Here is a 115,343-nt window from a genome sequence, read left to right as displayed (position 1 = left end):
TGGCGATATGGTCAGTAAAACCGAAATCGCTGGCCCTGGTTTTATCAACATTTTCTTAAACGACCAATGGCTAGCGACGCAAGCTGACCAAGCGCTCGCGGATACGCGGTTAGGTGTCGCCACTGAAGCGACCCAAAACATTGTGGTCGATTACTCTGCACCAAACGTTGCCAAAGAAATGCACGTGGGTCATCTGCGTTCAACCATCATTGGTGACGCCGTTGTTCGCACCTTGGAATTTCTGGGTCATAAGGTCACCCGCGCCAACCATCTCGGCGACTGGGGCACGCAGTTTGGTATGTTGATTGCCAACTTGGAACTGCATGAATCTCGCGGTGATGACATCTCGATGGAACTGGGCGATATCGAAAACTTCTATCGTGAGTCCAAGCGTCGTTACGACGAAGACGAAGAATTTGCTGCCACAGCGCGCCAATATGTAGTGCGTCTTCAGCGTGGTGATGCATACTGCAAAGAAAAATGGGAAAAATTAGTGAAAGTGACGTTGGAACAAAACCAACGTAACTACGACCGTCTCAATGTGTCATTGACTGACAAAGACGTCATGGGTGAAAGCCTTTACAACGATATGCTGCCAGGCATTGTCGAAGACTTAAAAGCGAAAGGCATCGCTGTTGAAGATGACGGCGCCCAAGTCGTGTTCTTGGATGAATACAAGAACAAAGACGGCGAGCCTATGGGTGTGATCATTCAAAAACGTGATGGTGGCTTTTTATACACCACCACCGACATTGCCTGTGCCAAATACCGCTATGAGCATTTCAATGCCGATCGCGTCTTGTATTTTATTGACTCACGCCAACATCAACACCTGATGCAAGCGTGGACCATCGTGCGTAAAGCCGGTTACGTGCCTGATTCTGTCAGCCTCGAGCACCATGCGTTTGGTATGATGCTTGGCAAAGATGGCAAGCCATTTAAAACGCGTGCAGGTGGCACCGTTCGTCTTGCTGACTTACTCGACGAAGCTGAAACCCGCGCCAAGGCACTGATCGCCAAGAAAAATCCAGACATGGATGAAGCTGAGCAGCGTGAAATCGCCACCACCGTAGCAATGGCGGCGGTGAAATATGCGGACCTGTCTAAGCACCGCACCACGGACTACATCTTCGACTGGGATCATATGCTGGCATTTGAGGGCAATACAGCGCCTTATATGCAGTACGCCTACACCCGTGTTGCTTCTGTGTTTGCAAAATCAGGCGTTGACCGTGATGCACTAGAGGGTGAAATGGTCATTGAGCATGAGAAAGAAAAAGCATTGGTTGCCAAGCTATTGCAATTCGAAGAAGCGGTTAAGTCTGTTGCTCGCGAAGGCCAACCACACCTGATGTGTAGCTACTTGTTCGATTTGGCGGGACTTTTCTCTAGCTTCTATGAAGCGTGCCCAATTCTATTGGCTGAAGGTCAAACCCGTCAAAGTCGCCTGCGTATGGCGGCACTGACAGCAAAAACGATCAAACAAGGTCTTGCGCTACTGGGTATCAATACCCTTGAGCGCATGTAACCCAACCTTGTTCAACCGATAGCTGATATGAAAGCCCACCTTAACCGGTGGGCTTTTTAATGGTTAGCCTTGCCCGAAACGCTGTTCGGTTTCGCTTAGCCAAAGCCGCTCCTCTGGGGTGGATAAGCGTCCCATGACGGCATTGCGATGTGGAAAACGGCCAAAGGCCTCGATAATGTCATAATGCTGACGCGCGTAATCGTAGCATTGTTCAAACCAAGCTTGATTCTCTGGTTCAACCGCTTGTCGAAGTTGATTTAAGCGAAAAAGAGCTTCTTGCTGATCGTCTTCACCCTCTGCGTGCTCGAGCGGCATGTAAAAGAAAACACGCTGTAAAGGCGTCAGTGCCTGATCATCCCCTTTCGCTAACCCCGCCTTACAAATGGCTAATGCTAATGCATCATAACGATACGCCGCCGCTAACCCTCGGTATAAATTGCGTGGGAATTGGTCCAGCAAGATAATCAATGCAAGGCGGCCTTGTGGGGTCTGCGCCCACGCATTTAATTCTCCCGCTCCCGCTGCGCTAACCCATGTTTGAAATATTGCTCGAATCTGTTCATCGGTTTCTGGATTGCCACCAAACCACAACGCATTGCACTCTGGCGCTGGCGCTTGCTCAGCGCTTTGACCAAACCAAAACGAAAGGACTTCTTGATAGTGCATCTTGCCTCCTACCCGCAGCCTTAATCGTTATCACGATCAAGCCATTCAATACTCTTCTCTATTCAAGCGTACTTGGTTTTGATTGTCCCCGGTTCAAATCAAACAATCTCATCGGTACTTTGTGACCCATCAGTAAGTTGTGATGTAAGCTAGAGCAATACATTTCATTAAGGAGCCACCATGCCTTTTTCTCTTCATGATCGCCTCGCCGCAGATAGTGCCTACGTAGGCGACTTTGATTTATGCCAATTACGTCTTGCCCATGCAGATTTTGGCCCTTGGCTAATCCTGATCCCACGTAAAAACGATATCCACGAAGTGCATCACCTCAGTGATGAGGATCAGCAACAGCTATGGCGAGAGTCTGCTGCCGTCTCGCAATGTTTGGAACACGGTTTCCACCCCGATAAGCTCAACATCGCGGCGATCGGCAACCTCGTTCCACAACTTCATGTCCATCATGTCGCACGCTACCAAACCGATAGTGTGTGGCCGAACCCTATCTGGGGACATCTTAATGTGGGCCCTCGCGCTGACGATAAACAAACTGCCTTGATTCAAACCCTACGAACCACGCTGATGCCAGATGGATTGCATGTCAATCCGGCATAAAACGCTTCGTTATTTTCGTCAAAATAGAAAAGCATAGCGATAAAAACCATGAATTTCAGTTATTTAAAAAGCATTGCACTTTTAACGAAAGATGGCGGAATTCTCCTAACCCTTCCTGATCCACACAGGCTACATTAGTGACTCTTTCATAACCTTTTCAACCGGGTGGAGTGTCCGCTCCGCCCCCGGCAGCAAGCGAAGGTGTCGTTGACACCCGTGGTATGGTCTCCCCGGTCATACCACGTTCCTTTTTCCCTTAGGTATAAATTCCAATACAGGTCACTGCCAGATAGGCACAGGCATGTATATACCTTGTTGGCGTAGCAGATTTAATCGGTTGGGCTAGTGAGTGCTTGAGGGAGGATGCGATCACAATACTGTGAGGGGCTCACACCAAAGTATCCTTTAAATCGCTGACTGAAATACGCCGGGTCACGATATCCGCACGCTTCGGCGGTCTCAGTAATACTCATCCCTTGTTTTAACAACCCGCTCGCATAGGTCAATCGCTTTTGGGTGATATAGCTGGTGACCGTGATATGAAAATACTGGCGACATTTGCGTTGTAAGTTCCGCTCCGACATCGCTAACGCGGTGGCCAGCTCATGGGTAGAAAAGTCAGGATTGGTAAAGCCGTTTTCCACCGCTTGCATAAAACGCGATATCCATGCGGAACGCAGCTGTTGACACTGAGCGCGGCGTTTAGCGTGATGCCCACTCATCTCGACGACAACAGCGTCAGGTTGAGCCGCGATGGGATCAAATATTGGCTGTGTTGTGCGATGTTGTTGAAGACGCTTGCTTTGTTGTCGGGCCTGATAGCGCTGTTTAAACGCTAATCCAACCGCTAACAACACAATACTCACAAAGACAGCAAGGATGGCCCCACTCATCATGTGTGGCAACATGGGGAGAGAAATATCAAGATTCAACACCGTGTGCGACGCACCATCGCGAGGAATGGCAATGCGCAGCTGATACTCTCCCCCTGCCATATTCGCCAGCGTAATGGTATCGCTACTGGTTTGTTGCCATGCGGCAAGCTGCCCAGCCATTGGGTTTCCTGGATGGCGCTTCGCGATCAGCTGATAGTGGACACGACTGACCTGCCGCTCAGGTGGCCAACTTCCCCATTCAAGCTGAGTCGGATTGTTTTCTAGCAATGTCATTGCCGTTTGCTGGCGCGGTGCAATACGCCAACGTCTGTCCTGTTGCCACACAGCGCCAATCACAACCTTCGGCGGTTTTCGTAGTGAGAACGCAAGTTGATCGGTATTAATCACAAAACGCTCAGCGCCGGAAAAAATGGTCAACTGATGCGGATTGGATACGCGACACACCACCTGTCCCATTGGCGTAGGTAGTCTGAATGTGCGCACAACACCTCTTGGTGCAATATGGACGATAGCTTGATTGCTGTACGCCCAAACACCGTCTTTATTACCGGTAATACAATGAAACTGCTCATTGTTTAACGACAGATAGGCCGCCGACACCGTATCCGGTGTGGTATGGTCATACTGATAAATGCCTTGCGCACTGGCGAGCCAAAGGCGGCCCCGTTCATCGGTATACAAATCAGACAACGGCAAGAGAGAGACAGGTAACCGAATCGCTTGAAACTGCCCATCTCGATAACGTGTCAAACCTTGCTGCTGACGGATCCAAACGCTACCGCGGCCATCATCATAAAACCCTTCAACGTCGCCCTCATCCACTTGCCATCCGGTACCGTAGTCCACAACCGTTTCTGAAGCCGGCCAGTAACGGATTAGCTGAGGTCCTTTTGCCAACCAAAGCGTCCCTGCCGCATCGGTATACAAGTGCTCAGCAGCGAAGTTGGCGACAGGTTCTGGGAGTATTAAACGTGCCCCTGTTCGGGTATCTAAGCCAGCCACACCATTTTCTGTCGACCACCACAACTGTGTCGCTTGTCGTGCAGCACTCTTGATCTTATCGCCGTTTTGATCTGACATACGCGCCAACCAACGACCACTCAAATCACGCCAATGACGACCTCTTAGCAGCCAAGGGTCACTGGCCTTTGAAAAGCCTTGGGTGATCGCTTGTGGAAAGGGACCATGCTGATGCGCAATCCAGCGCTGTCCGGCTGCGCGATAACGTAATGACTGGTCGGTGGAAAACCAAATTCCCCCTTCGGCATCGGCGCGTAAAAAAGTCACCCGTGTGCCATCTATTGCACTCTGACCCGGCGTCCATACCGGTGATGCACTCCCATCGAGTGACAGGAGAAAAAGCCCTTGCTCATTAGCAGCCCAAACGCCTCCCGCCCCTGAGGCAAGATAATGAAACCCACCCTGCTGCGTCAGTATATGCTGCCCCGTCACTGAGTCTTCATCGAGAGCAAGTAAATACACCGCATTGTGAGTGCTCACCCAAGCCCGCGAGTCTTTCCCTGTGATCGCAGTTATCGGAGAGTTGAAGCGGCGTATCTGGTGAATGCCTTGCTCACTGACTTGGTAGAGCGCTTGGCCGATGGCAATCAAGCGATGCTCGTTCGTCATCCAAGTCAGCTCTGCTCGCCATTGTCCTGCGCGCCAAATTGAAAAGCTGTTATCTTCCACCACATAGCGGCTGAGTTGACCGTCACTAATATGCCAAAGCTCACCGTCTATCGTCGCAAGACGGGATTGTGCATCCGCTTGGCGCGCCAACACTGTCTGTGGCAGGCGATAACGTGTGACAATATGCTGTCCCGATTGGTAGCGATAAATAAAGTTCTGCCCTGCCATCCAAAGGGCATCATGCGCAAAGGCAATCGCCGTTACTTTTTCTTCGGGCAGACTGAGCACATCACTGAGTGGATGGGTTTGGTGGCCGTCAAAAAAAACGACCTCTCCTTGATGATTAAGCAACCAGACGCCACCGCCCGGCTGGTAGGCGATGTCACGCACGTTCGCGACCGCCTGCAAGCCCGGATAGGCTTGGAACGAGGTTTCCAACCCATGATGTGCCTGCAAAGGCAGACAGAAAAAGGTGCTAATTACCCAAATCAGGCAGAGCAATAGGCGTTTCATGCAACTAAGAGAGGAATAAGGGTCGCAAAATTAAGACGGGTATCATCCTGTGTAACCATACAAAATGGAACCCTGCGACCCTCAATGTGAGCTAGGCCTCACATTCTTGAGATTTATTAGCTGTTAAGAACTTGAGACAGCTGCTGATGAGCGCGTCTTGCTTGACGCTTGAAGTCGTCTTGCTCGCTACGCGGCACCGGATGCGCTTCAGGTAAAGGCACCTTCATGGCATTCACTGGATGGCCATATTTAATCAGCTCAAAATGCAAATGAGGGCCGGTCGAGCGTCCAGTGTTACCACTCAATGCGATTTTTTGCCCCATAGAGACGTGATCACCCGGCTTCACTAAAATACGGTGAAGGTGCAAATAGCGGGTCGAGTATTCGCGACCATGTTTGATCACGACATAGTTGCCTGCCAATGGATGCTTGCGCGCTTTGACCACTACACCATCGCCTGCTGCCAAGACGGGCGTCCCCACCGGGGTGGCGAAATCGGTGCCGTTATGCGGTGAAATACGTCCGGTGATCGGATGCTTACGATGGGGGTCAAATGACGAGCTGATACGGTAACGCTTGGCGGTTGGGAAGCGACGTAAAGCACGATCCAGACTATGGCCCTGCTCATCATAGAAGCGACCATCGGTGTGGCGATAGACAAAGATATCTCGATCGCCCGCTTGATAAAGCATCGCCATCACTTCGCCAGACGATACCGCTTTATTATCGATAAACTCTTTGTTGACCAATACTGAAAAGCGATCCCCACGATGAGACTCTGCACCAAAGTCAAAGCGCCATTGTAGGGCTGAGACCAAGTTCTGAATTTGGTTAGGCGTCAACCCTGCTTGTCGCGCTTGCTGGTAAAAACTACTTGTGACGCGGCCCGACAGAGTGACTTGTTCGTAGACTCCGGTCGTTTCAAGTTGCTCGTAGCTCACCCCATCCGCACCAAAGACATACTGATCCCGATATTTAATCGATTGATAAACAGTGAGTGAAGAAAGCTGTCCCTCATCATCAATTTGCCAATCAATTTTTTGTCCAAGCCGAATATCGCCCGCCTTCTGATTCACATCGAGGATCTGGTACATCTGACGGAGCGGTAGACCATACTGTGAAAAAATCGCACCCAAGGTATCACCAGAGGCAACCGTGTGGGTGTGAATGCGGGCCGCTTCTGAAGTGATATCTTGCTCGAGAGCATCTTCAGGCACTGTCAGTGCTGGATCATCAGCGTCTAAACCAACTTCAATCGGCTCACTGTTTTCTAGCGGCATCGATGCCTGTTGCTCATCGATTAGCGGCAATGAGCGACGTTCATCGTGATGTGTAAAAGGATGTGGCTGCCACATGAGTGCGGCAGCAACGAGTAACGATAATGAGGCGAGCGCCAGCTTGTGCTGGCGAGGTAGCCGAGCGGTCGCGGCTAACCAGTTAGTGAGTAGTTTCATGCTTTAAACAACGTGCGAAGCGGTTTCCCATATCTTTCAAAAAAACCTGATAACCATCAGGCGCAACTCGAATAGCAGTTGCCAACGGATCCAAAGCAATCACAGTAACGTCATCGTTTCGGGTCACAGCATCGACCAGTGAGGGATTAAACTGCGGCTCGGTGAAGATACAGGTCGCGTCATGATTTAGCAATCCTCTCCGGATAGTTACTAGGGTCTTTGCGCCCGGTTTTTGGCTGGGATCGACGGTAAAGTGGCCCGTTTTCTTCAAACCAAATGCTTGTTCAAAGTAACCGTACGCATCATGAAATACGAAATATCCACTTTGCTGGCGTTGCGCCAATGCCGCATGAATATCGGTTACTGTCTCATCCAGCTGGGCGTTAAAAATGGCTAATTTAGCGCGGTATTGGTCAGCCTTTTCGGGCGCAGTTGTTATCAAGGCTTGAGTAATCGCCCGCGCTGCGACACGTGCCGACTCGGGGCCCAGCCAAATATGAGGGTCAATACCATGGTGGTCATGGTCGTGGCCATGATGGTGGGTCTCTGCTTCCCCGTCATAATGACGAAGTGGGATCCCCTCTACTTGAGTGAGGGTTAATACATTGGGCTGCTCTTGCAAAAGTTTACTCAAGAATAATTCAAGCTCCGGTCCCACCCAAACTGTCAAATCGGCCGCTTTCAAATTGCGAATATCAGAAGGTTTTAGCGCATAGCCGTGCGGTGATGCACCAGGCGGGAGTAACACCTCTACCGTATCGTCGTCCGCGACTAACCCTTGTGCAATTAGCTGCACCGGCTTAATCGTGGTCATCACAGTGACAGCCTGCGCTGGCAAGGCCAGTAACAGCGCAAAAAATAGTCCAATAACACGCACACCCATGGTTTACCCCAATTAATCAGTTTCATCAGCGATGCGAAATGTTATAATATAACAATTCCAATTCACAATGCTTTTTTCACTATGACTGACTCGCTAGTCACCCTCGATGCGGTGACGGTGACCTATAACGGCCGCCAGGTTCTGGATAATGTGTCGCTAGACTTAAAACGCGGCAATATCACCACATTGATTGGCCCTAATGGCGCGGGAAAATCCACCCTTGTAAAAACACTGATTGGCTTGGTTAAACCCAGCCAAGGCGCTGTGAGGCTTAAAAAAGGATTAAAGATCGGTTATGTGCCACAAAAGCTTCAGCTTAACCAAACACTACCCTTGACGGTCGACCGATTTATCCGCTTGGGGACGCGCTACACCAACGCGCAAATTACGCAAGCGCTAAGCACCGTCAATGCGGCCGCACTGCAATTTTCTAACATGCATACCTTGTCCGGCGGGGAAACCCAGCGGGTATTGCTTGCCCGTGCGATCCTTAAATCCCCCGATCTTTTGGTACTGGACGAACCCGTGCAAGGTGTGGATGTCAGTGGCCAGCTTGAAATGTATAGCCTTATCGCGACGCTGCGCGACACACTCAGCTGCGCCGTTTTAATGGTCTCACACGACCTGCATTTAGTGATGGCGAAAACCGATGAGGTGATCTGTTTGCAGCACCATGTGTGTTGCTCAGGGGCGCCAGATGCGATTTCTCAACATCCCTCTTATGTCGCGATGTTCGGTCGCCAAACCAGCGAACAGCTTGCTTTGTATCACCACCATCATAATCACGATCACGATTTATCTGGACAGCCTGTTAATGGCTGCCAACATCAGGAACACCAGCATGATTGAGTTTTTAATGGCACCAATTCTAGGAGGAGTGCTGATTGCCGCCATTGCAGGTCCACTGGGCTCTTTTGTGGTATGGCGTCGAATGGCCTATTTTGGTGATACCCTCGCCCATGCGTCGTTGCTTGGGCTCGCCGTCGGCTTTTTGTTGCAAATTGACCTTAATCTTGCGCTTATCGCAACCTGTCTGTTACTTGCTATTGTGCTAGTTGGTTTACAGCGCCAGCATTTGGTCGCCACTGATACTCTGCTCGGTATTTTGGCGCACAGTGCTTTATCGTTAGGGCTCGTTGCAGTCAGCTTTCTTGATACGGTGCGCGTGGATTTAATGGCGTATCTGTTTGGGGACTTATTGGCCGTAACCTATACCGATTTAACCTGGTTAGCGATTGGTGCTTGCTTCACATTTGCGGTGTTGGCTTATTACTGGGAACCTTTACTCTCGATGACCGTCAGCGAAGAGCTGGCTCAAGTTGAGGGTATTGATGTAGAACGCTTACGGCTGCTGCTCATGCTGCTTATCGGGCTTGTGATTGCACTGGCGATGAAATTTGTTGGCGCCCTAATCATTACGTCGATGCTAATCATTCCCGCAGCGACAGCGCGACGTCTCTCTGCCACGCCCGAGCAAATGGCATCATTGGCGAGTTTAATTGGTATGGGCGCCGTTTTTCTCGGTATGGCGGGCTCTTGGTTTTACGATACTCCAGCCGGTCCATCGGTCGTGGTTGCGGCCGCAGGTGTATTTATGCTGAGCCAACTGATCCCTATTCGGCGCCGCTAGCGACTCATCCATTCTGTTAGCCTTGTGCTCAGACAATACAAAAAAGCCGCTCACACGAGCGGCTTATCATCATGCTAAAACGGCGTTTTTACCATCCAGTTTTATCGCGCAGTGCTTGACCGATTTCTGCCAAGCTTTTCACTGTGGTGACGCCTGCAGCTTCAAGTGCTGCAAATTTGTCATCGGCTGTCCCTTTACCACCAGAGATGATCGCACCCGCATGGCCCATGCGTTTACCCGGAGGTGCGGTGACACCGGCGATGTAAGAAACAACAGGTTTGGTGACATGCTCTTTAATGTAAGCCGCCGCTTCTTCTTCAGCGGTACCACCGATTTCACCAATCATGACAATCGCTTCAGTCGCTGGATCTTTTTCGAACATTTCGAGGATGTCGATAAAGTTAGAACCTGGAATAGGATCGCCACCAATCCCCACACAAGTTGACTGGCCAAAGCCTTCATCCGTAGTCTGCTTCACCGCTTCATAGGTCAAGGTACCTGAGCGTGACACGATACCGACTTTACCCGGCTTATGGATATGACCTGGCATGATGCCAATCTTACATTCACCCGGGGTGATCACGCCTGGACAGTTTGGACCAATCATGCGAACGCCAGCTTCATCAAGCTTCACTTTCACTTCCAGCATATCCAGCGTTGGGATCCCTTCGGTGATACACACAATCAGCTCAATACCCGCATCAACTGCTTCGAGGATTGCATCTTTACAAAATGGTGCTGGCACGTAGATCACCGACGCCGTTGCACCCGTGGATTCCACGGCTTCTGCCACTGTGTTAAACACCGGCAAACCAAGATGGGTGGTTCCCCCTTTACCAGGAGATACCCCGCCAACCATTTGCGTACCGTATTCGATCGCCTGCTCAGAGTGGAAGGTACCCTGTCCACCCGTAAAGCCCTGACAGATGACTTTGGTGTCTTTATTAATCAGCACTGACATTGTTATTTACCCTCCGCTGCAGCAACGACTTTCTGTGCGGCTTCTGTGAGTGAGGTGGCCGCGATGATGTTCAAGCCGCTATCGGCTAGTTTCTTCGCACCTACTTCGGCATTATTGCCCTCTAGGCGAACGACAACAGGCACTTTCACGCCCACTTCTTCTACTGCGCCAATGATGCCGTCAGCAATCAAGTCACAGCGAACGATGCCGCCGAAGATATTCACCAATACTGCCTTCACATTGCTGTCAGACAGGATAATCTTGAATGCTTCAGTCACACGCTCTTTCGTCGCGCCACCGCCGACATCCAAGAAGTTAGCAGGGCTACCGCCGTGCAGATTAACAATATCCATGGTGCCCATCGCAAGACCTGCACCATTGACCATGCAGCCAATGTTTCCATCGAGGGCAACGTAGTTCAGTTCCCACTGTGCCGCATGCGCCTCACGGGCGTCTTCTTGGCTTGGATCGTGCATCGCGCGAACCTGTGGCTGGCGATAGACCGCATTGCTATCAATCGACAGTTTTGCATCCAAGCAGTGCAGGTTGCCCTGATCAGTAATCACCAATGGGTTCACTTCAACCAATGCGACGTCTTTATCAAGAAACAGCTGTGCAATCCCCATAAAGATCTTGGTGAACTGCTTGATTTGCTCACCTTCAAGACCCAATTTAAATGCCAGTTGACGGCCTTGATAAGGCTGAGGACCAACTAAAGGATCAATCGAGGCTTTGTGAATTAATTCAGGCGTCTCTTCCGCAACTTTCTCAATTTCCACACCGCCTTCTGTTGACGCCATGAAAACCACGCGACGCGAGCCACGGTCAACGACCGCACCGAGATATAGCTCTTTGGCGATATCAGTGCAGGATTCAACAAGAATTTTGCTAACTGGTTGGCCATTCGCATCTGTTTGGTAAGTAACGAGGTTTTTACCTAACCATTGTTGTGCGAACTCGCGAATTTGTTCTTTAGAGGAAGCCAGTTTTACGCCGCCCGCTTTACCGCGACCGCCCGCGTGGACCTGACATTTGACGACCCATTTGTCGCCACCAATTTTGTCGGCTGCTTCAGCAGCTTCTTGTGGTGTGTCGCAAGCATAGCCCTCTGAAACTGGTAGACCATATTCAGCGAACAGCTGCTTTGACTGATATTCGTGCAGATTCATGATGTTCTATCCGTGTTAATGTCCATTATTGTGTCTTTGTGCTTTCCAAATGAGGGGACTCCGTCCCCTCGGCTGACAGCCAGTACATCACGTACTGGCCAATCAGTTAAACGTCCAATAGCAGACGTGTTGGGTCTTCAAGAAGCTCTTTGATGGTAACCAGGAAGCCAACCGATTCACGGCCGTCAATCAGACGGTGATCGTAGGAAAGCGCCAAGTACATCATTGGTAGGATCTCTACCTTGCCATCTACCGCCATTGGGCGGTCTTGAATTTTGTGCATACCAAGAATGGCTGCCTGAGGTGGGTTAATAATTGGCGTCGACATCAGCGAGCCAAATACCCCACCGTTAGTGATCGTAAAGTTACCCCCAGTTAGCTCATCAACGGTTAGCTTACCGTCTCGGCCTTTGACCGCGAGATCACGGATCCCTTTCTCGATATCTGCGAAGCCTAGCTTATCGCAATCACGCAGCACTGGTGTGACCAAACCGCGTGGTGTTGATACGGCCATGCTCACATCGAAGTAGTTGTGATAAACGATGTCATCACCGTCGATAGACGCATTCACTTCCGGGTAACGCTTGAGCGCTTCAACCACTGCCTTCACATAGAAAGACATGAAGCCGAGGCGAATATCATGGCGTTTTTCGAAGCTATCACGATACTGCTTACGCAGTTCCATAATCGGCTTCATGTTGACTTCGTTGAACGTGGTCAACATCGCGGTACTGTTTTTCGCTTCTAACAAGCGCTCAGCAACACGCTTACGCAAACGTGTCATTGGCACACGTTTTTCACCGCGCTCAGCCACTGCAGGGACGTCTTGTGCAGGTTTGTCTTGCTCGCCACCTTTTGGCTTGTTCTTCAGGTAAGCATCAACATCTTCTCGGGTAATACGCCCACCTACACCTGTGCCTTTCACCGCATCAGGAGAGATATCATGCTCGGCCAGTAAGCGACGCACGGCTGGGCTCAGTGCATCATTAGATTCTTCTTCCAGTGATGCTGTATGGCGCTTATCCGGTGACGCTTCTGATTCAGCAGGCACGTCTTTGGTCGGCTCTCCTGCCACAGCGCCTTCTTTCAACTTCGCGATGGCTTGTTTCGCCAACACGGTTGACCCTTCATCTTCAATGATTGACTCCAACACGCCATCAGCAGGCGCGGGCACTTCCAGTACCACTTTATCCGTTTCAATATCAACCAGTACTTCGTCACGGGTTACCGAGTCACCTGGCTGTTTGTGCCATGTGGCAATCGTTGCGTCAGCCACAGATTCGGGTAAATCGGGAACCAGAATTTCGATTGTCATATCGTAGTTATCCTTAATGTTCTAGTTCTTACTTGAGGGTCAAAGCGTCTTCGACTAACGCTTTTTGTTGTTTCTGGTGTACGGACATATAGCCTACCGCTGGCGATGCTGATGCCTCTCGTCCTGCGTAGGTTAAGGTAGCATCTTCTGGAATCGCCGCACGGAAATTGTGCTGGCTGCTATACCAAGCCCCTTGGTTTTGAGGCTCTTCTTGGCACCACACAAAGTCTTTCGCATTGGTGTAAGGAGCGATAGCGTCTTTCACCGCATCCAATGGGAACGGATAAAGCTGCTCAATACGGATAATCGCCACATTGTCGATTTCCGACTTGCGACGCGTTTCCAGTAGGTCGTAATACACCTTACCTGCGCACATGACGACGCGTTCAACCTTGTTCGCATCCAGCTCATCCATCTCGCCAATTGCGGGGAGGAAATCACCATCAGATAAGTCTTCAAGGCTCGACACACACAGCGGGTGGCGCAACAGCGACTTAGGCGACATCACAATCAACGGACGACGCATAGGACGAACCACTTGGCGACGCAGCATGTGATAGACCTGTGCAGGCGTTGAGGGTACGACCACTTGCATGTTTTGTTCGGCACACAGCTGTAGATAGCGTTCAAGACGCGCCGATGAGTGCTCTGGGCCTTGTCCTTCATAGCCGTGAGGCAACAGCATGGTTAATCCGCACATACGGCGCCATTTTTGTTCTCCAGAGCTGATGAACTGATCAATCACCACTTGCGCACCGTTGGCAAAATCACCAAACTGTGCTTCCCAAACGGTGAGACCACCAGGCTCTGCCGTTGCGTAGCCATATTCGAACGCGAGAACCGCCTCTTCAGACAACACAGAGTCAAACACTTGGAATGGCCCTTGTTTGTCGTGAATATTCGCCAGTGGTAAATAGGTACTGCCGTCGGTTTGATTGTGCAAGACCGCATGACGGTGGAAGAAGGTTCCTCGCCCGGAGTCTTGGCCGGTAATACGGATACGTTTACCATCATCCACCAGCGTCGCATACGCCAAGGTTTCCGCCATACCCCAATCTAGCTTTTTCTCACCTTCCACCATGGCTTTACGATCGTTATAAAGCTTGGCGACACGGCTATGAAGCTTGTGACTTTCTGGCAATTGGCAAATCCGATGGCCGAGCTCTTTCAGACGCTTAGCGTCAAACTTATTCGCCCACTCTACGGTCCAATCATGCCCAAGATAAGGGGTCCAATCGACCGAGTGCAACGCCATCGGGCGCCATTCTTTGACCACACATTCACCGCGGTCAAGCGCATCGCGATACTCGTTGATAAGCTCGGTTGCTTTCTCAAGATTCGCAACACCCTGCTGATCAAGAACGTCCGCATAAAGCTTACGCGGTGTCGGATGCTTCTTGATCTTTTGGTACATCATAGGCTGTGTCGCGTTGGGCTCATCCGCTTCGTTGTGACCGTGACGGCGATAACACACCAAGTCAATGACCACATCACGCTGGAATTCGTTACGGAAATCAAGCGCTAAGCGAGAAACAAAGGCAACAGCTTCAGGATCATCCGCGTTTACGTGGAAGATTGGCGCCTGCACCATTTTGGCAATATCGGTACAGTATTGCGTAGAACGAGAATCGGCTGGGTTCGAGGTGGTAAAACCGATCTGGTTATTGATGACGATACGTACCGTGCCGCCAACTTGGAAACCACGCGCTTGAGACATGTTAAAGGTCTCTTGCACGACCCCTTGGCCAGCAATCGCCGCATCACCATGAATCGTGATCGGTAAGACACTCGAACCGGTGGCGTCTTCGAGACGATCTTGACGTGCTCGGACTGAGCCCATAACCACAGGGTTGACGATCTCAAGGTGAGATGGGTTGAAGGCAAGCGCTAAATGCACATCACCACCTGGCGTGGCAAAATCAGACGAGAAGCCTTGGTGATATTTCACATCACCAGTGCCCCAGGTTTCGTCCTGTTTACCCGCAAACTCGTCAAACAGTTCTGACGGCTTTTTACCCAGCACATTCACCAACACGTTCAAGCGGCCGCGGTGAGCCATACCGACCACCACTTCACGAGCACCTTTACCACCAGCGTGGCGGATGAGCTCTTTAAGCATCGGGATCAGTGCATCCCCCCCTTCGAGAGAGAAGCGCTTTGCGCCTGGGAACTTCGCGCCCAAATAGCGCTCTAGTCCTTCAGCCGCGGTCAGTTCTTCTAGGAAGGTCAGCTTTTCTTGTTCGTTGAATTGCGGCTGCCCAACCACAGACTCTAATCGGCTTTGGATCCAACGTTTCTCTTCCGTGTCAGTAATATGCATATATTCAGCACCGATAGACCCACAATAGGTCTTCTGCAGTGCTTCATAAAGCTCGCCCAGCTGCATATTGTCTTTACCAATTGCAAATGAGCCGACATTGAAGTTTTCGTTGAAATCCTGCTCGTTAAGCGAGTGGAAAGCAGGTGATAGATCGGGTACTTGATTACGCTTCCATAAACCCAGCGGGTCAAGATTGGCCTGCTGATGGCCGCGGAAACGAAATGCGTTAATAAGTTGAAGGACTTTGACTTGTTTCGCGTCTACGTCGGGGTCATTGACTGAGGCATTTGCACGCGCTGTCTCGGTAGCTAAGCGTCGAAAGTAATCACGAACGCGAGAGTGGGGTTGTTCTACCGCGGTTTCATTCACCGCTGGTAGTTGGTCAAAGACCGCTCTCCATTCTTGATCAACTAACTCCGGGTCACTGAGGTACAGTTCGTAGAGGTCTTCTACGTAAGTTGCATTGGCGCCAGCCAAATGAGAAGACTCCATCCAAGCCTTCATCACGCCATTTTGCATTGTTATCCCTTAACCACTAGTTATTTATCCAAACACCGGTTCTAAGCCGGGTTACCTGTTATTTAGCCCCGTCCGTGGACGGGGCTTTATAGTTCACGTTAATGTACGAAAGCGTTTTAAACGCCACGCTGAATCAGCATCGACTTAATGTGTCCAATTGCTTTCGTTGGGTTCAAGCCCTTAGGACACACACTGACACAGTTCATGATACCGTGGCAACGGAAGACACTAAAAGCGTCGTCCAGATCAGATAAGCGCTCTTCGGTCGCGGTATCACGGCTATCCGCTAACCAACGATACGCGGCGAGCAGCCCTGCCGGTCCCACAAATTTATCTGGGTTCCACCAGAAAGAAGGGCAAGAGGTGCTGCAACACGCACACATGATGCACTCATACAAGCCGTCTAACTCTGCGCGGTCCTCAGGGGCTTGTAAGTTCTCACGTGATGGCGGTGTGTCATCGTTGATTAAGTAAGGTTTAACCCGCTCGTAGTTCTCATAGAACTGACTCATATCGATGATAAGGTCACGAACAACGGGCAAACCGGGCAATGGACGGATCACAATTTCTGATTTGTCCATCAGTGATGAGAGTGGCGTGATACACGCCAATCCATTCTTACCATTCATGTTCACGCCGTCCGAACCGCACACACCTTCGCGACATGAGCGACGGAATGCTAACGTCGGATCTTGCTCTTTTAGTTGAATGAGCGCGTCCAATAGCATCATGTCCGACCCTTCAGGCACGTCGAGCGTGTAATCCTTCATATATGGCGCATCGTCCACATCTGGATTGTAGCGATAGACTGAAAACTTAACGTTCATCGTTTTCGACCCCCTTAGTAAGTACGCGCTTTCGGTGGGAAAGCGTCACGATGCACTGGCGCCATGTTGACGTCGCGCTTCGACATAGATTCCGTTTCTGGATTGTAGATGGAGTGGCATAGCCAGTTCTCATCATCACGCTCTTGATAATCAAAGCGTGCATGAGCACCACGGCTTTCGGTACGATAGTTTGCCGCTACCGCTGTTGAATAAGCGGTTTCCATCAGGTTCTCCAGCTCCAAACACTCGATACGCTGAGTGTTGAACTCAGTCGACGTATCGTCCAATCGTGCGACTTTCAAACGTTCACGGATTTCTTGCAGTTCTTTGAGGCCTTTTTCCATCGCCTCACCTTCACGGAATACCGAGAAGTTTTCTTGCATACACGCTTGGAGATCTTTACGGATTTCTACAGGGTCTTCGCCTTTTTGCGTGCTGTTCCAGCGGTTCAAGCGCGCTAAAGAGGCTTCAATATCAGATTCGCTTGCATCACGCGCTTCAACTTGCGCGGCCAGGGTTTCACCAAGGTGTAGACCCGTTGCACGGCCAAAGACCACCAGATCAAGCAATGAGTTACCGCCCAAACGGTTTGCGCCATGGACAGACACACTCGCGATCTCACCACAGGCAAACAGGCCTTGTACTTCAACGTCGTGTCCCATTGGATCTTGTTTGATCGCTTGACCAGACACTTGCGTTGGAATACCGCCCATCATGTAGTGGCAGGTTGGGATGACCGGAATTGGCTCTTTGACCGGATCCACGTGCGCAAAGGTACGAGACAGATCCAAAATGCCTGGCAAGCGTGACTCAAGGACATCTTTACCCAAGTGGTCTAGCTTAAGCTTGATGTGTGGACCCCAAGGGCCGTCACAACCTCGACCTTCTCGGATTTCGATCATCATTGAACGTGCAACCACATCACGACCAGCAAGGTCTTTTGCGTTCGGCGCGTAACGCTCCATAAAGCGTTCGCCGTCTTTATTAAGCAAATAGCCACCTTCACCACGGCACCCTTCGGTCACCAAGACACCGGCACCAGCAATGCCTGTTGGGTGGAACTGCCACATTTCCATGTCTTGCATCGGGACGCCTGCTCGCAATGCCATACCGACACCGTCACCCGTGTTGATGTGCGCATTGGTGGTGGATTGATAAATACGCCCTGCACCGCCCGTTGCAAGCACGGTCGCTTTAGATTTGAAGTAGCAAATCTCACCAGTTTCCATGCACATCGCGGTGGCACCAACCACAGCACCGTCTTGGTTTTTCACCAAGTCGAGGGCATACCATTCCGAGAAGATGGTGGTTTTATTTTTGATATTTTGCTGGTACAGCGTGTGAAGCAATGCATGACCAGTTCGGTCTGCCGCTGCGGCTGTACGTGCCGCCTGTTCACCGCCAAACTCTTTCGATTGGCCACCAAACGGACGCTGATAGATAGAGCCGTTTTCAAAACGCGAAAACGGTAGGCCCATTTTTTCGAGTTCAATGACCGATTGCGGGCCGGTTTTACACATGTACTCGATGGCGTTTTGGTCTCCGATATAATCCGACCCTTTCACCGTGTCATACATGTGCCATTGCCAGTTATCCTTGTGTGAGTTACCCAGTGCTACCGTAATACCACCCTGCGCAGATACAGTGTGAGAACGAGTCGGAAAGACTTTTGATAACAACGCACAAGACAAGCCTTGTTCAGAAATTTGCAGGGCGGCGCGCATACCTGCACCACCTGCGCCAATAACGATTGCGTCAAATTCGCGAACTGGAATACTCACTTACACACCCCACAGTACAAAGAAACCGGCAAACACATAGATCAGCAGCAAGGCAACTACACCCAATTGAAGGAGGCCACGCAGCAAGGCAGGCTTGATGTAGTCAGTTAACACTTGCCACATACCGATCCATCCGTGAATGAGAATCGACACCAGTGCCAGCATGGTAAACACCTTCGTGCTGGTTTGGCCGAAAAAAGCTGTCCATGAGGCGTACGTAATGTCCGGCCCAAATGCAGCAAATCCGACCATATAAAGTGTGTAAAGTGTGATGATAATCGCAGTGGCCCGAATGAGTACAAAATCATGTACACCATTACGCCCCACCGATGAAATGTTTTTCGTTACCATACCAAAATCCCCGCCAGTACAGACAACACGCCGGTCAATGCAAATGCCACCTGAGCGCTTTTCGCACCCGTTTCCAACTCTTCAAAATAACCGATATCCTGCATGAGGTGGCGGATACCACCTACGATGTGATAGGCAAGCGCCGTGAGGATGCCCCAAAGGACAAACTTAACGAAGAAGCTATCGACGATGGCAGACGCAGTTTCAAAACCGCTAGGTGAAGAGAGAGACAGGCTAAGCAGCCACAATAGGATGGCGATCGAGACGAAGGTGATGACACCTGCTACTCGATGCATGATGGACGCAATCGCTGTGATGGGGAAACGAATGGTCTTAATGTCGAGGTTTACGGGTCTTGACTTTCTTTCTTTCACGATATTGCCCACTCAGCTCCATTGAGCATTTATAGTTATTTACACTCTCTGAACCTCAGTACTCAAAGCGTAAGACCTGCAACATCTGTGTAACGTGCTTTGCGTACCTTATTGCTATTAACTGCAACTTTGAGCAAATGGATCACGTCAATTTAGAAAGGTGTTTGAGCCCCTAAACGCTCTAGGATACTGATATGCCCAGAGACCTCGCAAAAGTATACGCGGCGTAACAAGCAATTACAAACGCTCAAAATTGACAGGAATCTCACAACAGATATTTAACCCGCATTGCAAATAAGTTATTAACTCGCGCACACATCGTTAGGTTAAAAATTGACATCACCTAGGCCGATCGGTAAAACGGTCGGGTCCGTATCCTGGATGGGATTATAAAATAACAAAGGAGATTGTTATGGCAGAGAAGAAAGCTACCCTACATATTGAAGGGCAAGCACCAATCGAACTGCCGATCATGGGGGGCACTGTCGGGCCAGAGGTCTTGGACGTACGTGCATTAGGTGCAAATGGATATTTCACCTTTGATCCGGGCTTTGTCGCCACGGCATCATGTGAATCGCAAATCACCTACATTGATGGCGCTGCAGGCGTTTTGCTGCATCGCGGTTACCCTATTGATCAACTCGCCAATAACGCTGATTACTTAGAAGTCTGTTACATCCTTCTTTACGGTGAAGTCCCTACGAAAAAGCAATATGAAGAATTCCGCTCGTTAATCGTGCGCCACACCATGGTACATGAGCAAATCGCGAGTTTCTTCCACGGGTTCCGTCGTGACGCTCACCCAATGGCCGTCATGGTCGGTGTCGTCGGTGCACTGGCTGCTTTCTACCACGACTCACTGGATATCAATAACGATCAGCACCGCGAAATCACCGCCTTCCGATTGCTCTCTAAAATGCCGACACTCGCGGCAATGTGTTACAAGTACTCGATTGGCCAGCCATTCATCTATCCGCGCAACGACCTAGATTACGCAGAGAACTTCCTCCACATGATGTTTGCAACACCTTGTGAAGAATACGAAGTCAACCCAGTAGTCGCGCGTGCGATGGACAAAATCTTCACGCTGCATGCCGACCATGAGCAGAATGCGTCCACCTCGACGGTCCGTCTAGCTGGCTCTTCAGGCGCTAACCCATTCGCGTGTATTGCCGCGGGGATCGCGTCACTTTGGGGGCCAGCTCACGGTGGTGCCAATGAGGCCTGCTTGCGCATGCTAGAAGAAATCGGTCATGTCGATAACATTCCTGAATTTATTGGCCGAGCAAAAGACAAGGATGATCCTTTCCGTTTGATGGGCTTTGGACACCGGGTGTATAAAAACTACGATCCTCGCGCTACTGTGATGCGTGAAGCTTGTCATGAAGTATTGGAAGAACTGAGTATCCAAGACCCACTGCTCGATGTGGCGATGGAGCTCGAGCGTATTGCACTGTCTGATGATTACTTTATCGACAAGAAACTGTATCCGAATGTGGACTTCTACTCGGGCATCATCCTCAAAGCGATTGGTATTCCAACGTCGATGTTTACTGTGATTTTCGCAATGTCACGAACCATTGGTTGGATTGCACATTGGAATGAAATGCACTCCGATCCCAACAATCGCATTGGTCGTCCGCGTCAGCTCTATACTGGCTACACGCAACGTGAATTCACACCAATGAAACAGCGAGACTAACACCTTGCTTGCAGAAAAACGCCGCCTAAACGAGGCGGCGTTTTTGTTTTCGTCAATCACTTATACCGGGTTGTCGATATCAATAAAATCAACCGTTAGACCATACTGTTCAGCCAACCACTCACCCAGCGCTTTAACACCATAACGCTCTGTCGCATGATGGCCTGCGGCAATATAGTGCACACCTTGCTCGCGCGCTGAGAACGTCGTCCGTTCTGATACCTCACCTGAAAGATAGGCATCCATATTCTGGCTAGCCGCTAAGTCGATAAAGTCTTGCGCACCGCCCGTGCATAAGCCGACCGTTTCAATACGACGGGTGTGGCCGCCATCAATAACCAAAGGGGCTCGGCCTAGAACCGCCGCCACTTGATGTTCAAACTGGGCTAAGGTCATCGGCGTCGATAGCTTTCCGTAAACAGGAATCGACACCGGGTTACCGGGCTCTAACCCGCCAATCAACTCAATCCCCAATCGCTTAGCCAACTGTGCGTTATTTCCCATGGTAGGGTGAATATCCAACGGCAAATGGTAGCCATATAAATTAATGCCATTTTCAATCAACGCTTTGATCCGTTGATACTTCATGCCACGAATTTGCTGTGGTTCACCGCGCCAGAAGTAACCGTGGTGTACCAAGATGGCATCCGCATTCTGCTCAATCGCCGCATCGATCAGATCTTGGCAAGCCGTGACACCGGTAATCACTTTTTGTACTTGCTCACGTCCCTCAACTTGTAGCCCATTCGGGCTATAGTCTTTGATTTGGTCGGGCTTTAGCTCTGCGTTTAGGATTGCTTCGAGTTCGAGGTTATTCATGATGTCTCTTTCGTCGCTTTGAGATGTTGTATGTTAGTGTAACGTGCGGAATCGACATAAAAAAGCGGCTAACGTTTCCGTTAGCCGCTCAACCAGTAAGGCGTGATGTTTATAAAAAACCGCCCGCTTTCTCAGACTCAGCCAGCCAGACCGGCTTAGTACTATCTTTTAACCAGACTTGATGAAGATGACTATAAATACGCGATGCCAAAGGCGGCATTACTAATGTAGGCGCACATACAATACCTGCAACCACAACAGCGCTGCGACGCAAAACGACTTGGGTTTTATCGAACGGTTTATACATGACTAACCTCACTCATCTGACCAGTTGTGGGGAGAGTATATCATTCGTTTGGTATGTTTACTACATATTAGTGCAAAAAACGTCCAGCTACGGCGATACAATCGATTAACAAGGTAATAAAATTACAATGATGACATCACCACTGTTTGCCCGTCGACAGCAAATCGCAAAGGATATGGCTTGGATTCGCTCCCAACCGCCTTTGTTATCCTCAGCGGATTTCCCCATGGTCAATACCTCGACGTGGCAAGTCGCTGATAACACCCTGACAGAGATGTCTTATCACGGACCTCATCGTATCGGCTTTTACTACCAATGGTTATTAGGAAACCTGATTGCGCAACAACCTCACCTTAATGTGGTTGCTGAAGAAATACAGATTAATGATGCGGGTAAAACCGTTGGCGCAGTGGATTTCTTGATTGAAAATGGTGAGCAACTCGAACACTGGGAAGTCGCAGTAAAGTTTTATCTTGCCCATCAAGGTCGCTGGCTAGGCCCAAATGCTAAAGATGCATTAGATATCAAAGCCGCGCGTATGATGAACCATCAGCTTGCTATGTCCAATCACCCCCGCTTTTTAGCCGATCACCCACAATGGCGACCGCAAAAGAAGCGACTTTGTATCCATGGCCGTTTGTACCAACCGTTTCACCAAAGCGCACCACTCCCAGATGCACCCAGCGTCAATCTCGATTGTATTACCGGTTGGTGGTGCTGGCCTGATGCCTTACCCCAAGACCGTCGTTATGCGTCTTTATCACGCGATCAGTGGTTGAGTATCCCTGATTTTCATACCTTACCCCGCTTTGATACAGCGGCGCTGGCTTCGCTGACACGCACTTGTCATTTAGTTGATGAGTCTCTCACGCCCTGGTTTGTCGTCACCCCGGACTGGCCTCAAACTCATCCACCTAAAGTATAGTGGCCGCCAGACGCACATAAAAAAGCCGCACCTTAACGGTACGGCCTTTACAACGCACGAGGGGATATTTGGCGTTTTATACCCCTTGCTCGGCAAAAACGTTATCCACGATCTGTTGCGCTTCTTTCTCGATCATGCGCAGGTGCGCCTCACCTTTAAAGCTCTCGCAATAGATTTTGTAGATTTCTTCTGTACCAGAGGGGCGAGCAGCGAACCATCCAGAGTCAGTGACGACTTTTAAGCCACCAATCGCTTCACCATTGCCTGGCGCGTGAGTCAGCTTTGCAGTAATGATATCGCCCGCTAACGTCTCCGCGGTCACCATTTCAGGGCTTAACTGGCTAAGCACTTGCTTTTGTTGCTTGTTCGCCACCGCTTGTAAACGGTTATAGGCGGGATCACCATGCTTATTCACTAGTGTTTGATAGTAAGCGTGAGGTGTCATACCGGTCACCGCGAGGATCTCAGCTGCCAGTAAACACAGAATAATGCCATCTTTGTCGGTCGACCAAGGCTGTCCATCCAAGGTTAAGAAAGAGGCGCCCGCACTTTCTTCGCCACCAAAGCCAAGCTGGCAGTGATGCAGACCATCGACAAACCATTTAAAGCCAACCGGGACTTCCACCAGCGTTCTATCAAGATCCGCAACCACTTTGTCAATAATGGCACTCGACACGAGTGTTTTACCCACACCTAAGCGACTCGGCCATTGCTGACGATGGCGGAAAAGATAATCAATACAAACCGCTAAATAATGGTTAGGGTTCATCAAGCCATCTGGTGACACAATACCGTGGCGGTCAAAATCAGGGTCATTCCCAAAAGCAAGATCATAGTGGTCTTTGTGTGCTAACAATCCCGCCATCGCATAGGGTGAGGAACAATCCATGCGGATCACACCGTCGCTGTCGAGAGGCATGAAGCCAAAAGTCGGATCGACTTTCTCATTCACGAGGGTAATATCGAGCTGATAATGTTCAGCAATTTTTTGCCAATAGCGAATCCCAGCACCGCCCAGAGGATCAACAGCCAGTTTTAATCCTGCCGCTTGAATGGCTTTAATATCCACAACACGTTCGAGCCCAGCGACATACGGCGTCACTAAGTCTTGCTCTTGGTAGTAAGCGCTTGCTCGTGCTTCGTCGATAGCCAACCGTTTCACGCCTTCTAAGCCAGCATCAATATAATCATTGGCTCGTGCTTCAATCGATTTTGTGATGGCCCCTTCTGCTGGGCCGCCATGCGGAGGGTTGTACTTAATTCCCCCATCTTGCGGTGGATTATGTGAGGGGGTGATCACAATCCCGTCCGCTTGCTCAGCATGATCACGGTTATAAGCCAGAATTTGTTGGGAAATGCCCGGCGTTGGCGTATAGCCCTGATCTGCTTGCGCAATAACCTCTACCTGATTGGCCGTCAATACTTCAACCACGGCACCGAAAGCGGGCTCGGACAGCGCATGCGTATCTTTACCCACAAAGACAGGTCCCGTGATACCAAGCGCACGGCGCTCATCACAGATGGCCTGAGCAATCGCGTGAATGTGATCACGGTTGAATGTTGTATTTAGTGCACTGCCACGGTGGCCTGATGTTCCAAACGCAACGCGCTGCGCCGGGTTGCCGGGGATTGGCTGGGCCTGAAAAAAGCGCGTGACTAGCGCTGGAATATTGCATAAATCAGCGGCGTCTGCGCGCTGCCCTGCTTGGGGATGCACTGCCATAAATCTCGTCTCCCATGAGTGGCATAGATTAAATCGCGTTGACAACCTTTTCGATCAAATCGCTGGGGAACTGCATTTTTTCCATCAGCTGCTCCACCATTTGGCGCTTACGGCCGGTGTTGGTGTTGGTGATAACCCAAAAAGGAGTCTCTGGAATTTGCTTCGGCTTGGTGGTTTTGCCGCTTTCTAACAAAGTTTGCTGATTATCAGCAAAATACAGACGGGTACGTCCTTTTAGTGCCATCCCATCGGCAAACCCTTGCTGGTCCACACGATATAGGGTGGTCAAAACGAGCATGAAGCGGCCAATTGCACGCTCTTGCGCTGCAAACTCATCCGAGATCAATAGTGATCGCATCGCTTTAACGCGATCAACAGACGCACTGCGTCCTGCATCTTTACTCACTACGATGCCGCTGGAACGAGAGGGTGTCGGTGCAGGCTGTGTTGACTGCTGCGCCGAATCCGACAGCAATAAGCGGCGCAAAATATCTGATGCGCTCTCACCAATATGCTGCGTTTGGCTGGCAATGTACCGGTATAGCTCCTCGTCAACCTCAATCGTCTTCATTGTTTTTCATCGAGTCCTGTTTGTCGTTTAACGGGGCGATTATACAGAGATAGATAGGTATACTCTACGCCAAAGCCAGTAATCTGAGAGAAAAGCAACGTGTTATTAAACGAAAAGTCTCGCGGTGAAGGCTCACCGCTCGTATTGATCCACGGTTTATTTGGCAATCTCGACAATCTAGGCGGATTAGCAAAAACCTTGGCTGATCACTTTTGTGTTTATCAAATTGATCTACCTAATCACGGCCAGTCCTATCATACTAAGCAGGTCGATTATCAGGCACAGTCGGATGCGGTTGTCGCATGGATGGATCACCATCAACTCGACAAGGTGACGCTGGTCGGTCACTCAATGGGCGGGAAAGTTGCTATGGCTATCGCACAGCGCTTTCCTGAACGCGTGACACAGTTGGTGGTCATGGATATTGCCCCCATCGACTATCAAGTTAACCGGCATGATGCGGTGTTTACGGCGCTAAAACGCACCCAAGACACTCCCCTGACTAGTCGCCAACAAGCACAATCGATCATGGATGAGACGATTGAAAACCCAGGCGTGACACAATTTTTATTGAAATCACTCTATAAAACCGATCAAGGTCACTACGCCTGGCGCTTCAATATTGATAATCTTTATCACGGTTATCGCGATATTATGGGCTGGCAGGCATTCGGACAGTATTCAGGCCCGACTCTGTTTGTAAAAGGGCAACAATCTGAATACATTTTGCCCGAGCACCGTGATGCGATTATAGAACAGTTCCCGCATTCGAAAGCGCACATGGTGGCAGGCACAGGCCATTGGCTACATGCTGAAAAACCTGCCGTGGTTGCCAACGTTATTGAGCGCTTTTTAATGCCGGGAGAGCGTTAACAGGTCTGTGACCCTTGTGGTATATTGCGCCGCATATGTCGGTGCTCAATGGAGGCACGCATGCTTTACGAGCACTTTCAATTGCTCGAAAAAATTGGCCTAGACCTCGTTTTTGCCGCCATTTTCTTTTTTATAGGAATGGCAATCAAAGACGTACTAAAAGAAGGCAATGTGCCAGTTTTTGGTCGACGTATTGTCTGGTTTGTTCTAACACTAGGCTGTGTTGGTTTTATTACAAAAGGGGTTATTCAACTGGTATGGGAAGGTGTTGGCATCGGCTGACTTTCCTAAACGGAGAATGACCCCACGTACGCTCTAGCGTATAGGAGTGTGAAAAAGCACCGCTTTTTCTTTAATTCGAGTTAGTTGCAAACAGCAACCCACTGAAAAAAACGGGTATTTTTTATATGGCGAGTGTAGGTCTCTTCTTTGGTAGTGACACAGGTAACACTGAAGCAATTGCAAAGAGCATTCAAAAGCAACTGGGCAAACAGATGGTCCATGTGCAGGATATTGCGAAAAGCAGTAAAGAAGATATCGATAACTTCGATCTTCTCCTGCTGGGTATCCCAACTTGGTACTATGGCGAAGCCCAGTGTGATTGGGATGACTTTTTCCCAGAACTTGAGCAAATTGACTTCTCAACCAAATTGGTCGCCATCTTCGGCTGTGGTGATCAGGAAGATTATGCAGAATATTTCTGTGACGCAATGGGCACGGTACGTGACATTGTTGAAGCAAAAGGCGCGACCATCATTGGCCATTGGCCAACCGAAGGCTATGAGTTTGAAGCCTCTAAAGCCTTGGTGGACGACAATCACTTTGTCGGCTTGTGCGTGGATGAAGACCGTCAACCTGAACTGACCGATGAGCGTGTCAGCAAATGGGTGAAGCAAGTCTACGAAGAAATGTGTTTGGCGGAATTAGAAGACTAACTCGTCAATGAACCACAAAAACGCCAAGACTCTCTTGGCGTTTTTTCTATGCGGCGTCTTGGGTTAGGTCACGGTATTGACGTTTTTTCCTCACATATAAGGTACGCTTCACTTCAGCCACCACCTCCCCCTTCGCGTCTTTGACATGCACAACAAACTCGGGTAACACTTTCTCCCCTCTTCCAGCCTGTTGCTGAATGTCTTGCAATACTGCATCGCTAATCACAAAGTCAGCAAATAAGTCGGTTGTGCCCGGTTTGATAAAATTAATATCCGCTTGTTTATCCCACACATGGTACTGTGGACCGAGTATGCCCATTAACATCAAGGCATAAACAGGATCGGTCAGTGAAAAGATACTGCCACCATATTGTGTTCGATTTGCGTTTTTGTTCCACCAGCGCAGCTTTAACCGCATATTGACGCACTTAAAGTCGTCACTGATAGACTCAATATGGATCCCCGCTCCCCAGAAGGGAGGCCAACTATTTAATGCCCACTTCACAATTCTTGGTTTATAGAACCGATACATAACTGATTGACGTCCTTATCTGGTCTTACCAGACAATATTTACATCTCGAAAACATTGTTGCAACCAAGAATGATCAAAATTCGTTCGTCTAAACGTTCCTTGCTGTGGCGAGCGCCGAGCAATTTTGATAGTCTTAATAAATATTTTCCTTGCTAATCAAACTGTCTCTCGCAGGCAGAAAACAGGTAGATACACATGTCAGACAATAACCAGGCGTTGAAGCAAGCTGGGCTAAAAGTCACGCTGCCACGGCTCAAGATCCTAGAAGTGCTGCAACAGCCCGATTGCCAGCATATCAGTGCCGAAGACCTGTATAAGAAGTTGATTGATCTAGGCGAAGAAATTGGCCTAGCGACGGTATACCGCGTCCTCAACCAGTTTGATGATGCTGGCATTGTCACCCGTCACCACTTTGAAGGTGGAAAATCGGTGTTTGAGTTAGCGACTCAGCACCACCATGATCACCTCGTCTGTCTTGACTGCGGTAAAGTCATTGAGTTTTCGGATGATTTGATTGAAGAGCGTCAAAAGGAAATTGCCGGTCGTTTTAATGTTCGTCTTACCAACCATAGCTTGTATCTCTATGGCCACTGCCAAGAAGGCGACTGTAAAGCCGATCCATCGATTCACAATGATGACTGAATGATCAAGGTTTGAGTGACGTGATGTTGTCATAAAGAAGTTCTCTTTATATCAACGTATTTCAGGACGGGACAAACCCATAAAAAAAGCCGGCAATGCATGCCGGCTTTTTCGTTGCGTAAAGACAAAGGTTACTTACCTTCAATCTTCGCCCATGTGTCACGTAAGCCTACGGTACGGTTAAAGACTAATGCATCCGCACGACTGTCTTTGTTATCCGCACAGAAGTAGCCCGTGCGCTCAAATTGATAGCCAGCTTCAGGCTGCGCGTCTTTCAAGCTAGGCTCAACGTACCCGTGCATCACTTGCAGAGAGTCTGGGTTAATCGTCTCTACGAAGTTTTCTGCACTTGCAGGATTTGGCACAGTAAAGAGGCGATCGTACAAGCGGAACTCAGCCGGAACAGCGTCTGTCGCCGATACCCAATGGATTACCCCTTTTACTTTACGTCCATCCGCAGGGTCTTTTCCTAGCGTCTCTGGATCGTAGCTACAGTACACCGTAGTGATGTTTCCGTGCTCATCTTTCTCGCAACGCTCGGCTTTGACTACATAAGCATTACGTAGGCGTACTTCTTTATCCAACACCAAACGCTTATATTTTTTGTTAGCCGATTCACGGAAGTCTTCGCGTTCAATCCAGATCTCGCGAGAGAAAGGCACCTGACGCTGTCCCATCTCTGGTTTGTTTGGATGGTTAGGGGCACTTAGCCATTCAACGTCATCCGTTTTGTTTTCAATCACCAGCTTGATAGGATCCAGAACGGCCATCGCACGCGGTGCGCGTTCATTCAGATCATCGCGAATACACGACTCCAGTGCACTCATTTCGATGATGTTATCTTGCTTGGTGACACCAATTCGTTTGCAGAACTCACGAATAGACGCTGGCGTATAACCACGACGACGTAGACCAGAAATCGTCAACATACGTGGGTCATCCCAGCCATTGACGAGCTGCTCTGACACCAGTTGGTTGAGCTTACGCTTGGACATCACCGTGTATTCCAAGTTTAGGCGACTAAACTCGTACTGATGCGGGGTGCAATCGATGGTGATATTTTGCAACACCCAGTCGTATAAGCGGCGGTTGTCTTGGAACTCCAGCGTACATAACGAGTGAGTGATCCCTTCCAATGCATCCGAGATACAGTGGGTAAAATCATACATCGGATAAATACACCACTTATCACCCGTCTGGTGGTGATGAGCAAAACGTACGCGATAGATAACCGGGTCGCGCATCACCATGAAAGGTGACGCCATATCGATTTTGGCGCGAAGACACGCAGTGCCCTCGGCAAATTCGCCCGCGCGCATTTTTTCAAATAACGCGAGGTTTTCTTCCACCGCTCGATCACGATAAGGGCTCGGCTTGCCCGGCTCTGTCAACGTACCCCGGTACTCGCGGATTTGATCTGGGCTCAATTCATCGACATACGCCAACCCTTTTTCAATCAGTTCAACCGCAAAGCCGTACAACTTATCAAAATAGTCTGATGAATAGCGCTCTTTACCTGCCCACTCAAAGCCAAGCCATTGCACGTCGCGTTTGATCGAGTCAACGTACTCAACGTTTTCTTTTTCTGGGTTGGTATCATCAAAGCGCAAATTGCACTCACCTTGATAATCCTGTGCAATACCGAAGTTCAGGCAAATAGACTTAGCGTGACCGATATGCAGATAGCCATTAGGCTCCGGCGGGAAACGGGTCACGACTGATGTGTGTTTTCCCTCCGCCAAATCTTTATCAATGATTTGACGAATAAAATTGGTTGGACGAGCTTCAGCATCACTCATCAAGGTTACCTCGTATCAAAACAGTGCGAATTTTATAGCTACATGGATACTATGATCTCTTATTCCGGCACTTTACTCAACCAGTTGTTGTTAAACTCGCCCTCGCATGCCCCTAAATGCGTTTTTTTTGCTCATTCCACTGCCGTGCATAAAAAAACGCCCAGCGTTAGCCGGGCGTTATCGGGTTAAGATTGTCTTTGTGTGTGGTCGCTTATGGCAATTTCACTGCAGACAAATCTTCATTATCCGGGATTTGCTTCATCTCACCGGCAATGATTTCGGCCAATGGGCCAAGAATGACTTGCAAGTTGTTATCCCCTAACTTCACGACCCCCATCGCGCCAATGGCTTTGAGTTTCGCTTCATCGACGATTTCACGGTTTGCTACCGATAGGCGCAAGCGTGTGATACAGGCGTCGATAGATGTCAGGTTTTGGTGTCCGCCTAACGCTTTGAGGTACTTACGTGCAAGCTCACGGTTGTCGCTGGTTTCATTCGTATTCGCGTTTCCGGCAGATGCACCTTCAATGCTGTCATCTTCACGACCCGGGGTTTTCAGGTTCATGGCCATGATAGCCGCACGGAATGTCGCGTAATAAAGCACGAAGAATACCAAGCCCATCACAGGTAGCATGTACCACTCGTTAGCAACGGGGTTTTTTGACGACAACACCAAGTCGACAAGACCTGCAGAGAAGCCAAAACCGGCAGTCCAGTTAAAGGTGGCCGCGATGAACAAAGAGATGCCTGTCAAGAACGCATGCAACACAAACAACACAGGTGCCACGAACAGGAAGGCAAACTCGAGTGGTTCAGTGACACCGGTAAAGAATGAAGCAAAACCGGCTGCAATCATGATAGATGCCACACGTGCTTTGTTCTCTGGACGCGCAGTGTGGTAAATCGCTAGTGCCGCCCCCGGTAGACCAAACATCATCACAGGGAAGAAGCCGGCCATGTACATGCCTGTGGTTCCCTTAATTGCTTCTCCAGAAGCAAGACCTTGTGCACCCATCCAGAAGCGGCCCAAGTCATTGATACCCACAGTGTCAAACCAGAATACCGCGTTAAGCGCATGGTGAAGACCAACTGGAATCAATAGACGGTTGAAGAATCCGTAGATACCTGCACCCGCGGCACCTAAGTTAGTGATACTTTCACCGAAGTGAACCAGACCACCAAATACGACCGGCCATACAAACATCAACACGAACGAAATCGCGATGGCGACGACAGAGACAAGAATGGGAACCAAACGTTTGCCGCTGAAGAACGCCAGTGCTTTTGGCAGCTCTACGCCGCTATAACGGTTGTAAAGCTCCGCCGATACCACACCAATTAAAATACCAATAAATTGGTTGTTGATTTTGCTAAACGCCAGCTCATTGTTGTCTAGTGCAACATCCACGAGACCAATTTGGCTTACAGCACCAGGCGCACAAAGCGTGGTGATCACCATAAAGCCGACGAAACCTGCCAAGGCAGCCGCACCATCTTTATCTTTTGACATGCCGTAAGCCACACCAATGGCGAACAGTAAAGACATATTTTCCATATCAATGATCGCCGCCCCTGATTTAATCAAGAAAGCAGCCAATGCGCTGTTACCACCCCAACCTGTTGGGTCAAGCCAGTAGCCGACCCCCATCAAGATCGCTGCAGCTGGTAGTACCGCTACCGGCACCATCAGCGCACGACCTATACGTTGCGCGTATCCAAGAATATTCACCTTCGTTCCCCCTATGTGTTCTCAGAGCCATGCCGCAGTATTTGTTGTTTTCTGCGTCTAGCGTGTCGCGTGAGATAATGACCAAAGCACTTTTTTTGTCAAACAATGTTAGTCAATTGCAGTTTATGCCAATAAATTCGCCTCGCAAATTAAAACCCCCTTATTTGTGAGATTTATCACCGATCCACACCAAACACAGAGAAATATGTTAGCCAGATCATAAAACTTATTTTATGATAAAAATAAATGAGCATATTCGTTATGCTGTACCCGTAAGCCCACTGATTTATCGAGGTGTCCTGTGCGACTCATTCCATTACAAACCAGCCATGAGGTCGGCCTATGGTCGGCTAGATATATCGTTGATACTATTAATAAATTCGCTCCAAGCGCCGAACGCCCATTTGTGCTCGGATTGCCAACAGGCGGTACGCCACTGAATACTTATAAGCAACTGATCACCCTGTTCAATCAGGGCGAAGTGAGCTTTGAGCATGTGGTAACGTTCAACATGGACGAGTACTGCAATATCCCAGCCGATCATGACCAATCATATCGCACCTTCATGTATGAAAACTTCTTTAAGCATATTGATATTAAAGAAGAAAACATCAACTTACTGAACGGAAATGCGAGCGATGTTGATGCGGAATGCAAACGTTATGAAGACAAGATCAAATCCTACGGCAAGATCCACCTCTTTATGGGCGGTGTAGGTAACGACGGTCACATTGCGTTTAACGAGCCTGCCTCTTCGCTAGCCTCTCGGACACGGATCAAAACCTTGACCGAAGATACCCGTATGGCAAACTCTCGCTTCTTTGATAATGATATCAATCAAGTACCTAAGCACGCGCTTACCATTGGCGTCGGGACGCTACTCGATGCTGAAGAGATCATGATTTTGGTCACTGGCCACAATAAAGCTCAGGCACTTCAAGCAGCCGTGGAGGGGTCGGTCAATCACTTATGGACTGTTTCCGCGCTGCAGCTGCACCCTAAAGCAATGATTGTGTGCGATGCGCCTTCAACTGCCGAACTAAAAGTAAAAACAGTGAAGTATTTTCAGGAGCTTGAAGCCCAGAACATTCATAATTTATAAGGAATAACAGCATGTATGCGTTAACCCACTGCCGGATTTTTACTGGTCATGAAGTGCTTGATGACCACGCTATTGTCATCCGTGACGGCGTGATTGAGGACGTTTGCCCGCAACATGCGCTGCCGACAGAGATAGAAAAACGCTCACTCGACGGAGCTTACGTTAGCCCGGGCTTCATTGATCTGCAGCTTAATGGTTGCGGTGGTGTCATGTTTAACGATGCGATCACAACAGACACTATCGAAACCATGCACCAAGCAAACTTGAAGTCTGGGTGTACCAACTTCTTACCGACTCTGATCACGAGCTCAGATGATGACATGCGTGCGGCAATCAACGCGATGCGCGAGTACAAAGCCCACCATCCGCATCAAGCCTTAGGCTTACACCTAGAAGGGCCTTACTTAAACAGCGCAAAAAAAGGGATCCACAGTCTCGACTATATTCGCCCCAGCAACGACAAGATGATTGCGTATTTGTGCGACAACGCCGACGTGATTACCAAATTGACGCTGGCGCCCGAACTCGCACCCAAAGCGCACATTCAGGCCCTCACCAAAGCAGGCATTGTCGTTTCCGCCGGTCATACTAACGCAACCTATGAGCAAGCACGCGAAGGCTTTGCTAATGGGATTGGGTTTGCTACCCACCTGTTCAATGCAATGACAGCCACAACCGGTCGCGAGCCCGGCATGGTTGGCGCGATTTATGATACGCCCGAGGTTTACACCGGCGTTATTGCTGACGGCTTCCATGTGTCTTACGCCAACATTCGTCTTGCACATAAAGTAAAAGGTGAGAAATTAGTGCTAGTTACTGATGCTGTGGCACCAGCAGGAGCCGACATGGATCACTTTATTTTTGTAGGCAAGAAAGTATATTACCGTGACGGCAAGTGTGTTGATGAGAATGGTACACTTGGCGGCTCTGCACTGACGATGAACGAAGCAGTTCGTAATAGTGTTGAGCATATAGGTATCGCCTTGGATGAGGCTCTGCGCATGGCAACGCTGTATCCTGCGCGCGCTATTGGTGTCGATCAGCTTTATGGCAGTATTCGCCCGGGGAAAATTGCGAATCTTGCTATTTTTGATCGTACACTCAACATCCAAGCGACGGTGGTTAACGGACAATATACACATAGCTAGGACATTTATGACTGGCGGACAAATCGGGAATGTCGACTTGGTAAAGCAGCTCAACGGAGCTGCCGTTTATCGGTTGATCGATCAACAAGGGCCCATCTCTCGCATACAAATTGCAGATGTGAGCCGTCTAGCACCCGCAAGTGTGACAAAAATAACCCGCCAATTGCTCGAACGTGGCTTGATCAAGGAAGTGGCTCAGCAAGCGTCAACCGGCGGTCGCCGAGCTATTTCTTTGACCACAGAGTGCGCCCCATTCCATACCCTTGCGGTAAGACTGGGGCGTCATTTTATCGAGCTTTCACTCTATGACTTGAGTGGGACATCGCTTGCTGAACACGGGGAAGCTTTTCACTATCACGATCAGAATGAGTTAGTGGACGGCCTGATTCAGATTCTGAGTCAGTTTATTGACACCCACCAACAATCCATCAAAGAGCTGATTGCCATATCGGTCGTAATGCCCGGCCTGATTGATCCTGAATCTGGGGTCGTCGAATATATGCCTAACATCACGATTCAACAGCTGGCCCTTGCCGACACACTCCATGAGGAGTTTGGTGTGCAGGCGTTTATTGGTAACGATATTCGCGGACAAGCATTGGCAGAGCACTACTTTGGCGCCAGTCAAGCCTATTACGATTCGATGTTAGTCAGTGTACACCATGGCACTGGCGCTGGGATTATCGTAAACGGGCAAATATTCTTGGGCCATAACCGCAATGTAGGCGAATTGGGCCATGTGCAAATTGATCCTTTGGGCAAGAAGTGCCAATGCGGCAATTTTGGTTGTTTAGAGACAGTGGCCTCTAACGAAGCCATTATCGAGCATGCACAACAGCTACTGGCCCAAGGACACCCGAGCACACTCAAACACGATGACAGTTTAACGATCGAAGCCATTTGTGAGGCCGCCGAGCAAGGTGATGAACTGGCAAGACAGGTATTGGTAAAAGTTGGCAATCATCTTGGCAAAGCCATTGCTATGACCGTTAACCTGTTCAATCCTCAACTTGTAGTCATTGCAGGTAAAATTACCGCGGCACAAAGTGTCGTGTTTCCTGCCATTCAGCGCTGTGTTGAAAACCAGTCACTGCCGAGCTTTCATCAAAAGCTAGAGATTGTAAGCGCGAAGCTAGCAGAAAAGCCTACCATGGCCGCTTTCTCGTTAGTTAAACGGGCCATGCTCAACGGCGAACTGTTACAAAAACTGCTCGAAGAGTGATCGTTTAGCGGGTTTGACGTCTTGCTACGCAAACCCGTTTTCTCCGCAAATAAAATCTCACACTTTCCCTATCTAGCGTGTACATTATATACCCAAGCTACGGTGCGCGATAAGTTGGCAATGCGCCACGATCCTATCTCTTTTTTCAAAGTCGCATAGGCATCAACGCGTCTTGCTCCTTATCGCTAAACCTCAGATGAGCCAAGCTCAAACAAGCTATTACTAAGGAGACCCTTCAATGTCTCAAATTCATATCTTTAGTTGATTCAAAACTTTAAGATAATTGTCGATGCTGTGTTTATTGGCTTTTGCACAAAAACACGGATTCTGTTTGCTCGCTAACTCACATAATAAGCATACGATATGGAATTGGTTTACATCTCAGCAGCCTTCATCAGCGGCTATATTCTGATGCGTTGTCACTTGCCACCTCTCGTTGGCTTTTTGATTGCCGGCTTTGCGCTACATGCGTTTGGCTACGAATCAACCCCTGTGATCTCTGATCTGGCCGATTTGGGTGTCACCTTGCTGCTTTTCTCAATTGGATTGAAGTTGGATGTCAAAACCCTACTTGCCAAGGAGATTTGGTTTGGTGCAACCGCCCATAACCTGCTGACTACGGGGTTGTTCACGCTCTCCTTGCTCGGCTTGAAAGCCCTAAGCGTGCCTATGCTTGCTGGATTGAGCTTATCAGAGTTGGCCCTGTTGGGTTTTGCCCTCTCCTTCTCCAGCACCGTCTTTGCCATTAAGGCACTCCAAGAGAAAGGCGAGCTTAACGCCACCTATGGGACTCTGGCGATTGGCATTCTGATCATGCAAGATATCTTTGCGGTAGTCTTTATCACCGCCACGTCCGGAAAAACGCCTGAGCTCAGTGCATTACTGCTTTTTGCATTGCCTCTGCTTAAACCAGTGTTCAACAAAATACTGGACAACGCGGGGCACGGTGAGATGTTGGTGCTCTATGGCATTTTCTTGGCGTTAGTAGCGGGAGCAGGCTTGTTTGAGCTTGTTGGCGTTAAACCAGACTTAGGGGCGTTAATTTTAGGGATGCTGCTGGCAAGCCATCCTCGCGCCTCGGAAATGGCCAAATCGCTCTTCAATATGAAAGAGCTTTTCCTCGTGTGCTTTTTCCTCAACATTGGCTTATCCGAACAACCTACTTGGCAAAGCTTTAGCTTTGCGTTAGTCATCATGCTGCTTTTGCCTATCAAAGGGCTCCTCTATTACTGGATTGTCAGTGGTTTCCGCTATCGCGTTCGGACTGCCATGTTCACCACGCTCACTTTATTTAACTTCAGTGAGTTTGGCTTAATCGTGGGAGGCTTTGCGTATAAAGCCGGCCTTATGCCTGGACCTATATTAGTGTCCATCGCTATTGCAGTGTCATTGAGTTTTGCGTTCTCCGCCCCGCTCAATACTTTCAGTAACCAGCTATATACTTGGGCATCGCAGTGGTTAAAAGACAAACACCCCGATAAACTTCATCCTAGTGATCAGCTGATCAATCTCGGTGATGCCTCGATTCTGGTACTTGGAATGGGTCGAATTGGTTCAGGGGCGTATGACGAGCTCTCTGCCACTCATCACCAACCCATTATTGGCATTGATAACCGAGAAGATTCAGTGGCACGCCATCAAGAGGAAGGACGACGTGCGATTCTTGGCGATGCCACCGATCCTGACTTTTGGTCACGCGCCATTTCTGATGGGCAGATCAAATTAATCTTACTGGCAATGCCACACAGTCAGGCCAATATGCTTGCGCTAGAGCAAATCCGGCAAACCAACTTTAAGGGCAAGGTCGCCGCCATTGCAAAATATGAGGATGAAATTGAGCAGCTCAAAGCGCTCGGCGTTGACGAAGCGTTCAATATCTATCAAGAGGCCGGTAGTGGATTTGCTCGACATGTGCGAGAGCAGTTTACCACGCCAGCCAACAACGCCTAACCCACCGTTATTCCAATACCCAGGCCGCTCTTTCGAGCGGCTTTTTTCATCGATGCATAGTCATTTTGTACACACACTGCACTACAGTTAAATATCATTCATCAAATAGGGATTTATTATAAATAATATTCACCCAGAGGGGGCTTTTGATAAAGAAATGCTTTTTAGGCTTGTCTATCCTGACCGTGCAAGGCAGAGTGGTTGTCAACCTGTTATCGCCTTGTTGGCTTGATGAATTTGAGAGGAAAGTATGTGTTCAGTGTTTGGGGTGCTTGATATAAAAACCGACCCACAGCAGCTCCGTGAAGTGGCTTTAAAGATGTCCAAAACCATGCGTCACCGTGGTCCTGACTGGTCGGGTATTTACTCATCCGAGAAAGCCATTTTGGTCCATGAGCGTTTAGCGATTGTCGATCTAAACAGTGGGGCCCAGCCTTTATATAACCAAGATAAAACCCAAGCATTAGCGGTCAATGGCGAAATTTACAACCACAAAGAATTGCGTGCTGAGTTTGCTCCTGACTATCCATTTCAAACCGAGTCGGATTGCGAAATCATTCTCGCTTTGTATCAGCAAAAAGGCCCTGAACTGCTTGACTACCTCAACGGCATCTTCGCGTTTATCCTTTATGATGAGGAGCAAGATGCCTACCTGATTGGCCGTGACCACATTGGTATTATTCCGCTGTACCACGGTCATGATGAACACGGCAACTACTACGTGGCTTCGGAAATGAAAGCCTTAACGCCTGTGTGCAAGAGCATCAGTGAATTTCCTCCGGGCCATTTCCTATGGAGTAAACAAGGCGAGCCGGTGCGCTATTACAAGCGTGATTGGATGGACTATGACGGTGTGAAAGAAAACACAACCGATAAAGCGGCGTTGAAAGAAGCACTCGAAGCCGCAGTTCACCGCCAACTAATGACCGACGTACCTTACGGCGTGTTGCTTTCTGGTGGACTCGACTCGTCCGTGATTTCTGCCATCACCAAACAGTTTGCTGCTAACCGCATCGAAGATGACGATCAAAGCCAAGCATGGTGGCCTCGTCTTCACTCGTTTGCTATCGGCCTTGAAGGCGCTCCCGATTTGAAAGCTGCCAAGGAAGTAGCGGATCACCTTGGCACGGTTCATCATGAGTTTACCTACACTATTCAAGAAGGGCTGGATGCGATTCGTGACGTGATTTATCACATTGAAACCTATGACGTCACCACGATCCGTGCCTCCACGCCGATGTACCTGATGTCTCGTAAGATCCGCGCGATGGGGATCAAAATGGTGCTCTCCGGTGAAGGTGCCGATGAAGTGTTTGGAGGGTATTTATACTTCCATAAAGCCCCAAGCGCTAAAGAGTTTCACGAAGAAACGGTGCGTAAGTTACTTGCTCTCAACATGTTTGACTGCGCACGTGCCAACAAATCCATGGCAGCATGGGGCGTGGAAGCACGCGTACCTTTCCTCGACAAAGCCTTCTTAGAAGTGGCGATGCAGATCAAGCCAGACGATAAGATGTGTGGCAACGGAAAAATGGAAAAGCACATTATCCGCGAATGCTTTGGAGACCTACTTCCTGATTCGGTAGCATGGCGCCAAAAAGAGCAATTCAGTGATGGCGTTGGGTATGGCTGGATTGATACCTTAAAAGCGATTGCCGAAGAGAAGGTGACGGATCAGCAGCTCGAGACCGCGGCTTTCCGGTTCCCTTATAACACGCCAACCACTAAAGAGGCGTATATGTACCGCGAGATTTTTGCAGAGCTCTTCCCGCTCGACGATGCGGCGAAATGCGTACCGGGCGGCCCGTCGATCGCTTGCTCAAGTGCTAAAGCGATTGAGTGGGATGAATCTTTCAAAAACCAAGCTGATCCGTCTGGTCGTGCTGTACGCACTGTACATGAAAAAGCGTATCAATAAGCGCAAAATGATGGGCACACCATCGATTAGAAACAAAAAAACCGCCGATTGGCGGTTTTTTTCTAGCGGCTTATCGCTCCCAATACGCCTCTTCAAGGCTATCCTCTCGCTCAGGCAGCCCTCGTGATAAACGCGGTGAGTGCTGCGCCAACACTTCATAGCTAACACGGTTGGCATACTTGCACACTTGCGAGAAAGAGGAGTAGGTCATAAATGGGTATTGGTGCTTACTCGAATTGGGCACATTGTCACGATGATAGCGATTCGCAGACATATCATGCAGCAACGCTGATAGAGCACCATCTCCAGCACCATTGGTGTTCTTAATCCGCTCAGGCCCCCCCATATAGGGAGCAATGTGAGAATAAATTTTAATCGGCGTTTCGCAGTCCGCTTTCATCATCGGACGGCTGAATTCATACATGTTGAATTCAGGGATCGCACCTGGCAGCAACGGCAAGGTGGTTTGACGTTTAGACTTATCCTCGGTGTAACCGGCCATATACAAACCAATTGGCCCTGCGGTACACAACACCATATCCACCCACTGCAGTGCAGCATCGGCCGCCAAGAGCGGATCGCTCTCACCAGTTAAGGCTTCACCTTCATCTTCATTCATCGCCACGACGCTAACGTGCTCGGAAAGAAAGTCACGCCACCATTGTGGGTTTTGCTCAATCACAAACTTGGTGCCAAGCGTCATAACCACGGGCACGTTGTGCTTTTTCGCATATTCAATGGCGCGCATGGTCGCTTGCGGCATTGGATCCCCTTCTTTACAGCGAACCAAATACGCAGTGAGTACCAACGCAGAAGCGTTTTCAAAGATATGCTCAGGAATCGAATCAGGGTGGAGTTGGTTCATCAAGCCTTCGTTGATGGCGAACGTACGCTCACCACAATCGCCAATCAAGGCGTAGCAACGACCAATTGGGCCCTGCACTGGCTGCAGGTAGTTAAGATCCATCCGGCTTGAGGTGTTGCAGAGGTAGCGGTAAGAATAGCTACCAATTCGAATATCTTGGCTCATCACCCCCAGCAAGATAGATTGGTCATCCGCCAGCGCTGAATAGTTGTGCAAGGTGTTACCGATGGTGCCACCCGCAAACTCATGAGTGACAAGGTTGTTGTCTTTCAATTCTTGATACAGTGCTTCTGCACGCTCATCGTCGATGACGAGCGAGTGCCCTTTACTTAACTGATACCGCTCCAGAAATTCATCAGGCACTTTTGCTTCAATGTCGACCAAGGTTTGGTCGATACCAATCACGTGTGGGCGCTTAAAGCCACGTTCGCTGGCTGGGTTGAGCAAAGGATCACGGGCGTGAACCGGAAAATAGTGCTTAGACTTGCGTTGTCCTGGAAATTTCATGGTTCGTGTAACTAGCTAATGGAAGGGAGGCGCGAATTCTATCACAGAATTCGCGCATGCGTAGCGTCTACACGATGAAATTTATTGCCCTACCAACCTTGTGTATGTTTGGCCACCAGCGACGCCATCAGGTGAATATGAGCCTCATCGTCGTTTAAGCATGGAATAAATCGGAAGCGTTCGCCACCTGCCTCGAGGAAGGTGTCACGACATTGCTCGGCAATTTCTTCTAGGGTTTCAAGACAATCAGCGGAAAAAGCTGGGGTCATAATATCGAGGGTTTTCACCCCTTTGCTGGGTAACGTCTCTAGGGTCTTATCGGTGTAAGGCTTGAGCCACTCTTCTCGTCCGAAACGCGACTGATAGGTCATCATGATCTCGTTATCCGCAAGCCCGAGTTCCGCTTGCAGCAGCGACGTGGTTTGCTCACAGTGCCGAGGGTAAGGGTCGCCATTATCGGCAAAACGCTGCGGTATGCCGTGATAAGAACACAGTAGCAAGTCACCTTTCCCATGCGCTTGCCAATGCTGCTTCACCGAGTGGGCTAACGCGGCTTGATAAAGCGGATGATCATGATAGTGGTTCACGTACCGCAACGCAGGGATCACTGGGCGCCCTTTCAATGATTTAGCCACTTTATCGAAAACCGCAGCCGTGGTGGTGGCAGAATATTGAGGATAGAGCGGCAAGACCAACACCTTGTCGCAGCCCTTTGCTTGCAGCTCATCAAGCCCTTGGGCAATGGACGGATTACCGTAGGTCATTCCAAGCGCAACCGGAGCCGACACCTGTTCAGCCAGCGCTTTTTGCTGACGCTTGGCATACACCATCAGTGGCGATCCCTCCTCCATCCAAATACTTTGATACAGCTTAGCCACTTTCGGTGAACGAATCGGCAATATCACACCGTGTAACAATGGGCACCATAACCACCGGGTTAAATCAACCACACGATGATCATGCAGGAATTCAGAAAGAAAGGCTTTCACTGACTGTGATGTCGGCGCTTCTGGGGTTCCGAGGTTGACCAATAGCACACCGACTTGATTGTGTTTTTCCGTCATTTTGATTGTATTCCTTGGCGGCAATCTTAGAACAGACTGGCGTATAAACGATTTACCCGAACCAGTACGGTAACAATTTGATTTTGGGCTAGCTTGCCATAAAAAAACCGGAGCGACTAATCGTCTGCTCCGGTTTCTGCAATCGATATACTCAATCTTCTCCTTGGGAGAACATCCAGTGTTAGCCTAGGGCTTTTTCAATCTCAACACTGACGTCTGCTACCGCTTGGGTACCGTCAAAGGTGAAGTACTGCGTATTGCCTGCATCTGCTTCTTTTTTGTAGTAAGCAATCAAAGGCGCAGTTTGATCATGATAAACCTTCAGGCGCGCACGCACTGTTTCTTCTTTGTCGTCATCACGAACAACGAGCTCTTCGCCAGTCACATCGTCTTTGCCTTCCACTTTTGGTGGGTTATACACCACGTGGTAGGTACGGCCCGAAGCCAAGTGAGCACGACGACCACTCATACGCTCCACAATCACATCGTCTGGCACGTCAAACTCGAGCACGTAATCAATCGCTACACCGATTTCTTTTAGGCCATCCGCTTGTGGAATTGTACGTGGGAACCCATCTAGCAAGAACCCTTTGGCACAATCATCTTGCGAGATACGCTCTTTAACCAGACCCAGAATGATGTCATCTGACACCAGCTCGCCAGCATCAATAACCGCTTTGGCTTGTTTGCCCAGCTCAGTGCCCGCTTTAATCGCGGCGCGCAGCATGTCACCGGTAGAAATCTGCGGAATCCCGTATTTTTCCATGATGAACTGCGCTTGCGTCCCTTTACCCGCGCCCGGTGCACCCAACAGAATGATGCGCATAGTGATCCCCTTTTATCGTTTTTGGAGTTTCGTAAAACTGCGTCTATTCGCAAAGACCCGAAACATACACGCTTCACGAAACGCTATCAAGCCCGGCAATCCGGCCGGGCTTGTTGGTCGCTGTTCAATATGTCGCTTTCACAGCGCGTTGTCGATTATACCTTAGTCAGAAGCTTGTTCACCGACGCCAAGAACTCAGACGGATCATCCATGCTTCCTTTTTCTGCCAGCATCGCTTGACCTAGCAGCATTTCCACCCAGGTACCAAACTTCTCTTCATCGCTCTCATCCGCCATACGCTTGACAAGATCATGCTCTGGGTTGAGCTCGAAGATGTACTTCACTTCCGGTGCTTGTTGCCCCGCTGCTTCAAGCAGTTTCGCCATCTGAGTACCCATCTCAAACTGGTCAGTTACCACAACTGCAGGCGTACCGGATAGTTTGAACGTTGGACGAACATCTTTCACGCGCTCACCTAAATGAGACTTCACGCGCTCAACCACAGACTCAAACGCTTTTTCGGTGTCTTCACGCTTGGCTTTGGCTTCTTCGTCGTCAAACTGGCTAAGATCGAGGTCTGCTTTGGTAATCGCTTGGAATTGCTTACCATCAAACTCAGTGAGATAGCTCATCAGCCACTCATCGATGCGATCGTACATCAAGATAACTTCAATGCCTTTAGCCTTGAATTGCTCAAGGTGAGGGCTGTGCTTCGCAGCGTTGTAGCTATCTGCAGTGATGTAGTAAATCTTCTCTTGCTCGTCTTTCATGCGCGACACATAGTCCGCCAATGAAACGTTTTGCTCCGCACTGTCTTCGTGCGTCGATGCAAAACGCAACAAGCCCGCAATTTTTTCTTTGTTGCCAAAGTCTTCAGCCGGGCCTTCTTTAAGTACCAGACCAAACTCACGCCAGAAGGTTTGATACTTCTCCGCGTCGTTTTTAGCCAGCTTCTCGAGCATAGATAGCACGCGCTTAGTGCAAGCACTGCGCAGTGATTGGGTGATCTTATTATCTTGCAAGATCTCACGAGAGACGTTGAGCGGTAGATCGTTCGAGTCAATCAAACCACGGATAAAGCGCAAGTAACTTGGCATAAATTGCGACGCATCATCCATAATGAACACGCGTTGCACGTACAGTTTCAAACCGTGTTTGTGTTCACGGTTGAACAGATCCCACGGTGCTTTCGACGGGACATATAGCAAGCTTGTGTAGTCATTTTTACCTTCGACACGGTTGTGGCTCCATGTCAGTGGCTCCGCGAAATCGTGTGAGACGTGCTTATAAAACTCTTTATACTCGTCCGCGCTAATGTCTGATTTAGATCGGGTCCACAAAGCTTGAGCTTTATTGACCTTTTCCCATTTGCCTTCGCCAGTTTCCTTACCTTCGTCGTCTTTTTCGATAGTCCACATTTCAACCGGAATACCGATGTGATCAGAGTATTTGCCAATCACCTCGCGCAGGCGCCAGTCGTTGAGGAATTCTTTCTCATCGTCATTCAGATGTAAAATAATATCGGTGCCGCGTTCAGCTTTCTCGATAGGCTCTAGGGTGTATTCGCCTTCACCGGTAGATTCCCAGCATACAGCTTGATCTGCCGCCAGACCGGCAGCACGGGTATGCACGGTCACCTTGTCGGCAACGATAAAGGCAGAATAAAAGCCCACGCCAAACTGACCAATCAAGTTGGAATCTTTGCTTTGATCTTCATTGAGTTGCTTTAGAAACTCTTCTGTCCCTGACTTAGCGATGGTCCCAAGGTTGGCGATCACATCATCTCGGCTCATACCAATGCCGTTATCAGAGATAGTCAGCGTACCTGCATCCTTGTCTACTGAGAGGCGTACGCGTAAATCCCCATCATTTTCGTACAATTCAGGGGCAGAAAGTGCTTTAAAACGAAGCTTGTCAGCCGCGTCTGACGCATTCGAGACCAGCTCACGCAGGAAAATCTCTTTGTTTGAGTAGAGTGAATGGATCATCAATTGCAACAGCTTGGATGTATCAGAGCCAAACTGGTGTTTTTCTGGGGTTTTCACGCTCATGTCAATCTACCTAAAGCTATGATAATTAAACGCCAAGTGAGCCCGAAGCGGACTACCTGATGACGAATTGGATAAAGTCTCTTTGGATATAGGGGCCGCTCGCGACGCTTTCAAGGCTTAACTGACCAAAAATAAATCACTTAGTCATCTATTCGCGTTATCAAGCAAAGCAGCCACAAGTTCACCCAGCCTTGCTATCCCCGCGGCCCGTAACCACAGGCAGCAAGCCAATGGTTCACGGCCTCGCGCTCACTGGGCACATAGTGGAGTTGGTAACGGGCGACGATACGATCAAAACGATAGACATAGTCACAACGCAGTGTCTCGGCCGGTGGTATCCATTCATCGGGCCCTTTCGCGCCTTTTTGTGCATTCAGCGCATCATCGGCGATCAGCAGGTTGTCGAGGTCATTGGCAAATTGGGCTTTTTTCTTCCGAGACCATACCTCGCCACCGTGACCGTGGGCCCACTTCAATGGCACAAGGTGATCAATATCGACATCACTGGCTTGGGTAAACGACTGGCCCGTCAACGCGCCAACCCATAATCCCGTGGCAACCGTGCAGCGATTATCCCGTGTGTAGGTCACAGGCACTTGGCTCCGAGCAATCAGGACTTCAGCACGGGTGTTTTGGCAATCTTTGTCCTCATCCAACCAATGGGGCCAATGGTCTCGCTGATAGGGTCCAGAGAAAGGACGCCCATCGCGCAACGCCGCGTTGGTTTCTTGATGGACAAGCGCTTTTGGAGAAGACGTCGAACGCTTAGGTAAGCGCCCGCCTGCCTCAAGACAGGCTGACAGCGAATCGAATGCGGTAAATCGCGTGACGCGGGTGTAATAAGGACTATTGGTGTCGTGACAAATGCCCGATTTTGAGCGCTTAACTGGCTCGGCCTGAGCCAGGTTACTGACCAATGCGCTTGCGAGAAAGAAGTATACGAGAAAGAAAGAGAGAAAACGCTTCATAGGTTAAGCACGTTTAGTAATGAGTTCTTACACAACAGCGCTTAACGACTAGTTTGTCAACAATCAAATGATTGATTGCATACTTACTAGTCAAGGAGGAGAAAAAAGAAAAGCCTGACCAAGTCAGGCTTAGAAATTAGTGCGTCATGGTACAGCGCGTCATGCTTCTCAGCTAGTTATAGCTTAAGCGCTGCCGGCCAATGATCGAGTGTGAGAGTGTAGTGCCGTCCACCAGCTCAAGCTCTCCACCCATAGGCACACCGTGGGCAATACGACTGGCTTGCACATCGTGTTCTCGACACAGCTCGGCAATATATTGCGCCGTAGCTTCGCCTTCAACGGTTGGGTTTGTAGCAAGGATCAGCTCCTCAATGGGCTCATGCGTGAGGCGTTTTTCCAACACGTCTAAGCCGATATCGGCAGGACCAATACCATCTAATGGCGACAAATGCCCCATTAGCACAAAGTAACGCCCAGAATATTGTCCGGTCGCTTCAACCGCAGCGATATCCGCAGGGCTTTCAACCACACAAATTAACCCCGTTTGCTGACGTCGAGGATTGTCGCAAATCGCACAAACCTCTTCTTCAGTGAAAGTTCGACACTGGCTGCAGTGACCAATCTCTGTCATCGCTGCAGTCAGCGCTTGCGCCAACTCAATACCACCTTGACGATTGCGTTGAAGCAGATGATAGGCCATACGCTGCGCTGATTTAGGGCCGACCCCAGGTAAGCAGCGCAGCGCGTCCATCAGTTGTTCAAGTAACTGACTGGTACGCATGGATTAAAACGGCATTTTCATGCCTGGTGGTAACTGCATACCACCTGTCACTTCGGCCATTTTCTCTTTTTGCTGCTCTTCGGCACGACGTGCTGCGTCATTGAATGCGGCTGCAATCAGATCTTCCAGCATGTCTTTGTCGTCTTCCATTAGGCTGTCATCGATTTCAACTCGACGAACGCTATGGCTACCCGTCATGGTGACTTTTACCATGCCTGCGCCCGACTCACCGGTGACTTCCATATTGGCAATTTCTTCCTGAACTTTTTGCATGCGCTCTTGCATTTGCTGCGCCTGCTTCATCAGGTTACCCATTCCGCCTTTACCAAACATAATTCTCTCTCTTGGTTAGGTGTTCTAAATTGGTCGAATGCTGTCTTCATCCAGTTCCGCAGCAAAACGCTGAAGAATAAAACCGACATTCGGATCATTATGCAAGCTCTGTGTCGCCTGCGCTAATTTTTGTTGATAGAGATGTTCTCGCCACTCTAATGGCGTTCGCCCGCTATCGCCTAAATGGACTTCCAATGTTATGGGGGCATTTAGGGCCTGAGACAAGGCCTGTGCGAGCTGTTGTTGTGCTTTTTCTTTATTGAGGTGAGCCTGATCAGGACGTAAGGTCAACACTACCGTATTGCCCTCACGCACCATCGACGCATTCAGTGCCATTTGCTTCACCAAGCGCGGCACCGCCAAACTGTCTGCCAACGCACACCAGTGATCCTCAGCGTTCGCTTCTTGGACAAGCTTATCCCGCATCGCTGGTGTTTTTTCATGCTCTAGCGCCTTTTTCAGCGCATTTGGCGTTAAATGCGTGGCTGTTTCTTTCTCGGGCTGCGGTTGAGTCGGCGTCCATTGATAAGGCTCGTCAGACACTGGCGCCGTTTCAGCCGTTTTTTGATGAGACAATGCCGCCGGCGCTTGCTCAAAAGATGAGTCGGACACCGGCGACGCAGGCTGGGTATTCGCAGTAATACGATCCAGCACTGACAACGCATCTTGCTTGGCCGATGTCCGTTCAGTCTTTTTTGGCGTGTTATCCGTCTGACTCGATTGACGTTTCATACGACTACGAAGTTGATTCCGCGCCTGAATCAAACTGGATGCCGCAGATTGAGGGGTAGCCTGTGCTCCCTCCGCCCTATCCGGCTGCGTCGACGCTGGCTGTTGCGCCTGTGGCTTAGGTTGTGATTGAGGTGGCGCTGATTGGTGAGCTGGCGCAGTCTGCTCCCTTGGCGTCGATGTTGCTTGCTGCACCTGCGCTTTTAACGCCCCAATCGCCTGAGCCGGATCGGTGTGCGGTTTCTGAGTCGCAACCTGTTGCGTTTGAGGGGCTTGGGTCGGCACAGAAATCGCCTTGGGTTCATAGGGGACAGTTTTGACCGGTTGGAATGCCAACATCCGCAACAACACCATTTCCAGCCCCGCACGTCCATCAGGAGCATACGGTAAATCTTGACGACCCTGCAGCGCCATTTGATAGCACAATTGCACATCTTGGGGCGATAGTCGGGTCGCCAGTGCATGCAAGCGCGCTTTGTCCGGTGACGCCTCGCTATGCGTATTAGGTAACGCTTGCAGTAAGGCGATTTGATGCAGTTGCCCAGCCAGCTCTTTGAGTAAACCGTCCCATTCAACGCCAATGTGCGCAATCTGCTCTAAGGCACTCATCAGCTCCAGCGCATCATGGTTAACCAGCGCCTCAAGCAGCATCAATGCGTGATCGGTGCTCAGTGTACCCAGCATGTCGCTAACCGATGCCGTAGTAATTTGACCGTTGCCTAGCGCAATCGCTTGGTCGGTTAAACTCAGTGCATCACGCATGCTCCCTTCAGCCGCGCGAGAAAGTAGCATCAACGCACGCGATTCAGCATCTACGCCCTCTTGCGCCAAGATGGTTTCTAACTGGGTTTGAATTTGGCTGGCATCGAAATGCTTTAAGTGAAATTGCAAACAGCGTGACAGGATAGTCACCGGCAGCTTTTGCGGATCCGTAGTGGCCAATAGGAATTTCACATACTCAGGCGGCTCTTCCAGCGTTTTGAGCAGTGCATTGAAACTATGACGAGACAACATATGGACTTCGTCAATCAAATACACCTTATAGCGACCACGCGCGGGCTTGTACTGAACGTTATCCAGTAACTCACGGGTATCTTCAACCTTGGTGCGAGATGCCGCATCGATCTCTAATAAATCGACATAACGCCCTTCATCAATCTCTCGGCACGTTTGACACTGACCACAAGGTGATGAAGAGACGCCTTGCTCGCAATTCAGCCCCTTGGCAAAAATACGCGCGATGGTGGTTTTACCTACCCCACGGGTGCCGCTAAATAAGTAAGCATGATGCAAACGGTCGTGGTCAAGTGCGTTGGCAAGCGCAGTCAGTACATGTTGCTGCCCTGCCACGGTATCAAAGCTGTGTGGCCGCCATTTACGTGCGAGTACTTGATAACTCATGTTTCTCGGCTTCCTATTTGAATATCCAATGAGGCGGAGCGTAACAAGGGCGCAAAGCGCCCCAGTATGGAGAGACTAGTGACCGTCAAATTGGCACAGGCTGAATACGTTAACACCCATTTGGGCAAGTTTATCCTCACCACCAATATCGGGTAGGCTGATGACAAAGCCCGCATGCTTCACCTCACCGCCCAGACGACGCACAAGTTTTACTGTCGCCTCAATGGTACCACCGGTCGCCAGTAAGTCATCAATGACAAGCACGTTATCACCGCTGCTAATCGCGTCACGATGAATTTCTAGCGTGTCTTCGCCATATTCAAGTTGGTAGCTTTCACTAATAACTTCACGGGGTAGCTTACCGGGTTTTCGTACCGGGACGAACGGCAATTTCATCGCCAGTGCCAGTGGAGCGCCAAATAAAAAACCGCGCGATTCGGTACCGATGATTTTGGTGAAACCCATGTCACGATACTGGTTCGCGAGTGTATCTATGGTTGCCTGATAGGCGATTGGATCTTCCATCAAGCTGGTTACGTCACGAAAAAGGATCCCGGGCTTTGGGTAATCAGGAATGGTTTTGATGCTTTGTTTAATGACATTCAAGCTGTCGTTGCTCATGGCCAATACTCGCCGGTAAAAAAACGCAAACCGCAATGTTATGAATTTTCAGCCGAGGCGGCAACAGATTCTGTCTCGGGCAGACGGAGAAACCAGCATAACAGCACAATTAAGCAAATTAGCAGCATGACTTTTAGCCAAACAAAGCTGACGATATAAATAGAAAAAGTGAAACTGGCCAGTATCATCACGGTGGCCCGTATTTTCACCTTACGGCTAATGGCGCGTTTTTGATACCAATCAGTCAAGATAGGCCCAAAGGTAGGATGTGCATGCAGCCAGTTAGCAATACGAGGCGAACCACGCATAAAGCAGCCACTCGCGAGTAGTAAAAATGGCGTCGTCGGTAATACCGGCAAAAAAATACCCGCCGTGCCTAAACCGACCCACAGCCAACCAAGGCTATTCCAAAGCCAGCGCCAACGGGGAGAAGAAGATGGCAGTGAGTGTTGCATGCTGTGGTCTCGCAAAGTTCTGGCCTGACAGTGAAATGAAACACATTAACAAGTGTAGTGACCCTCACCCGGCCAGTACAGCACAATACCGCATTTAACCGCTGAACGCGGTCTATCAGGATAATTAACGACCAAATACAATACCAATCCAAGTCAGGCTTGCTGGCAAGGTGGGAATAAGGAGTACCAGTAAAAATCCAATGAAATACTTCAGACTATACGGCTCTTTAAAATCATGTTCCATTTTGTTATCTCTACTCACAACAACTTAACAACAGTGAAGTGCTACTATAGCTCAGCTTTCGACCGCTAAAAACGGACCTTTTGTAAGGTTTTATCGCTATTCTTGATTTACATCAGGGTAACAAGTGGGGTGGGTGATCCATGATAAATGTCATTTCAGCCAATCAAGCGAACTGACCATGGATACAAAAACCCTCGCACAGCTTCGGCGTGAGCTCGAAACCGAGCAAGCGGAGCTGATCGCAACCTTAACCACTCGATTACGAGAAGATTGGGAAAGGGAATGCGATAATCTCAATGTGACTGACTTAATTAAAGAAAGTCAAAGCCTGCCAGGCGCGATTCGTTGCCTAGGCGATCGTTTGGAGAAAGTGGACGCCTCTTTGTGTGCCATGGATTTGGAAATCTACGGCCTGTGCGCCGATTGTGAGAGCCAAATACCGCTCAGTGATTTGATGCAAGATGCGGCAGAGCAACGTTGTCCTCAATGTCGTACATCAAATTATTACCATCACGATCCCGCGCAGCGTCGTGTTGCGACGGACCCTCACTAAATCGGTGATGCTGTGTCGGTCTACTTTCGCTTGTAGCCTGTCTCTCGCTGTTTAAGCGACGAACGCCCAGCTTTGGCTGGGCGTTTTTTTGCGTTTGAGTCAAACGAAGCCACATTATTCTTGGTCAATAATCCAGCGGCGGAAAGACTTGCGTTCTTGATCGCTAGCTTTGGTATACCAAAGTTTAAGTTGTGAGAGCGCATCGCCCTTGATGGATGCTTTGCCTTCCTCATCCACTTCGACCAAAACATCATTGAGGTTTTTGCTTTCACCTCGGTCGAAAATAATACCATTGGCGCGGTTATAGTCTGCCACTAACGCTTCCATATCTGCGTAAGCAGCAAAACCGTCACCTTTAAGCTCCGTCGCGTTCAACGGCATCACCTCGCCACTCTCGAACTCCGCTTGCCATTGTGGGCCTGAAGCAAAATAGCTCGACGCTTGGCTTTGTGCCGAAAGGCGGGTATCAATATCAATGGTGGCATCACGTCCATCGACATTAAAATCAAACACATAAGGGCGAGAGGTAAAAACAACATCTTTGCTGCCGCGCTTCACTTCCCCTTCATAGCGCATCACTAACTGGTGTTTGCCATCGCTTAGTTCAACACTTTGCTGAGGCGCCCAGCTGTCAAATTTCACTTCGGTGCCATCAATCACCAAAAACTCAACACCCCGTGCTGAGGTAATCATTGCGGCCTGAGCGACACCTGACAACAGGGTGACACCCAACGCTAGTCCAGCCCATTTCAACTGCTTCATTATTCTTTTCTCACTGATTCGCCAAAACCATGAATAAAAAAGCCGCCCGAAGGCGGCTTTTTAAAACGAGTACTACATACTGTAGCGGTATCGTTAAGCTCGATTAGAACTTAACTTCCATACCTGCAACGTAGCCCCAGTCTTGCTTGTCACCGTCGTTGTCACCAACTTCAGCGTAGACTTTTGCATTGCTGTGCAGTGCATAAGTCACGTTCGCATAATAACCAGTTACGTCTTTGACGCTGTCATTATCTTGGTTGTCAACACCAACAGCAAAGGTGGTTTTACCCATGGTGTAGTCAGCGGCAACTGAGAAGTAGTCAGTGTCAGTTTTCTTAGAGCCAGTATCTACAGTGTTAACACCGTAAGAGGCGGCAAGACCTACGTTTTCGATACCTTTATATTCGATTTCGAAGTTATAGTTTTCTACGTCAGCCTTTGAATCATACTGGAAGTATGGATCATCTTTATCGGTTTTCACTGCAGCGTTATCAGCGTAGTAGTAGTATACACGCATATCGATGTCAGCTACGCGGTAGCCTAGACGACCGTCGTAGATTTTGTATTCTGATGCAGAGTCGCCTTCTTTACCATCGCTGTTTTGCAGGGTAGAGAAACCCGCGTAGAAAGTGCCGTTATCGTAAACGTACTTAGCTACTTGATCACCTTCAGTTTGAACAGTGCTGTTGTTCGCAGATGCAAGCTCGTAATCTTTGGTGATACCCATGTCATCGTTGATCAGCAGTTGACGACCGAAGGTGATAGTACCCCAGTTGCTGCCTTTAAAACCAACGTACAGCTCGTCATTTTTGGTGGTGCTGTCTTCGAATTTAAATGCGAAGTGACCGATAGCTGCTAGGTCGTCAGAAACTGCAACTTCAGTGTTAACCGCGAAGTCACCGTCATCTAGACGCCATTTGCCGTCTTGGTTCTCACCGATAGCTTGGAAGTATTGAACTTCTGCTGCACCAGACGCGTCTACTTTAACGCCGTCTGCGTCATATAGGTTGATGCTTGCAGATGCTGAGCCAGCAGCCAGCAGAGCTGGAACTGCCATTGCTAGAATAGTCTTTTTCATGGTTAATCCACTGCCTTTTCTATTTAGTCATTATGAGTTCCTTTATGGAACTCTGTTATATGGTGGCTGTCATAATGCTGCAAAGAACAAAATGCCAGACCACTGAAACTTCGTGGCTAATCGTGCAGAACATTCTGGATTCTGTCAACTGGCCCGAAACCGCGCAAATCATAACCCACAAAACATAAAAAACAAACAGTTAGCCACCCCACCTGAATTAAGATCACAGTTTACGGTTACAAAACCAGCAAATTTGATGAAAGTTAACAACACAACAAAACAGATTAATATATCGATAAATCAACTTATAACCATGAAATTCAGAATATATAACCAATCAATCACTTAAATAAGGTGTATTTCTAATCACAAGACAGATCAGCAAGATAGAGCAAATTGGTTCAATATAAATTCGTGATTGGGATCTCATTAATGTAAAGAAATCTTGCAGTTCGGGATCGTTTTCACGTTTTTGAGTCGTGCTATACTGCTCGCCACTCTCCCTTAAGCCGGACATATTGATGCTCAGCCCTGCCGTAAAATCAGACATCCGCGCCTGCTATCAAACCCTACAAGCGCAACTTCCCCATTTTGTCCCTAGAAAGGTACAAAACTATCTCGTGGCAGAGCTTGCAAAAACGCTAGCAGGCGATTACGACAACAAGCGCCGGCTATTTGTGGCGGAGGCGGGTACGGGTGTGGGCAAATCGATGGCCTATCTCATGGGGGCCATCCCCTTTGCGCTAAACAACAATAAAAAAGTAGTGATCTCGACCGCAACTGTGGCCTTACAAGAGCAGTTGGCCAACAAAGATATTCCATTTTTCCGTCGTATCTGCCCAAAACCGTTTGACTTTATTCTGGCAAAAGGGCGCCAACGATATTGCTGTGCACACAAATTGAGTGCAGTGGCTGATACTGACAGCATTCAAGGCGCACTATTCACCCAAAAGCCCAAGCAAAACGAACAACGACTACTCAATGACATGTACTCGGCATTTAGCCGTGGAAAATGGGATGGCGACCGCGACAGTTGGCCCAAGCCGATTGCCGATCACCTCTGGCAAGCCATTGCATCGGACAAACATACTTGCCACGCTGGGTTGCACGCTCATCGTCAGTGCCCCTTCGCCAAAGCGCGCGAGGCGATGGACAAAGCGGATGTTGTGGTCGTCAATCACAGTCTGTTACTGGCCGATCTCGAGCTAGGTGGCGGGGTGATCTTGCCCGAGCCAGAGCAATGTCTTTATATGATTGATGAAGCCCACCATTTGCCGACGGTCGCACGCGACTTTTCTGCCGCCAATGCCAGTTTACTCGGGGCGACTGGATGGCTGGAAAAGCTCAACCAAGCCACGGTTAAGCTCGGTAATACCGCGGATATGAAGCGCGCAAACCGCTTCGTGGATAGCTTATTAGACGCGATCCAACTGCTGATCCCCACTTTACGCGACACCAACCAAATTATTAGTGGTTTACCCCTCAATGAGGATGGCTGCTACCGTTTTGTTGATGGCGAACTGCCTGACGCCTTGGTAGAACCCTGCCAGCAATTGAAGCAGGCGAGTAAAAAAGCCAACCAGAGCTTGGCGAAAATTCACGATTTGATCAACGAGCGACTGAAAGAAAATGACATATCGGCCAAGCTCGCCGACCCTGCGCTTGCGGAAAGTGCCTTTTTCTTACAACGGCTTGAGAACCTAGAAAAAGTCTGGTCACTGATGGCACAACCCAACGCAAACAAAGGTGCACCTCTCGCGCGCTGGGTACAGCGTTGCCAAGAGCGCGAAGATGACCGCTGGGTCCACGTCTCGCCGTTAGAAGTCGGCTGGCGTCTTGATCAAATGCTGTGGTCACGGGCAGCCGGTGTCGGACTGTTTTCTGCCACATTGCGCGCACTCAATCAGTTTAGCTATTTTTGTCGCCAAGTCGGTCTAAGCGAAAACGATGGCACGCGCTATTTGGCGTTACCCTCCCCCTTTGACTATGCCAATCAAGCAAGACTGATAGTGCCTGCGATGCCCTGTGAGCCACAAGCAAAACAGTTTACCGATGTGCTTGGCGACAAAGTGCTTGAGTATTTGGAAGGCGAAACCGCATCACTGGTGCTATTCGCCTCCTATTGGCAAATGCATCAAGTGGCTAAAACCTTGGAGCCGCACTGTCGCCGTCATCAATGGCAACTGCTCTGCCAAGGCACCCTGTCACGCGGTGCACTGTTAGAACAACACAAAAAGGCGGTTGCCGCCGGGAAAACCAGTATTGTTTTTGGGACCGGCAGTTTTTCTGAAGGGCTAGATTTACCCGGCAACCTACTGACAAACTTGATTATTACCAAAATTCCCTTTGCTGTGCCCACCTCACCGGTGGAAGAGGCCCACGCCGAATACATTGAAAAATGTGGTGGCAATCCGTTTTTGCAAATTTCGGTTCCCGAGGCAAGTAAAAAGCTAGTGCAATCGGTCGGGCGTTTACTGCGCAAAGAGGAAGACTCTGGTAGAGTGGTGCTTCTTGACCGGCGTATTATCACCCGCAGATATGGCCAATCATTACTCGACTCGCTACCACCCTTTAAGCGCGTCGTCGAACAATAACTAGAAAGAATTCACATGCTTGAACTGATTGACCTCTCTACCCTAATTATTTTAGGGCTTACGGCGTTTGTCGCCGGCTTTATTGATGCGGTAGCTGGCGGTGGTGGAATGCTCACTGTCCCCGCCTTGCTTTCCTTAGGCTTGCCGCCACATATTGCCTTAGGAACCAATAAACTTGCCGCCACTTTTGCGTCAAGCACCGCGGCCTTTACCTATTACAAGAAGCGGCTTTTTTCGCCTCGGTTCTGGCAGCATGCCTTTTGGGGGACCTTAATCGGTGCCACGTTAGGCACTTTGTTGGTCGACGTATTGAGCACCGAGTGGCTTGAAAAGGCGATTCCTTTGGTGGTGCTGATCGCTGCGGTTTATACGGTATGGCACCCTCAGCCCAAGGTCGATAACCATAAATTGCCCACGCCCTGCCCGAAGCTCCCCATTAAGCAATGGGGGCAAGGCCTCTCACTGGGCTTTTACGATGGGGTGGCAGGACCTGGAACGGGCGCGTTTTGGACAGTCTCGACCATGTCGATGTATCGCATGAACATTTTGCTGTCATCGGGACTTGCCAAGGCAATGAATTTTACCAGTAATTTCACTTCCTTGGTTGCCTTTGCACTGCTCGGGCATGTTAACTGGGCACTCGGACTGATCATGGGTGTCTGCTTAATGTTAGGCGCTTTTATTGGGGCCCATTCTGCCATTCGCTTTGGTAGCCGATTTATCCGTCCGATTTTTGTCACGGCCGTGGTCGTGCTCGCGGGTAAGCTTGCATTAGACGCATGGTTTTAAGGTAATTTAATCATCATGAAAGCCCAGCTCGAAACAATGCATCAGTTACTCGACCAACTGGCCAAGCGTGCTGCTGAGGTTGATAGACGTCGCGGAGAAGCAAACGCGCCTTTGTTCGCCATTCAGCTTTTTCAGTGCAAAGGCAAGCTGCTTACCCCTTGTGTAAACGAAGCGCAAGGGCTGCTTAATGTGATGCGACGCGACGACGAGCAAGGGCTATTGACCGAAGCAAGAGCGACACACATTTGTGAAACCTTATTGGCACAAATCAGTGCACTGCAACGTGAGCTGGCGACGCTACCATTACGTAAACAAGAACAAGCGACCCGTGGACGTCGACGCCAATCCATAGGTGAACTTTACCAAGAGCTCGCGAAACACCAAGATTGGGAACGACGCTTGGAAGACAAGCTCAGAGATGCGAATGCCAGCGTCGATGCAGCAAGCACTCCGGCAGTCCGCCAAGACTACCAGAAGCAAGTTTTAGCCCTAGAGCAACGCTTAGCCCGTTGCCGCCAAGCTCGCGAGCGTATTGAAAGTACCATCAGTTATCGTGAGCGCAAGACCTAGGGGCGCACCGGGTAAATCCAACATCATAGTAAATCTGTTACGGCATTAGCCAATACGCGCAAATCAGCACAAAGGAGCTTAGGGTGTTACCTCTGATTTACCATCCTATTTATTCTGACTTCCCGCTCCCTGAAGGTCATAGGTATCCCCTTCAGAAGTACCGCCTTCTATACGAGCGTCTCAGCGCATGCAACTTGCCAGTCACGTTCGACCAACCGACAGCGGCAGACCGTCGGGTGATAGAACCCGTGCATGACCACGGCTATATCAATCACTTAATCAAAGGCGAGCTACCGCTGGCCAAAATGCGTCGGATCGGCTTTCCATGGAGTGAGGCCTTAATCACGCGCAGTCTCACCTCGTTAGGCGGCACTACGTTGACCGTTGACCACGCGCTTGAGACCGGGCTTGCCATTCATCTAACCGGTGGCTACCATCACGCTCACTACGATTTTGGCAGTGGTTTCTGCTTATTTAATGACTTAATGATTGCGGCACGCCACGCATTGTCTCACCGTGGTATAGATAGGGTGTTAATTGTTGATTGTGACGTACACCATGGCGATGGAACAGCTGCGTTAGCGGCAGATCACCCTGATATCATCACCTTTTCAGTTCATTGTGAGAAGAATTTCCCCTCCCGTAAACCACCGTCGACAATCGATTTACCGCTACCTAAAGGCACCGGTGATGATGACTACCTCGGCGCATTTTTGCCCTTGCTCGAACTCGCCATCGCGCAGTATCGTCCTGACATGGTCATTTATGACGCCGGGGTCGACATTCATCGGGACGATGCGCTCGGCTATCTCGATGTGTCAACAAACGGCATCTATCAGCGCGATCTGGGCGTACTCTCGTGCTGCAAGCACAACCAAATTCCTGTCGCGGCAGTCATTGGTGGCGGTTATCACGATAATCACGACACCCTCGTCCCACTTCATGAACAATTGATCCGTGCCGCGTTACACGTGACCGAAAAGCAATAAGGAGCCCTCATGAACAAAGAAGCATCCAACATCCCGAACGGCCTTGAGAACGCTCCCGATGACGTTAAGCTCGCCGTTGACCTGATTTATTTGCTCGAAAGTCATCAAATTGACATCGACGTTGCGCTGTCAGCGCTTGACATGGTTAAAGCAGACTTGCTCAATAAAAAAGGCAGCGCGTCAACACAAAGCTAGGCAGACATAGCTTGCTCGCTTCATTCGTGTGGCGACATTTTCATCAAACCCACGTGTTTTTGATCACAATTTTACGCGCGCTGACATAGTCCGTCTTTAGTCGCTTTTAACGAAAAATTATGCAACACAGCGTTTTACTAAATCGCGTAAGTTCAAGTAATTAGCATGAAAAGCATTACATTTTATTTACAGTCAATATCACCAAAATCAACATACCGAGCAGGTTAATTTTTAATCAAACTGCCCTTCTCATAGTGTTTTGTCTCACAAATATCGGTATTATCCGGTGCGCTTCGCGTTGTGTACCTACTCATTCAATCAAGGTGCATAACTAACGTGAGAGCACTCTGGCAACAGTCGAGCATGGATTCAAAATGCTGTTGCACACCACGCTGGTTCCACGTTAGGCCACCAACCTAACCGCCCCTCAAGATGGGGACCAGCTGTTCGCCTGCATGGACTGCAGTTAAGTCACATGGACAGTGGTTGTCGGCCTTGACGCTTGTCGTCACCTTTGCAAACACTCGACTTTTCAAGCTCAAGGCGTCTCCCAACAGACGAAAAACAGAGTTTTATGATGGAACTACTAGAAAACCTATTTGTGTCCATAATCGATACAGGTAACAGCCTCCTTTGGGGAAGCGTACTGATTTACTTATTGATTGGTCTAGGTCTGTACTTCACTGTACGTTCCGGCTTTATTCAATTCCGTAACTTTGGTCACATGTTCAAACTCATGGCCAATAGCCGCGATGGCGCCTCAGGCGGCATTTCCTCTTTCCAAGCATTTAGCACCAGCTTGGCAGCACGCGTGGGTACCGGAAACATGGCCGGTGTCGCTGTGGCGATTTACTTAGGTGGCCCTGGCGCTATCTTCTGGATGTGGTTAACCGCATTGGTCGGTATGGCCACCAGCTTTGTCGAGTCCACCCTCGCGCAAGCTTATAAAGTCAACCACAAAGACAACAGCTATCGTGGTGGTCCGGCGTATTACATTGAAAAAGGTCTTGGTCAGCGCTGGCTCGGTATCGCCTTCGCCGTGTGTCTGATTATTGCATTCGGCCTGGCCTTTAACGGGGTACAATCCAACTCAATTGCCGCTGCAATGAATACGGCATTTGGAGTCAATGAACTCGCAGTCGGGATCGCAATTACACTGGTCACCGCACCGGTCATTTTTGGTGGTATGCGCTCAGTGGCGCGTGTAGCGGAGCTTATCGTTCCGTTCATGGCACTTGCGTATCTTGCCGTGGCACTGTTTGTCGTTGCGATGAATATCGAGCAGCTTCCTGCCGTTATCTCGATGATTGTTAAGAGTGCGCTTGGCGTTGAACAAGCTGCCGGCGGTGCGATGGGTTATGCCATTGCCCAAGCAATGATGCAAGGTATCAAACGCGGCCTGTTCTCGAACGAAGCCGGTATGGGTTCCGCACCCAATGCCGCAGCAACAGCCACCACCAAGCCTAACCACCCTGCTGCACAAGGCTATGTACAAATGCTGGGGGTGTTTGTCGACACCATTGTGATCTGTACTGCAACCGCCTCGATTATCTTGATGTCTGGCATGCTCGACCCAGAGAGTGGTCTTACCGGCATTGCACTGACTCAAGAAGCGTTGGTGAGCCAAGTGGGTGACTGGGGTGCAGGCTTTATTGCCATTGCAATTTTGTTGTTCGCTTTTACGTCTATCATTGCGAACTACTCGTATGGTGAATCTAACATCGAGTATATCTTCAAGTGCCGTAAAGCCATCACTTTGTACCGTATCGCGGTTCTCTCTATGGTATTGGTGGGGTCAATTACTGACTTGCCGTTGATCTGGAGTTTTGCTGACTTATCGATGGGTATGATGGCGGTGATCAACTTAGTGGCGATTGCGCTACTATCTGGCATTGCGTTTGCGTTGATGAAAGATTATGAAGACCAACGCCGAGCGGGTAAGAAGCCAACGTTTGATCGTACTAAGTTCCCGAAACTGGACAAGCAAATCGATAAAGACGTGTGGTAACGACACCAATCTGTCGGTATCAACCTACAAAAACCACCGCTCAAGCGGTGGTTTTTTTATCGTTAAAGTAAGCGCGGATCATCACCAAGTGAGCCAATAGGCAATTAACAGCGCAAACACAATGCACGCACCAGCATAAAAGCCCAACTCAATTTTACGTGCCGTCATGTCTTCCGCCTCTTCAGGCTTTAACGTGAGTCCCCAGTAAGCAAAGCCAATGCCTGATGACAACAACAACACCCCAAGGCCAAACACGAGCCCTTCTACTGCATGGATAAATGTCATGTGCTTTCCTCTGATTATCAATCGCTGGTGTTGTAGCACATTATTCTTGCACTGAAAACCAGCACGCGACGTGCTATCACCTATAAACAGGTTTACGAACCATCCGCGTCTACGGCTCAATAACAAAGCGATAGCCGTCTAGACCTTAGCTCCATACGTCGCTAATCGGTGTGTCAGGGGAAAAGTCGTGGGCCACTTGTGCTTGCAACAACTCTGCCGTGGCGATGGCATCGGTCAAGGCGTGATGACTTTGATAAAAAGGCAACTGATACCGAGTACGGCTATCGGCTAACCGAATCGACGCCAGGGGACGACGCATAATACGGTCCATCAAGCTGCGCTTCCCAGTACGGTGTTTCCGCGCCTCAAGCTCCATGGTGTCGACCATCGGAAAAATAATCCCTTCCCCTAAACGCTGCTTAATGGCACGGTCAAGGAACTCTCGCTCAATACGGCGGTAATGCACCACAACGATCGCACCGGCGAGCGCACTTAGCAGTGGTTCAATTACATGAGAAAAGTCTGGTGCATTCATAATGTCTGAATGGGTGATCCCATGAATAACAATCGAAGACTCTGCCAGCGGACGATTGGGATTCACAATCCAGTGCTGCGCCTGTTGGCAGCGAATGCGACTAAGGCTAAAAGGCACCAAACCAATACTGACAATGGCATCCTTTTCACTGTCTAGCCCCGTAGTTTCAAAGTCGAGTGCGACAAAGGGCACATCCTTAAGAGGCGTGTCTGGTGCTACCCAGCCTTGTTGATAAAACGCTTGTAGCGTTTTATGTTTCACCTGCTCACGTTTGGTATCCAGCATGGCTTGCCAGTCTACGTGTTGCGCCGGGGCTTTCTTTTTCAGATCCAAATGCAACATGCCCTCCCCTTATGACCGATTCGGCTGGTAGCGGAATTTCAAGAACTTCTGAGCGTTACTTAAAATCTGGAATGCATCTTTGAGGTTACGGCGCTCAAAATCGGATAAATTCTCCGGTTCCACATTGTTATCTGGCTCACGTCCCGCTTCGATATCCAGCGCTTGGTGACGAATACGCACCATGGAAATAAACTCCATCGCATCTCGAAGGTCTGGCCCTCGGCCTTTGGGCAAGATCCCAGATTCAATAATGTCGTCTAAGCGCTCAAACGAGTTTTGTGAGCGCGAATCGATAGCTAATGCGTGTACACGGATAAGATCGGCTAATGGCGCTGTGCCGCGGCGTTTGAGGTTAATAGAGTTATTGTGTCGCCCATCTTGCTCCATGACAAAGTCTTTGAAAAAGCCCAATGGCGGTGTGCGATTTAAGGCATTGCGTGCCATTGATGCTAAAAAGCGATTATTGCGACGTGCACGGCGACCAATGAAGGCTTTGAGTTGTTCAGCCCAGTTAGTTCGACCATAGACACCATCTAAATCAAAGAAAATATTGCTGTCGAGTAACGAGCGTGGGCTCGGATTATCAATCCAATCGGCGAAGCATTGTTCCCACTCTTTCAGTGTTTTCCGCCACTCAGGGTTAGTCGCCATGATATTACCAGTACAATAGGTATACCCGCAGGCATCGAGCCCATCAGACACGCGCTTCGATAGTGCCTCAAAATACGCGTTATGCTCGTCGTGGTTGAAGCTATCGTCCAAGATAATGGCATTATCTTGATCGGTCACAATCAGCTGCTCATCGCGTGCCATCGATCCCATCGCCAAAAAGCAATACGGGATAGGCGGCTCACCCAGTTCTTCTTCTGCCAACTCCAACAGGCGCTGCTTAAAACTGCGGCCAATCACAGACATCGCAGACCCTATCATGTGTGAGTTCGCGTCCTCATTGACCATGCGTACAAAGCAATCTTTGACTTGTTTCGCCAACACCACTAAATCGTCCACCGATTGTTGACGGAAAATACTGGCGACGAGGAACAAGCTGTTTTGCGATTCGTAACGTGCAATATCCGATAGTGCGACCACACCCAGTGGTTTGCCATGTTGTAATACCGGTACGTGGTGGAGGTTTGAGCGCAGCATGGTGAGCATGGCTTCAAAGATGTAAGCATTATGATCGAGGGTGATCAGCTGGGGCGACATGATTTCTTGTACCGGTGTTTCATAAGGCAAGCCTTCTGCTAACACGCGATTACGTAAGTCACGATCAGTAATGATCCCCAGCACGGGATTGAAGCCGGTTTCGGGATCGGGCTCATCGCCCATCACTAAAATTGACGAGGCCTCTTCTTGCGACATGACTTGGGCTGCATGTTGTACCGAGTCGGTACTATCGATCATCACGGGGTCGCGAATAATCAGCTTCTTAACCTTGGACGTCGTCAGATCATTGGCTTCATTATGGCTCGATACCGCCTGACGTAATCGCGTCCGGTCTTCGACCTCGACAAAATCGGCAAAGTGTTCAAATTCATCAAACAAGCGGTTAAATGTCGCCTCAGGGATGAAGTACACCAAGGTGTCTTCGATCGCCTTGGCGGGCATACGCACCCGGTTGTTCATCAAAAGCCCCATCTGACCGAAGATATCCCCCTCGGCGATACGGTTGTACAAGGTGCCATTACGACGATACAGCTCGACAGCACCGCTACGGATCATGGCTAAATCATGAATCTCATCGCCGTAGGCAAAAATCGTCGTGCCCGCTCGGTGATAACTAATTTCGATGCTTTGCGCGACCTCAGCAACCACCTCTTCGGGAATCGATTCAAAAGGGGCGTATTGGGAAAGAAATGTCGCAATTTCAACTTGTTCAGCTTCCATGATGCTCACCTAGCGTTGCGAGAAAGTGCAAGGGTATGCGATTGAATATTCACAATAGATGAAACCTAAAAGCTTAGTCTCACCCATCACATATCAAGGTTGTTGGTAATAAAAAAGGCAGTCCCGAAGGCCTGCCTTTTTCATCATAGCTAACTGTTAGTTACTTAGCACGTACAGTTACTTAGCGCGCGGCTCTGATGCTAACCCTTTGAACAAGGAAGCAGTCGCTACCAGTAGTACAATCGTGAACGGGAAGCCGGTTGAAACCGCCATCGCTTGTAGGGCAACCAAGCCACCACCAAGGATAAGCGCCACCGCAACTAGGCCCTCGAAAGACGCCCAGAAAACACGTTGTGGCACTGGCACGTTCACTTTACCGCCTGCAGAGATGGTATCGATAACCAGTGAGCCTGAGTCAGACGAGGTCACAAAGAACACGATAACCAGAATGATACCGATGAATGAAGTAATCGATGCCAACGGCAAATCATCCAACATTGCAAACAGTTTTAGTGACAGTTCAGCGTCTACAACTGCGGTGTAACCTTCGTTCACAAATTGACCAATCGCGGTGCCACCGAATGCGGTCATCCACAACACACAAGCAGCAGATGGGATCAGCAATACGCAGGTGATGAACTCACGCACTGTGCGGCCACGAGAAACACGCGCAATAAACATACCTACAAATGGGGACCATGAAATCCACCATGCCCAGTAGAACGAGGTCCAGCCTTGCGTAAAGTTGGCATCTTCACGTGCAAACGGCATAGACAGCGCAGGCAAGTTTTCAAGGTACGCGGCGAGGTTACCAAAGAAACCGGTCAAAATGGCTAGCGTTGGACCCACTGCAATCACAAAGATAAGCAGTAGCAGTGCGAGCAACATGTTCACTTCGGAGAGGCGTTTCACCCCTTTATCTACCCCAGCAACCACAGACAGGATGGCCATACCGGTGATACCCATGACAAGCAGCACCTCTGTGGTGTTACCCAGTGGCGTATCAAACAGATAGTGAAGACCAGCAGACGCCTGTGAGGCACCAAGGCCCAGTGAGGTCGCAAGACCAAAGAGAGTCGCGATGATCGCAAGAATATCGATCACGTGGCCGGTCCAGCCCCATACACGCTCGCCAAAGAGCGGGTAAAAGACTGAACGCATGGTCAAAGGCAAGCCTTTGTTATAGGCAAACAAGGCCAGACCTAGCGCCAAGACAGCGTAGATAGCCCAAGGGTGAAGACCCCAGTGGAAAATCGTTGCAGACATGCCTAGGCGTCGAGCTGCTTCAGCATCTCCGGCTGCAGCGCCTAACGGTGCCCAGTCGGTACGAATACCGTTTGCATCAACAGCGGTACCGCCCAATGAGGTTTGAAAGTGTGTTAACGGCTCTGAAACACCGTAAAACATCAAACCAATACCCATACCGGCGGCAAACAACATCGCAAACCAGCCCGCATAGCTATAATCCGGCTTAGCTTCTGTCCCGCCGAGACGAACGCGACCCAAAGGTGACACAATCAGTACTAGACAGGCGATAACAAAAATATTACCTGCAGAAAGGAAGAACCAGTCTAGATTCGAGGTCAACCAACCCCGAAGATCACCAAAAACAGGGCCGATTTGGTTTTGAAATGCCAAAGTGACAAATACAAAGGCCATAATGGCCAGCCCCGAGACCATAAATACTCGGTTGTGAATATCAAAACCAAACGGGCCAAGTTTAACGGCCACATTATCCTGACCGACCTGGTAGTCAGTATCGATCGGGTTAACTTTCCCGTCCGGTTTCATCATATCTTCATGGCTTTTATCGCTCACGAGTTAACTCCTTAGTCCGTTTGTTCGGAAGCCTGTGAGTGTCGGTGGCCTGTGCGCTCAATTGGCCTTTTCATCGCAAAACGCGGATAAAAAAGTTGACCAGCAGCAAGAACCGCAACATCCACACAGTTCATTACCCTAACATAAATGCGCAACCAATTTAATTAGGGCACTAACCAAATGTCGATTTTATAACCAGCTATTAATCAATATATCCACTAAAACCCCAGGCTACATGCGGCCTAGAACTCATTTGAACTCTTTATTTCAGAGCTATAAAGGATTGTGTCATACACTTTCCTCTTTCAGGTTTAGCGGAAATACGCCGTATCATAAAAAGAATTCATTGATAGTGCTCACAAAAAATACCTATGTTCACCAGCAAAACTTTTGATGGATCACAAAGACATCGTGAATAGCATGCGTCTGTTCAAGTACCTATCGTGAAGCCGCTCTGAGCTCGCACGACTCGCCTACGAGCACATAACCTCCAGGCCACAAAAATGCAAAATAATGCAACAATATGATTTATTCGTGACACTTGTCACACTGAGAAAAATAAGTACAATACCGCCGCAATCGTTTTCCATCCCAGTTTAACGTTTGCGGAGCAAGCATCATGCAATTTGGCATCGGCCTTTTGGGGATTAGCGTCCTCTTTCTAATCGCGATTGGATTTTCAGAAAATCGTCGTGCGATCAACTGGCGTACCGTCGGTGGCGCTTTCATTATTCAAATCGCCTTTGCCGGGTTTATTATCTCCGTCCCGCTTGGTCAGCGCATTCTGGCTAACGCATCAGAAGCCGTGTCCGCAATTATTAGCTTTGGCGATATTGGTGCTGAGTTTCTGTTTGGTGATCTCGCGAAATTTAAACTTGGCTTTATCTTTGCTTTCAACGTTTTACCAACTATCGTCTTTTTCTCCGCTCTGATCGCGGTGCTTTATCATTTAGGGATCATGGCTTGGATTATTCGCCTGATCGGTGGCGTACTAAGACGCGTACTCGGCACCTCGCGCACTGAATCGATGTCAGCCACAGCCAATATCTTTGTCGGATCAGTAGAAGCCCCTCTTGTCGTGCGCCCTTTTCTCGCCTCAATGACGCGCTCAGAATTATTTGCAGTCATGGTCGGCGGGTTAGCCTCCGTGGCTGGAGGCACCATGGTTGGATACGCAGGCCTCGGTGTTGAAATGAAATACCTGATCGCTGCCGCCTTCATGTCTGCACCAGCCGGTCTAATGATGGCAAAAATTATGGTCCCGCAGACCGAAGCGCCTATCAGCCATACCCAAGCGCAAGCCGAGCAAGATAACCACGATAAGCCTGTCAACTTGATCGATGCAGGCACACAAGGTGCTCTAAGTGGATTACAAATTGCGATGGCAGTCGGGGCTAGCTTGCTGGCCGTGATCAGCATGATTGCGCTGATTAACGGCGGGTTGGGCAAACTTGGTCCGATGATCAATATGCCTCAGTTAAGTCTGGAATGGATATTCGGCTATGTGTTTGCACCAGTCGCTTGGCTCATCGGCATTCCTTGGGGCGAAGCGATGACTGCGGGTACCTTGATTGGTAAGAAAATTGCGGTGAATGAATTTGTGGCGTTTGCTGATTTTATGAACCTAAAAGGTGCACTTTCTCCCCATAGCCAAGCCATTGTTACCTTTGCACTGTGCGGCTTTGCCAACCTCACTTCGATCGCGATGTTGATGGGCGGACTGGGCGGTATTGTTCCAGAGCGCCGAGGTGATATCGCCAAATTAGGAATGCGTGCCATTCTTGCCGCCACCTTAGCGAATCTGATGAGCGCAACATTGGCAGGGCTGTATCTGACTTTGTAACCTCAATCAGGCTAGATGGTTTTGCCATCACTCTGACGGTTCAGTGTTTCTCACCAAGGATGGTGAGTGCACAAAAAAGTCTCGAAGAGAAAGGACTTCATCTGTTACACTTCATTTACTTAACGTAAAGAGATGTAGTCATCATGCGGTATCCTTGGGTTCTTTTTGATGCAGATGAAACACTGTTTCACTTTGATGCGTTTGCAGGACTGCAACGCATGTTTTCACACTATGATGTCGATTTCGACCAGCACGCCTTTGCCGAATATTCAGAGCTAAACAAACCTTTGTGGGTGCAATACCAAAATGGCGAAATAGACGCACACACGCTGCAAACCAAACGCTTTACCCACTGGGGAAAGCGGCTCAAGGTGGCTCCGACAACGCTAAACCAGCATTTTTTGGATGCGATGGCCGAAATCTGTGAGCCACTCCCAGGCGCAGAAGCACTGCTAAACGCGATTCGTCCACACGCACACATTGGTATTATCACCAATGGCTTTACCGCGTTACAGGATGTGCGCTTGGAAAAAACAGGGTTCAAGCCAGCCATATCTACTCTCGTGGTATCCGAGCAAGTCGGTTTTGCCAAACCTGACCCTCGCATCTTCGAGCATGCATTTACAAAAATGGGCCATCCACCTAAGTCTCAAATCCTCATGGTCGGCGATAATCCAATGGCCGATGTCCTCGGTGGCATGCGCGCAGGCATAGACACATGCTGGTTGAATCGCGACAAAAAGCCCCTACCAGAAGGCGTGACGCCTACCCACCAAGTGGACTCACTGCATGCACTCCAAGCGTGGCTCATGCCTGACAACGCCTAATCATAAAAAAAGAGAGCCAATGCTCTCTTTTTTGCTTTCCAACGATGTTTTTGCCTAGTGGGGCAAATTAGCTGCGGTCACCAGCAACAAAAGCGGCTTTTTCTGCTTGTTGGCCTTGGTCGGTATTTGCAACATAAGTCACTGAACCACTGTTTTGGTCTTGGCTGTAAATGAATACACGACCTGATTCGTCAGTCACTTTGGTGTCCACGCTTTTTGAGCTGGTCACTTTCGCGCCTTTAACGGCTTGACCTTGTTCAGTCACTGATACCCAAGCACCGCCTTCTGCAGGTTGTACGTCAAGGTTAAGACCGCTCGCCATTACTGAGGTTGATGCGAGTGTCAGTGCAAAAATAGCTGCTAATTTTTTCATGGTTGTTTCCTCTCTCGTTGTCGATTGATTGTTATTAAACGCCAATCTCGGTGACCAATTGTCACCACAATGTCTCTATTTGAAGATTTTCTTTACGACCTTTCGTCGCGGGACGAGAGAGAATGTACGCCGATAAAAGCGTGCTCACAATCACAGTTATGCGAATGACTTGTTCGAAAAATTGCACGTGATTTCACGATCAATCAAGCGTAGAAGATCACAGATATGTGCCTATCCTTACCTCCAAAAGTGATCTTCTTTCTCCTTTCACCCGTTTTTCCAAGAGCCACGACATTCCTGAGCAGTCACTCACTGTCATTGCTGATGATGGTTTGGTGAGGAATGATCAATCGATGAAAAGGAGAGCAACATGTTAAAACGTACCTTCACGAAATTTGCGGTGACTGCCGCCCTGATTCTAGGAATGGGAAGCGCGATGGCTGCGCACCACAAAGGCGGCCACGATATTGTGGACACAGCTGCAAAAAATGATGACTTTTCTACCCTTGTGGCCGCTGTCAAAGCTGCAGGGTTAGTGGATACCCTCAAAGGAGAAGGGCCATTTACGGTCTTTGCGCCCACGAATGCGGCATTCGCTAAGCTGCCAGAGGGGACGGTCGACATGCTTCTCAAGCCCGAAAACAAGGATAAGCTGGTCGATATCCTCACCTATCATGTCGTACCGGGTAAGGTAACCGCAGAACAAGTGATGGATATGTCGTCCGCCACCACGGTACAAGGCAGTGACATTATGATTAAGACCTCTTATGGCAAAGTTAAAGTCGATAACGCGACTGTAACCAAAGCCGATATTATGACATCAAACGGCGTGATTCATGTGATTGATACCGTGATCATGCCTTAGCGACCGAGCTACTTAGCCTACGATTGTACAGATAGTGATTAGACCTGTGCGGTCAATCGTCAGTGACAAAAAAGCCTGCTCCATGAGCAGGCTTTGTCGTTAGTTCGGATTTATTCGCTGACGTGAGTCAAGCCGCTTGGCTATCGCACGACTGCTGATACTTGCCGAGCAAGGCATGGTAGAAATCGTGATCGGAAAGCGTGCCAACCAATTTGCCATTTTCTACCAGTAGTACGGGTTTGTTGGTGTGATAGCGGATTTCAATCGCGTCACGCATTTCGATATCAGGCGATGCCATTACAATGGTATCCGAGCTTACTTGTGACAAGTCTGCCATGTCTTTTTTCCACTCAGCCACACGCAAATGCTGTGTGCCCGCCATGGCCGACAATGCACCCTGAGGCTCTACTGTCACCCAGATATCACGCTGATCGCACACCTTCCAACGGTTTTCAACGTGCGGCATGGTGTCGATATCTTTCATCATTGAGCGACCTTTCAGTACGTTCAACGGATTAGTGTGTGCCACAAAGTCGCGAACATAGTCCGTTTCTGGGCGCAGAACAATGTCTTCAGGTTTACCGTGCTGAATAAGCTGACCGGACTCCATGATGGCAATGTTGTTACCAATTTTCAGTGCCTCGTCCAGATCGTGGCTCACAAACAAAATCGTTTTGTTGAGTTTTTTCTGCAGCTCCAGTAGCTCGTCTTGTAGCTGAGCACGGATCAAGGGATCCAATGCGGAAAACGGTTCATCCATCAGTAGGATGTCACTGTCCATCGCAAAGGCACGGGCCAAGCCAACACGCTGCTGCATACCGCCAGACAATTCGTGTGGATACTGATAGGCCCAATCCGCCAATCCCACCATTTCAAGTTTTTCTAATGCTTGCTTACGGCGTTCTTTTTTACTGATGCCTTTCATTTCTAGACCGAAGGCAACGTTATCCACCACGGTTAACCAAGGCATCAGAGCGAATTTTTGGAATACCATTGAGGCACGGTTGGTACGCAGATGACGCAGCGTTTGTGCATCCACACTCGCCATATCCACCATTTGGTCACCATCGCGCACTTCAAGGCTGCCACGGCTAATCGGGTTAAGGCCATTCACTGCCCGTAATAAGCTCGATTTACCTGAGCCAGATAGGCCCATCAATACGCAAATCTCACCTTCTTTTACATTAAGTGACACATTGTCCACACCCACGACTTGACCAGTTTGATCGATGATCTCTGATCGCGTTAAGCCTTTGTCGAGCAAGTCGAGTGCGGGTTGTACGTTGTCACCGAAAACAACATCAAGATTTTTAATTGCGATTGCGTCCATGGTATCCCCCTTATTCATGGCCTTGGTTTGGTGCTTTACACAGGCGGTCAAGAATGATGGCTACCAATACAATCGCCAGACCCGCTTCAAAACCTTGAGAAATGTTGACAGTGTTTAGTGCGCGAACCACTGGCTTACCGAGGCCGTCAGCCCCCACCAGTGCGGCGATAACTACCATCGACAGTGACAACATAATACATTGCGTCACACCCGTCATAATGCTTGGCAGTGCCGCGGGCAATTCCACTTTAAACAAAAGCTTCATGCGGTTGGCGCCAAATGCACGGCCAGCTTCCACCAACTCCTCTGGCACACGTGTAATGCCGAGATAAGTCAAGCGAATCGGTGCTGCAATCGCAAAGATGATGGTGGAAATCAGTCCCGGTACAATCCCTAAGCCGAAAAGAACCAGCGTGGGAATCAAATATACAAAAGGCGGTACCGTCTGCATTAAGTCCAAGAGTGGACGCATAATGGTATACGCTAAGGGCCGGTGAGCAGCCATTATCCCAAGCGGTATGCCAATTAATACGGAAATCGTTGTCGCGGCAAACACCAGAACAAAGGTTTCCAGCATCTCTTGCCAGTAGCCCAGGTTGAGGATCAACAAGAGCGCACTCACAACAAAGATCACGATGGAAATTCGACGCTGCAGGTACCACGCTAACGCAGCAGTCATGATGATAGGCATTGCAGGTGGCATCCATTTAAAGATGTCGACCAAAAACATGATGCTGGTATCTAAACCAATCGAGATGGCATCAAAGAAGCCCGCGGCGTTCATGGTTAACCAGTCAACGCCATTTTCCATCCATTGACCGAGTGGGATCTTGTTATCTGTAATAATATTCACAATAAAACCTTAGGGGGCGGCGATTAAACCGCCCTCTCCTTCTACACTTTTTTGTTACGCTTCAGTCTTTTTAAGATATTCAGTCACAGCTTCCACGGCATTTTTACCGTCTAGTGTGGTGATACCGTCTAGCCACTTGTTCAACACACTTGTGTTGTTACGTAGCCATTCGCGCGCTGCAACGTCTGGTTTCTCGCCGTCGTTCAGGATTTTACCCATCATTTCGTTTTCCATCTTGAGGCTAAACTCAAGTTGCTCGAGCATTTGACCCACATTCGAACATTGCTCGACATAGCCACTACGAACATTGGTATGAACCGTGGCACCGCCGTAGTTAGGGCCAAAGTATTCGTCTGCACCAGACAGATACTTCATGTCAAAATTGCTGTTCATTGGGTGTGGGGCCCAACCTAGGAAAGCAACCCATTTGTCTCGGCGAACGGCACGCGAAACTTGTGACACCATGCCCGCCTCGCTTGATTCGATCAGGCGGAAATCTCCCAGATTGAAATCATTAGTATCAATCATTTTTTGGATTTGACGGTTGCCGTCGTTACCAGGCTCGATGCCATAAATGCGTGAGTCGAATTTGTCAGCGTATTCCGCGATATCTGCAACACTGGTCACGCCTGCTTCGTAGACGTACTTAGGCACGGCAAGGGTGTATTTAGCACCAGTCAGGTTGGCACGAACACTATCGATCGAGCCTTCATCTAGATATTTTTTTATATCGCCCGTTTGGGTTGGCATCCAGTTACCGAGGAATACGTCGATGTCGCCCGACGCCAGAGATGAAAAAGTCACAGGCAGTGACAGCAAGTCTGTCTCTGTTTGGTAGCCCATGCCTTTTAGCACTTCTGTGGTGATGGCTGTGGTTGAGGTCACGTCCGTCCAACCGATATCCGAGAAACGTACCGTCTCACATTGGTTGGCAGCGGCGCTAAACGCCACCATAGAGCTCAGGCCAACCGCGGTCATCAGGGTTTTGGTGGTCTTACGTTTGTTCATTGACATCTTGGATTCCTTGTAATGCTTACTGATTAGTTTCCAGTGAAGGCGCACCTTCGGTGGCTTTCTCACTTTGCGCGTTCTGATTGCGTTGCTTTTGCTGCCACTCAGCCGCAATCCATACTGGCACCTGCTCAGCAGGCAAGAGTGGCTTGTCGAGAATCATGTCAGCGGCGCGCTCCGCTACCATGATGGTTGGGGCATTCAAGTTGCCATTTGGAATGGTGGGGAAAATCGATGAATCCACCACGCGCAAACCTTGAATCCCTCGAACACGGCACTGCTCATCGAGTACCGCCATCGAATCGGTGTCTGCACCCATTTTGCAGGTACACGATGGGTGATACGCACTTTCCACGTTCTCTTTCACCCAACGATCAATCGCTTCGTCTGTGGTGACATCACGACCCGGTTGAATTTCTTCACCACGGAAGGGGTCCATAGCACTTTGATCCATGATTTCACGGGTCAAACGAATGGTGTCGCGCCAGTCTTGGCGATCTTGTTCGGTGGTAATGTAATTGAACAGGATCGACGGTTTATCTTGCGGATCCGCCGACTTGATACGTACATGGCCGCGGCTTTCAGGCTTGTTTGGGCCCACATGGACTTGGAAACCATGCCCATCAAACGCCGCTTTACCGTCGTAACGCATCGCTGCAGGTAAAAAGTGGTACTGGATATTTGGCCACTTCAACCCTTCGCGTGAACGAATAAAGGCACATGATTCAAAATGGTTGGTGGCACCCAAGCCTTTACGGGTCAAGATCCACTCAGTACCGATCATTCCCTTGCTAATTAACCCCAGCTTGCTGTTGAGCGTAATCGGCGCTTTACAATGGAACTGGAAGTAAACTTCAAGGTGGTCTTGCAGGTTTTCACCCACACCCGGCAACTCGTGCTTGACGTCAACACCGGCATTTTCCAGTACGTCACGCGCACCAATGCCTGAAAGTTGCAGCAGTTGCGGTGATCCCACTGATCCCGCGCTGGAAATGACTTCTTTGTCTGCCATCACGCGTTCAATTTTGCCGCCCTTTTCAAATTCCACACCTACCGCACGTTTGCCTTCCAGCAAGACACGACGAGTCACAACACCCTTTTTCAAGGTCAGATTGCTGCGCTTCAGCGCACGACGTAGGTAGGCATTTGACGTTGAAGCACGCACACCCTTATCAACCGTCATATGCATCGGCCCAAAGCCTTCTTGCTGATAACCGTTGTAATCTTTGGTTTCTGGATAGCCTGCTTCGACACCCGCATCAATAAAGGCTTGATAAAGCGGGTTGAGTTTCATGTCGTTACCGTTACAAGTACCGACAGGGCCCTGACCACCACGGTAAGTATCTTCACCGCCTGACCAGCTTTCTGCACGTTTGAAGTAAGGCAAACAGCTGGCGTAATCCCAGCCATTCGCACCGTGCTCAACCCATTCTTCAAAATCGCATGCGTGACCACGCACATAGACCATGCCATTAATAGATGAACTACCACCCAGCACTTTACCGCGTGGGCAATGTAGCTGACGGCCATCCAAGCCTGGCTCAGGCAAAGACTCAAACTGCCAGGCATAGCGCTTGGTATTCATGGGATAAGACAGCGCCGTCGGCATTTGAATAAAAATGCTTTTATCGGTGCCCCCGGCTTCAAGCAATAGCACTTGATATTCGCCGGACTCGGTGAGCCGATCCGCCAGCACACAGCCGGCCGAACCCGCGCCGACGATAATATAATCGTAGCGTTGTGACATATTGGTCGCTCCGTTAACTGGGGTTAGGCGTATGGGCTAGCGAAATCGCCTAGCTCAATCAGCACACTCTTGGTTTGGGTATAGTGAGTCAGGGTCTCGACACCATTCTCACGGCCGATGCCTGATTGCTTATAACCACCAACAGGCATTTCTGCTGGCGAATCACCCCAGGTGTTCACCCAACAAATACCGGCTTCAAGCTGATGGATCACGCGATGTGCACGCGACAAGTTTTGGGTAAAGATGCCCGCTGCCAACCCATAATGGGTATTGTTGGCACGGCGGATGACCTCTTCCTCGTCCGTGAAACGCAACACTGACATCACAGGGCCAAAGATCTCGTCACGCACATGCGCCATGCTGTCATCACAATCGGTGAAGATAGTCGGGGCCACAAAGTTACCTTTGTCGAGACCATTCTCCATTAAGCGTTCGCCGCCAGTTAGCAGAGTGGCACCACTTGCTTTCGCGCCTTGAATGGCCGTCATCACTTTTTCAAGGTGCTCGGTTGAAATCAGTGCACCGACTTGGGTGTTCATATCCATTGGATCACCGACGACCAGTTTCTCAGTGCGCGATTTCAGCTGCTCGACAAACGCGTCATAAATGCTGTCGTGAACAAAGACACGGGTACCGTGTGTACATACCTCACCTTGGGTATAGAAGTTGGCGACCATAGCCGCAGATACCGCATTGTCTAAATCCGCATCATCAAACACGATGCAAGGTGACTTACCACCCAGTTCCATGGTGACTGACTTCAGGGTGTTTGCGGCATCACCCATCACGGTTTTACCGGTACCGACTTCACCGGTGAAAGAAACTTTGGCAATCTCTGGGTGTGCTGTCAGCATTTGGCCAACACGGTAATCACCTTGAACCACGTTGAATACGCCGTCAGGCATACCGGCTTCAGTGAAGATCTCTGCCAATTTAAGGGCTGTGAGCGGGGTTTCTTCCGATGGTTTAAACACCATGGCATTACCTGCCGCTAATGCTGGCGCTGATTTCCACATCGCAATTTGAATTGGATAGTTCCACGCACCAATGCCTGCACACACGCCAAGTGGCTCACGACGGGTGTAGAAGAATTGATTCTCAGACAGCGGTTGCTGCTCACCTTGCATGGATGGCACCAGATTAGCGAAGTATTCAATCGCATCAGCACCGGTTACCACATCAACCTCAATCGCTTCTTGCAACGGCTTACCCGTATCAAGGACTTCCAGCTTCGCCAGTTCATCATTGCGCTCACGCAATAAAGCAACCGCCTTCAATAGAATTCGGCTACGCTCCATCGCGGTCATGCGAGACCAAACGGCAAAGCCTGCTTTTGCGGCATCAATCGCTTTCTGCACATCGTCTGCAGAAGCTTGGCCGATCTGTGCCAGTGTTTCACCCGTTGCAGGGTTCACGGTGGCAAAGTATTCACCACTGGATACGTCAGTTAACTGACCATTAATAAAAAGCGTTTTCGCGTCCATGATTAATCCTGAATTCTTTTCTGTTCGTGTGTGCATGTCAGCTGCTATCCCGGGTTAGCCCTGAGGACGACCATAAAAGGTCAGTTGCTTATCTAAATAGTCATTGATAATGGTGCGAGCGTTATTGGCATCAATACCTTTAGGGTTCAATGCACCGCGCAACCAAATACCATCAATCAATGCTGCAATCCCCTGAGCAACCATGACAGCCTGCTCGACCGGCAATAGCGCTTTAAGCTCAATGCGCAAATGCGACAGCAAGCGCTTCTCGTTCACGCGCTGTAAACGGTGTAACTCATTGTCATGCATGGCATATGACCAGAACGCGAGCCAAGTTTTCACCACATCAGACTGGGCCTGAAAACCTTCAAAGTTCGCGTTAATGATCGCATTAATACGCGCTTGGTGGTGATGACGAGGGATCCCACGCAACGTGTTAATGACAGTGGCTGAAAGCTCGCGCAATACCACGCGCATTGTTTCTTCCAGCAAACCATGCTTACCACCAAAATAGTGGTTGATAATGCCTGTTGATACGCCGGCTTCCTTACTAATCAAAGAGATACTTGCCGCATGCAGACCAACGCGACCAATCACAGTCATGGTGGCTTTAACGAGCTGCGGTTTACGTACTTCCGGCATCCCTACCTTAGGCATTGTTGCTCCCATTCGTTTTTAATTGAACGATTAGTTAAATATAATCTTACACGCTAATATTTAGATCTCAAATAGATTTTTTAACCAAATCGCTACAAGACCAACCCTCGAAAAACAGAAAAATACAACTACAACAATGATTTAGGTCAATTTCAAAAAGGTTTGTTCCAGATCAAATCTTTTGTACTGATAGCAGTATTTATGAACAAGTCGGTTAAAATACCACCATAAAAACATAGTAACGCAGGAAATGATAAGGGGAGTAAGGATTCATTTTCACTCAATGCTGGCCAAAACCAACCGCGAGTCAATGCCTCACACTAAGCAAGAAATGCGAAGAAAAATGAAAATAAGCACCACATGACCGACATTCGCTACAAAAAGGGCAGATTGCCGTTTTGAAAGCACGCATCAGGTGATAACAAATCATGATGGGCCACTCCGGTTAGAGCGTCGAGAAGCACAAACTATAACGAGATATAACCTTTCGCGCGACCAATATTTAGGGCCCGAAAGATTGATCAAAAAGGCAGGTTACCGCTAACCGTTTTATCGTGACGGGCATACCATCGCTATCACACTCAAACGCCGAGCAAAAAAAAGCCCAGCGTCTATCGCTGGGCTCATCGATTAGAGGTGTGTTACGTATGGCTTACTCGTAGTTAAGCTCGGTGGCTTTTCCTGAGAAGACACGGTACACAAAGAGGGTGTATAAGAAGATCATCGGTAGCACGAACATCGCACCATAACCGACAATCAACAAGGTGCCAGTGGCACTCGCCGCCTCTTTCGCCGTCATCACGCCGGGGATAATGTCAGGGAAGAAGCTGTATGCTAAGCCAAAGAAGCTCATTGCAAACAAAATGATCGCACCAATGAATGGGAACTGATAACCCACATCATTTTCGACCGGCACGTGGCGTAGATAGCGGTCTACGAGCAACATAATTGCAAGACACACCAGTGGCACGGGTGCCAGTAATAAAATCTCAGGGAAGCCAAACCAACGCTCGGCCACTGTCTCACTCACCAGCGGATTGACAATACTGATGGCTAATACGCCAAGCGCCGCAAGCCAGCCACCGCGGCGAGACCATTTCGCCGCGCGCTTTTGCAAGTCCCCTTCCGTTTTCATCACCAGCCAAGTCCCACCAATATAGATGTAGGCGGCGGTCACACAAAGGCCACTTAACAGTGCAAACAAATACGCACCTGTGCTGTCATCAAACGCCAGTACATAGCGGCCAATCATGTAGCCTTGTGTCATCGACGCGATAAATGAGCCCGCTTTAAAGCAGCGATCCCAAAGGTCTTTGCGCTCTGGTTTCACTTTGGCACGAAAATCAAACGACACGCCACGTAGAATAAGACCCGCCAACATCACAGACGTAGGCAAATACAATTCGGTCAAAATCATGCTGTGTGCCGCAGGGAAGGCAATCAACAACAAACCTACCGCCAGTACCAACCAAGTCTCGTTCGCATCCCAGAATGGGCCAATCGATGCAATCATACGGTCTCGCTGCGCTTGGTTGCAGCTCGGCAACAGCATCCCTACACCAAGGTCGTAGCCATCAAGCACGGCATACATAAATACCGAGAAGCCAAACAGCAGCAGATAAATTTCGGGCAGATAAGGAGTTATGCTCATGCGTTCACCTCTTTATTCGGCTGAGCGTGGTTGTCTGACTGGTACTCGGGCAGACGTTTTTTGGCTAAGAAGAACAAAGTACGGATGTACGCTACCATCAACACCACATAGAGTGTGAGGTAGATAGTTAACGTAATACCGACATGCGAGCTTGCCACGGGTGTCACCGCATCCGCCGTTTTTAGCACCCCCTGCACTAGCCAAGGTTGACGACCGATCTCTGTGACATACCAGCCCGAAAGCGTCGCTACCCAGCCCGAGAATGTCATGGCGACCAGCCCCATCAAATGCCACTTCGGCATCGGTTGATTACGCCAAACGCGATAAGCAGTAAACCAGCTCACCACCAGCATAAGCACACCCACTCCGACCATGATGCGGAAGCCGAAGAACAACGGCTTCACCGGTGGATGATACTCAAAGCTTTCTAAGCCTTTGATCTCACCATCGAGTTTGTGAGTCAAAATGAGGCTTGCCAGATTCGGGATCCCCACTTCAAAGTCGTTAGAGCGTGTTTCTTCGTTTGGTACCGCAAACAGCAGCAAAGGCGCACCTTGTTCGGTTTCCCACACACCTTCCATCGCCGCAATTTTTTGTGGTTGATGCTCAAGTGTGTTTAGGCCGTGCATGTCACCAACCAGTACTTGTAATGGGATCAGAATTGCCGCAGCGGTGATACCCACTTTTAAAGGCTTGTCTGACACACCTGAGGTCGGTGACTTTAATTTCTGATAAGCAGAGATCCCCGCAATTAAGAAAGAAGCGGTCAAACCAGACGCTAATAGCATATGGCTTAAGCGATACGGCATCGACGGATTGAAAATCACTTCAAACCAGCTGGTTGGATGCACTACACCATCAATAATTTCAAAACCGGTTGGGGTATGCATCCAGCTATTGAGCACCAAAATCCAGAATGCAGAAATGGTGGTACCAATCGCTACGAGCAAGGTTGCGAGGGTATGAACCCAATTCGGCACCCGGTTCTTACCAAACAACATAATGCCAAGGAAGGTGGCTTCCATGAAAAATGCCGTCATCACTTCATAACCCAATAATGGGCCAGCGATGTTGCCGACTTTCTCCATAAATCCGGGCCAGTTGGTCCCGAATTGGAAGCTCATCGTGATGCCGGACACTACGCCCAGCGCGAAGGTCAACGCAAACACTTTGACCCAGAAGTAATAGGTATCTAGCCAGATTTGCTCACCGGTACGGTTATATCTGAACTTGAAAAACACCAGCATCCACCCTAAGGCGATCGTTATAGTGGGAAAAAGGATGTGAAAGCTGATGTTGGCCGCAAATTGGATCCGCGACAACATTAAGGTATCTAACATGACATTACCCTCAGGAGTTTAACTGCCCGATTGTTCGTTGGACTTACTGTGAAACAACTTGCCAGACAGCTCGAGAAGCTTGCCGACACTGCTGCCCAGTTTCATCAGGTTCTTCAAATGCTCAGGTTTCATTTGCTGAACATCGTCAAACCAATGGTTAAACAGCTCGAGAAGATCGTGGATCTCATGTAACTGCTTAACCGAATGACTCTCAGCGTCATCTTCACTTCGCATAAAGTGTGCACGCAGCATAGATAAGGTGGGATCCACCTCTCGCTTCTTCCTCTCAGCGAGTACCTGCTGCGCTAACTCCCAGATGGTGCCGTTAGGCACAAAGTAGTCCTTTCTGTCTCCGGGGGTACGCTGTGAGCGAATCAAGTTCCAGCCATGCAATTCCTTGGTTGCCATGCTGACATTGCCACGAGATATGTTGAGCGCCGACACAATATCATCGGCACTTAACGGTTTTTCACTCAACACAATCAGTGCCAGCATTTCGCCGACCGAGCGGTTAAATCCCCACCGACTTCCCATTTCGCCGAAATGCATCACCACATTTCTTAGCTCTTGCGACAGCTCCATCTTGATCTCCCTCACAGTGCTTCTGGGGAATGATACGGAGTTTCTTTGCTGAGGATCAATGAATATTTCGAATTTTCAGAAATTATTGAAAATAAAAAAGTCGATTTGTAACAAGGAATGAAGAAGGGTTATGAATACGTTACATTTGCGGGCAGATGAATCGACTGAGACCGCATAGGTTAAGCGCTTTCGCCGCACAGCGAAAGAGCGATGACACACTCAGATACATATTTGATAGATTTATAAACAATGGTAGTCGTTTGAATCGCCAACAAATAAGGTAGCTATCATTATGAGCGATGAATAATTTTCTGGAAAAACTACGTTTAGCCTGCCCCTGACATCTACACTTTTACGAGTATATGTGAAGTCTATAAAAAGATAATGACTTCGCGGGTTTGGACAACGGGAAGTAAGTAGTTATGTTCAAAAAGACTCAACGCGCGTTAGACGCTTGCCAGAAAGAAAAAGCAGAGCTTGAAGCAGAGCTCAGCGCTCTCCAACAACACATCGCCTCAATTTTATTTACGCCCGACGGGACGGTCATCGATGTGAATGATCATTTACTTGCCATTATCGGTTACCAGCGAGACGAGGTAATCGGTCAGCATCACCGCGCAGTCTGTTTTGAGGACACGGCAAATTCGTCAGAATATCGCCAGTTCTGGCAAGCACTGGCGCAAGGGAAACCCCAGCAAGGCATATTTAGGCGCCGCCACAAAGAGGGACATGAAATCTGGATGGAAGCGACCTATGTCCCTATCAAAGATGAAAATGGGAATGTTAATAAGGTACGCAAACTGGCCGCAGACGTTACCGAGCGACACCAGCAATCAAAACGCCAAGACGCTATAATGCAGGCCATTGATCGCTCATTGGCGGTAATAGAATTCGAGCCCGATGGCACCATTATTCGTGCCAATAAAAACTTTCTCAGTACGGTCCACTATAAAGAAAGCGAGATTGCTGGTCAGCATCACCGTATTTTTTGCGACCAAGAGTTCTACGATGAGAACCCCGATTTTTGGCAATCACTGGCTGACGGTCAATTCACCGCAGGACAATATCTGCGCCGTGACAAGTACGGCAATGAGATATGGCTAGAAGCCACGTACAACCCTGTGCTCGATGCCAATGGACAGGTGGTGAAAGTAATTAAGTTTGCCACCGGCATCACGGATACCGTCAAGAAAAATCAGGCTGTAAATCATGCGGCCGAACTGGCGCAAGCGTCGTCTGAGCAAACGCTAAAAGACAGTGAAAGCGGCAGCGTACTATTGCAAGAAGCGGTACAGCTATCGCAAAGCGTTTCTGAACAAGCCATAGAAGCCTCTGGCCAGGTTAACCAACTGAATCAGCATGCACAAAGCATTGAAAATATCGTCACCACCATCAAACAGATTGCCGAGCAAACCAATTTGCTCGCATTGAATGCCGCTATTGAGGCTGCTCGCGCCGGCGAACAAGGACGCGGCTTTGCGGTTGTAGCCGATGAAGTACGCGGTTTATCACAGCGAACCAGTAAATCGACCACTGAAATCGCGGATGTGGTTGATGAAAACCTGCAACTGATTAAGGGAGTCAGTGAGGCGATGGAGAGAGTGAGTGAACAGTCCTCGCTTGGACAAGAGAAGGTGACGGCGGTCGATGAAGTGATGAAAGATATCCATGCCGGCGCGCAAGAAGTCTCAGATACGGTTCGAGGCCTGACTCACTGAATGAACGATGCATCGTCAACTGGTGTACAGTTAACTAATGACCTAACACCGAGCTATTAGATTATGCGTCAGCAATCAGATCAGATTAGCGTGCCAAATATGCCTTGCCAACCATCGTCCGAGTTACGTCTATCGGAGCTTGTTGTCGCGCTGAGTACTGCGCTCGATATGACCGAAGGCCAGCCTCCCGAACACTGTATGCGTTGTGCTTGGATGGGCATGAAGCTGGCCGATGCGCTCGATTTTTCGCCCCAGCAGCGTCACGATCTTTTCTATACCTTGCTATTAAAAGATGCAGGATGTAGCAGCAATGCAGCACGGATCTGCGAACTTTATCTCACTAACGATTTAGCCTTTAAACAAAGCTATAAAATCGTCGATGGCAGTTTGTCTAGTGTGCTCAATTTCGTGCTCAAAAATACCGGTGTCAAACGGGGCTTCATGGAAAAGCTTTCTACGACATTAGATATCATACGAAACGGTGATATGTATGCCCAAGAGCTGATTGAAACACGTTGTACGCGTGGTGCAGAAATTGTGCGTGAACTGAGGTTTAGCGAGGCAGTTGCCAACGCGGTGTACGCTCTAGACGAACACTACGACGGCGGTGGGCGCCCTGACGGTTTAAGCGGTGACACGATCCCTCTTTATGCGCGTATCGCCTTGATGACCCAAGTGATTGATGTTTTCCGCACTGAATCTGGCATTGAAGCGGCACTGCAAGAAATACAAGCGCGGCGTGGCACCTGGTTTGACCCGCACCTAGTAGATACATTTATTGAATGCGCGAGCGCCCCCTACTTTTGGCAGCATCTTGATGCCCCCCAACTAAAAGAACAAGTCCTATCGATGGCACCCGCTACCGCAACGATTTGGGTGGATGACGACTATCTCGATGCGATAGCCGCTGCCTTTGGCCGTGTTGTCGATGCCAAAAGCCCGTTTACGTCCGGACATAGTGAACGTGTCGCTGTGTATGCAAGTTTAATCGCAGACGCGCTTGGCGTGAGCGAGCAGGATAAAAAGTGGCTCAAGCGCGGCGCGTTGCTCCATGACATCGGTAAACTGGGTGTTAGCAACGATATTCTTGATAAACCCGGTAAGCTTGACGACGATGAGTGGGAACAGGTCAAGCAACATGCCGCATTGAGTAAAACGATTCTCTCGAAGATCCAGCAATTCGATGATCTCGCCCAATTCGCGAGCGCGCACCATGAGAAGCTCGATGGTACCGGCTATCCCGATGGAATACAGGGCGAGCATATATCGCTTTTAACACGCATCATTACTACCGCGGATATATTCGATGCCATCACTGCAGAGCGGCCGTATCGTGGTCCTATTCCCGTGGACAAGGCGCTGAGTATCATGCGCGAAGAGGTAGATACGGCAATCGACCAACGATGTTTAGACGCGCTCATTGCTGGACTCGCTACCCTGCCCGATCACTTTATGGTCCACGATGCTACGTCGATCACATCATAGGCACGCCCTATCAGCTATATAGGTTTAACCCATTTTCTTTTTTGATATCGGGCAGTTATCCTATTTCCATCATTTGAAGCGACACCGTTTCCAGTGCTTGGCGTTTGCTATCTGTAAACGTCAAACACATTGATTTTGCCACTAAGGAGGCATTAGATGAGTAAACAAGCAGCATTGATTGGACTAGACAGCAGCAAAGCCGCCGATCTGGGCGCGCGTTTGGATACGCTATTGGCGAACTATCAAGTGCTTTACACCAATGTGCGTGGTTTTCACTGGAACATCAAAGGTAACGATTTTTTCGAGTTGCACACTAAATTTGAAGAAATTTATACCGATCTTCAAACCAAGATTGATGAAGTGGCTGAGCGCATTCTCACCATCGGTGGTACCGCTGAGCACCGCTTCAGCGAGTATTTAAAAGTCAGTGAGATCAAAGAGCACGATCCTGAAGCGAATGGTCAAGCCGGTGTGCGTGCACTGGTCGAAGGCTTCAGTGTTCTGATCGCCCTACAGCGCGACATCATGAACCTGGCCGGTGATGCAGGCGACGAAGGGACATCGGCGCTGATGAGCGACTATATCCGCGAACAAGAAAAACTGATGTGGATGCTCAACGCTTATCTCAACTAATCATGAATCAGTAGGATTCAGCAAAAAGCCCGCGCAATGCGGGCTCTCTTATATCCTGTTAGCGCACCTTAATCCTACTCAGACACAGACCAAACCACTTGCGTTCCATCACTCAACTGCGCCACCAAACCTTTTCCGGGCACAGTGATGTCTGACATACCGACTAGTTGGTCGGTAAAGTTGGCGGTTAGCGTCGACCCATCGCTAAATTGGGTCTGCTGCACGCGTCCGCGTTCGTCCAACCAGCGAAAGTCCACCAAGGCTTTGTCCCAAAGGGCTTGATGTATTGGCATAAAGCCCTGTTGGTAATGTTTAATCGCACGAATCCGAGGTTGCGATGGCGACGTTGCTTCATCACGACTTAAATGCACCATGGCGGGCACATTATAAAGCATGGCTATTAAGTCTCTCTCAGCACGCACATTGGTAAACTTTAGGCTATCGCTATGCCAATGGTGGCTATTGATCACCTCATCATGGAACACCACTTGATAAAGTGGAATACGATATTGCGGATCAAACAAAAGAGCTTGATAAAGCGGCTTCACTTTCGCCGACTGAAAGAAAAAGGCGGGCTTGTTGTCAGGAAACCAAGGGCCAAGGTAATAGGGCGAAGAGCGATTAGACTTCATGTCTTCATCCCGCCATCCAAAACCAATCGTTTCTAAACCATGTGCAAAGGCGATACCCTGCGTGGTCAAGCTATTACCATCTTCCGACCCCAACACTACCGCTTGACGATTTACGATCGATTTCATCCGTTGGTTGAACGCCGCGAGCATATCGACTTCGCGCGTATCACGGCGATAATCTTCTCGCGCCATCGCCGTCGCATCCACATCAATGAACAAACTATTAAACTGTCCATATTTAATAATATCGGAGACACGCTGCGCGACATAATCGGCATCACAGGCAGGGTTGAGATAGAAGCCGTTGCCACGGAACCCTTTTTTCAAGTTGCCATCGCGCTGTTCAATCGCACACGATGTGCGCATCGCATCCGGTAATTGTGCAGTCAGCCAGCTATCGTTCACCCCACGTGGGATCGCGGTATTGTAGGAGTCATAGGGACCAATTAAATAGCCCGCTTGCTTGGCCTTTTCGACGACGTGCGGCTGATAAAATGCCGGCATCCAATTGTCCAAGCCTAACCATAATTGACGGATACCCGCTTTTTGTAAGCTGTCGATCATCTCAGTGGAAAGCCCCTGCCCCCACTGTTCAGCCGGTTTAAGGTACTGTCCTGCGCGCGCCGCTAACCACTTTTTACGTTGCTGCGCGGCCTGGTACTGCTTTTTAATGGTATTGTCTTTTTCCGTGGGCGCTGTCACTGGAAAGGTCTCTTCCAACGCACGATTAATGCCATTCACCAAGGTGTTTTTATGATATTGGCTAAACCAGCCTTGCTCACTTGAAAGCTCCCCGAGTGCCGCTTTGGTCTCATCATCAAACGCCAATGATGACGCATTAAGCGCCCAATCTTTCAGCCCCCACCAATCCTTCACATCATCTCGAGCAAGCGGCCCTCGTCCAAATAGATACACATGGGTCGCGCCAATTAGTTTGGCCGTTTCAGGGTTTTGCTTCACTTTTTGGGCCAATGAGGTTGCTTGATGCTGCTCTTGCCGCCAGTGGCGATACCATTTAGCCCCATCCAATGGATGCTGACCCAGTTTAACCCTTACCACAAAGGGGTCGTGGCGATTTAATGGTGTAAAGGTATGAACCGCGCCCATCGCAAGTTTGTCGTGTTTGCGTGCAAAACTCAGTCGGTTATTGGTAGCGGTAACCAGATGGTAGCTAACATATTGGCGACCTATCTGAGCCGTCCAAAACGGCATCTTTAAATCTTGCGTGGTATTCGCGCCATCTCGGCTGGCTTGCAAGTAGTCAATCCATTGCGAATGATCGGTAGGCACCCGCATCCCTTCGCTAAACGGCAATAACAAGGTCTGAGTGTCCTCGACAGGCAAATCAAACCAACGCAATGTAACGGGATGCTGGCGCGTCACTCGGGCGTTTTCATCCAACGACATAGACAAGGTCAAGGCGTCATCCAAGGTGGCAGACACCTCGATATTGGCTGGCTCCCAGCGCCAGTTAAATTGATTGGGCGCGGGATGACGTATATCCACCACCTGCTGGGGCTGCTGACCTACCTTCAAATTAGCATCATTAATGGGCAGGTTGCCCCAACGCATACTCAGATCGCTAGGATTAATAGTGACGTGAGTATCTTGATGGGTCAAAGTGAGAGGCGCTGCGTAGGGAGTTAAACTGAATAGCGTCAAGCTCAACGCAACACAAGAACAATAAAAAGATGATAGGTTCACGCGATGTCTCCTGTTGATATCAGCGCGCTATTAAATGCCAACCTCGTCCCTTATTTGTCACCTCGCTGTCTCTTTATTCGCTATTCACTGCGTCAGTGCGCTCGACAGCATTGGGTAGGGGGAGTGCCAATCGCTCAACATAGCTCACCTTGATCGCGCCTTGGTATTCAAAGTGACTCACGGTTGCACTCAAATGGCTTGCAGTAGCAGGCGGAGACGTCGGCAAATCAACCTTAACGGGTAATGCACCCTCAGCGGTTCGTCCAGAGGCATAAATCGGCGCTTGATCCACCCAACGATAGGCATCGTCCAGCCATAACCAATACGCCGTGGCAGGGGCACAGTTTTGCGGCGTTGTCGGCAAATCAATCGCCAGTTGCATATCAGGATGCCCGGTGAGTTGTACCCAAGGACGACGCGGGAGTCCGTAAATCACTAAGCTGTAATGCTGATTACCTAGCTTGAGTTCGTAAACGCCCGGATCCACTTGGGTAAACAATTGACCCGACTCAATCTCTTGATAGCTGGCTTGCGCCGTGAGTGTGGCGCTTAACACCATTTGCCCACTCGGATCCATAAGCGTGACCCGCGTTGTGTTTGCCACCTGCTCCGCCGAGAGCTTGATTTCATAGCCCAGACTCGACGCCCCTGCGCGACGTACAAAAGAGATGGTCAAACCATGAGGGATCCCTTTGCCATTAGGCTCGGTCAAACGCTGTCCGCAATCAGTTTGATTAATAATGGCATGTTTTAGTGTCGCCCAATGCGACTCGTCAACGGGCGCTTGCGTCAGCGCAAACATCAACTCTTGCCAAGCCAATGTGGGCTGTTCGACCAGCAACGCCTGATAAGCCTCGCGCATGGGCGTATCTGTAAACCAAGATTGCTCAGCCTGCGCGCTGATGCTAGTCAAGCCCCAAAGGGCTGCGATACCGATACGATGCCACATCATTGTGCTATCAACCTATACCCCACCCCACGGTGAGTCTCGATGGCAAGATCCGGGAGTTTTTGCCGCAAACGCAAGACATGGTTATCCACGGTTCGAGTCGTCGGAAAGGCTTGATAACCCCAGATTTTATTAAGGAGCCCCTCGCGGTGGAACACCCGACCTTGGTTTTGTAAAAGCAACAATAATAAATCAAACTCTTTGGGTTTTAGCGTGACCGCTTCATTTTGCCAGTATACCGCGCGTGAACCGGGCTCGACCTTGATGCTGCCATACAGCAGTTGACTCTCTCCCAAAGGACGAAGCTGAGCATAAATGCGGGCCAACAGCTCTTGATGTGCAAATGGCTTGACCACATAGTCTTTAGCGCCCGCCATTAAGCCTTCAACCCGTTGTTCAACCTCAATTTTGGCGGTTAACACGATGACAGGTAACGCTTTCAATGCCAGCCAAGTAGGGAGATGCGCCAAGCTATCGCCGTCTGCCAATTGGCGATCCAAAATCACTAAGTCCGCGTGATACCAATGCTTCTCAACCTTTGCGCTTTCCATCAACCAAGTACAGTTGAAACCTTGCGTTTCTAAAAACTGACGTAGGCCCTCACCCAATAATTTATCGTCTTCAATCAATAACACGTGGCTCATTGGGGTAACTCCAAAATACAGCAAGTCGGGTGCCGTTTTATCAATAGCTTTCCGCCCATTTGACGCATTAAACGCGCCACCAAAAACAATCCAATGCCCATATTGTGTTCCGAGGTTGGCGCCCGACAGCGCCGCCATAATCGCTGCCACCATGACGGAAACACACCATCATCGTAGACACAAACACGGACACGTTTTCCCACACACACACGAATCCATACGGTTTTCCCACCATGTTGGTGCGCGTTTTTAATCAAGTTTTCCAAGCAAATCGATAACCAATAGAAGGGTAGCGTCAGCGTGCGATCGTCCTCGAGGGTATAGTCAATATCAAAGGGGTCACATACGTGATCGAGCCAATCAGACAGCGATGCCGTTTGCGTCTTAAACTGTTCACTCTTATCCGTACTCAGATAACCTTTACTGGTTTCGGTCAATTGACTCAACCTTTGGTGATCAGCCAACAATCGCCACAATACATCTTGCGCATCTTCGCTGAGTTGATCGAATTGGTTGCGCAGCATTTCGACGGTTAACCCCAAGCTGGCAATTGGCGTGCGTAACTCATGCGTTAGCAGTTGAAGTATAAACTGTCGCTCTCGGCGCTGTTGATAACGATCATACACACTACGCGCTAGCCCGATGACTAAGGCAATACAGACCAGCACGAGTATCGCGGTAAATACACCTTGATAAGCCGGATGGAGTTGGTTGCAAATATTGCCATAGCGATAGTCACAGCCAGTCGACTCGGTCGACAAACTGAGTCGATAATGTTCTGCAATCGGCGACCACACAGATTGAGGCAATACCTTCCACCCCAATTCGCCATTCAACCACAGCTGATGATTATCTAGATAGGCACGATAGCCACTCAGTAACGCGTCACGCCCTTGCGCACTTAGGTCACTCAATGACTGATGTAGGGGATGCTGTGGGTTATCGAGGGTCAGCCGTTGGAGAATGTCAGATGGTGGTGATGTCGTCGGATAGGCGGCAAGATAACGGTCCGCATAACTGCCTCCCGCTGGGTGCAATAACGGATTTTCCACAAACCATGCTGGCGGTAATGACTGATCGTTGCACAAAGCAAGTTCAAAGCGCTGCGCAATCAATAACTGGGGATCGACAATGCGGGGATTGGCTTGACACCGCTGCGTCACCTGATGCAATGCAGTCAGATCTTGCCAGTCAAAATGCGTAAAATCGGGGTACTGTGCTTGGCTTTGCAGCAGGTTTTGCGAGTACGCATTGAGCGAAGGCTGAGCCACCACCAAATGACCGGCCTGCCACGCTTCATCATAAAAGCCCTTGAGTTGCGTTTGTAGCTCACTGGCCGCCACTTGACTGCTTAGTAAAGCGAACAGTAACGCGGCTAACGCTCGAAAACCCAATCGATTCTCCCCAGACCTATCATTGCGACTAATGATTAAATCATAGCTAAGCGGTAAGGGGCTGTGTCACCCGAGTGTCAACATCACCATTCATCAAGGCAGGAAGGCAGGAAGGCAGGAAGGCAGGAAGGCAGGAAAACGCTAATGTAACGTGCCACTAAAACAGGGAAGGTTTCAGTTAGTGTTTCAGGTGATTGTCACCAATCACACACCATGTAATGCAATGTGTATCATCCATCATTGAATAACGGACTCGAATATTTATCCCATTATTCAAATATTCATCGAGAATAGGCGTTGTCGCAAAAGTCAGTTCTTGTCTATCACAATCAACCTTCTCAAGAACGACTGAATCAAAATCTAAAATCTGCTGAACGGTAGGGAAGATCGCTTTATAGATTGCCTCTTTTGCGGAAAACATTAGCGTTAGAAACTGACAAAAATCATCAAAGTGAGCAACGAGATGCCGTTCATTGAGCAAGACAATTTTTGATGATAGTTGATTCGCCCACTCGCGAGACATCACTTTCTCAATGTCTACCCCTACCCCAGCGACATCTTCACTACGGTGAGCAACAGATGCGACAGCATGCCCCACACAATGGGAAATAGACCCAACAATATCTTCAGGCCAAACGGGTTCATTCCTACGACCAATACCAATACTGTCGGCAGTTTCATGCCCTAAATAGGTCAACGCTTGGTGCGCACACGCTCGTCCTGCCAAGAATTCACAACGGCGCTTAAGTACCGCTTTACCAAAATCACTTGGTAAATGGATACCTTGCAACTTTATGTGCGATATAAAATCAGGGCTGTAATCCACGCTTAGGTATCGGAAAACCAAGTTATCAGCCCACGGAAAAAGCGTCATAAAACTTACCAAAAGTATAAGATAATAAGGATTATTATCTTATATCGATGATCGTTTTGAAAGCTGTTGTCACTTCTCTGTGTTCGCAAACCCTTTCAGCGTATAAGCCCGTCCATACATCTTGGCACACTCAGATAACGTTAACGCCACTGTCAGAACAGGTCTGTTTATAAAGGATTTTAGCGATTGATAGCTCACCCCACCATGAGAGTGGTCGCGATAGCAAGGTCACTAAACAATCGGAGTCGATCACGTCTATTCTGTCTGTGTTGCTTCCACTCAGCTATTGCCTCTTCGTCAATCCAAAAACGTGAGTGAACCTCCCTGATCTGATCGTAAGGTTTTGGTTTAGTCCATTCGATTTCTGCCACAAAGCCAGTTCATAGTTTAAATATACAATTCACCTCTTATTTACCACTAACAGTATTGACAAGTTACAAAATGTTTCACACTATCCATAAAGAGTCGAAATGATAACCATTATCAATTCTAATGAGGCATCATTATATTTGTCGTCTTTTGGTTTATTTGGATATTAGGCATGCAAACTTTACACAACACCATCAACGCAGCGTCAGCCATACAACTCCCTACCCTACACACTGTGTTATCTAAATCTGGAGTAGATGAGAGCTTAGAGCGTTTTATCGAAACTCAACGTGACGAGATCAAAGATATTCTATCGGGAAAAGACAAGCGTATGCTTGTGATCATTGGTCCGTGTTCAATCCATGACCCTAATGCAGCTTTGGAATACGCGAATAGATTAGCCAAAATTCAAAAACAATTTAGTCGAACGTTAAAAATTGTCATGCGAACGTATTTCGAAAAGCCAAGAACACGAAAAGGTTGGAAAGGTTTTATCGTCGACCCAGAGTTAACAGGTGATTCCAATTTAGAGCATGGCATCTATCAAAGTCGCTCATTATTGAAATCGATACTGGAGCTTGGCGTCTCTACTGCAACAGAGTTTCTCGATACAAACATTGCTCCATATATTGCTGACCTTGTCTGCTGGGGGGCGATTGGAGCACGTACAACAGAGTCACAACCTCATCGACAACTTGCATCAGCACTTCACTGTGCTATTGGTTTTAAAAATGGAACAGACGGAAATACCTCCATATCAATTGACGCTATACATGCTGCAGGAGACTCTCACTTGCTGCTGACTTTCAGTTCCAATGGGTATCCAATCGCACTCCAGACATCAGGCAACCCACATTGTCATGTCATTCTTCGCGGAGGATTGACTCCAAACTACTTTAGCCCAAATGTTCGTAGTACTGCTTATGACCTTGAGTATAACAAGTTAGCACCTAGCCTCATTATCGACTGCAGTCATGGCAACAGTGGTAAGATTGCAAAAAACCAACTCAATGTTATCAATAACATTTGCGATCAATTAACCGCAGGTGAAACGAGCATTTCAGGTGTGATGTGTGAGAGCTTTTTGCAAGGTGGTAACCAAGCATTGAATTCAGGAGAGTTGTGTTACGGCAAGTCGATTACCGACGAGTGTTTGAACTGGGATGATTCGGTCAGCTTCTTATCTAAACTCGACGAAGCTGTTAAGGTTGCTTACCAAAACGAATACCTTCATTCTGAGATCGCTTAACTATTTAGCCGGGCATAACGCCCGGCTCTAGGGAATCCCCTCATAAATATCAGTTGAAACAATGAGGTAGACACGCATCGCTCCCTCTGATCTAATGAATTTCGCCAAAAACACACTCGATACAGACAGATTCAATAGCGATGCTAACGATGCGTGATGATCAAATCCTACTACAAACACTGTCAAAACAGTGCCCCAAAATTCACAAAAAACGGCTTATTTCTCTTACTCTTGCCACTAAAACCTTACTCGACGGCGCTGATTTAACCCTCACCAAGCTTGGGCGCGCACTTGAGACACAAACCTCAGTTAAACATGCGATTAAGAACCTATCCCAAAAGGGATTTATTCCAAACAATGAGGCCACAAGCAAAATGCAACATGGCCTCGTAGTTTTCGATTTTCTTTTCCCAACGAACAAGCAATCTACGATAACGGTTTAGCCAGCTATGAGTTCGCTCAACAACCCAACGATGAGCCTTAAAATCATCCGATTGCTTCAAGCTCGCGGCCTCTTCAGCACGTGATTGAACATGGGGAATGTAGTTCAAAGCAACCAGTTCATCATGTAACCACTGGCCTGTATAACCTTTGTCTAGGTACAAAGGTACTTTCAGCGGCGGCCGATAACACTCTAGTGCATCTAATGTTTGAAGTACCAGCTTAATGTCGTGGACGTTTGCGCCATCGCTAACAACAGCCAGTGGCAATCCATTCGCATCCGTCAACAAACTGCGTTTTACGCCTTGTTTCGCACGGTCTGTTGGGTTCTTACCTGTTTTTTTGAGCCAGCTAAAGGTGCTTTAGTTTGGCACCCGTCCATTGATATGGAACTCCAATCAACCCCTTCGTAAATCAGGCCATTTTGCCAAAATCGCTCAAAGACTCCTGCATCTCGCCACTCTTGAAAACGACGATGTGCAGAGCTAGAGGAACAAATACCTGTCGCGTTAAGCGCATTCCACTGACAACCAGTTCTGAGAACAAAGAGGATGCCGTTCATGGCATCACGATTATCGACTCTCTTTCGATGTGTTCCTAGAGGATGGTTCGTCTTGTGGATTGGTAAAAGCGGCTCAATTTTTGCCCAAAGGGCGTCAGAGATTAGGTATTGTGTCGAATTCATTTACAGTATTTTCAATAGGTGTTGATTTACTCAGACAACACCTATTGAGATAGGTTCTAAACGTATCGACCGCCTATTAGGCAATACGCTGTTACATCAAGAGAAAAATCTCATTTATCGCTGGCATGCGCATCTGATTACGCGCGCCAATCCTTGTCCCGTCATCTTGGTTGATTGGTCGGATGTGCGTGAGCAATTGCGCTATATGACACTGCGTGCTTCTATCGCCGTGGATGGGCGTGCCGTCACTTTGTATGAGCAAGCCTTTGAATATGGCGACTATAACTCGCCTCGCACCCATCAACGCTTTCTCGATACGCTCCAAGGGATATTGCCTGACGGTTGCCACCCAATCTTGGTCACCGATGCTGGCTTTAGAAATACTTGGTTCCGACAAGTGGCACAAAAAGGCTGGTTCTGGTTAGGCCGCGTACGTGGCGAGGTCTCGATTAAAACCCATCAGCACCCGTGGCAATCCAATAAGCAGTTTTACCCTGACGCATCAGCTAAACCTCACACTCTTGGGCCCTGTTTATTAGCGAAGCGTTCGCCTCTTCATTGCTTTGCGTATCTCTACAAAGGTGCCCCCAAAGGACGCAAAGTGCATCGTCATAGCCGCACCTGCCAGCATCATTCCGCCAACGCGCTTTATCAAAAAGGGAGCAGTGAACCTTGGTTGCTCGTAACGAATATCCCCACGCATGCAATGAATGCGGTCCAAATCACGCGGCTTTATGCCAAGCGTATGCAGATAGAAGAAGCCTTTAGAGACTTAAAAAGCACCGCCTACGGCATGGCACTTCGACACAACCGGACGCGCTGTGTAAAACGGCTCAATATCTTGCTACTCATTGCCCTGCTTGCCGATATCTTAATGTGGTGGAATGGCTTAGTGGCGACCCAAGCAGGTTGGCATTATCACTTTCAAGCCAACACCATCAAGCATCGTCGCGTGCTCTCGATTCCTCGCCTTGGTCGCGAGGTCAGAAACCATCGGCGATATCTGATTAAGCTGACCCAATATCAGTGGGCCATCAGGGAATATCAACGGCTAACGCATACGATGGGGCTCGGTCAATTATGAGGGGATCCGCCAGCGCCCGGCTTCATTAATTGTCTAACGTTGCCCCTCCGTCCACACGGAGATCATGCATTGTGATTTGTTTAGCACCATCAGACATCAGAAAGAGAACTGCTTTAGCCATGTCTTTTGGTTCTGCCATTTTCCCCAATGGAATCCCCAACCGATATTGCTCCAAGTTGCCTTTTATGACTTCATTCTCACCGTAGTTCGCGTTCCATAACTGGGTCTGCATCTCTGTTCTCGTTGAGCCAGGGCTAACAAGATTACAGCGAATGCCCTTTTCAGCAAGTTCCAAACCAACGCATTTCACTAGCATATGTAAGGCTGATTTTGTTGCTGCATATGCCCCAATATTCAACCTAGGTGTATTTGCCGAATTTGAGCCAATTACGACAATGTTTCCCTGCTGTCTATCTTTCATGCTGTTTGAAATCGCTTGGATCAACGCCAAAGCACCAAAGGTATTGACATCAAACATTTGTTTGATGTCCTCCAAAGACATATCGTTAACGGCGCCAAGATGCAATATTCCAGCACAACTCACCAAATGATCAAACTGAAACTCACGATCGAGTTGGCAAACTTTGTCATGCACCTCATCATGTTTTAACAAATCTAATTCGAAACAACATAATCTAGATTCATCAAAGCGAGCCCTAAGACCTTCAAGGCCTTGACTCAAAGTCGAAATATCCTTATCTGTCGCTACCACTCGATAGCCATTTTCTAACAAATGTTCCAACACAGCATAACCAATACCTTTACCTGCTCCAGTGAGGAGCACCGTTTCAAAAGTACGATTCATTTACCTTACCCCAACATTCAAGTGGTAGCAGAGATCTGACGTCATTGATCTCCCCTTATGAAAATGAAATTAATTATCGTTTGATGTCGATAATCATTCTCATCTATACTCTAGCACTACATTTGTATGTGAAACAATTTGTAAATATGAGAAACGCAATATTTAGAGGTTAGGTTTATGAAACGTGAAGTTGTTGGATTCTCCAAAATGTCTGATGAGATCTTGGATGCGCGATTAGATGAGTCCCCTTTCTTCTTTGCTTCCCCTCATAGTTCGATGCTAGGCGTCGGTATTGAACAACAACGTGAGCAAGCCATTCCATTTTTACAACTGGCAGATCAAGCCAATGAAATGTTGGAAAAAGCAAAGTCTGAACACAACGATAACCCTGTCTTGTTTGCCACCGTTCCTTTTGATGAAAATACGCCAACAAGATTTGTTATCCCAGAGAAGCTTTACGTTTCCAGTAGCCACAGGGCAAGAGCACAAGAGAAACAAAGTTCAAATAAAGCGACCATAGTGTCTGCTCCAACTGGAAACGATTACAAACAAGGGGTATCTACTCTCTTGAATTTGTTTGATACCACAGAGCTATCAAAGGTCGTACTTTCACGCTCAGTGAGGCTGACAACAGATCACACAATCGACCAAACAGTGCTACTGCGTAACTTATTATCCATCAATGCTAATGGTTACACCTTTGCTTCAGACATTGGAAGTGGCGTTAAGTTGATGGGAGCCAGTCCGGAACTGCTACTGGCCAAAAAAGGCGGTCACGTGATTTCTAACCCGTTAGCGGGCTCTCGTCCCAAATCTCAAAACACTCAAGAAAACCTTTATTTACGTGCTTCTTTGTTAGATACCCCAAAGGATTTGAATGAACATAGTTTTGTTGTCGAGGAAGTCGAAAAAGTCTTAAGTCGTTATTGTCACAACCTGTATACCCCAATGACGCCCTCAGTGATTGAAACAGAAACAATGCTGCACTTGTCGACCGTATTGGAAGGTCAGGCAGATGACCCAACAACGAATGCACTGCAAATCGCGGCCGAGCTCCACCCTACTCCAGCGGTTTGCGGGCTCCCAAGACATTCGGCTTATCAAGCCATTAAGCAGATAGAGAATTTTGACCGTGGCTACTTTACCGGCATGGTTGGTTGGTGTGATGCAAGGGGTAATGGTGAGTGGGTGGTGACCATTCGCTGCGCAGAAATAAGCCAGCACAAAATGTGCGTATTTGCGGGTGCAGGTATCGTCAGGGACTCTTCACCTCAAAGTGAGCTAGATGAAACAGGAGCGAAGATGGGAACATTTTTACATGCTGCTGGTATTCAAATTGACGAATTGCTTACGGTATAGAACGCATGACGAACAGACAGCACACGTTAGATTTTACACCATGGCCACAAGAGTCCGCTCAGTACTATCGAGCAAAGGGATATTGGCAAGATAAAACATTATTCGACCATTTGCTGGACTCGGTTAAGACGAATCCAGATGCTTTAGCCATCATCAGTGGTGAATGCTCATACACCTATCAACAGTTGCATGACAAAGTCACCCGTCTCGCCGCAGGATTCATTACATTAGGCCTGAAATCGGGTGACAGTGTTGTTATGCAAATCAGCAATCGAGCGGAGTTTTATATCTGCTTCTTTGCTCTGACTATGCAAGGGATAAAACCGGTTGTTGCACTGCCAGCTCACCGAACTCTCGAGCTCAGCTATTTCTGTCATCACGCACAAGCAAAAGCGTATATTTTCTCTGATGACACGCCGGGTTTTGACGCCCAAAAGACGGCCTTAACTTTGCAAGATGAATGTGTATCATTGTCATACCTTATTCACACAGAACAATCAGTAGATTCTCAAATAACCGAATTAAGCACGCTGTACGAAGCGCAAGGTATTGCTCAAAACAGCCATGCTGACCATGTAGCTTTTTTCCAGCTGTCTGGTGGCACTACAGGCACGCCAAAGCTGATCCCAAGAACACACAATGACTACGCATATAGCGTTATCGCAAGTAATGCAATATGTGACTTTAGTGAACAAACACGCTATCTGTGCGTATTACCAGCAGCACATAACTTCCCATTAAGCTCCCCAGGTGCGTTAGGCGTTTTCTTTGCTGGGGGCTGTGTGGTACTGACACAAGATAGCTCACCACAAAATGCGTTCAAGCTGATTGAACAACATAGGATCACCGTCTCCGCTCTTGTACCACCACTCGCGTTACTTTGGATGAAACATGCAGAGACTGCTGGTGACGATATTTCTAGTCTTGAGTTTGTTCAAGTTGGCGGAGCCAAGTTCAGTGAAACCGCAGCCAGAGAGTTACCTAGTAAGCTAAACTGCCAATTACAACAAGTCTTTGGAATGGCGGAAGGTTTGGTTAACTATACACGTTTAGATGACCCGATTGATGTCATCGTAAAAACACAAGGGCGGCCAATGTCGCCAGATGATGAAGTGCTCGTGGTTGATGACGAAGGCAAACCCGTCCCTGTAGGTGAAGAAGGTGCACTATTAACCCGAGGTCCATATACGATCCAAGGTTATTTCCGCGCCAAAGAACACAATCAACGTTCATTTAACGCAGAACGATTTTACGCCACGGGAGATCTCGTTCGGCTAACCTCTGACGGCAACATCATTGTTACTGGACGTGATAAAGACCAAATCAACCGAGGAGGAGAAAAGATCGCCGCAGAAGAAGTAGAAAATCTGCTACTTCAACATGACAGCGTACATGATGTCGCTTTAGTCGCCATACCTGATCAATTTCTGGGCGAGCGAAGCTGTGCGATTATCGTTCCTGAAAGCAACAAGGCACCAAAGCCTGTTGAACTAAAACGCTTCTTGCACAGCCAAGGACTTGCTCAATTCAAAATTCCTGACCAAATCCATTTTGCTGAAACCTTGCCTAAAACTCCGGCGGGTAAAATAAACAAGCAGGTACTAAGAGAACGATTCTCTTCATAATAAAACAACCGATTTCATCAGAAATCGGTTGTTGCTTTCGCTCTAAACAGTGACTTCCAAATTCGATTCAATCATTTGCCACCATTCTCTTAAAGTGGTTTTTTGCATGATGTCCGAAAAGGTAATGTCAATGCCTTGCTTTCTCCAAGCTTCAAATAACGTCATTACTCTTATGGAGTCTAAGCCTAAAAACATTAGATTCTCATCAACATCAACTTCTTCAATATCCATATCTAGAATCTTTGCGACATCAACACGCATGGAAGCCAGACTCAGCTCTGAATTCAGCTGCCCATCCTGTACTATTTCATTGATAACCTGTGATATTGATTTAATGCAACCCGCTCTGCCTGCAACGTATTTCAACGCGTACTGATGATCTTCCAAAGTAAAGTCTGCAATCGCATCCCCGACAATGAAAGGCTTAATGTCTAGCATAAACGCATCAAGCGCAGTGGACAAAATACCGATATGACCGTAAACCCCGACAATAATCAGTTGGTCACGCCCAGTTTCTCTCATCCAATCTAATAGAGGCGTCTTCTTAAACGCGCTATAGCGCCATTTTTTATATTGAATATCACCTTGTTCGGGGGAAACTTCTGCAATGATTTCTGTTTCTTGCGTGAGGCCTGCCCCCCAGAAATCCGTTAGTAAAGCACGTTCCTTAGGGTCTTGATTCGCAGGTTGCGCCGTATAAACCACGGGGATATTCGCATGACGGGCTGCTTGTGCGATATTTTGTACATTGCGAAGTAAGTGTGGGATAGGTTGCTTGGCTTTATCAAAAAAATTAATAAAGTACTCCTGCATGTCGTGAACCAATAACACCGCTTTGTCTGGCTCAATACTCCAGTTGACTTTGTTGTCAGGGAAAGTATCAACTTCTGGTATTTCGTAGCCAGCAATCTTGGGAATCGCCATTTTTATAATCCTTAGTGAGTTATTTCCTATATAGAAATTGGTGACATTGTTTAAGAGCAAAGAAACAAATGGTAACAATTATCATTTAACCAATAGTAAGCAGCAGCAAAGGAAAAATCAATTGATAATGATAGTAGTTCGCAATAAAGTAGATGACTCCTACCAATAATGATGTCATACGCGTTCGCTATAGAGCGATTAACCACGGGAACTAATGATGAGACACCACTATGCGAGAATTTTCACAGGGCTGCTTTTTCTGACCTTATTGTCGGCATGCAATGATGCTGCAATTTCCGACCAGCAGTCTAAGCCATTAACTGTTTCAGACGGTTGGCCAAAGAAAATAACGTCAAGCTATGGTCACATCACACTCACATCGCCACCCAAGCGCATCGTTTCCACTAGTGTTTCGATCACAGGAACACTTTTGGCTATTGATGCTCCAGTAATTGCTTCGGGGGGGACGCTTCCCAATAGTCCTGTCGCAGATAAAGATGGGTATTTTTATCAATGGCGCTCCGTTGCCAATGAAAGAAACGTCAAACCACTGTATCAAGGGTTGGCTAATGCAGAAGTCGTCGCCAAAGAACGACCAGATTTGATTATTGTGTCCGCAACGGGTGGTGACTCTGCAATAAAAATGTATGACCAGTTCTCAGCTATCGCTCCGACTCTGGTTATTAATTACGACGATAAAAGCTGGCAGGAGCTTGCTCGACTATTGGCATCATTTACTGATCGGGAAACACAAGCGGAATACGCAATTCAACGCTTCAATCATAGGGTTGTCGAAGTCAAAAAGCGCATTAAACTACCACCTCAACCAACTACTGCCATGGTGTATTATGGCGATGGTCGTGGCGCTAATTTTTGGACAGTAAACTCCGCCCAAGGAAAAGTTTTGCAAGCCTTAGGGTTTGAGTTAAGTGAGATCCCTGAACCACTCACAGACAACCATCAAATGGGACAACGAAAAGACATTGTTCCAGTCAATGGTGAGAACTTTGCCGATGCGATAACGGGTCAATCCATACTTTTGTTCGCCGCAGAGACACCTGTGATTCAGCAATTACGAGAAAACAAGTTCATCGCCCATTTGAAAGCGGTTCGAGATCACCATGTTTACGCAATGGGTAATGATTCATTTAGACTCGATTATTACAGCTCCATGAATTTACTTGAGAACATTGAAACACTTTTCAATGCTCGATAGAAAACAAACGCCCATATAGGGCGGTCTATTCTAACTTGTCGCTGTGACTTCTTTTACTGAACCGGTTGGCTCTGGTGACGGAGCCAAAGCAGGATCAAATAGCTTTGCTCGGCGCAGCGGGCGGAACAGAATAACCATTAACATCCCTGCCCCTGTCGCCCCCAATCCAAATGAAAATATCGACATTGCTGGCGCCATAACCTTACCTAAAGCACCTAATCCAATAGCACCCATCGAGTCTCCAGTTACGTCTTGCGCTGTCCATAAACTGCTTACACGGCCTAATAAATGATCCGGGGTGTGCCCTTGGACAATAGAATATTGAATAAGCGAAGCCACAGAACCTAAGTATCCGTATATCACCAATATACCAAGGAATAACCAGTAGTTTCCTGCCAACCCCATTGCCACAATGGCTAAAAATGTTCCCATAGTTGCGTAGATCATAACCATTCCCGGTCGTTGAGATTGCTTTACCCAGCCTGACGTTAATGCACCGACCATTGCGCCTAATGGGATCGCGGAGTACATCAACCCGGCATTCGCTGCATTCCCAGTAAATGTTTCAAGAGCTAACGCGGGAAACATAACCCTAACCGCTGTTGCAAGTGTTTCTAAGGTGCCAAAAACAACCACACACCCCACTACCTTGTTAGAAAAGAGAAACTTTACGCCTTCATACAATGACAACAACGGATTTTCTGGTACCTCATGACTCGGGTTCATGGAAGGAAGTCTGAACAACGGGAATAAGGTGCACAAGGTACCAATTGAAGCAGCGAGGTAGTTCCAACTGACATCGCCAAACGAGATGAGCAACCCACCAATCGCTGGTGACAAAACCATTCCCATGCGAACGGTAAGCATGCTCAGTGCCGCCGCTGAGGGCAAATTCTCTCGGCCAACAATAACTGGCAACGAAGCCATCAAGGCCGTCATTCCCATCGCGCCAAAAAAGCCATCCCACACAGAAAGTACATAAAGTGCAAACAAGGAAGATTCCGCTAATAGACTGTTTAAGGCTAACGCCCCAAATCCTATGCCACATGTTGCTCTGGCGAATAGAATGAGTTTGCGTCGGTCATATTTATCTGCCAAAACGCCCCCGATGAGCAATCCGACAAACATGCCGATACCATCTAATGCCATGATCATTCCGACTTGAAGGGTTGAGCCTGTCATTTGATGTATCTGTATTGGTACAGCGACGGTCATCATGCCAAGAGCAAGAATCGACATCATCCTTGCGATAAATACCATTCTAAAATTCGGGTTTTCTTTAAGTAAGCTGAAATCCAGCATGATTTTGGGCATTTTCATTATTTCTTACGTCAAATATTGTGAGTTGTGAAATCAACACGTTCAAAGAGGATGCTTATTGCTTGAACATTCTAAGCATCAAGTTACAATAATGGCAATGATAATTATTTACAATTGTATTTATGAGTACTCACAAGTTGCCCTTAATCTCTTCTCTCTTACCAAATAAAACGGCGCTCTCCCAAACGTCAGACTCCCGTAAAAAACGCACTTATCGTCACTCTTTAACGTTATTTTCTTTATGTGCTCTACTGCTGTTCACATGCATCTTAAGCTTGATGATCGGTGCCAAAAGTATATCGCCAAGTGTTGTGTTTGGAAGCTTGCGAGGCACAGTAACATCAACAGCGAGCCAAATAATCCTTGAAGCAAGAGTCCCACGAACTCTCGTTGGGTTGCTGGTCGGAGCGGCGTTAGCTGTGGCAGGGGCGTTAATACAATCTTTGACACGTAATCCTCTTGCGGACCCCGGTATCCTTGGTGTGAATGCTGGTAGCAGCTTTTTCGTGCTTATGGGTGTCGCAATTTTCGGTAACCATTTGATGACTGAACACCTGTGGTTCGCTTTTCTCGGTGCTCTTGCCACGAGTTTATTTGTCTATTTCATCGGAACATATAAAGAGGCCCGAGTGAATCCATTAAAAATTACACTTGCAGGTGTGGCTCTAGGCGCACTTCTTGCGGGAGTGTCGTCATCAGTGACACTTTTAAACCCTCAAGCCTTTGACGAAATGCGTTTCTGGGACGCTGGCTCATTAGATATCAGAAACCTCTCTTTGACTTTTACGGCCATCGCTCCCATTACATTTGCATTGATAGTCGCGTTATTAATTGCCCCAGGGTTGGATAACCTAGCCCTTGGTGAAGATGTTGCGCAAGGACTGGGGACGAATGTCAAACAGACACAAGCTTTAGCTCTGCTGGTGATCGCTATTTTATGTGGCAGTGCCACAGCGCTTGCTGGTCCAATTGGCTTTGTTGGCTTGATGATCCCACACGTGGCTCGAAAGCTGGCTTCTTCAAGCCAACGCTGGTTGACGCTTTATGCAATGGTTCTTGGTCCGCTCCTTTTGATTAACGCCGATATCATTGGCCGTGTTATCGCTGTCAATGAAGTCCGAGTCTCTATTGTGACAGCGTTTGTCGGGGCCCCAGTCTTAATTTACCTCGCTCGTAAACTGAACTCCTTTGGTAAACTCTAATGCAACCATCAGGTACTTACCTACTTGGCCGCAAAAGTGGTCGCTTCAATTTTCTATTATCCAAACGGACTGTCGCTTGGTGCATTTTGCTTACGATAGCCACAATAATCATTGCCACCTTTGCTTTGTCTCAAGGAGAGCTAAGAACAAGCTTGACCGATCTTGTTGAGGTCGCATTCGGCACAGCTGAGCAATTCACTTCAATTGTAATTCTTGAATGGCGACTACCGAGGTTATTTGCATCGCTTGTTTTTGGTGCAGCACTCGGAGTCAGTGGTGCACTTTTTCAATCACTCATCCGTAACCCATTAGGAAGCCCTGACATTATTGGCTTTAACACTGGCGCATACACAGGTGCACTGGTCGTCATCATTGTATTTGGGGGAAACTATTTTGAGATTGCATTTGGTTCAATCGCAGGCGGCTTAATTGCAGCAAGTGCTGTATACCTGATGGCATACAAACAAGGAATCCAAGGATTTAGATTAATCATCATTGGTATCGGCATCAGCGCCATGTTAAGCGCTTTTAATAGCTGGCTGATGCTCACAAGCAAGTTGGAGACGGCGATGACAGCCGCTATATGGGGCGCTGGTACATTAAATGGACTGGGGTGGAATAAAATTTTGCCATCGTTTGTATTTATTGCTGTCGCTTTTGTAATATCTGCAACGCTTGTCAGAAAGTTAAACATTTTAGAGATGGGTGATGACAATGCCGCAATGCTTGGCGTAAGTGGTGAACGCACTCGGCGGTTAGCGATGCTATCTGGCGTCATTTTGACGGCTGCAGTCACTGCCGCTTCGGGCCCGATTTCATTCATCGCTTTAGTCGCCCCACAACTTGCTAGAAAGCTAACCAAAGATGGTTCGGTGGGACTGATGGCCTCTGCATTAATGGGAGCGATGTTACTCACTCTGTCCGATTTCACCGCCGTAAATTTATTTGCACCAAACCAATTACCCGTCGGCGTGATCACCATAAGTATTGGAGGTATCTACTTGCTGTATTTACTTATTCGCCAATCAGAGAGATCATAATTTGACTAACTCAACACAGCATAAAATAAGCTCGCGCTATCGATTGCAGGCGGAACAAGTCACACTAGCCTACCAAGATAACGTCATATCTCAATCTTTGTCAGTTGACATCCCAGACAATAAATTCACTGTCATCTTAGGACCAAACGGCTGCGGTAAATCAACATTACTACGCGGATTAAGCAATCTGCTCATGCCCAAATCTGGATCTGTTTTGTTAGATGGCAAAAATCTCTGCTGCTTTCCTCGTCAAGAACTGGCAAAGCAGCTAGGACTATTGCCCCAATCTGCAATTGCGCCATCTGGCTTAACTGTTCACGATCTCATATGTCGAGGGCGCTTCCCTCATCAATCATTTTTGAAACGCTGGACACAAGCTGACGAACAGGCCGTACAACAAGCGATAGAGGCAACTCAGGTTGAGCCATTACTAGGGCAAAACGTTGAAGCATTGTCCGGAGGACAGCGGCAACGTGTTTGGGTTGCCATGGTTCTGGCGCAAAAAACACCTTATTTACTGTTAGATGAACCGACAACTTATTTAGACATTGCACATCAAATTGAACTATTGGATCTATTTAGAAAACTGAATCGGCAAAACAGTTCAACCATCGTTGCGGTGCTGCACGATCTCAATCATGCATGTCGTTATGCTGATCACTTAATCGTGATGAATTCAGGACAGGTCGTTGCAGAAGGAACACCCAATACGGTGATCACAGAAACACTGATCCAACACGTATATGGGTTACGTTGTTTAGTAATGCCTGACCCTCTAACCAAGACGCCAATGATCATTCCTCGAGATTCTAGAGTCGACTAGCGTTTCTGACGATATCATGCGTTTCACATAAAGAATTTACACCAATAAAAACCGGCGATTTCGCCGGTTTTATTTTTGTTACTTCAAACTTGGGAGTCCACTAAGCAACGTATTTAGCTGCTCCCCAACATCACCAACGTTTCCAGGCGCGATAATATCTTCGTGCGAACACTCAAAATAATGCTTGTGCAAGCTGGTAATAAATGGCTTCCAATGCGCATCAATGTCATACCCCTCCGGTAAGGTACGTTCAGCCACGAACAAATTCACCTCACCATCATAAAGTGATGATTTTGCACTAGATAATAGCCGAACAGCATCTTCATAGTTCGATATAATATCTTTAAACATCGCCATACGTTGCTTGTCCAATTCATCATCTGTAATGTCATTTGCTGCTAAGAACAAATCCTTTTCTCTTTCGATCTCGTCTTGCGCCTCTTCATTCATTGGCCCTTCCCAATCTTGGCCTTCAGGTGGGTAGGTATCTAGCAAGCCTAAGAATGCAACTTCTTCACCTTGACGTTGCAGTTTAGATGCCAATGCTTGAGCTACTGTTCCACCAAAGGAATAGCCTAGTAAATGGTATGGCCCTTCAGGCTGTAATTGCTTCAATGCTTTCATATGAATATCACAAGCATCTTCCATGTCTCTCCCCGCAGAGATGGCACCATTTGGACGTGGTGATTGCAGACCAAACACTGGATAGTGACCATCCAGATATTTAGGTAAACCTGTATATTGCCACGCGAAGCCAGAGGCTGAATTGATGCAGAAGAGCGCGGGACCAGATCCCGCTCTTATTGGCAGGACTTCACCAAAGCCAGCAAGAGTTGGATCGTTTAGCGCTTCATCGTCTAATAATAATGCCGTCAGTTTCTCTGGTGTTGGATTCACCATGATTTGACCAATGGTCACAGGAACATTAAGAATTCGACGAATATCTGCTGCCAGCTTCATTGCTATTAATGAGTGACCACCTAAGGCAAAGAAATCATCTTCTGCAGACAGAGTATCCAGCCCTAACACGTCAGCAAATATGCTCACAAGTTGAGTTTCCATCCCTGGTCGTGCCGTTCGCCCAGAACCAGTAACAACGTCACTTGGGAGAGGCAACGCTTTGCGATCAAGTTTGCCGTTGGCACTTAATGGGTATTCTTCCATCAAGATAATGGCAACAGGAACCATGTGAGCTGGCAAATGCTCTGCCAGTTTGCTGCGCAGAGTTTCACTCTCCGTTTCGACACCATCATTGAGGATCGCATAACCCACAAGCTGGCGATCATCCGCACCCGCCATGCCCTCTTCATTACTCAAGGATTTTGCACAGACAAGGGCCTGCTTAACACCTGCAAGCGATTGAAGCGCCGTTTCGATTTCTCCCAGTTCAATCCGTTGACCACGAATTTTTAATTGATCATCACTTCGACCAAGGTATTCGATTTTTCCAGAGGGTAGCCAACGAACAACATCTCCTGTACGGTACATACGCTCCCCACTCGAGAACGGATTCGCAATAAACCTGTCTGCCGTTAATCCACTGCGGTTCAAATAGCCGATAGCCAATTGATCACCAGCTAGATACAACTCACCGGGGACACCCACTGGCGTTTCTCTCAGGAAGCTATCTAGCACATACACCTGCGTATTCCATACGGGTAGACCGATCGGCACACTCGTCCCTAAGCTTTCAGCTAAAATAGAACCAAAAGCCGGACAATACGTCACATCAACCGCCGCCTCAGTTGGACCATATAAGTTGTGTAATGGCGCCTCTATCCAGCGTGCATATTGATTAGACAGTTCTTTCGATAATGCCTCACCAGAACAGAAAACACGCTGTAAGCTTCGAGCGACACGCTCACCTTGTTCATGACTGTTTTCTATCGATGCCATAAACGCAGCAAGCATAGACGGTACAAAGTGCATGGTTGTCACTTTGTAGCCATTGATGATCTGCATTAACCACTCCGGATCTTTATGCGATTCCGGTGGTGCCATGACCAAGCTCGCACCTTCAATCAGCGGCCAGAAGAACTCCCAGACGGAAACATCAAAACTGCATGGCGTTTTTTGCAAGACCACATCTTGCGCATTGAGTGTATATTCATGCTGCATCCATTTCAGGCGGTTTACGATAGCCTGATGCGAAACTAACACGCCTTTCGGATTCCCTGTCGAGCCAGATGTATAGATAATGTAGGCCCCATGATAAGGCGCAAGCCCATCCTTCTCTTCCGTCAGCGTGGAAGCCACTGGTTTAGGAAGTTCATCCAAAATCAGCAACTCTCCGAATGCAGAAAAGCGCGCTTGGTGCTCAGATGTCGTGATGATCAGCTTAGGCTTCACATCATTGACCATGTACGCCAACCTTTCGTCTGGATAACCCACATCAAGCGGTAAGTAAGCGGCCCCACATTCAATAATACTATTGAACGCAAGACTTAACTTCGTACTTCTTGGCAAAGCAACGGCAACAATATCGCCAACACTCACATTGTGCTGCCAGAGTAACTCCGCTATCGCTTTTACCTGCCCTCTCATTTCGCGATAAGTGAAACTTCGTTCTTCATCAACCAAAGCAAGTTTTTCGGGCGTTTTCTCAGCTTGTTGCACCATCAGCGAACGCAAGGTTTGCTCTGGTAACGCAACTTTGGTCTGGTTGACACGCTGCTGTAACTCAACTTCATCAGCAAGACGTAAATCTAACTGGGTCAAGCTTGCCTCTGGTGATTCGATAATCGCATCTAACACTTGTTCAAAGCGCTGTATTACTTGCTCAGCGATACCCGCTGTATCGCGGTATTCAAACAGAATATGGATCTGCTCACCGGGTAACACTAAGACCGTTAATGGGTAATGAGTGTAGCCACGGTTATGAATATTGCACAGCTGTGCCCCTGCATAGTCTTTGTTAAGCCAATCAGAATGGTCTGGATAGTTCTCAACCACCAGCAGCGTATCAAATAGCGTTTCGCCGCCAGCCAATTGCTGAATTTCACCCAAACCAAGCTCATCATGCTCTAGTAATTGAATCTGAATTTCTTGATGCGCTTTTAGCTGCTCAAGCAAACTTAGATCTGGTTCAAGTTTCATCCTTACCGGAATGGTATTACTGAACAAACCAATATGTTCATTAATCCCTTCCACATGACCAAAGCGGCCTGATATCGGCGTACCAAAAACCACATCTTCTCTGCCCATCATGCTGCCAAGAATGCTCGACCAAACACCTTGCATTAATGAGTTCATGGTAAGGCCATAGTGGCGAAGTAGCTGATTGATCACTCGAGTCTTGTCTTCTGGGATAAACAGTTCGAGCTCGTTGAGCCTATCTGTGACGGGGATATCTTCAAATGCAATGGCTGGATTCACGCCCTGTAACACATCCACCCATCGTTGCTGAGCGGCTTTTTTATCTCTTCCTGTAAGCTGCTCAACAACACTGGCATAACTTGCGCTAATCGGCGTTAAGACATCAGCGCCACTCGCATATGCCGTTAGGAAATCTCTCAACAAAATCGGTGTCGACCAACCATCAACCACCAAGTGATGAGCTGAGATGTACAAAGTACTTTGGTTATCACCATGATAAATCACACTCGCATTTAATAGTGATTGTTCAGGGTTACTGAGATCAAACTGGCGCGTTAGTTCACTTTTCTCAAAACGAGTCAGATACGCTTGCTGTTCGCTTTCTTCCATCGAAGTAATGCTATGACTCTCGATTGGCCACTCACCAAGCTCCTTAGGAATAAGCTGAACGGTTTTACCCAGCATATCGCTATCAAACTTAGCCTTTAATTGAGGATGACGGCTTATCACCACATTAAGAGCACGCTTAACATGTTCAATATTGATCTCACCGTTAAAGGTTAAGCGCGTTGTTGAATTGTAATTACTGTTCTCATCACCCAGTTGTGACTGGAATAATAACCCTTCTTGTAAAGGCAAGGCAGGAAGCACATCTGAAAGCTCTCCATATCGCTTTTCAAGGCTTGAAGCTTGTAGCAATGAAATACCGGCAACCGTCAATTCTGCTGCCACTTTTAGCTCTTCAGCCAACCTTGTTCTCGAAGAAAGCCAATCAGCAATGGAATTCAGATTCTCTTCAATTTTGTCACTAATAACATCGATTTCATTTTGGCTAAACTGGAATTCGTTCCATGACCAGTTCAATGCAAATGCGGGCGCGGCTGCATTTTCATCGACAAAGATATTCAGTTCGAGATCGTGCTGTAGTGCTTGTTCACTGTCTAACAGAACAGCAAAGGTATCAGCAAATTTTCCAGCTCGACTTTGCGGCGACCATTTCTCTGACGATTGCTCAAATCGGCCCAAATAGTTAAAGAGTACCGATGACTTATAACGACTTGCTAGTCCTTTTAACTCGTTACGATGCGGATTATCAAGATGGAGCAAAGCCATATACCCCAACCCTTTATCCTTAATACTCCGTTTGGCTTGCTTTACCTCGCGCAGCAAGTCAACCGTTGTCCCTGATTCCGGCAACGCCACAACCAAAGGATACTCTGTGGTAAACCAACCCATGGTTTGGCTTAGGTTGATAGACGAGTCAAACTCTTCTCGCCCATGAGATTCAAGATTGAATTTAATCGCCTCGTTGCCAAACACATTAGCAATGGCTGCACTTACGGATGAAAGTAAGATTTCTTCAATATCAATCGACTCTGACAGTTGACCGAACTCAAGCACACGCTCTGTGGTAGCAGCTGCCAGTTTATTTCGGCAATGCTTAACCCGGCAATCCTCCTGCGCAGGTTTGAACGGCATGACAGGACGACTTTCTCGTGCTCGCCAATCCGCCATTTGCTGAACAGCGACATCCAAATAATTATGTAGTGCATGAGACCACGTATTAATACCCGTGACTTCATTTAGAATGACGATGTCATGATCGGAAACTTCCGCGCGAGTTAGTGATTTAAGCTGAGGCAACAACACACGCCAAGAAACGCCATCAATCAACAAGTGATGGGCTAAGATCATCAGACCACATTGCCCTTTACTATCACTTAGCATCACTAACCGTAGTAGCTGACCATTAGCCAAGCTCATTGTCTTACCATACTGATCAAATATGGCATCAATATCGGCATGTTGTAGCTCGTCTACTGTTAGATGTTCCACCCACGATGCAACATCTAGTTGATCTGTCGATTCAATATAATATTGCGATTCTTTCCTTATCAAGCGACACACCGAATTCATCGATACCAGTTTCGCCAGCCCTCGTTGTAGCGCACTCAACGTGACATCAGCTTCGATTTCGACAAAGACACTCTGAACATAGCTGGTGTCCTCCGAGAAGGTGTCCTCAAACCATTGCCACATTGGCAACGGCTTTATTTTCCCTTCTTGCGCCACATGTTCTTGCCGGTTAAGTGGCTTCATCACTTTCGCCATGTCACCGACTTTACGGGCAGCAAAGATTTCTTTGGGGCGCAGTTCGAAACCAACTTTACGCAAAATGGTGCCAAGCCCCATGGCGGAAATACTATCTCCTCCGAGATTAAAGAAATCATCTGAAATACCAACATTCGCAATACCAAGCAATTCTGCAATGGCACTACATAGAGTAACTTCTTCTTCTGTAACCGGAGCTATCACTTCTTCGCGATTGGTAAGATCAATGTTTGGTAATGACTTTCTGTCGATTTTCCCGTTAACGTTTAACGTAAACGCGTCAAGGATCCTCAAACCTGCCGGAACCATGTATTCTGGTAATGCTTGACTCATTTCATCGAGTAACTGCTGCTCAGAGATACGCCCCTTCGCATGACGGACCAACGTGCAATACGCAATTAAACGGTGTGAATCTCCAAAACGTTCTGCAATCACCACTGATGAATCCACATCTGGAATATTGTTGATTACACTTTCTACGTCACCAAGTTCGATACGGAAACCACGAATTTTGACTTGATCATCCGTTCGACCAATAAAGTCTAACTGCCCATTCTGGCGCCATTTTACCAAGTCACCCGTACGGTACATGACCTGACCGTGTTCAAATGGATTGGCAACAAATCGATCTGCTGTCATTCCCGGTTGATTCAAATAGCCTTTCGCCAGCCCTGCGCCTGCAAGGTATAACTCACCGGCTACGCCGACAGGCACTTCTTGCAAGACATTGTTCAATACATAAGCTTTAGCGTTGAGTATCGGACGGCCAATGACAGGAGAGGTATCTGCACTTAAAGGTGCACTCACCGCATCTACGGTAAATTCGGTAGGACCATAGAAGTTTTCTACCAACAGCTGAGGGTAATTCCCCACCCGCTTCCACAGTTTTTCTGGTACCGCTTCACTGCCGATGAGAACCAGAGTCGGTGTATAAACCTGCTCCATAAGCCCACTATCAAGCATCTGATTAAACAGTGGTGGGGGTAAGTCCATTGCATCGATGTGGTCGTTTGCTACACATTCAACTAGTTCATAGGCATCTTTGCGCTGATCATCAGCGTAAAGATAAAGCGTGTGACCACATAGCATCCAAATAACTTGTTCCCAAGATGCATCAAATGAGAATGAAGTGGTATGTGAGGCCCTAACAGTAATCTTTTCCGGCTCAGTTGAGCGATTTGTCGCTAGGCTTGATATCGCTTTTGCAAATATAGAGTTTTGATGAGAATGAAGTAAATTAAGTAATGCACCATGCGTGTTCATAACACCTTTCGGCTCACCTGTTGAGCCTGAAGTAAATATGATATAGGCGACATCATGCTTGGAAATATCAATCGGTTCTGGAGTTGAAATCTGTTGAGTGGTCAATTCAGCAAGTGTTGTACAGTTTGCTAATCTCCCCCATGACAGGTTTTCTTTATCTTCAACAATAACTGTTTGAGGTTGAGCCTGTTCAAGAATCGTCTCGATACGCTCTTGGGGATAATCAAGATCTATTGGCAAGTAAGCCCCACCACAGCGCATGATAGCCAGCATAGTAACCACGGTTTCTGGACTTCGAGGCAATGCCACGCCTACAACATGCTTTGACTTTATACCCAAAGTACGCAACTGAACTGTGCGCTGCTCAATGGCTTCACGCAGTGACTGAAAGCTCCATTTTTGTTGCTTATAAACGAGCGCAGTTTCATCTGGTTTTTGTGCAGCATTGCGTTCGAAAACATCAAGAACAGATTTATCTTGATGCGGGTCTCGCCATCGATTGCCAACAGACCAATCAGCGATACTTTGCTGTTCACTATGAGGAATAAGTGCAATTTCAGCGAGTGTAATTGATGGGTTTTGCGCGATTTGATCCACCATGTTGGCAAATCGGTCGGCATGAATCATTAATGATTGCGTATTATACTGTTGCGCATTGGCAGTGAGCTCAATCCCGAGCTTGTTGTTACTCAATGTAGGAGAAAATTCAATATCATCGATCGGACCTGCAGATAAGATATGCGTTTTCGATTTATTGCTACCAACATACAGTTCGCCTTCAAATGGCTTGAAGTTGAGCATTGGTCCGTACAAGGGTTGCCCTACTTTGCCTAAATCGCGCGAAATTTGTTCCGCATCATACATTTGGTAACGACGAGCTTGTCTGATGGCTTTATTCATCATCAGAGCGACATCAGTAATACTCATTGTTTTATCAACAGAAAGTGCCAAAGGTAATACATTGACAATTGCACCAGAAGCACTCATCGCCGAACTGCCCATTCGACGCATAAACGGGAAGCCGACGCAGACGTCATTACTACCGCTGAGTAAATGTAAATACACAAACACAAGAGCCATTGCGAGCTCTGAGGGCAATACATTGTTGCCTTGCGCATGTAGCCAATCGCCACCACGAAGGCTAACGTGCTGCTTAACAACACCAAAACGTGTCTTATCGGTTCCGCCAGTGGTTAAAGAAGGCGGAGCGGGCAATAACCTTCCGGCCTCCTTCCAAAAATATCGGGCTTTGTCGTATTGCTCTGATTCAGTAAATAGACCATGTTCCGCCACTACCTTGGCCATTGGCGTAAAACCTTCAGGCTCGGATGTTCCGAGTGTCATGTGGTTGTAGTGACGGGTGATATTTTGGCTAATTGCATTAAAACTGAATCCATCAACATCAATATGATGATAACGCTGGTACCAAAGCCACTTTGGTGCTTTCTTGGCGCCAAATTGAATTAGGCAGTGACGGTAGCGTCTTCCATTGCTTTGAATATCAATGGCCGTTTTCAGATCTTTTTCCATCCATTCCAATGCAGCATTTCTTGGCTGCTCTAAATGGGAAAAATCGAAAACCTCCAGCACATCTTCTAAAGCCGTTCCGGCCTGAAATTGCTGTTTAATTACGCCTTCGACTTCTACATAACGACAATGTAATGAATCTGCAGTGTTAAGCCCTTTTGCCACTGCCTGCCTAAAAATCGACGTGTCAACTTGACCTTCAATTTCCACATAATGTGCGACGTTGAATTCTTCAGGGTTCGGCATCACTTGCTGGGCAAACCAAATTCCTTGTTGTGTGCCCAATAGGGGCCACAAATTATCTTGCACTTGCTGAGTGTGCATTGGTTTTTTCCTTAAAAATTTAATTATTATCGTTGTGGCTATTTTTTTTCACACACGAATGTCATGCCAATTCGTTTCGATATAATCAATGCAGTCTTGCTTTAATGACGGACCAAATGTGCTTTTCCAGCCAGAAGGGATCCCTTTGAATTCAGGCCATAAGCTATATTGATTGTTGTGATTAATCAGCACAAAGAACTGGTTTTCAGGTTCGTCAAAAGGATTGATATATTTCTCAGACATAGTTAACTCCAATAATAAAAAAATCAGGATTAAAAATTAAAAACATACGACAACCCATCAATGAGGCCTCCGCGCCAACACAGGCGTTCATGTCCACCATCAAAGGTGCGAAACGATAACCGATGGTTTTGTTGCTTAAGTTGCTGGTATAGGTCTTGGCTCAAGTCCACCATAATGTCTTCCCCTAACCCAACTTCCATAAAAACACTTAAATTTACGTTAGAACCTAGGCCAGAATGAACTAATTGACTCATTTGAGTTAAAGGTTCGCTTGTTTGAAGAGGAGAATACTCACTAGGGGGCTTCACTAACGAAAAATCAGGCCACCAAAACGAACCCGACTGACAAACAACCGCACCAAAACGATCCGAATGGTTCAAGCCAGCATACATCGCACTCAAACCACCAAGGCTTTGTCCAACAACAGCCGTACGATTTGCGTCATTAGTAATTGGGAAATAACGACCTACCAACGGCAGTAGTTCTTGAGTGATAGCCTGCCAAAATAAAGGATTACAACTGAGTTCTTCGCTACGCAGCGCTCCATTGATTTCATCAATGAAGACATACAAGGCAGGTGGGATTTGACCGCTACTCGTCGCATCGGTCAGCGCGCTGAATAAAGGCATGGATTGAGACCAAAATTGACCATCTAAGATCAAAACCAATGGCAGTTCAGCCGTTTGCCCGACACTGGCTGTCGAATACAACCAAACATGTCGCTCATTACCTAAACACTGGCTCGTCCAAGTCAGTTGCATGTTCACTCGTGCCTGAACATCGCCATTTTTTGCATCAAACCTTGACCATGCAGTTTGCGAAACTGCCTTTGGCATAGATAGCGGCGTTTTCGAACGTCCCCATTCGCAGGCTGACAAATTGTTTTTACTTAAATCATCGCGAACACTCAGAGGAAAAATGGTTCTCAGCCACTCCCTATGCTTGATGCGTTTCTCTTGATAAGTTCCTTGGTACGCTGGTTGGACTCGGTCATATGTCACTGGAATAAACGCGTAGCTCCCACGCCACGTACTGTTTACCCTTGTCTTATAAAACCAAACATCCGTTCCTTTGACATGAGTAAGCCTTGCCATATCAAAGCTGTGATGATCAGTAATACCATTGATATCAATGTATATTTCCTCAATACTGTCATCCGAGTTTCGCCAAAGAAATAGCAGCTCAACGCTTGTCTGATCTTGGGAAAGGATAAAAGGTGTTCCTTTTGTCTGCACCTCGTCCCACCAACAAGGGGCTCCTACTTCTTCATTATCTTCAAGCAAACCACTTAAAGCACTATTGACAATATTATGTTCTATTGTTCGATAAGCCTTTCTATCCATCAAAAATCCAACCTGTCCGTCGATGTAAGTAAGGCATCCTTTAGGGCAGCTACAGCTGATTTGGCGTTACTTCGCTTGCTGAGACTCCAGCCTAAAACTTCACGAGCATAACAATCCATAACAAGTGTCAGTGCCGCCCAACGCTCAATCTCAGAAGGTGTAAGATCGTAGGTTCTAGCTGCTTCCTTGGAGGTTCTTTTACCCTTGATGATGTCCTTAACAAGCTCAGCTTTGCGTTTAGCTGTCCAACGTTTTACTTCTGGTTCATTACTCATAATGACTCCCGACTAAAGTGACAGAACATCATTGTCCAACTCTCCTCTGGGCCACTACATATCTTCTAGTAATGAGGAGCACAAACTTATACTATCCTCATTGTAAACAATAACAATTATCATTAGTATTACTACTGTAACACTTTTTTACATAAATGTTGTTACAACATCAAATGTTTTCTTCTTTTTATTAAGGAATACTCAGGTCATGAAGCCCATGGATTTAAATAGTGGCATCACTAATACTGGCAAGACTAAACTTGCTATGCTCATTGGTGTAATTTGCCTTGGAGCCAGCACGACTCTTTCAGCAAAGCAAACAGACAACAGCAATACTAAGAAAGGCCAAGAAACCCTAGAAACCATTGTGGTATTTGGTGAAAAACTCGGTGGTACACTTGCGGAGAACACAAGCTCAGTAACCATTTTTACTGATGAAGCAGATAATGGCGAAGATCAAACATACTACGATCTACTCGATCGCGTCCCGAATGTACTGAATGCCCCTTCTGGCATTCCACATATTCGAGGTGTCGATGGTCGTGGACCTGGTGAAGGCTTCCTCTCCTTCATGACAGGAGCGACGCCAAGAGTGAATACAACCGTTGATGGCGTGTCAGAGTCATGGACTGGTGAAGCCTTTGGTAAAGCCGGATTGTGGGATACAGAACAAGTAGAGATTTATAAAGGTCCTCAATCAACCAACCAAGGCCGAAATAGTATTGGCGGCGCGGTGGTCATCAAAACCAAAGATCCAACGTTCCACTTTGAAAGTAAACTTCGTGGTGGCTACGAAAACGAAGATGACAAATATCATCTAGCTGGTGTTGTTTCTGCCCCAATCGTGTCTGAAAAGCTCGCATTTCGATTAGCCGCCGAGGGCACAAAGGGGAATACACCAATTGATTACTCGCTGCCCAATAATGACCACTATCCTTGGGATCCTTCTGAGGTTGAATCTCATAATGTGAGAGGTAAGCTGTTATTCAAACCGATGTCTAACGATAAGCTTACTCTAAAACTGACATTGGCTAGCCGTAATGAAGAAGGTCAATATACGAATCTGGTTTCTGAAAAAGGCAAGTTCGAATATATCGATAAAAACGGTACTCGACGTCAAAAAACCGAAAGTTGGAATGCAAATTTTGACATAAATTACTTAATCAATGATGAATTAACCCTTGATATATTATTTGCGCGCCGAGACTACGATACGAAATTCAAAGCTTACCCACGTACGGACTGGTGGGGTGATATTGATGAAAAAAACTACACCGCAGAAGCAAAGCTGTCTTATAACTCGTTAGATGACAAATACAGTGCCATTGTCGGGGTAAGCAGTTTTTACAAAGATCAGAATACGCAAACAGACTCGATGAAGCGTAAAGATAAAGTTCTGACCAACTCAATTTACTTCGATTCCAAAGTCCAGCTCAACCACCGTTGGGGCCTGCTACTTGGCGCTCGATACGAAAATGATAAGCTGAAGCGAGATTTTGACCACGCAAAGTTCCCACTCGATTTCAATGCCGATGAAAGTAATGGTATTTTGCTACCAAAAATCGGTGTGACTCTAAACGTATCAGACAACTCAACGCTTGGACTTACTGCTCGTAAAGGATACAAC

The 115,343-nt window shown here is 48.3% G+C and carries 95 protein-coding genes and 2 pseudogenes (2 of these 97 cut by a window edge); 38 read left to right on the top strand and 59 right to left on the bottom strand.

From position 1 onward, the window contains the following. Positions 1-1,528, top strand: the 3' portion of a protein-coding gene (gene argS / locus N7E60_RS05180; RefSeq protein ID WP_069588765.1) for an arginine--tRNA ligase. 203 nt of this gene lie to the left of the window's left edge; the window shows 1,528 of its 1,731 coding nt (coding positions 204-1,731); the start codon falls outside the window, past its left edge; it ends in the stop codon at positions 1,526-1,528. 63 nt (positions 1,529-1,591) lie between these two features. Here argS and N7E60_RS05175 read toward each other — a convergent pair whose 3' ends face one another. Further along, a complete protein-coding gene (locus N7E60_RS05175) occupies positions 1,592-2,194 on the bottom strand; it encodes a DUF924 family protein (protein ID WP_269598295.1) in 603 nt (200 codons plus the stop codon). Between the two features lie 180 nt (positions 2,195-2,374). Here N7E60_RS05175 and N7E60_RS05170 point away from each other — a divergent pair, with 180 nt between their 5' ends. Beyond that, entirely contained in the window at positions 2,375-2,806 is a 432-nt protein-coding gene (locus tag N7E60_RS05170) for an HIT domain-containing protein (RefSeq protein WP_269598294.1), read from the top strand. Positions 2,807-3,135: 329 nt separating this feature from the next. On the opposite strand, the gene N7E60_RS05165 is transcribed toward N7E60_RS05170, so the two are convergent. From N7E60_RS05165 to znuA, 3 genes are all read right to left on the bottom strand, one after another. Further along, positions 3,136-5,844 carry an AraC family transcriptional regulator gene (locus tag N7E60_RS05165; protein ID WP_269598293.1) on the bottom strand — a complete coding sequence of 903 codons (2,709 nt, stop codon included), beginning with the start codon at positions 5,842-5,844 and terminating at the stop codon, positions 3,136-3,138. A gap of 116 nt (positions 5,845-5,960) precedes the next feature. After that, entirely contained in the window at positions 5,961-7,298 is a 1,338-nt protein-coding gene (gene mepM / locus N7E60_RS05160; RefSeq protein ID WP_269598292.1) for a murein DD-endopeptidase MepM, read from the bottom strand. Next, a complete protein-coding gene (gene znuA, locus N7E60_RS05155; protein ID WP_077765703.1) occupies positions 7,282-8,181 on the bottom strand; it encodes a zinc ABC transporter substrate-binding protein ZnuA in 900 nt (299 codons plus the stop codon). Before znuA ends, mepM begins: the two co-directional genes overlap by 17 nt. A gap of 81 nt (positions 8,182-8,262) precedes the next feature. On the opposite strand from znuA, the gene znuC reads away from it, so the two are divergent. Both znuC and znuB read left to right on the top strand, forming a co-directional pair. Beyond that, positions 8,263-9,030: a zinc ABC transporter ATP-binding protein ZnuC gene (znuC, locus tag N7E60_RS05150; RefSeq protein ID WP_077640810.1), complete on the top strand. Its 768-nt coding sequence runs from the start codon at positions 8,263-8,265 to the stop codon at positions 9,028-9,030. Then, positions 9,023-9,811 (top strand): zinc ABC transporter permease subunit ZnuB, encoded by a 789-nt coding sequence (gene znuB, locus N7E60_RS05145; RefSeq protein ID WP_077640809.1) that lies wholly within the window; start codon positions 9,023-9,025, stop codon positions 9,809-9,811. The genes znuC and znuB overlap by 8 nt, the downstream gene beginning before the upstream one ends. A gap of 88 nt (positions 9,812-9,899) precedes the next feature. Here znuB and sucD read toward each other — a convergent pair whose 3' ends face one another. The 8 genes from sucD to sdhC form a co-directional block, all read right to left on the bottom strand. Then, complete coding sequence (gene sucD, locus N7E60_RS05140; protein ID WP_069588376.1) at positions 9,900-10,772, bottom strand: succinate--CoA ligase subunit alpha; 873 nt, start codon at positions 10,770-10,772, stop codon at positions 9,900-9,902. A gap of 2 nt (positions 10,773-10,774) precedes the next feature. Further along, positions 10,775-11,941, bottom strand: a complete 1,167-nt coding sequence (gene sucC, locus N7E60_RS05135) for an ADP-forming succinate--CoA ligase subunit beta (protein ID WP_069588378.1) — start codon at positions 11,939-11,941, stop codon at positions 10,775-10,777. 106 nt (positions 11,942-12,047) lie between these two features. Next, positions 12,048-13,256: a 2-oxoglutarate dehydrogenase complex dihydrolipoyllysine-residue succinyltransferase gene (gene odhB / locus N7E60_RS05130; protein ID WP_077640807.1), complete on the bottom strand. Its 1,209-nt coding sequence runs from the start codon at positions 13,254-13,256 to the stop codon at positions 12,048-12,050. Between the two features lie 28 nt (positions 13,257-13,284). Further along, positions 13,285-16,095 (bottom strand): 2-oxoglutarate dehydrogenase E1 component, encoded by a 2,811-nt coding sequence (gene sucA, locus N7E60_RS05125; RefSeq protein ID WP_077455213.1) that lies wholly within the window; start codon positions 16,093-16,095, stop codon positions 13,285-13,287. A gap of 116 nt (positions 16,096-16,211) precedes the next feature. Further along, positions 16,212-16,922, bottom strand: coding sequence for a succinate dehydrogenase iron-sulfur subunit (locus N7E60_RS05120; RefSeq protein ID WP_069588383.1), 711 nt, complete (start codon positions 16,920-16,922; stop codon positions 16,212-16,214). 14 nt (positions 16,923-16,936) lie between these two features. Next, the gene (gene sdhA / locus N7E60_RS05115; RefSeq protein WP_069588384.1) at positions 16,937-18,703 is read right to left on the bottom strand and encodes a succinate dehydrogenase flavoprotein subunit; all 1,767 of its coding nucleotides are present in this window, start codon (positions 18,701-18,703) and stop codon (positions 16,937-16,939) included. Then, positions 18,704-19,054, bottom strand: a complete 351-nt coding sequence (gene sdhD, locus N7E60_RS05110; RefSeq protein WP_077455214.1) for a succinate dehydrogenase, hydrophobic membrane anchor protein — start codon at positions 19,052-19,054, stop codon at positions 18,704-18,706. Beyond that, positions 19,048-19,440 carry a succinate dehydrogenase cytochrome b556 subunit gene (gene sdhC, locus N7E60_RS05105; RefSeq protein WP_077455215.1) on the bottom strand — a complete coding sequence of 131 codons (393 nt, stop codon included), beginning with the start codon at positions 19,438-19,440 and terminating at the stop codon, positions 19,048-19,050. Before sdhC ends, sdhD begins: the two co-directional genes overlap by 7 nt. A gap of 400 nt (positions 19,441-19,840) precedes the next feature. Between sdhC and N7E60_RS05100 the strand changes: the two genes are divergently transcribed. Then, complete coding sequence (locus tag N7E60_RS05100) at positions 19,841-21,130, top strand: citrate synthase (protein WP_069588389.1); 1,290 nt, start codon at positions 19,841-19,843, stop codon at positions 21,128-21,130. A gap of 60 nt (positions 21,131-21,190) precedes the next feature. Here N7E60_RS05100 and N7E60_RS05095 read toward each other — a convergent pair whose 3' ends face one another. Together N7E60_RS05095 and N7E60_RS05090 are read right to left on the bottom strand one after the other, a co-directional pair. Beyond that, positions 21,191-21,949: a Nif3-like dinuclear metal center hexameric protein gene (locus N7E60_RS05095; protein ID WP_269598291.1), complete on the bottom strand. Its 759-nt coding sequence runs from the start codon at positions 21,947-21,949 to the stop codon at positions 21,191-21,193. A gap of 109 nt (positions 21,950-22,058) precedes the next feature. Next, positions 22,059-22,256, bottom strand: a complete 198-nt coding sequence (locus N7E60_RS05090; protein ID WP_077675336.1) for a DUF2517 family protein — start codon at positions 22,254-22,256, stop codon at positions 22,059-22,061. A gap of 127 nt (positions 22,257-22,383) precedes the next feature. Between N7E60_RS05090 and N7E60_RS05085 the strand changes: the two genes are divergently transcribed. Further along, positions 22,384-23,181, top strand: a complete 798-nt coding sequence (locus N7E60_RS05085) for a DUF1853 family protein (protein WP_269598290.1) — start codon at positions 22,384-22,386, stop codon at positions 23,179-23,181. 76 nt (positions 23,182-23,257) lie between these two features. Here N7E60_RS05085 and pgm read toward each other — a convergent pair whose 3' ends face one another. Then, positions 23,258-24,904 carry a phosphoglucomutase (alpha-D-glucose-1,6-bisphosphate-dependent) gene (gene pgm / locus N7E60_RS05080; RefSeq protein WP_269598289.1) on the bottom strand — a complete coding sequence of 549 codons (1,647 nt, stop codon included), beginning with the start codon at positions 24,902-24,904 and terminating at the stop codon, positions 23,258-23,260. A 28-nt stretch (positions 24,905-24,932) separates the two neighbouring features. Further along, complete coding sequence (gene seqA, locus N7E60_RS05075) at positions 24,933-25,475, bottom strand: replication initiation negative regulator SeqA (RefSeq protein ID WP_077455219.1); 543 nt, start codon at positions 25,473-25,475, stop codon at positions 24,933-24,935. 99 nt (positions 25,476-25,574) lie between these two features. Between seqA and N7E60_RS05070 the strand changes: the two genes are divergently transcribed. The 3 genes from N7E60_RS05070 to fldA all read left to right on the top strand — a co-directional run bounded on the left by N7E60_RS05070 (position 25,575) and on the right by fldA (position 27,283). After that, complete coding sequence (locus tag N7E60_RS05070; RefSeq protein ID WP_077455220.1) at positions 25,575-26,348, top strand: alpha/beta fold hydrolase; 774 nt, start codon at positions 25,575-25,577, stop codon at positions 26,346-26,348. Between the two features lie 60 nt (positions 26,349-26,408). Beyond that, positions 26,409-26,630, top strand: a complete 222-nt coding sequence (locus N7E60_RS05065) for a DUF2788 domain-containing protein (RefSeq protein WP_069588694.1) — start codon at positions 26,409-26,411, stop codon at positions 26,628-26,630. A 125-nt stretch (positions 26,631-26,755) separates the two neighbouring features. Next, entirely contained in the window at positions 26,756-27,283 is a 528-nt protein-coding gene (gene fldA, locus N7E60_RS05060; RefSeq protein WP_077455221.1) for a flavodoxin FldA, read from the top strand. Positions 27,284-27,329: 46 nt separating this feature from the next. Here fldA and N7E60_RS05055 read toward each other — a convergent pair whose 3' ends face one another. Continuing rightward, positions 27,330-27,815 carry a DUF4442 domain-containing protein gene (locus N7E60_RS05055; RefSeq protein ID WP_077455222.1) on the bottom strand — a complete coding sequence of 162 codons (486 nt, stop codon included), beginning with the start codon at positions 27,813-27,815 and terminating at the stop codon, positions 27,330-27,332. A gap of 196 nt (positions 27,816-28,011) precedes the next feature. Between N7E60_RS05055 and fcrX the strand changes: the two genes are divergently transcribed. Next, a complete protein-coding gene (gene fcrX / locus N7E60_RS05050) occupies positions 28,012-28,458 on the top strand; it encodes a ferric iron uptake transcriptional regulator FcrX (RefSeq protein WP_069588691.1) in 447 nt (148 codons plus the stop codon). Positions 28,459-28,589: 131 nt separating this feature from the next. On the opposite strand, the gene glnS is transcribed toward fcrX, so the two are convergent. Continuing rightward, positions 28,590-30,257 carry a glutamine--tRNA ligase gene (gene glnS / locus N7E60_RS05045; protein WP_069588690.1) on the bottom strand — a complete coding sequence of 556 codons (1,668 nt, stop codon included), beginning with the start codon at positions 30,255-30,257 and terminating at the stop codon, positions 28,590-28,592. 211 nt (positions 30,258-30,468) lie between these two features. Beyond that, complete coding sequence (gene nagE / locus N7E60_RS05040; protein WP_077640800.1) at positions 30,469-31,986, bottom strand: N-acetylglucosamine-specific PTS transporter subunit IIBC; 1,518 nt, start codon at positions 31,984-31,986, stop codon at positions 30,469-30,471. Positions 31,987-32,287: 301 nt separating this feature from the next. Here nagE and nagB point away from each other — a divergent pair, with 301 nt between their 5' ends. The 5 genes from nagB to asnB all read left to right on the top strand — a co-directional run bounded on the left by nagB (position 32,288) and on the right by asnB (position 39,326). Beyond that, positions 32,288-33,088, top strand: a complete 801-nt coding sequence (nagB, locus tag N7E60_RS05035) for a glucosamine-6-phosphate deaminase (protein ID WP_077455224.1) — start codon at positions 32,288-32,290, stop codon at positions 33,086-33,088. An 11-nt stretch (positions 33,089-33,099) separates the two neighbouring features. Continuing rightward, on the top strand, positions 33,100-34,236 hold the full coding sequence (nagA, locus tag N7E60_RS05030) for an N-acetylglucosamine-6-phosphate deacetylase (protein WP_069588687.1): 1,137 nt from the start codon (positions 33,100-33,102) through the stop codon (positions 34,234-34,236). A 7-nt stretch (positions 34,237-34,243) separates the two neighbouring features. Next, on the top strand, positions 34,244-35,458 hold the full coding sequence (gene nagC, locus N7E60_RS05025) for a DNA-binding transcriptional regulator NagC (protein ID WP_269598287.1): 1,215 nt from the start codon (positions 34,244-34,246) through the stop codon (positions 35,456-35,458). Positions 35,459-35,821: 363 nt separating this feature from the next. Beyond that, positions 35,822-37,408 carry a cation:proton antiporter family protein gene (locus N7E60_RS05020; RefSeq protein ID WP_269598286.1) on the top strand — a complete coding sequence of 529 codons (1,587 nt, stop codon included), beginning with the start codon at positions 35,822-35,824 and terminating at the stop codon, positions 37,406-37,408. 250 nt (positions 37,409-37,658) lie between these two features. Continuing rightward, complete coding sequence (asnB, locus tag N7E60_RS05015) at positions 37,659-39,326, top strand: asparagine synthase B (protein ID WP_077455228.1); 1,668 nt, start codon at positions 37,659-37,661, stop codon at positions 39,324-39,326. A 70-nt stretch (positions 39,327-39,396) separates the two neighbouring features. Here the strand turns inward: asnB and N7E60_RS05010 are convergent, their stop codons facing one another. From N7E60_RS05010 to N7E60_RS04965, 10 genes are all read right to left on the bottom strand, one after another. After that, positions 39,397-40,698 (bottom strand): inosine/guanosine kinase, encoded by a 1,302-nt coding sequence (locus N7E60_RS05010; protein WP_069588683.1) that lies wholly within the window; start codon positions 40,696-40,698, stop codon positions 39,397-39,399. An 89-nt stretch (positions 40,699-40,787) separates the two neighbouring features. Then, on the bottom strand, positions 40,788-41,762 hold the full coding sequence (hemH, locus tag N7E60_RS05005) for a ferrochelatase (RefSeq protein ID WP_269598285.1): 975 nt from the start codon (positions 41,760-41,762) through the stop codon (positions 40,788-40,790). 181 nt (positions 41,763-41,943) lie between these two features. Continuing rightward, positions 41,944-42,588, bottom strand: a complete 645-nt coding sequence (gene adk / locus N7E60_RS05000) for an adenylate kinase (protein ID WP_077455231.1) — start codon at positions 42,586-42,588, stop codon at positions 41,944-41,946. 155 nt (positions 42,589-42,743) lie between these two features. Continuing rightward, a complete protein-coding gene (gene htpG / locus N7E60_RS04995; protein ID WP_269598284.1) occupies positions 42,744-44,639 on the bottom strand; it encodes a molecular chaperone HtpG in 1,896 nt (631 codons plus the stop codon). 194 nt (positions 44,640-44,833) lie between these two features. After that, positions 44,834-45,607, bottom strand: a complete 774-nt coding sequence (locus tag N7E60_RS04990; RefSeq protein WP_269598283.1) for a GmrSD restriction endonuclease domain-containing protein — start codon at positions 45,605-45,607, stop codon at positions 44,834-44,836. A gap of 172 nt (positions 45,608-45,779) precedes the next feature. Beyond that, positions 45,780-46,388: a recombination mediator RecR gene (gene recR, locus N7E60_RS04985; protein WP_069588676.1), complete on the bottom strand. Its 609-nt coding sequence runs from the start codon at positions 46,386-46,388 to the stop codon at positions 45,780-45,782. Positions 46,389-46,391: 3 nt separating this feature from the next. Then, positions 46,392-46,721 (bottom strand): YbaB/EbfC family nucleoid-associated protein, encoded by a 330-nt coding sequence (locus tag N7E60_RS04980; RefSeq protein ID WP_069588674.1) that lies wholly within the window; start codon positions 46,719-46,721, stop codon positions 46,392-46,394. A 24-nt stretch (positions 46,722-46,745) separates the two neighbouring features. Then, on the bottom strand, positions 46,746-48,851 hold the full coding sequence (dnaX, locus tag N7E60_RS04975) for a DNA polymerase III subunit gamma/tau (protein ID WP_269598282.1): 2,106 nt from the start codon (positions 48,849-48,851) through the stop codon (positions 46,746-46,748). 75 nt (positions 48,852-48,926) lie between these two features. Further along, positions 48,927-49,472 carry an adenine phosphoribosyltransferase gene (gene apt, locus N7E60_RS04970; protein WP_077456498.1) on the bottom strand — a complete coding sequence of 182 codons (546 nt, stop codon included), beginning with the start codon at positions 49,470-49,472 and terminating at the stop codon, positions 48,927-48,929. Positions 49,473-49,510: 38 nt separating this feature from the next. Further along, positions 49,511-49,927, bottom strand: coding sequence for a YbaN family protein (locus N7E60_RS04965; protein ID WP_077640791.1), 417 nt, complete (start codon positions 49,925-49,927; stop codon positions 49,511-49,513). Positions 49,928-50,349: 422 nt separating this feature from the next. On the opposite strand from N7E60_RS04965, the gene N7E60_RS04960 reads away from it, so the two are divergent. Beyond that, on the top strand, positions 50,350-50,724 hold the full coding sequence (locus tag N7E60_RS04960; RefSeq protein WP_269598281.1) for a DksA protein: 375 nt from the start codon (positions 50,350-50,352) through the stop codon (positions 50,722-50,724). A 114-nt stretch (positions 50,725-50,838) separates the two neighbouring features. On the opposite strand, the gene N7E60_RS04955 is transcribed toward N7E60_RS04960, so the two are convergent. Both N7E60_RS04955 and N7E60_RS04950 read right to left on the bottom strand, forming a co-directional pair. Next, the gene (locus tag N7E60_RS04955; protein WP_269598280.1) at positions 50,839-51,486 is read right to left on the bottom strand and encodes a YccT family protein; all 648 of its coding nucleotides are present in this window, start codon (positions 51,484-51,486) and stop codon (positions 50,839-50,841) included. A 103-nt stretch (positions 51,487-51,589) separates the two neighbouring features. After that, positions 51,590-52,564, bottom strand: a complete 975-nt coding sequence (locus N7E60_RS04950; protein ID WP_269598279.1) for a porin — start codon at positions 52,562-52,564, stop codon at positions 51,590-51,592. Between the two features lie 521 nt (positions 52,565-53,085). Here N7E60_RS04950 and dinG point away from each other — a divergent pair. The 6 genes from dinG (at position 53,086) to N7E60_RS04920 (ending at position 59,709) form a co-directional block, all read left to right on the top strand. Next, entirely contained in the window at positions 53,086-55,158 is a 2,073-nt protein-coding gene (gene dinG, locus N7E60_RS04945) for an ATP-dependent DNA helicase DinG (RefSeq protein ID WP_269598278.1), read from the top strand. 15 nt (positions 55,159-55,173) lie between these two features. Then, the gene (locus tag N7E60_RS04940; RefSeq protein WP_269598277.1) at positions 55,174-55,947 is read left to right on the top strand and encodes a sulfite exporter TauE/SafE family protein; all 774 of its coding nucleotides are present in this window, start codon (positions 55,174-55,176) and stop codon (positions 55,945-55,947) included. A 15-nt stretch (positions 55,948-55,962) separates the two neighbouring features. Beyond that, positions 55,963-56,517 carry a primosomal replication protein gene (locus tag N7E60_RS04935; RefSeq protein WP_269598276.1) on the top strand — a complete coding sequence of 185 codons (555 nt, stop codon included), beginning with the start codon at positions 55,963-55,965 and terminating at the stop codon, positions 56,515-56,517. 83 nt (positions 56,518-56,600) lie between these two features. Next, positions 56,601-57,506: a histone deacetylase family protein gene (locus N7E60_RS04930; RefSeq protein WP_269598275.1), complete on the top strand. Its 906-nt coding sequence runs from the start codon at positions 56,601-56,603 to the stop codon at positions 57,504-57,506. 9 nt (positions 57,507-57,515) lie between these two features. Further along, on the top strand, positions 57,516-57,701 hold the full coding sequence (locus N7E60_RS04925; RefSeq protein ID WP_269598274.1) for a DUF2496 domain-containing protein: 186 nt from the start codon (positions 57,516-57,518) through the stop codon (positions 57,699-57,701). A 577-nt stretch (positions 57,702-58,278) separates the two neighbouring features. Then, entirely contained in the window at positions 58,279-59,709 is a 1,431-nt protein-coding gene (locus N7E60_RS04920) for an alanine/glycine:cation symporter family protein (protein WP_077456478.1), read from the top strand. A gap of 81 nt (positions 59,710-59,790) precedes the next feature. Here the strand turns inward: N7E60_RS04920 and N7E60_RS04915 are convergent, their stop codons facing one another. From N7E60_RS04915 to N7E60_RS04900, 4 genes are all read right to left on the bottom strand, one after another. After that, positions 59,791-59,994, bottom strand: a complete 204-nt coding sequence (locus N7E60_RS04915) for a hypothetical protein (protein WP_069591341.1) — start codon at positions 59,992-59,994, stop codon at positions 59,791-59,793. 145 nt (positions 59,995-60,139) lie between these two features. Next, positions 60,140-60,871, bottom strand: coding sequence for a 3'-5' exonuclease (locus tag N7E60_RS04910; RefSeq protein WP_408642335.1), 732 nt, complete (start codon positions 60,869-60,871; stop codon positions 60,140-60,142). A gap of 9 nt (positions 60,872-60,880) precedes the next feature. Next, complete coding sequence (locus N7E60_RS04905; protein WP_269598273.1) at positions 60,881-62,758, bottom strand: DUF294 nucleotidyltransferase-like domain-containing protein; 1,878 nt, start codon at positions 62,756-62,758, stop codon at positions 60,881-60,883. Between the two features lie 177 nt (positions 62,759-62,935). Further along, a complete protein-coding gene (locus tag N7E60_RS04900) occupies positions 62,936-64,552 on the bottom strand; it encodes a BCCT family transporter (protein ID WP_371414234.1) in 1,617 nt (538 codons plus the stop codon). A 643-nt stretch (positions 64,553-65,195) separates the two neighbouring features. Between N7E60_RS04900 and N7E60_RS04895 the strand changes: the two genes are divergently transcribed. Next, positions 65,196-66,419 (top strand): NupC/NupG family nucleoside CNT transporter, encoded by a 1,224-nt coding sequence (locus N7E60_RS04895; protein WP_269598271.1) that lies wholly within the window; start codon positions 65,196-65,198, stop codon positions 66,417-66,419. Between the two features lie 143 nt (positions 66,420-66,562). After that, positions 66,563-67,246: a pyrimidine 5'-nucleotidase gene (gene yjjG, locus N7E60_RS04890; RefSeq protein WP_269598270.1), complete on the top strand. Its 684-nt coding sequence runs from the start codon at positions 66,563-66,565 to the stop codon at positions 67,244-67,246. 67 nt (positions 67,247-67,313) lie between these two features. Here the strand turns inward: yjjG and N7E60_RS04885 are convergent, their stop codons facing one another. After that, complete coding sequence (locus tag N7E60_RS04885) at positions 67,314-67,619, bottom strand: hypothetical protein (protein WP_069591330.1); 306 nt, start codon at positions 67,617-67,619, stop codon at positions 67,314-67,316. Between the two features lie 370 nt (positions 67,620-67,989). On the opposite strand from N7E60_RS04885, the gene N7E60_RS04880 reads away from it, so the two are divergent. Continuing rightward, on the top strand, positions 67,990-68,484 hold the full coding sequence (locus N7E60_RS04880) for a fasciclin domain-containing protein (protein ID WP_084781576.1): 495 nt from the start codon (positions 67,990-67,992) through the stop codon (positions 68,482-68,484). Positions 68,485-68,611: 127 nt separating this feature from the next. On the opposite strand, the gene choV is transcribed toward N7E60_RS04880, so the two are convergent. The 9 genes from choV to N7E60_RS04835 all read right to left on the bottom strand — a co-directional run bounded on the left by choV (position 68,612) and on the right by N7E60_RS04835 (position 79,139). Continuing rightward, complete coding sequence (gene choV, locus N7E60_RS04875; protein WP_069588036.1) at positions 68,612-69,814, bottom strand: choline ABC transporter ATP-binding protein; 1,203 nt, start codon at positions 69,812-69,814, stop codon at positions 68,612-68,614. 10 nt (positions 69,815-69,824) lie between these two features. Further along, a complete protein-coding gene (choW, locus tag N7E60_RS04870; RefSeq protein WP_069588035.1) occupies positions 69,825-70,667 on the bottom strand; it encodes a choline ABC transporter permease subunit in 843 nt (280 codons plus the stop codon). A gap of 54 nt (positions 70,668-70,721) precedes the next feature. Then, positions 70,722-71,681 (bottom strand): choline ABC transporter substrate-binding protein, encoded by a 960-nt coding sequence (locus N7E60_RS04865; protein ID WP_269598269.1) that lies wholly within the window; start codon positions 71,679-71,681, stop codon positions 70,722-70,724. A 19-nt stretch (positions 71,682-71,700) separates the two neighbouring features. Further along, positions 71,701-73,425 carry a choline dehydrogenase gene (betA, locus tag N7E60_RS04860; RefSeq protein ID WP_269598268.1) on the bottom strand — a complete coding sequence of 575 codons (1,725 nt, stop codon included), beginning with the start codon at positions 73,423-73,425 and terminating at the stop codon, positions 71,701-71,703. Positions 73,426-73,448: 23 nt separating this feature from the next. Beyond that, positions 73,449-74,909 (bottom strand): betaine-aldehyde dehydrogenase, encoded by a 1,461-nt coding sequence (betB, locus tag N7E60_RS04855; protein WP_269598267.1) that lies wholly within the window; start codon positions 74,907-74,909, stop codon positions 73,449-73,451. Between the two features lie 54 nt (positions 74,910-74,963). Then, positions 74,964-75,566 (bottom strand): transcriptional regulator BetI, encoded by a 603-nt coding sequence (gene betI / locus N7E60_RS04850; RefSeq protein ID WP_069588030.1) that lies wholly within the window; start codon positions 75,564-75,566, stop codon positions 74,964-74,966. Positions 75,567-76,218: 652 nt separating this feature from the next. Then, positions 76,219-77,217: a cytochrome d ubiquinol oxidase subunit II gene (cydB, locus tag N7E60_RS04845; RefSeq protein WP_069588028.1), complete on the bottom strand. Its 999-nt coding sequence runs from the start codon at positions 77,215-77,217 to the stop codon at positions 76,219-76,221. Further along, a complete protein-coding gene (locus N7E60_RS04840; RefSeq protein WP_077458144.1) occupies positions 77,214-78,557 on the bottom strand; it encodes a cytochrome ubiquinol oxidase subunit I in 1,344 nt (447 codons plus the stop codon). Before N7E60_RS04840 ends, cydB begins: the two co-directional genes overlap by 4 nt. Positions 78,558-78,575: 18 nt before the next feature. Beyond that, positions 78,576-79,139 (bottom strand): GbsR/MarR family transcriptional regulator, encoded by a 564-nt coding sequence (locus N7E60_RS04835; protein ID WP_069588024.1) that lies wholly within the window; start codon positions 79,137-79,139, stop codon positions 78,576-78,578. 422 nt (positions 79,140-79,561) lie between these two features. Between N7E60_RS04835 and N7E60_RS17455 the strand changes: the two are divergent. From N7E60_RS17455 to N7E60_RS04820, 4 genes and pseudogenes are all read left to right on the top strand, one after another. Then, a pseudogene (locus N7E60_RS17455) lies at positions 79,562-80,281 on the top strand (PAS domain-containing protein); the annotation flags it as partial. After that, positions 80,261-80,857, top strand: a complete 597-nt coding sequence (locus N7E60_RS17450; RefSeq protein ID WP_456300288.1) for a methyl-accepting chemotaxis protein — start codon at positions 80,261-80,263, stop codon at positions 80,855-80,857. The pseudogene N7E60_RS17455 and the gene N7E60_RS17450, both read left to right, overlap by 21 nt. A gap of 99 nt (positions 80,858-80,956) precedes the next feature. After that, the gene (locus N7E60_RS04825) at positions 80,957-82,342 is read left to right on the top strand and encodes an HD-GYP domain-containing protein (RefSeq protein WP_269598543.1); all 1,386 of its coding nucleotides are present in this window, start codon (positions 80,957-80,959) and stop codon (positions 82,340-82,342) included. 156 nt (positions 82,343-82,498) lie between these two features. Continuing rightward, the gene (locus N7E60_RS04820) at positions 82,499-82,975 is read left to right on the top strand and encodes a Dps family protein (RefSeq protein ID WP_077640467.1); all 477 of its coding nucleotides are present in this window, start codon (positions 82,499-82,501) and stop codon (positions 82,973-82,975) included. A gap of 74 nt (positions 82,976-83,049) precedes the next feature. Here N7E60_RS04820 and N7E60_RS04815 read toward each other — a convergent pair whose 3' ends face one another. The 6 genes and pseudogenes from N7E60_RS04815 to N7E60_RS04790 all read right to left on the bottom strand — a co-directional run. Further along, on the bottom strand, positions 83,050-85,311 hold the full coding sequence (locus tag N7E60_RS04815) for a glycoside hydrolase (protein ID WP_269598265.1): 2,262 nt from the start codon (positions 85,309-85,311) through the stop codon (positions 83,050-83,052). A 73-nt stretch (positions 85,312-85,384) separates the two neighbouring features. After that, positions 85,385-86,263 (bottom strand): DUF2861 family protein, encoded by an 879-nt coding sequence (locus N7E60_RS04810; protein WP_269598264.1) that lies wholly within the window; start codon positions 86,261-86,263, stop codon positions 85,385-85,387. After that, on the bottom strand, positions 86,260-86,904 hold the full coding sequence (locus tag N7E60_RS04805; RefSeq protein ID WP_269598263.1) for a response regulator transcription factor: 645 nt from the start codon (positions 86,902-86,904) through the stop codon (positions 86,260-86,262). The genes N7E60_RS04810 and N7E60_RS04805 overlap by 4 nt, the downstream gene beginning before the upstream one ends. Continuing rightward, positions 86,901-88,298, bottom strand: coding sequence for an ATP-binding protein (locus N7E60_RS04800; protein WP_269598262.1), 1,398 nt, complete (start codon positions 88,296-88,298; stop codon positions 86,901-86,903). Before N7E60_RS04800 ends, N7E60_RS04805 begins: the two co-directional genes overlap by 4 nt. Positions 88,299-88,476: 178 nt before the next feature. Beyond that, positions 88,477-89,172 carry a 4'-phosphopantetheinyl transferase family protein gene (locus N7E60_RS04795; protein ID WP_269598261.1) on the bottom strand — a complete coding sequence of 232 codons (696 nt, stop codon included), beginning with the start codon at positions 89,170-89,172 and terminating at the stop codon, positions 88,477-88,479. Positions 89,173-89,372: 200 nt separating this feature from the next. Next, positions 89,373-89,534 (bottom strand): annotated as a pseudogene (locus tag N7E60_RS04790) (IS5/IS1182 family transposase); the annotation flags it as partial. Positions 89,535-89,713: 179 nt separating this feature from the next. Here N7E60_RS04790 and N7E60_RS04785 point away from each other — a divergent pair. Further along, on the top strand, positions 89,714-90,790 hold the full coding sequence (locus N7E60_RS04785) for a 3-deoxy-7-phosphoheptulonate synthase (protein ID WP_269598260.1): 1,077 nt from the start codon (positions 89,714-89,716) through the stop codon (positions 90,788-90,790). Between the two features lie 329 nt (positions 90,791-91,119). On the opposite strand, the gene N7E60_RS04775 is transcribed toward N7E60_RS04785, so the two are convergent. Beyond that, positions 91,120-91,916, bottom strand: a protein-coding gene (locus N7E60_RS04775; protein ID WP_269597063.1) for an IS5 family transposase whose coding sequence is annotated in 2 segments (ribosomal slippage) — positions 91,120-91,575 and positions 91,578-91,916 — 795 coding nt in all. Because the reading frame shifts where the segments join, the coding sequence is not laid out codon by codon here. A gap of 43 nt (positions 91,917-91,959) precedes the next feature. Between N7E60_RS04775 and N7E60_RS04770 the strand changes: the two genes are divergently transcribed. Then, positions 91,960-93,000: an IS4 family transposase gene (locus tag N7E60_RS04770; RefSeq protein WP_332301856.1), complete on the top strand. Its 1,041-nt coding sequence runs from the start codon at positions 91,960-91,962 to the stop codon at positions 92,998-93,000. 25 nt (positions 93,001-93,025) lie between these two features. Here the strand turns inward: N7E60_RS04770 and N7E60_RS04765 are convergent, their stop codons facing one another. Further along, on the bottom strand, positions 93,026-93,805 hold the full coding sequence (locus tag N7E60_RS04765; protein WP_269598259.1) for a 2,3-dihydro-2,3-dihydroxybenzoate dehydrogenase: 780 nt from the start codon (positions 93,803-93,805) through the stop codon (positions 93,026-93,028). A gap of 177 nt (positions 93,806-93,982) precedes the next feature. On the opposite strand from N7E60_RS04765, the gene N7E60_RS04760 reads away from it, so the two are divergent. Beyond that, positions 93,983-95,164, top strand: a complete 1,182-nt coding sequence (locus N7E60_RS04760) for an isochorismate synthase (protein WP_269598258.1) — start codon at positions 93,983-93,985, stop codon at positions 95,162-95,164. 5 nt (positions 95,165-95,169) lie between these two features. Beyond that, entirely contained in the window at positions 95,170-96,789 is a 1,620-nt protein-coding gene (locus N7E60_RS04755) for a (2,3-dihydroxybenzoyl)adenylate synthase (RefSeq protein ID WP_269598257.1), read from the top strand. A 42-nt stretch (positions 96,790-96,831) separates the two neighbouring features. Here N7E60_RS04755 and N7E60_RS04750 read toward each other — a convergent pair whose 3' ends face one another. After that, complete coding sequence (locus N7E60_RS04750; protein ID WP_269598256.1) at positions 96,832-97,713, bottom strand: isochorismatase family protein; 882 nt, start codon at positions 97,711-97,713, stop codon at positions 96,832-96,834. 214 nt (positions 97,714-97,927) lie between these two features. Here N7E60_RS04750 and fepB point away from each other — a divergent pair, with 214 nt between their 5' ends. Further along, positions 97,928-98,929 (top strand): Fe2+-enterobactin ABC transporter substrate-binding protein, encoded by a 1,002-nt coding sequence (gene fepB / locus N7E60_RS04745; RefSeq protein WP_269598255.1) that lies wholly within the window; start codon positions 97,928-97,930, stop codon positions 98,927-98,929. Positions 98,930-98,959: 30 nt separating this feature from the next. Here fepB and entS read toward each other — a convergent pair whose 3' ends face one another. Beyond that, positions 98,960-100,243, bottom strand: a complete 1,284-nt coding sequence (gene entS / locus N7E60_RS04740) for an enterobactin transporter EntS (protein ID WP_332301855.1) — start codon at positions 100,241-100,243, stop codon at positions 98,960-98,962. A gap of 128 nt (positions 100,244-100,371) precedes the next feature. Here entS and N7E60_RS04735 point away from each other — a divergent pair, with 128 nt between their 5' ends. Genes N7E60_RS04735 through N7E60_RS04725 form a run of 3 tightly spaced genes read left to right on the top strand, consistent with a single transcriptional unit; the run spans position 100,372 to position 103,314 of the window. Then, the gene (locus N7E60_RS04735; protein WP_269598253.1) at positions 100,372-101,451 is read left to right on the top strand and encodes an iron chelate uptake ABC transporter family permease subunit; all 1,080 of its coding nucleotides are present in this window, start codon (positions 100,372-100,374) and stop codon (positions 101,449-101,451) included. Continuing rightward, a complete protein-coding gene (gene fepG / locus N7E60_RS04730; protein ID WP_269598252.1) occupies positions 101,451-102,491 on the top strand; it encodes an iron-enterobactin ABC transporter permease in 1,041 nt (346 codons plus the stop codon). The genes N7E60_RS04735 and fepG overlap by 1 nt, the downstream gene beginning before the upstream one ends. 1 nt (position 102,492) lies before the next feature. After that, positions 102,493-103,314 (top strand): ABC transporter ATP-binding protein, encoded by an 822-nt coding sequence (locus tag N7E60_RS04725; protein ID WP_269598251.1) that lies wholly within the window; start codon positions 102,493-102,495, stop codon positions 103,312-103,314. Positions 103,315-103,392: 78 nt separating this feature from the next. Here the strand turns inward: N7E60_RS04725 and N7E60_RS04720 are convergent, their stop codons facing one another. Genes N7E60_RS04720 through N7E60_RS04705 form a run of 4 tightly spaced genes read right to left on the bottom strand, consistent with a single transcriptional unit; the run spans position 103,393 to position 113,716 of the window. Then, positions 103,393-111,855 carry an amino acid adenylation domain-containing protein gene (locus N7E60_RS04720; protein WP_269598250.1) on the bottom strand — a complete coding sequence of 2,821 codons (8,463 nt, stop codon included), beginning with the start codon at positions 111,853-111,855 and terminating at the stop codon, positions 103,393-103,395. Between the two features lie 48 nt (positions 111,856-111,903). Next, positions 111,904-112,098, bottom strand: coding sequence for an MbtH family protein (locus N7E60_RS04715; protein ID WP_269598249.1), 195 nt, complete (start codon positions 112,096-112,098; stop codon positions 111,904-111,906). A gap of 29 nt (positions 112,099-112,127) precedes the next feature. After that, a complete protein-coding gene (fes, locus tag N7E60_RS04710; protein ID WP_269598248.1) occupies positions 112,128-113,441 on the bottom strand; it encodes an enterochelin esterase in 1,314 nt (437 codons plus the stop codon). Next, a complete protein-coding gene (locus N7E60_RS04705; protein ID WP_269598247.1) occupies positions 113,441-113,716 on the bottom strand; it encodes a DUF1153 domain-containing protein in 276 nt (91 codons plus the stop codon). The genes fes and N7E60_RS04705 overlap by 1 nt, the downstream gene beginning before the upstream one ends. A 208-nt stretch (positions 113,717-113,924) precedes the next feature. Here N7E60_RS04705 and N7E60_RS04700 point away from each other — a divergent pair, with 208 nt between their 5' ends. Beyond that, on the top strand, positions 113,925-115,343 hold the 5' portion of the coding sequence (locus tag N7E60_RS04700) for a TonB-dependent receptor (protein ID WP_269598246.1). The gene runs 660 nt beyond the window's last position; the window shows 1,419 of its 2,079 coding nt (coding positions 1-1,419); it begins with the start codon at positions 113,925-113,927; its stop codon lies off the right edge, out of view.

Origin of the sequence: Salinivibrio proteolyticus, assembly GCF_027286365.1 — a bacterium.
In the GTDB taxonomy this organism is placed as follows: Bacteria; Pseudomonadota; Gammaproteobacteria; order Enterobacterales; family Vibrionaceae; genus Salinivibrio; species Salinivibrio proteolyticus.
The sequence above is the reverse complement of the archived record's forward strand: the minus strand, read 5'-3'. Positions and strand labels throughout refer to the sequence as shown.

What these genes read in the sequence shown, in the direction of transcription:
- seqA (WP_077455219.1), bottom strand. Translation starts at nt 25,475, where the DNA reads ATGAAGACGATTGAGGTTGACGAGGAGCTATACCGGTACATTGCCAGC.
- N7E60_RS04960 (WP_269598281.1), top strand. Translation starts at nt 50,350, where the DNA reads ATGGATACAAAAACCCTCGCACAGCTTCGGCGTGAGCTCGAAACCGAG.
- adk (WP_077455231.1), bottom strand. Translation starts at nt 42,588, where the DNA reads ATGCGCATCATTCTGTTGGGTGCACCGGGCGCGGGTAAAGGGACGCAA.
- htpG (WP_269598284.1), bottom strand. Translation starts at nt 44,639, where the DNA reads ATGAGCGTGAAAACCCCAGAAAAACACCAGTTTGGCTCTGATACATCC.
- N7E60_RS04895 (WP_269598271.1), top strand. Translation starts at nt 65,196, where the DNA reads ATGCAATTTGGCATCGGCCTTTTGGGGATTAGCGTCCTCTTTCTAATC.
- fepB (WP_269598255.1), top strand. Translation starts at nt 97,928, where the DNA reads ATGATGAGACACCACTATGCGAGAATTTTCACAGGGCTGCTTTTTCTG.
- hemH (WP_269598285.1), bottom strand. Translation starts at nt 41,762, where the DNA reads ATGACGGAAAAACACAATCAAGTCGGTGTGCTATTGGTCAACCTCGGA.
- N7E60_RS04925 (WP_269598274.1), top strand. Translation starts at nt 57,516, where the DNA reads ATGAACAAAGAAGCATCCAACATCCCGAACGGCCTTGAGAACGCTCCC.
- odhB (WP_077640807.1), bottom strand. Translation starts at nt 13,256, where the DNA reads ATGACAATCGAAATTCTGGTTCCCGATTTACCCGAATCTGTGGCTGAC.
- N7E60_RS05120 (WP_069588383.1), bottom strand. Translation starts at nt 16,922, where the DNA reads ATGAACGTTAAGTTTTCAGTCTATCGCTACAATCCAGATGTGGACGAT.
- betA (WP_269598268.1), bottom strand. Translation starts at nt 73,425, where the DNA reads ATGTCACAACGCTACGATTATATTATCGTCGGCGCGGGTTCGGCCGGC.
- N7E60_RS04715 (WP_269598249.1), bottom strand. Translation starts at nt 112,098, where the DNA reads ATGTCTGAGAAATATATCAATCCTTTTGACGAACCTGAAAACCAGTTC.
- N7E60_RS04735 (WP_269598253.1), top strand. Translation starts at nt 100,372, where the DNA reads ATGAGTACTCACAAGTTGCCCTTAATCTCTTCTCTCTTACCAAATAAA.
- fepG (WP_269598252.1), top strand. Translation starts at nt 101,451, where the DNA reads ATGCAACCATCAGGTACTTACCTACTTGGCCGCAAAAGTGGTCGCTTC.
- N7E60_RS04905 (WP_269598273.1), bottom strand. Translation starts at nt 62,758, where the DNA reads ATGGAAGCTGAACAAGTTGAAATTGCGACATTTCTTTCCCAATACGCC.
- N7E60_RS05055 (WP_077455222.1), bottom strand. Translation starts at nt 27,815, where the DNA reads ATGTATCGGTTCTATAAACCAAGAATTGTGAAGTGGGCATTAAATAGT.
- nagA (WP_069588687.1), top strand. Translation starts at nt 33,100, where the DNA reads ATGTATGCGTTAACCCACTGCCGGATTTTTACTGGTCATGAAGTGCTT.
- znuB (WP_077640809.1), top strand. Translation starts at nt 9,023, where the DNA reads ATGATTGAGTTTTTAATGGCACCAATTCTAGGAGGAGTGCTGATTGCC.
- znuC (WP_077640810.1), top strand. Translation starts at nt 8,263, where the DNA reads ATGACTGACTCGCTAGTCACCCTCGATGCGGTGACGGTGACCTATAAC.
- N7E60_RS05020 (WP_269598286.1), top strand. Translation starts at nt 35,822, where the DNA reads ATGGAATTGGTTTACATCTCAGCAGCCTTCATCAGCGGCTATATTCTG.
- N7E60_RS04805 (WP_269598263.1), bottom strand. Translation starts at nt 86,904, where the DNA reads ATGAGCCACGTGTTATTGATTGAAGACGATAAATTATTGGGTGAGGGC.
- znuA (WP_077765703.1), bottom strand. Translation starts at nt 8,181, where the DNA reads ATGGGTGTGCGTGTTATTGGACTATTTTTTGCGCTGTTACTGGCCTTG.
- N7E60_RS05085 (WP_269598290.1), top strand. Translation starts at nt 22,384, where the DNA reads ATGATGACATCACCACTGTTTGCCCGTCGACAGCAAATCGCAAAGGAT.
- pgm (WP_269598289.1), bottom strand. Translation starts at nt 24,904, where the DNA reads ATGGCAGTGCATCCCCAAGCAGGGCAGCGCGCAGACGCCGCTGATTTA.
- glnS (WP_069588690.1), bottom strand. Translation starts at nt 30,257, where the DNA reads ATGAGTGATGCTGAAGCTCGTCCAACCAATTTTATTCGTCAAATCATT.
- N7E60_RS04980 (WP_069588674.1), bottom strand. Translation starts at nt 46,721, where the DNA reads ATGTTTGGTAAAGGCGGAATGGGTAACCTGATGAAGCAGGCGCAGCAA.
- N7E60_RS04935 (WP_269598276.1), top strand. Translation starts at nt 55,963, where the DNA reads ATGAAAGCCCAGCTCGAAACAATGCATCAGTTACTCGACCAACTGGCC.
- yjjG (WP_269598270.1), top strand. Translation starts at nt 66,563, where the DNA reads ATGCGGTATCCTTGGGTTCTTTTTGATGCAGATGAAACACTGTTTCAC.
- dnaX (WP_269598282.1), bottom strand. Translation starts at nt 48,851, where the DNA reads ATGAGTTATCAAGTACTCGCACGTAAATGGCGGCCACACAGCTTTGAT.
- N7E60_RS04705 (WP_269598247.1), bottom strand. Translation starts at nt 113,716, where the DNA reads ATGAGTAATGAACCAGAAGTAAAACGTTGGACAGCTAAACGCAAAGCT.
- N7E60_RS04755 (WP_269598257.1), top strand. Translation starts at nt 95,170, where the DNA reads ATGACGAACAGACAGCACACGTTAGATTTTACACCATGGCCACAAGAG.
- N7E60_RS04920 (WP_077456478.1), top strand. Translation starts at nt 58,279, where the DNA reads ATGGAACTACTAGAAAACCTATTTGTGTCCATAATCGATACAGGTAAC.
- sucA (WP_077455213.1), bottom strand. Translation starts at nt 16,095, where the DNA reads ATGCAAAATGGCGTGATGAAGGCTTGGATGGAGTCTTCTCATTTGGCT.
- sucD (WP_069588376.1), bottom strand. Translation starts at nt 10,772, where the DNA reads ATGTCAGTGCTGATTAATAAAGACACCAAAGTCATCTGTCAGGGCTTT.
- N7E60_RS04910 (WP_408642335.1), bottom strand. Translation starts at nt 60,871, where the DNA reads ATGTTGCATTTGGATCTGAAAAAGAAAGCCCCGGCGCAACACGTAGAC.
- apt (WP_077456498.1), bottom strand. Translation starts at nt 49,472, where the DNA reads ATGAGCAACGACAGCTTGAATGTCATTAAACAAAGCATCAAAACCATT.
- choV (WP_069588036.1), bottom strand. Translation starts at nt 69,814, where the DNA reads ATGGACGCAATCGCAATTAAAAATCTTGATGTTGTTTTCGGTGACAAC.
- N7E60_RS04835 (WP_069588024.1), bottom strand. Translation starts at nt 79,139, where the DNA reads ATGGAGCTGTCGCAAGAGCTAAGAAATGTGGTGATGCATTTCGGCGAA.
- N7E60_RS05065 (WP_069588694.1), top strand. Translation starts at nt 26,409, where the DNA reads ATGCTTTACGAGCACTTTCAATTGCTCGAAAAAATTGGCCTAGACCTC.
- N7E60_RS04950 (WP_269598279.1), bottom strand. Translation starts at nt 52,564, where the DNA reads ATGAAAAAGACTATTCTAGCAATGGCAGTTCCAGCTCTGCTGGCTGCT.
- asnB (WP_077455228.1), top strand. Translation starts at nt 37,659, where the DNA reads ATGTGTTCAGTGTTTGGGGTGCTTGATATAAAAACCGACCCACAGCAG.
- fcrX (WP_069588691.1), top strand. Translation starts at nt 28,012, where the DNA reads ATGTCAGACAATAACCAGGCGTTGAAGCAAGCTGGGCTAAAAGTCACG.
- N7E60_RS04885 (WP_069591330.1), bottom strand. Translation starts at nt 67,619, where the DNA reads ATGAAAAAATTAGCAGCTATTTTTGCACTGACACTCGCATCAACCTCA.
- sdhD (WP_077455214.1), bottom strand. Translation starts at nt 19,054, where the DNA reads ATGGTAACGAAAAACATTTCATCGGTGGGGCGTAATGGTGTACATGAT.
- N7E60_RS04785 (WP_269598260.1), top strand. Translation starts at nt 89,714, where the DNA reads ATGCAAACTTTACACAACACCATCAACGCAGCGTCAGCCATACAACTC.
- N7E60_RS04880 (WP_084781576.1), top strand. Translation starts at nt 67,990, where the DNA reads ATGTTAAAACGTACCTTCACGAAATTTGCGGTGACTGCCGCCCTGATT.
- betI (WP_069588030.1), bottom strand. Translation starts at nt 75,566, where the DNA reads ATGCCTAAGGTAGGGATGCCGGAAGTACGTAAACCGCAGCTCGTTAAA.
- N7E60_RS04940 (WP_269598277.1), top strand. Translation starts at nt 55,174, where the DNA reads ATGCTTGAACTGATTGACCTCTCTACCCTAATTATTTTAGGGCTTACG.
- N7E60_RS05010 (WP_069588683.1), bottom strand. Translation starts at nt 40,698, where the DNA reads ATGAAATTTCCAGGACAACGCAAGTCTAAGCACTATTTTCCGGTTCAC.
- N7E60_RS04825 (WP_269598543.1), top strand. Translation starts at nt 80,957, where the DNA reads ATGCCTTGCCAACCATCGTCCGAGTTACGTCTATCGGAGCTTGTTGTC.
- recR (WP_069588676.1), bottom strand. Translation starts at nt 46,388, where the DNA reads ATGCGTACCAGTCAGTTACTTGAACAACTGATGGACGCGCTGCGCTGC.
- betB (WP_269598267.1), bottom strand. Translation starts at nt 74,909, where the DNA reads ATGGACGCGAAAACGCTTTTTATTAATGGTCAGTTAACTGACGTATCC.
- nagC (WP_269598287.1), top strand. Translation starts at nt 34,244, where the DNA reads ATGACTGGCGGACAAATCGGGAATGTCGACTTGGTAAAGCAGCTCAAC.
- N7E60_RS05090 (WP_077675336.1), bottom strand. Translation starts at nt 22,256, where the DNA reads ATGTATAAACCGTTCGATAAAACCCAAGTCGTTTTGCGTCGCAGCGCT.
- N7E60_RS04865 (WP_269598269.1), bottom strand. Translation starts at nt 71,681, where the DNA reads ATGTCAATGAACAAACGTAAGACCACCAAAACCCTGATGACCGCGGTT.
- fes (WP_269598248.1), bottom strand. Translation starts at nt 113,441, where the DNA reads ATGGATAGAAAGGCTTATCGAACAATAGAACATAATATTGTCAATAGT.
- N7E60_RS04750 (WP_269598256.1), bottom strand. Translation starts at nt 97,713, where the DNA reads ATGGCGATTCCCAAGATTGCTGGCTACGAAATACCAGAAGTTGATACT.
- N7E60_RS04820 (WP_077640467.1), top strand. Translation starts at nt 82,499, where the DNA reads ATGAGTAAACAAGCAGCATTGATTGGACTAGACAGCAGCAAAGCCGCC.
- N7E60_RS04840 (WP_077458144.1), bottom strand. Translation starts at nt 78,557, where the DNA reads ATGTTAGATACCTTAATGTTGTCGCGGATCCAATTTGCGGCCAACATC.
- mepM (WP_269598292.1), bottom strand. Translation starts at nt 7,298, where the DNA reads ATGAAACTACTCACTAACTGGTTAGCCGCGACCGCTCGGCTACCTCGC.
- N7E60_RS04990 (WP_269598283.1), bottom strand. Translation starts at nt 45,607, where the DNA reads ATGAAGCGTTTTCTCTCTTTCTTTCTCGTATACTTCTTTCTCGCAAGC.
- N7E60_RS04955 (WP_269598280.1), bottom strand. Translation starts at nt 51,486, where the DNA reads ATGAAGCAGTTGAAATGGGCTGGACTAGCGTTGGGTGTCACCCTGTTG.
- N7E60_RS04760 (WP_269598258.1), top strand. Translation starts at nt 93,983, where the DNA reads ATGAAACGTGAAGTTGTTGGATTCTCCAAAATGTCTGATGAGATCTTG.
- cydB (WP_069588028.1), bottom strand. Translation starts at nt 77,217, where the DNA reads ATGAGCATAACTCCTTATCTGCCCGAAATTTATCTGCTGCTGTTTGGC.
- N7E60_RS04965 (WP_077640791.1), bottom strand. Translation starts at nt 49,927, where the DNA reads ATGCAACACTCACTGCCATCTTCTTCTCCCCGTTGGCGCTGGCTTTGG.
- N7E60_RS05175 (WP_269598295.1), bottom strand. Translation starts at nt 2,194, where the DNA reads ATGCACTATCAAGAAGTCCTTTCGTTTTGGTTTGGTCAAAGCGCTGAG.
- N7E60_RS05095 (WP_269598291.1), bottom strand. Translation starts at nt 21,949, where the DNA reads ATGAATAACCTCGAACTCGAAGCAATCCTAAACGCAGAGCTAAAGCCC.
- fldA (WP_077455221.1), top strand. Translation starts at nt 26,756, where the DNA reads ATGGCGAGTGTAGGTCTCTTCTTTGGTAGTGACACAGGTAACACTGAA.
- N7E60_RS05170 (WP_269598294.1), top strand. Translation starts at nt 2,375, where the DNA reads ATGCCTTTTTCTCTTCATGATCGCCTCGCCGCAGATAGTGCCTACGTA.
- entS (WP_332301855.1), bottom strand. Translation starts at nt 100,243, where the DNA reads ATGCCCAAAATCATGCTGGATTTCAGCTTACTTAAAGAAAACCCGAAT.
- N7E60_RS04720 (WP_269598250.1), bottom strand. Translation starts at nt 111,855, where the DNA reads ATGCACACTCAGCAAGTGCAAGATAATTTGTGGCCCCTATTGGGCACA.
- N7E60_RS04915 (WP_069591341.1), bottom strand. Translation starts at nt 59,994, where the DNA reads ATGACATTTATCCATGCAGTAGAAGGGCTCGTGTTTGGCCTTGGGGTG.
- N7E60_RS04795 (WP_269598261.1), bottom strand. Translation starts at nt 89,172, where the DNA reads ATGACGCTTTTTCCGTGGGCTGATAACTTGGTTTTCCGATACCTAAGC.
- N7E60_RS04765 (WP_269598259.1), bottom strand. Translation starts at nt 93,805, where the DNA reads ATGAATCGTACTTTTGAAACGGTGCTCCTCACTGGAGCAGGTAAAGGT.
- dinG (WP_269598278.1), top strand. Translation starts at nt 53,086, where the DNA reads ATGCTCAGCCCTGCCGTAAAATCAGACATCCGCGCCTGCTATCAAACC.
- N7E60_RS05165 (WP_269598293.1), bottom strand. Translation starts at nt 5,844, where the DNA reads ATGAAACGCCTATTGCTCTGCCTGATTTGGGTAATTAGCACCTTTTTC.
- N7E60_RS04810 (WP_269598264.1), bottom strand. Translation starts at nt 86,263, where the DNA reads ATGATGTGGCATCGTATCGGTATCGCAGCCCTTTGGGGCTTGACTAGC.
- sucC (WP_069588378.1), bottom strand. Translation starts at nt 11,941, where the DNA reads ATGAATCTGCACGAATATCAGTCAAAGCAGCTGTTCGCTGAATATGGT.
- N7E60_RS05100 (WP_069588389.1), top strand. Translation starts at nt 19,841, where the DNA reads ATGGCAGAGAAGAAAGCTACCCTACATATTGAAGGGCAAGCACCAATC.
- N7E60_RS04900 (WP_371414234.1), bottom strand. Translation starts at nt 64,552, where the DNA reads ATGATGAAACCGGACGGGAAAGTTAACCCGATCGATACTGACTACCAG.